We start from the raw sequence: 99,571 nt of genomic DNA on the forward strand, positions 1-99,571 counted from the left end.
TAGCGGCATCATGGACAACCCCATACCAAAACCCATCATAATCAAGGCTGTAATAATAAGGCCAAGCCCTGTCGTTGCCGTAATAGAAGACAAAATAAACAAGGCTCCTGATATGATACCCAGTCCCACAAACGCCAGTGGTCTTGCTCCAATCTTGTCAAACAGTCGACCACCCAGCGGCATGGAAACCCCCGAAGCCAGCGCTTGAGGAAGAAGGATCAGTCCTGTCTCCAATGCCGTATACCCTTTGATCTGCTGCAAATAGAGCGGGATCAGAATCATGGCACCGAACAAAGCTACCTGGGATACCCAGGCAAGAACAATCCCTCTGGAAAAATCGGAAGAGGTAAATACCCGAAGCTCAAGCAACGGATTTTGGTGACGAAGCTCTACGATAATGAACAGGATGAGCGCTACTCCGCCGACAATAACACCTGTAAGTGTCGTCGATGATGTCCAACTTGTGCCTCCTTCACTTACACCGAAAGCTAACATGGAGAAAGCGATGGGAGCAAGAATCATGCCCAGCAGATCCAATGCAGGGCGCTACGTTGGCTTCGGATGAACCGGCCTGTAGACGACCGCCTATAATGTTTTTTTCTTCAAACCACCGTTTTAAACAATTGTTTCAAACATACGTTTTATACTGGTTTAATTTTAATGAAAATACCTTTGCTGTCAAGCTATTTTTAAAGGGATTATTTTAGATATACAATGACAAAAAAAGACCAAGCTTATCGCTTGATCTTTATCGTTGCTCCCATTTTAATTCGCAAGTTTTATCATTTGATGCTCTGACAACACGCCTATGAGCTGTCCTTCCCCGCTGCGGCAATAGATTCGAATCACCAGATGATATGGCTCCGAGCTGTTGCTGATGATTTTCAATTCATTAATTTCACTCGATACAGCCATATTCGGAATCATATGAGGATTGTCTGCTGACTCTACGCCTAATCCTACATGAAACAAGTAGCGGTACAGTTCTCCATGAGTGCCCACTAAACCAACATACACATCTGTTCCTGCTCCGTCCCCTACATAAGCAATCTCCACATCCATATATTTCACAGGAATACACGTCTGAAGCACATTTTCATGCATCTGGATGATATATGCCGCCATCTCGCACCCCTTCTACGGAGTCTGAATTATTTGCAACTCTCCTTGTAGACAGGATATGTTTCTTCTTATGCAATGGCATGGTTAGTCACCCAACTTAAAATTTTGCAACCAATGCCCGGCCCCACTACCTGCTTCATTCATAAAATAACAGGATAGAGTTCGGCCTGTGCAGGCCGTAACAAGGAGGTCGTTATGAGAGTTCTACTCGTTACGTATTGGGAACTTACGCATATGGGCGGTATCTGGACATATATCAGACAGCTCGCTGACCGACTCGCTGTCCTTGGGGTAGAAGTGGACATCATGGGCACCAATGGCGCAAGAAATGAAGTATATGTCCGTAATCTTAACCGTTCCTTCTCGAAAAACCTGGTGTGGCCTATGCTGCAAGCCAAGCTCAATCCAACCGATCTTCCGCAATTTACAGCTGATCCTCTGCTGGCCTATTACGAGTTAAACCGATACGCTTTTGAGATGGCTGCAGCCTATCTAGGTGTGGAACACTATGATGTTATCCATGCACAAGACCCTGTTGCAGCGGTAGCCATGAAGCGGATTTTGAAGCGAAACATACCGCTTGTTACGAGTTACCATGGAGCCCTAGCCCGCGAAGCGTTCTATGATGCGCAAAATTCTAACCCCCAGATGACCCTGGCGAGCTATCTGCAATCTAAACGCGGACGTTATTTCCTCTCGCTCGAACAGCGAAGTGCAGCGCAGTCTGAACTGATTCTGGTCTCCAGTCATTGGATTAAAAGCACACTGACCGAACTCTCGGTGCCTGAGTCGAAATTCAGGCAAATTCCTTATGCTGTGGATTTGCCAAATTATCGCAAAGCTGCAACAGCCAAGTTTCCCCATCGTGCACCTAGAGGTAAGAAAGTCATTGCTTTTACCGGTAGACTGGAATATATCAAAGGCGTGCATGTGCTGATTCAAGCTCTTGCTATTCTGAAGAGAAGACGTTCAGACTGGATCTGCTGGATTGCCGGAGAAGGTAATCTTCTGGATGAGTTACGTGGTCAGGCTACTGAAGCTGGCATATCATCCGATATTGTTTTTTGGGGCAAGCTGGACAACATCCCTTCCTTCCTCACACATGCGGATATTTATGTGCAGCCCAGCCTTCAAGACACACAACCTTTTTCAGTTACCGAAGCACAGCTTGCAGGTGTACCCGTTATCGTAAGTGGTACAGCAGGCATGCCAGAAATGGTTGAACCCGGGCGTACTGGTTGGGTCGTACCTCCTCAGGATGTCGATTCGCTCAGTGAGCTATTGTACGCCTTGCTCGAAGATGATGTAACTCGCAAAAAGGTGGGAGCCGCAGCCAAATCCTGGGCTGAACAACATCGTTCCCTGGAAGAAATGGGACTGCGTACGTTTCATGTATATCAAGAAGCCATCTATAGAGGAGGTCGATCCACATGACACTGCTTGTTCCAAGCGACCTGTATAACTGTTGGTTTTCCGTTCCTGTCTCCACACCTCATATTGAGGTGGATTATGAGACGATGAATGCACTCATGCAAAAGCTTCCGCAAGGATATGCAATTCCCGATCCGGTGTCGATGGTTATTATGAATGAAAAAGACTAAACGTTCACGGTGCAAACGTTAGCCATCCTCGGATATTGTACCGACATTATAAAAAGAAGCCACAGATGTAATCTGCAGCTTCTTTTTCATATTCATTTCATAACTTGAGCTCTATCCTGCTCTCCTAATCGGTAGACAGCTTCGAATACATATACAGATCATTGAATATGTTTTCTACTCCTGCCCCTTCCCCAGTTCCTGATCTTTCATAACCTCTCAGCATACCTTCTCGCGTAAATTCAAGTTTTTCCAGCAATTTGATAGAATTCACGTTGCGAGGGTCAACCTTTGCTTCAATCCGGTTCAATTTCAATGAAGTGAAGCCGTGATCTAAAAGAGCAGATACCGCTTCCGCTGCATATCCTTTGCCCCAATAAGCTTTGGCTAAATCATAGCCAATCTCCGCTCTTGCGTGTTCATAATCAAGGTAGTTATAACCACAAGAGCCCATGATTGTCCCTGACTCTTTTTCAATGATCGAAAATCGAATAGCCTGGTTATCCTCAGCGAGATTAGCGAGCACCTGAATCATCTCTATCGCTTGCTTCTCATCCGAGAAAGGAGAAATATTCATATATGTGGCCACCTCTGGGTCAGACCATACTTGAAATAATTCAGCCGAGTCGGATTCCTTCATTTGTCGTAGATGCAATCTGTTCGTGTGTAATTCGGTAATCAATACGTTAACCTCCATTAATATGATTTATAATAGTCTGGTTATCCAATATTGATATCTGCGCATAGTTCAGTCCCTTCTATGTACAAGTCGTCACCCATTATACAGGAAATTCCTTCCTCCTGCATACTCAATGCTTTTTTCCCCTACTAATCTCATCACGTTCTATCTTGCTTATCTCTGAAAAAAGAAAGAGCGTGCACCCTACAGCATGTAAATCTGCTCCTTAGGTATCCGCTCCTGCTGTTCACCACCTATTATTTCCAATACCCGCCAACGTGCAGCAAGTTGAGCAGGATCGGCCGATGTTTTTCCTGGACACGTTCCATCTCCGCGACCAGTTCTTTGAAATGGCGCTTCGTTCCCATCGACTCGTGCAGCCGGTAACACATTAGCGGTTCATTGAAGTAAAATAGCTCATATAGCGGGAACAGTCTTAGCCACATCTCATAATCATGCGTATACCGAAATTCCGTGTCGAACACCCCGAAGCGCTCGAATGCCTCCATCTCTACCATCACGGTACAACCATTAATCGGACAGCCTTCCATCAATACCTGTAGCATCTCCAGACGACTCCCTACCTCTGGCTGCACCGTATCCAGCCATTCGCCATGTTCATTGATATAATGATATGCACCATGACAGAACGAAGCCTTGACATCAAGCATGAACTTCAACTGTTTTTCTACCCGGTTCAGCAGCATTACATCATCCGAGCTGAGCCAGACAAAATAGTCCCCTGTCGCATGTTTGATGCCTTCGTTAAGCGCAGTTGCTGTACCGCCGTTCTCTTTGCGAATGTAATGGATCTGATCCATAAAGGGCTGCAGCCGCTCCACATGCCGGGTTGAACCATCATCTACCACGATCACCTCAATATGAGGATACGTCTGGTGAAGGGCACTGTGAACGGCCTGCTCAATGTATGGACAATTATAAAAAGGAATCACGATTGATACCTTCGGCTCCATCCGGGCATCCCCTTCCTCCTCAAATCTCTGCAAACTATGCGTCTCCTCCAGTATATGAAGGTGAGCAACATCGGTATCGGGCTTTCGCATCAGGATGAACGTACATTTTCCACTTCCTCGCAAAAAGGCTGCGCCAAAGAGGCCGTTAATCCGCCCGCAGACGCGGCTTCATAACGGCCTCTTCGCTACCCGCCAAGTGCAGCAATACGCTGCAACAACGGTTCGCGATACCTGGCCCAGACCATAGCCGCTTCTCTTCCGATTACGTCAGCATGACGTACCGAGCCCATCCCTCCGTGCCAGCGATACGCTGTCAGCGGCTCATTAAGATATGGGAAGCGGTAGCCATTGAGCAGGATTCGCAGCCAAAGATCGAGATCGTGCGTATAAGGCAGCAGTTCGTCAAAAAGCCCCACACCGCTAAACAGCTCTTTGCGAACCATCACTGTACATCCGTTGACGGGATTACCACCATTAAAACGACGCAGACAATCCAGTTCAGACATCGGCTCAGGACCGCCATGCAGTCTCGTCACCGCCGAATGTTCATTGATATAATGAAAATTCGTATGGGATATGAGCACATTTTCCCGTTGCATGAACTCAAGCTGGTAACGAATTTTATCAGGATAAAAAAAATCATCCGAGCTTAGCCAGACCACATACTCACCCGAAGCATGACGAATGCCATGGTTCAATGCAGAGGCTGTGCCTCCATTACTTTTGCCAAGGACATGGATATGTGGCAGATATGGCTGAAGCAATTCCGCATGTCTTGAGGAGCCATCGTTAACCACAATAATCTCTACTTCAGGATATGTCTGATTCAACGCACTCTGAATCGCCATCGGTACGTAAGGGCAATTGTAGAACGGAATTACAACGGATACGCGGGGATTCATCCTCTCGTCCTCCCTTGCTGAGCACGAACATCACTCAAAATATCTCGAAGCGACGTCTCAAATGGTATTTGCGGTTGCCAGCCCAGTCTGCGCAGCTCCGATAATTCCTCTTGCTTGCCTGCTCCGTCCGGGCCGGATGAAGCACCATCCCAGCGGATCGGCACCTCTGCCTGGGTCATGGATAGCAACAGATCGGCGATCTCGCCAAGACTCCGCTCCACCCCGGATACCACTGGATACACTGTACCACGAGTACCATGCAGCAACAGTACTGCGTACGCTCGAACGGCATCGCGGACATCCAGAAAATCCCGGGTGTTATCCCGCCCAGACAGGCGGAACGCTTCGGTTGTGGTCGCCTGCTCACAGGCAGCTACATGGCGAGCGAGCAGAGAGCAGATACCTGTAGACGGACCGGCTCCGATCAGATTCCCCGGTTCGGCCAACATGATCTGTTGACCGAACAAGGACATCCAAGACAGGGATACCATCTCTTCCAGCGCTTTGCTTAAGCTGTACGGATGCGGCGGCTGAGGAATACGTCCAGGCTCCGGCGTATACTTGAGCCTAGACCCTACGATCAACGTCCTTGCCTCCGGACAACTGCGGAGTGCATCGAGCAGGTACAGCACTGCCATGACGTTAGTTTCGAGTACAAGCAGTGGATCGGCCCAGGAATCCGGCACCGAATTTTTGCCAGCAAGATGCAATACGTAGTCAGGCTCAATCCCTATAATCAGTTCACGCACTTGATCTTTATTATTGAGATCACAGGTATATACGCCCACGTTTTCACCAAAAGAATATACATCCGGTCGCCGGACAACGGCTGCAACGTCCGCCCCGGCGCCTTGAAAATAAGTGACAGCATGCCGTCCGGTAAAACCGGAAGCACCTGTAATCAGTACTTTTTTGCCTGTCAGTTCTGCTCCATCCATAATGCCAGCTCCTTCAGCATAGTTGAATAGTCCGGCAGGTCTGTCTTCACATCCACACGAGTCGATACCAGCGTACGATCCTGGACCATGCGACCATCCGGTACAATCTTCACATCCTGCTTGTTCCAGACCTGTTGAAAAAGCACAAGCAGATCATGTTTGCTAACTGGCTCAGGATGGGCGAGATGGATCAGTCCGCTGACTGGCGAATCCAGATAATGATCGACCCATTTTGCAAGCTCCAGTGTCGTCACGCCATTCCAGAAAACCCGGGTGTACCCGCCAACCTCGCCTGTGCTGGACATGAACCACTGCATCAGCCCGATGCCGCCCTGCCTTATTTCAGGTCCAATAATGGATGTCCGTATCGTCAGATGTCCCTCATCTTTCACTTCACCAAGTGCTTTTGTGATCGCATACGAGGATGTACCATCCGTCACATCATCTTCCCGATATGCCCCACGATCCCCGCTGAATACGCAGTCTGTACTGATGTGAATCAGACGAGCACCGATAGAATCGGCTACCCGCCGCAAACGATGCGGCAGAAAACCGTTGATATGATAGGCAGCAATTTTATCTTCATCAGCGAAACTGTTCAGCACACCAACCCCATTAATGATGACGTCGGGGTGCACGGCTTCTACAAGTCTGTCTACCATGAAGCTATCATTCACATCCAGGATCAACCCATTCGGATCTGTCACGTCCCGGGTGGTGTAGAAGACGCTGTGCACACCTTGACGGCGGAAATAGTCGACCATCATATGGCCGGCCATTCCGTTCCCCCCAAGAATTAGCAGCTTCATGACAGAAACCCTCCGCGTCTGAGAATTGCCCGAATCTCGTCTTTCGTCATAAGTTGATGTTCGGAACTAAAACTGCTGTACGGAACGGGTGGGCAGTTGGTGTAATGTTCACGCAACCCCGGGATGCCGAGTGTAGGCAAGATGACGAGATATTGTTCGTCGTAGACAACGGTAGTCATACTTTCGAATTCACTCATTAAAATTTCATGAATTTTCTCGCCTGGACGGATGCCACGCTCGACAATCGCTACGTTTTCTACACCGGAATCCTCAATCAATACCTCAGCAAGATCCACAATTTTGCACGTGGGCATCGTCATAACAAAGATCTCGCCGCCCACACTTTCTACTGACGCTTTGAACAACAGTGTAATGGCATCTTTGAGTGTGAGGAAGAACCGAGTCATACCCATATCTGTAATGGACACTTGGCCTTTTTGGCGAATCTGATTCTTGAACAGATGCACAACACTGCCATTGGTACCGAGTACATTACCGCCCCGTACTGTGACAAACTTGGTATCACTGTGCAGCAGATTGGCATAAACAATCAACTTCTCGCCAATGGCCTTGGTCATTCCATAGAAGTTCGAGGGATTGGCCGCTTTGTCGGTCGAAATATAAATTACTTTTTTAACTTTATTTTCAATCGCCGCTTCAATGACATTCTGTGTTCCGATCACATTTGTTTTGAGTGCTTCATACGGCTGATCTTCACATACCGGAACATGCTTGAGTGCAGCCAGATGAAAAATATAATCCACATGCTGGCAAGCTGCTGTCAGAGCATCCTTATCACGAATATCTCCAATACGGAAATGAAGGCGCGGATCTTCAAAATCACGGCTCATCGCTACCTGGCTGGACTCGTTGCGAGAGTACACAATAATTTCTTTTGGCTGCTGGGGAAGCAGTTGAGCGACAAGCTCATACCCCCATGATCCCGTACCACCAGTCACGAGTATACGCTTATTTTCAAACATGCATTTTCCCTCCAAGCAGAAATTTAACCACTTTACTGGACACATCTGTTGCCTTGTAACCTTGTGGACAGTCCCAATCATTCGGCAGTTTTGTCATCACATTCACACAGTCTGCAATCCGTGCTGCATCCAGGCCAGAGACCACATTACTGCCGCAGTCCACCGTCTCCGGTCGTTCTGTTGTACGGCGCATCGTCACAGTGGGCACCCCCATAATGCAGCACTCTTCCTGGACCGTTCCACTATCTGTCAGCGCACACCGTGCATGCCGTTCCAACATGACAAAGTCGAAAAATCCAAACGGCTCGTGAAATTCCACGAGTGGATGCATCTCGAGCTGCAGATGCTCTGCAATCCGGATCGCTGTGCGAGGATGAATGCTGCATATGACACGAAGTCCATGCTCTTCCGCGACTTGATTCAACCCCTTCATGATCTCCAGTAAATGAGGTGGGTGATCCACATTTTCAGCCCGATGAGCAGTAACCAGAAAGTATTGTCCTGGCTTTAACTTAAGCTTTTTTAAAATTTTGCTGGCATTCACCTGACCACTGTAGTGCTGCATCACCTCGTAAATCGGATTGCCTGTAAGCACAATTCGGCGGCTAGGCACTCCTTCAGAGACCAGATGTTTCTTGCTCTGTTCGGTGTATGGCATATTGATCGTCGAGATGGCGTCAATCACGCGGCGGTTCTTCTCTTCCGGTACATCCAGATCGAAGCAGCGATTGCCAGCCTCCATATGGATTACTGGAATCCCCATGCGTTCAGCAAGTACCGCACATAAGGCGCTATTGGTGTCTCCCAACAGAAGCAGTTTGTCTGGCTTCTCCTGCTGGATCAAATCTTCCATCTGCGTAAACATGGAGGACAGCTGCCGCCCCAGAGAGGCGGCTTCATCCTGGAGAACGTAATCGGGAGCACGCAGACCCATTTCCTTGAAAAAAAGACCGCTGAGACTTTCTGTGAAGTTCTGTCCCGTGTGTACCAGAATATGTTTGGACGCGTACTGGTCCAGCTTGGAAATGATCAGGCTGAGCCGAATAATCTCAGGTCTCGTGCCCAGCACCGTCATGATCTTCATCCTCATCCCTGCTTTCTATTTGATTGGAAACCTGTCTTTTATCGTGTAATGGAGGTCTTCTCTTTTATCGTGTACGGGTACCTTTGCGTACTGCCCGGATACGTCTCTTGCTTCCTGAAGAACGTGTGCGAGTAGACCTTCTTGTAAGAGTGGTGTGTCGACTTTTCATTTTACGTGTCTTGCGGGTCTTGCGAATCTTGTGTGTCTTATCCCTCTTCTTGCCGGTTCGTACAACCCGTTTCAGTTCTCTGAGCTTGCGTGGAGAAGTTAGAACACCTCTTTTGCGGCGCCGTTTACTCAACCCGGTTGCCGGTTGAATCGGTTTAGCTGCTTCTGCTTCTCTGGGTTCTCCGCCCCCTTCACCATGCTGCGATACGGATAATGGAGGCAGCGGGGAGCGTGGAAGAAGCTGCACAATGCTCTCTGGAAACAGCAGAGTCCGTATAAGAGCAGGCTCGGAAACCAGCACCGTACGCAGTCCACCTTCTCCCCATGTCAATACAGGACCATTGGGTGGCTGGATATACGTAAACCATCCGGGATAGCGGAGCAACCACTGTGTGACCATCGTATGCAATTTCACCCGGTAGGTTTCGATTCCATACAGCTTTTCCGCTTCTGTCCGGTTGCGCCATCCCGTATCGGAAGCCATCTCGGGATCATTCAGGAGTGTCACCGCTAGGGCAACGAGGGCATCACTATCTCCTGGCGGGGCCAAGAATGCACCGCTCCCTACAGATTCCATTAGTTCACTAAGGCCACCTTGGTCGAAAGCAATGACTGGCTTGGCAAAATACAGTCCCTCCAGCGCAGTCATACCAAATCCTTCCTTGACCATACTTGGGATGACCACGATATCCATCGCACTGTAGGCCAATGATACGTTTTCCTCAAACGTGGTAAAGACGAATCGCCTTGCATACCCGGATCGTTTCACGCGGGATACACATTCGTCGTAATACTTTTTATCCGACGGCGCACCAATGATCCAGAATCGGCAGCGTGAATGGGTCTCGCATAGTTTCAGTGCCATATCTACAAAGGGTCTTAAACCTTTAGCGTCATATATAAAGGAAGAAATATAACCGATACAGGTATGCGATGACTTGAAATGTAGCTCTTTGCGTTTTCGTTCACGCAGATGAGTCCACCGATCCGGAGCAGGTAGTGCCGGCTCCCACGTTGGGGGAATGATCGTCACCCTGTCACCCATCCCTGCTTGCTTGAACGGTGCTGCTGCCGTCTCGGAGATTCCAATAATCCAGTCTGCATAACGACCAATCATCTGGATCGCTTCGGCAGTGTGTTCATTCGTCTGAATAATCTCGGTAATTTTCCAGATGACGGGAATCCCCAGAGATTTGGCTGCTACTGCAGGCATCACGTTTACACAGGTATTGGTTAAAATCATGTCTGGCTCATGACTTCGAATCAGCCAGAGCGCATCCTGAAAGGCCGGTGTTTGTCGCAGATGTTCCGCATCTTGTGCTATCCCCGCATACGGTGCGTAGACACCGTGAAGCATCGGCAGATGACATACGTGAACCTGAATGCCGAACCTTCGTGCGAGTCCGGTAAGTTTGCCTTCTTGCGGCGCAACGAGCACACATTCATAGATCGTACCTATCTCTCTCATAAAATGAAGTAGCAGCTTCTCCGCTCCCGTGATACTACGGGTATTGCACACATGGGAAAATAACATTAACTTTGGTTTCATTGCCATGGTCGCACACGGACCCTGTAAGCTGCAGAGAAGCCAATACAGGGTACTGTGCACACCTCCTCCTGGCCGAGATTAAGGGAATATAATACTTAACAGTTCATTGATTCTTCTGCCATACGTATGATCTTTGAGTGTCCGTTCTAGTCCCCGTAATGCGATCTCACGCCGCTCCTTCTCATGGATAAGGTAATATTCCACCTTATCCAGCATCTCCTGCGGAGAAGAATACGTCTCAATTTCTACACCTGGTTTGTAAAAGCGTGCCAGATCATCACGTGCATCGGTTAATTGCAGTGTGGTACTGGCGGCAATTTCAAACGTTCTCGGGTTGGGTGAGGCAGGTGGAATTTTGATCTGATTATTGTTCACTGAATCATCCTCATGGGAGCGATGCAGATTGATCACGATTTTGGTGCCGTTGTATACCTCATTGGTCTCTTGTGGATCCATCCATCGGCCCAGTTCAATCTTCTCCCCATAGGCTGTATAATCAGGCAGGCGATCCCACCAGATCCCGTTAAAGACGGTATTATGTGACATCAGTTGCGGCATGATCGGGTTGAAGAAATATACACGATTCCAGTATGCGGAGCCGATAAAGCTGACATCCCGTTTGAGCGGGGAAGGGGTTGTGATCGGGAAGTAGTGATTGGTAAAGGCGGCAAAAGGCATATAATGCACGGACGAACATCCATGCTGGCGATACAGTTCTACACAGTTTATTTCTAACGTGAATACATGATCATAGTGCTTCACGATCTCCAGCGTCATGTCGGTATAGTACGGATCGTCCGTAAGCCAGATCGCCGTCTGAATTCCGGCTTGACGGATGGCTTCAATATGCTCGAGAGGGATATCCATGCCGTCCAGTACCAACACCAAATCAGGACGTGTGTCCAGTGCAATCTGGGACACCGGTTGACGCGGGTCAGATAATGTCACCTGAGCAACCATTCCCTGTAATGTAGCCATGATCGCTTCGTCCAGCGGAGAGTATGGGAAGCCTTTCCCCGAAGATACATAGAGTACGTGAAGCTGCCGGAACGGCAGCGGTTCCTGTGCACAATTCACAATATAGTTGGCACGGCCGCGCAGATACCCTTCTTCTTTGCCTGCATCAAATCCAGCCTGCTGTCCGTTTCTGCGAGCCTGATCTGCTAGGCTGAGTACAGGTTCCTGATGAACCTTTCTCGTTTTACGGTGTTTGAGAGACATACCGCCACTCCTTTTTATTTGGGATAACATGCTTCCTGATGCTGCCCTTCCGCAGAAGGGTAACTACAGATGTCCTAACAACTCGGTCATGCGGCGGTTAAACGTGTGACGATTCATCGTAGTAAGCAGGCCTCGCCAAGCCATGACCTGGCGCTCCTCTTCATGATGCAAATAATAGTGAATTTTGTGTTGCAGTTCTGCAGCTGTAGTGAAGGTCTCGATGTCATATCCAGGCTGATAATAGCGAGGCAGATCTCCACGAGTATCTGTAATCTGCATCGTGCCGCAAGCGCCGATCTCATAGGTACGCGGATTGATTGAACGCCCTTGCAGCTGATGGGTGTTACGATTATCCTCACCGTTCTCGCAAGTCCGGTGAATGTTAATGACGATTTTGGCACCGTTGTAATAATTGACTGTTGCACCCGGATCAATCCAGCCTTCGTGGATGAACCTCCCCAGAACATCCAGCCGTGCCAGCCTGTTCCACTGACTTCCGGCAATGAAGACCTTTTTGTCAGCGAGGTACGGAGCTAGCTGATTAAACAAGTCGATCCGGTTCCAGAATCCTGTGCCGATAAAACAAATATCGTACTGATACGCTGGCTCTGTAGGGCGTGGCTGGAACATGCCCGGATTGACCGCGAGTGGCATGTAGATGACATGCTGTGCGCCTTGGTTTTTGTAAAAAGGTACGGCTGCTTCTTCATGGGTAAACACGATGTCGTAATGCTGGCAGATGATTGCCGTATCCTCGGTGAAATAGGGGTCATCGACAAACCATATTGCTGTCCGAATTCCCAGTTCACGTATCCCCCTCACCTGCTCCAGATGATTCTCAGGGAACACATGCAGACCGTTCATAACGAGCACGACATCAGGCCGATGCTGATCGGCTTCCTGCAGCATTGCGACTGGCGATCCAACAACGCATTCCCGAACAGTCTGCTGCAGAGCTAAAATGACACCTTCATCGATGGCATCGAATCCCTGCGGAATATACAGCACCTTCATATCCCGCCGGGTTGGTTCAAACGTCTGCACCCGCTCCATGATGGCTTGACAGCCGCCAAACCTGCGGCCTTCTGCGTATCCGCTGCGGTAGGCCGCCTCCGCTTCCGTCAGCGGGCGGTGTCTTCGTTTTGCCACATTCTTCACCCTGTCTTCCTTCAAGGAGATCCATTCCAGACTCTCCACGAGATTGGTCTTCCCTCTAAAGGATATGCCCCGGGGTCAGATGCATCATGGACGGGTGTCCTGCCAGGCTCAAAATTGGCGTCTGCCCTTCATATCCGCCTGCACGGGCATGTCCGCTGCTGCGGTTATGCAAATAACCCGAAGGGATCAGTCCCTCCGGGCGATAAAGCAATAACATGTTTTAGATTTCGTTGTACAGATATCATAACGCGCCTGTTTCATCTGCAATGCATCCGCTGCAATGAAGGATGATATTCCTTTTATCCCTTAATGATCAGTTTCACTGGCATCCTGAAGCTCAGGAGCGGGCACATTCAAATTGTCTTTCATTGGAGCGGCAATGTCTTTTGCGATGTCATCTCCTATTGCGCTTTGTATGCCAATTGGTGTCCGTCCTCGAAACCCTTGGCGAAACCCGCGTTGAACCCTTCGTTGTACGCCTCGTTGTATCCCTGACTGTACGCGCCGTCGGGGTTTGGATCGGTAGGCGTAACCGGGACGACATGTGGAGTCGATTGCACATTCCGATGCTTCCGCACCGTACGTTTCTTTTTTTTCAGCCACGCACTGCGTCCTTTGCTGGTACGTCTGTGAACGATACGCTTCGTTTTCAATGCGCGCAGTTTACGGATTTTGCGCAGGCGGGCACCACGGGCCACTAAAGCCCGCTTTGATTTCAGCCTAGTTTTCTTTTTTAACATATCAGCATTCCTCCTGTAGGTTCCCAGCGGCACGAATAGTACATCCAGGGTCTTTGAGCCATGGCAGACCTGGCTCTCCATGACGGATTCGGGACAGCCTGATCCCCGTGACCATCCGAGTCATCTCTTCCTGATAACGACTAAGCAGGCGGATGTTCTCCGCAAGGTTGCGGGCAGATACTTCTGAATGAGACGATACACTGGCTACACTGTCCAGAATGCGAGCGAGCGCTTGCTGGCTGTGTGCAATAGATTCAATGAGTGCCAGTTTAACCTCCTGCTCACGCTGTAGCAGACTCATTTTCCTAGATCCCCAAGATCCATGCCGCCAAACATGCCTCCGTCCATCCCGCCACCATCTTCGCTGTCACTCTGGACCATCACGGCCTTAAGATTGTTGCATAATCCCGTTTCCATCCGGGTTAATCCTTCCAGCAGTTCCACCAACTGCTCATGCATTTTAAGTGGCTCGCTTACCTGGTCGCCATGGGTCAAAAAGCTATCCCCGTTCAGATGATTCAGCGTCCAGTTTCTTACCTTCTCTGCCTCAATCGCCTTGGCTTCCAAAATCAGCGCAATGTTCCACTGCATCTTGGCTGCCGCATCCAGCATCAGAATGAGACTTTGTTCTCGGCTCATGTTTCATCACCCGCCTTCCGGGCTTATTCTTCATCTTGTACTGCTATCTCTCGCATAACCTGGGTCAGTGTCTCGGCTACAGCTTCTTCCAGGTCAGCAAGCCCTCCCAGGTAGGAGATAATGCTTTTGTTAATCTGTCCTGAGCTATCCAGCAGACCTTCAATCCCATCTAGCTCCGGCTCCATATCGGGCAAGTGTTGGATGATCTCCGACATACGTACAGCGACCTGACGTTTGGCATCCAACACCCGTGCAATCTGCTGGTGAGAATGCGCAATATGCGTAATAATTTCATCGATTTTGCTCTGCATGTTGCTCCTCCTTTCGGTCAAGGCCTGCTTCACCTATAGAAAAACCCGGCCTATCAGCATTTGCCTGCTACAGCATATGCCGGGCCGGGAGTGTCAGTTACTCCAGCTTGCGCCTATATCGTGAAATTAGTTCACTCCTGTATATCATTAATTATGTAGCACCTTAATTACAAGTAAAAAAGCCACCTCCCTATTATACGGAGAGTGGCTTTGTACGTTCATCGATGCACATTGTTAACCTATTCTTTTATCGGCGGCTGGCCCATTTAATTTTACGTGCCACTTCCACTCGCTGTAATTGCAAAATGCCAACACGTTCTTCAAACTTTTTTCGTTCATCCACAGAATGAGCGGCGTGAATCTGATGACATAGACCTGTCAATTTACTGTTGATGTAATCGAATCTCATCCATAATTCTTCTTCAGGAGTATGTTGCTGCTCCGTTGCCGCTTGAAATATTTTGAGTTGCTGGATAAGGGACTGGCGCCATTCGTGATCTTGAATTTGGATGGCAAAATGCAAAAGATCCAGATAATCATCGATTTGCAACGATACGTCGCAATCAGGTTTAGTCTTCATCGTCGTCTCTCCTTATTTCAATGCTTGGCTGGAATCAGTTACCTCCTATTTTACAGAACAAGCCCCCTGAAAGCGAGTGCCGAATGATAGAAATTTGGAAAAAAATTTGTTTTTTTTCGCCGAAAAGGGCTTTACTTTTCCAGTAAGATCATTTTCATCCCTTTTTAGGACATATGTCAGGTCTGTTGCGTATCTTAAAATGATGATCTATTGTCGTGCCTGCTGTCTCGTCATCAGTAACATTAGAAAGGAGATGACAACAATCGAGATTGTCCAAGCCCAAGCCATGGGCTGATTCCCCGAATCTACCGCAACATAAATAGCTGTTGGCACGGTCTGTGTTTTGCCCGGAATGTTGCCTGCAATCATCAAAGTTGCACCGAATTCTCCAAGTGCACGGGCGAAGCCCAGGATGAATGCCGTAATCAATGCCCGGCCCGCAAGCGGTAGCGTAATGTAACGGAACACCTGCCACTCATTAGCTCCGATCGAGCGTCCCGCATCCTCCAGATCACGGTCCACTCCGTTAAAACCGGATTTCATAGTCTGATACACCAATGGAAAAGCGACCACTACAGAAGCAATGACCGCTGCCCACCATGAAAAAATGACAGGGGATGAGAAGATCGTCTCTATCCAACGTCCGACCAGACTTCTGCGACCCAGAATAACAAGAAGTAGGAATCCTACCACCGTTGGAGGCAGTACAAGTGGAAGCATGAGAATGGTCTCTAGCACAACTTTCCCGCGAAATGCTGTACGTGACATTTTCCAGGCGACGGCTACTCCCATGATAACGGCTACTACACTGGATAACAGCGCTACTTGAAGGGACAAACGCACAGGGGGCCAGAATACGGACCAGTCTATCGCAGGTATGTTCATTCGGGTACGGAGAAGCCGTATTTTGCAAAGATGTCCAGCACTTCTGATGTCTGCAGGTAAGCATAGAACTGTTCGGCTTCTGTGCGATGTTTCGTACCATCGATGATGCCCAGCGGATAATTCGCCGGTGTGTAGCTGTTTTTATCCACTTCAAACGCAATTTTTACCTGCTTGGAAGTCATTGCATCTGTTTTATACACCAACCCAGCATCCGCATTACCAGTTCCTACATATTGCAGAACCTGCCGGACGTCTTTACCTTGCACAAACTTCTCCCCAAGCTGATCCCATAGCTTTGCATGGGTCAGAGCTTCCTTCGCATACGTTCCCGCAGGAACGCTCTCTGGAATGCCTATGGCTACAGTTTTGATACCTTCACGCGTCAGATCGTTCTCACTGGTCACGATGTTTGTCCCATCTGCCGGTACAATAACCACTAGTGAATTTTGCAGGAGGTTCTTCTGGTCTGTGGATGCGATGAGATTCTCATCAACTAATGCTTTCATATTTTTGGCTGAAGCGGATACGAAAATGTCCACAGGTGCTCCCTGCTCGATCTGCTGCTGCAAGGCACCAGATGCCCCGAAGTTAAAGTTCAGGCTGATATTGGGATTAGCTTGTTCAAAGTTCGCCTGGATTTCTTGCATGGCATCGGTCAGACTCGCAGCAGCGGATATGGTCAGCTCGACTTTTTCCTGCGGCTCTTGTCCTGACGATGCTGTATGGTCACCTGGCGCTGTTGGTACAGAGGACCCTGAAGGAGTAGCAGAAGACGCCGCATCCTGTCTATTCACATCTTCCTTGGCTCCGCAACCTGCCAGCACAAGCGCCAGTCCCAGGAACACGCTCCCAAGTAGATATCCAATTCTTTTGTGCATCCGTTCTCCCCCAAAATTATGTTTAGTTATAACTAGATATAATTGATTATAACTAATTATACACAGAACACATAAATTAGGAAGGTGACTATAATCACTTTCAATATCTAAGCTAGTATGTCAGCTTTATATTTGTACGTTCTCAGGTTTATGCACGTCTTCATTTAATGGTATAGTACAAGAAATCCCCTTCTTATATGTGGGTGGTCAATACTCGTTATATAGAATTACTTCTGCAAAGGTTTGTTTAGTATGATAACGATAGGATGACTCGTACAGGCTGTTACGCCTTTTATAATTATAGAGGAGGTTCTTCACCAATGACGGAGGAGCAATCCTACACGACCGAAGACATAGCTAGACTGCTGAAGATATCCAAATTAACCGTCTATGACCTGATCAAAAAGGGAGACCTTGTCGCCTACCGAGTAGGCAAACAAATGCGTATCGATGCTGCCGATCTGGAGGCCTACAAGCGTCGCTCGAAGCAGCTCCAGTCCCCTTCACACGTGCAGCATTTTCCATCGTCAGGAGCAACGCCAGAGCAACCTTCGACTGAACTTGTCCAGAAACTGAACCAAGCTGGAGGATCATTCACGGGGACCAGTCACAGAGAGCTTCAGACAATGACATCTCAGAATATGGGAGTATCTTCATCCCAAGCGGCGGTACGTCATCTGGTCATTACAGGGCAGGATGTGAGTCTGGATATTCTGATGCGTCATATGGAGAAGAAATCACGGGATATTCGTCCACTACGCTCCTTCATGGGCAGTCTGGATGGACTAATCTCCATGTATCGGGGGGAATCCGATCTGGTAAGTACTCACCTGCTGGATGGAGACACTGGGGAGTATAATCTGCCGTATATTCGTAAGATTTTAACAGGCTGGTCCTATGTTGTGGTTAACCTGTTGTCCCGCCCTGCTGGTCTATATGTTCCGCGTGGTAATCCACGTCAGTTGAATGATTGGACCGATCTAAGCCAACCTGAACTGCGCCTGGTGAATCGAGAAAAAGGTTCTGGCGCTCGAGTGCTGCTGGACGAGCAGCTTCGGCTGCACAGCATCTCTGCTGCGGGAGTACTCGGATATGATACGGAAGAAACAAGTCATATGGGCGTAGCTGCCAAAGTCAGCTCCGGCGAAGCCGATGTAGGTGTGGGCATTGAGAAGGCTGCCCGCCTTGTTGGGCAAGTCGATTTCATTCCGCTGGTACAAGAGCGCTATGACTTGGTCATGCTGAGAAAACAGGGGAATGAGGCCTGGATTGATTCTGTTCTACACATCCTTCAGTCTGCGGAGTTCAGGCAGGAATTACGAGCGTTCGAGGGTTACGATGTCTCACGGACGGGTGAGGTTTTATACGAGGCATAGTCTTGAATTGCTTCCCCCTCACCCATATTATCACCCACTATTCAGCATCTACAGGCCACGGCAACGGGTTATCCAATTGCCCCCAATCCGCCAGCATCTCTTCATCGCTGAGCAGACATTGATCCAGTTCATCTTCAATGGTGGATCGTTCCATATGGATGCCGATCATGACCAGTTCGGTTTGGCGATCGCCCCACTGTTCATCCCAATTCGCAAGCACATCAGGCTCTGTCCGCAAAATGTCTTCCTTGTCTGCTTCGGGTAGCGCGGCAACCCAATGCCCGGCAGGACCGAATTGAATGGATGGACCCGCCTGACTGAGGCTGGCGGCAACATCTCCCTCAGCGGCCAGCCATACCAGACCTTTGGCACGTACAATCTCTTCGGGCCAGTAACTCATCCATTCAGCCAGACGGGAAGGATGAAACGGTCTCCTACGGCGATACACAAATGATCCGATACCATATTCTTCGGTCTCTGGCGTATGAGTCTCTTTTTGAAGCTCCTGAATCCACCCTGCCGACATACTCACTTGATCAAAATCAAACCGTCCAGTATTCAGAATCTCTGCTGGATTCACCTGTCCATTCACGGTACGAATGATTTTCGCACTCGGTTGTAACTTGCGAATAATGCCCTCCAGCTTGTGAAGCTCCGATTCCTCAACCAGATCACATTTATTCAGCAATAGCACATCACAAGTTTCAATCTGATCCATGAGCAGATCTACGACATCACGGGTATCTTCATCTCCGGTAGCCTGGTTCCGATCTAGCAAACTTTGTCCCGAGGCATAATCATGCCAGAACCGATTGGCGTCAACGACGGTGACGAGACAATCCAGCTTCGCCAGATGTGTCAGATCAATGCCTGTCTCTTCATCGGCATATGTAAATGTCTGTGCAACCGGAACAGGTTCGCTAATTCCTGTCGACTCGATCAGAATGTAATCGTACTTGCCTTCGTTCACTAGCTTAGCAACCTCTTGAATAAGATCATCACGAAGGGTGCAGCAGATACAGCCGTTGGACATCTCTACCAGTTTCTCTTCTGTACGGGATAGCGTTCCCTCGCCTTTGACCATAGCTGCATCGATATTAACCTCACTCATGTCGTTCACGATAACAGCTACTTTCAGCCCTTGGCGATTGTGCAGCACATGATTCAGAACTGTTGTTTTGCCTGATCCAAGATAACCACTGAGAACGGTAACCGGAATTTGCTTTTGTTTCATATATCTCTACTCCTTTTCAAAAAATCTCCTTTTAGATGAAGCTGATTTGCACGACCATTCCCATTGCAAGCCCTCCCCAAGAAAAACCAAGCTTATTCATCTCATTGCTGCTCGGTAGCCACTTTACGCCGTTCATAGGCAAATAAAATCATCAGCGCTCCTAGAATGGCACAGATCATGTACATAAATGAATAGGAGGATAGATCTGCGACGGGCCCCATAACTACGCCGCCCAGTGATATCCCCAGATCGGCTGTTGCAATAAATAAACCCATCAGTACATTTCGGTTCATGAGAGGTAACACAAAAGACAAATAGGTCGTAAGCGTTGGATATAAGATCGCTTGAGCCATTCCCATCAGCACAGCACCTATATAGAAGAAAACTATGCCTCCGCTAACCGAAAAGCTGACGCACTGTGCTGCAACAGCCAGCAACAACATGGTTGCCATCATAAACGGTGAATGCCACTTCCCGTCCGAAGGAATCCGTTTGCGAAGCACTATTCGTGCCAGCACCACTGTACCCGCCTGCAGCATCAGATATACTCCCGCATTACCGCTTGGAACCTGACTGGCATATAGGGGAATAAACGTAGTGACTGCGCCAAATACAACCGATGCACTCAGCATGAGCATACTGCAACGGAATAATAATGGATTTTTCACAAGCTGTCCGAAGGAGTCCCACATGTTAAAACTTTGCCCTATAGGTTCAGTAGCAGGCTGCGGTTTCTCCTTATTTTTCTCCATCTTGGCAGTATATCCGAACACACCCGTACAGACAGCAATGCCGATCAGCACCACGGTAAAATAGTGCATCCCTCCGGCCTGCCAAATGGCTAATGCAAGCACCGGGCCAATAATGCCTGGAATATAACTGAACAACGAATAATAAGAAATACCCTGCGAGCGGTCTTTCTCTGGCAGTGCATCAATGATGCCAATCTGCAGTGCCATGGAAAAAAAGGCCGTCGATATGCCTTGTAAAATGCGAGCTATCAGATAACCGCCTAGTCCTGTAAACGTGTATAGCACCAATGCCAATCCATTGATGACCAGAATAAGCCGCAGAATTTTAATCGGTCCATACGTTTGAATCATTTTACCTGCCCAAGGTCTGAAAAACATCGTTGTAAACATATACGCCCCCATAATTAACCCAATGGTCGTACTGCTTGCACCGAGGTATGCCCCTTGCAACGGAATGATTACGTTCAGTATGGCATTGGCACTAAAATAGAGAAGCACTAAAATGTATAAACGTAGAAAAGGCCAAGACATTGCTCCCCTCACAATGGGTGTTCCCCCTCTCTCTCCAACATCTCTGATCTTGGCGACTCCGAACGCTCCTCTCTGTTTCACCTATGCAACGCACCACGTCTTTACTATAAGGAGATGAGATGATTCAACAATTGTTGGGCATAACTCGACTGCACATTCCTTAACTGATCAACCGAAACCGTCTCTTCAATCTGCCCCTCTCTGAAAAAAACAAGCCTGTCGCAGATGTAGGCTGCCGCCTGAATATCATGCGTAATGAAGATATAACTCATCTTGTACAGGTTCTTGAGCGATCTCAGCAATTGCAAAACCTGAATCTGAACGGACACATCCAGTGAACTGACAGCTTCGTCCAATACAAGGTACTGCGGTTCTATAGAGATCGCTCTCGCGATACAGACTCGCTGTGCTTCCCCGCCGGACAGCTCATGCGGGTACTTGTGTCGGTACGAAGAGTCCAGTCCGACTTGGGCAAGCAGCGTATCCACTATTGCTGGAGGATGCTGTCTCTGCCCCGCCTTTTTCAGTGCTTTCATCGGCTCCATGATGGCATCCTGCACTGTCAGAAATGGATTGATCGAAGAGGTATAGTTTTGAAAAACGGCGCTGATCCGGCCCATGCGAGCACGACGATCCTTCACATCTTTTCCCTGTAGCCGGATGGTACCGCGATCCGGGCTCTCCAGCCCAAGCATCAATCGAGCTAGTGTCGATTTGCCGCTGCCACTCTCCCCGATAATGCCGAGGCATTCGCCATGCCGGCATTCCAAAGTCACCTTTTTCAACACCTGCTGCCGTTGCTTGGAGAACAGTCCACCCTGTACATATGATTTCTCGACCTCATTTACCGTCAGCACCTAAGACCCCTCCTCCATTAATGCTTTGAAATGATTGCTCAGTTCCAGCCGGGTCGAGACCAGATAACGGGTATATGCATGTGCCGGTTCTTGCAATACAGACTTCATCCTTCCCTGCTCCACAATCTGTCCATCTTTCATGACGAGCACATCGTCCGCAATCTTCTGAACAACGCCCAGATCATGCGAGACAAAAATCATGGAGCAGCCGATACGTTCACGCAGCTGAATCAATTGCTCCAGCACTTCATATTGGGAGATGGTATCCAGCGCCGTGGTCGGCTCATCCGCGATGATTACATCCGGTTCCAGTACAAGTGCTAGCGCAATCATAATTCGTTGCAGCATACCGCCAGACAGTTGGTGCGGATATCGGTTAAGAATCTCTGCCGGATTGCGGAGCCTGACACTTTCCATCCCATGGCACATTCTCCGCTCCAACTCACGAATGTTCCAGTTATAATGCGTCTGCAACGTCTCCCGGATATGCACACCGACTACACAAGAGGGATCGAACGCACTCATACCATGCTGTAAAATCATACACAAATGCTTGCCCCTTCTGCGCCGCATCTCCTGCTCCGAGAGCTGATTCAGGTCTTCACCTTGAAACCGGATCATTCCCGTTTGACGAAGATGCGATGAGTTGAGCCGCATCAAAGCTCTGCACGTGACCGATTTGCCGCTACCGCTCTCCCCGACAATCGCCATGCAACTCCCTTTCCTCACCTTAAATGAACTATCCTGAATGAGCACTTGATCTGTACGGGTATCCCATACCTTAAGCTGTTCAACCTCGACTATATTCATAAGCTGCCTTCCTCACCTCTCTTTCAAGAGACATACCCGGTTTACCTGAAAAGGTCATAAGTTTCGGATCGAGAGCTACTTGAAGAGCGTCCGACAACACATTAAAAGCCGATACAACAACAATGATCGCAAGTCCCGGAGCCAGCATCAATTCAGGTCTGGAGAACATGACTTCCCTCGCTTCATTCAGCATCATGCCCCACTCGGCATGAGGAGCCTGAATGCCAAGTCCCAGAAAGGACAGTCCAGACACCTGAAGCATCATCGAACACATCGCACCACTGGAAATAACGGCAATATCCGCAAAGGTCACCGGTATGATGTGCCGCATCATTATGGTCAGATTCGGTATACCGGAAGCTTGGGCGAATTTCACATACTCCATATCCGTAAATTGCATCACGGATGACCGAATGACACGCGCAAACCAGGCCCATTTCATGCAGACAAAGGCGATCAGAATATTTTCCAGTCCCGCCCCCAAAATGCCAACTACCGCCAGTGTCATCACATATCCGGGAAAAGACAACATAATATCACAGATTCGCATCAACCACGCATCCACTTTACCTTTGAAATACCCTGCGACAAATCCTGCTGCCGCACCAATCAGTACCGAGAAACCGAGTGCCGCCAGCACCCATAACACACTCGGTCGGATACCGTAGATCAGTCTGGATAACACACATCGGCCGAGGTGATCATTACCCAGGAGATAAGGCCAGGATGGTGAGGCATAGCGAAGCTTCATGTTGACTGCTCCAGGGTCATGGGGTGCAAAAAGAGGAGCACATACGCCTAAAATTATCGTTACAACAATGATGGTAAAAGAGGTCACAGCAAGCTTGTCACGGCTTAGATTTTTGAATATACGCATCAAGATTCCTTTCTTAAACGAGGATTCAGCGCAGCATTGATCATGTCCGAAAGCATATTAAACAGTACAAACGTCACCGCCAAAATAAGCACATACGCCTGAATGATTGGGAAATCCCGGCTCAGGATAGACTTTACACTTAGCCGTCCAAGTCCTGGCCACGCAAATACATTTTCAATAACGACGGTACTGCCCAGCACAATAGGAATGGCCATGCAGAAGATAGATACAGCCACTTGCAGAGAGTTACGCAACATGTGCAGTATGACTTTCCGCTCACTCAGGCCGCTTGCGCGGGCATAAAGCACATAGTCCTCATTCATGTTGCTCAGCATCGCGCTGCGAACTGTCCTGAAATAAATGCCCGTATAACTAACTGTGATCACCACCACAGGTAGAATATAGCTGCGATAAGAATCCATTCCACTTGTTGGAAGCAGGTCAAGTTTCACAGAAAAATACCAGATCAGCATTGCTGCAAGCCAGTAAGATGGCATCGCTGTTAGGAAAAAGGAGACACCTCTGACCGATTGATCCAGCAGCTTACCTTCTTTCAAGGCACAGAGTACACCCAGCAATATGGATAACAATATAATGAAGACGGACGATACCAGCGTGAGTTTTAATGTATTCAGCAACGCCGGCCCGATCAAAGACCACACCGGTTCACCCGACACATAAGAATAGCCGAAGTCAAACTGTACGACAGCCGTGATCCAATCCAGATAACGAATAAGGAAGGGCTGGTTGAATCCCAATGCTTCATTCGTTTGAGCGACTAGTTCATCGGTGATCTGCGGCACATCTTGTGCCTGAAGGACCACAAAAGCCGGATCGAGTGGAGAGAGGTTGATTAACAGAAACGTAATCAACGAAGTAATAACCAGCAAAGGAATCGTGAGCAGCAGTCGTCTTGCAACATAACTTCCCATGGCCCTCTCCCCTCTACTCAAATTTCATTTTTTCAAATGGCAATTCAAACTGTGTCTGTTTAAAGGTAATCCCTTGCAGACCTTTCGGAGCAACAATAGTGACACGCCCGTTCGTAAGCGGGATGAACACCGCTTCATCATGTACAATTTTCAGAATATCAGCATATAGCGCTATTCTTGTTTCTTCGTCCGTCGAACTCATCACCTGATCGATTTTTCGATACAAATCTTCTGCTCCGGCAATGCCGCTCGTCGTATGTTTGTATGCAGAATCCGATGTAAACGCGGCGATGGTGCTCTGCGGGTCATATGCCAGGCCCCAGGTCTGGTTGAACAACAGATCATATTCCCCGGTCGCTCTCCGGTTCGCAATGGAAGAGGATTCTTCCCCTTTCAGATCCAGATCTATCCCGATCTCCTTCATCGCGTATTGGATGAACTCCGCCTGCGTCTTCTGAGAAGATGAGTTGCTGTCGTAATAGAGCTTCATCGCTAACGGTTTGCCACTCTTCGTACGGACTGTTTTCCCCTCTGTCCATATCCAACCGGCCTGATCCAACAGACGTTTAGCTGCTTCGGGATCATACGCTCGAACCTTCAAATCTACATTGGCGTAGTTCACATTAGATGAAAATAACGTGTCTGCCACAGTCTGTGTACCATTAAAAATATCTTTGCTAATCGTCTCCCGGTCAATGCTCATCCATAACGCTTCCCGCACCGCTTTTTCGCGAACCGGGCTGCTCTGGTTGCTGCTGTTCGCCACAATCATCGCTGTGTTCATCGCCTCACTTCGCACCACCTGATATTCGCCAGATGCAGCGAGCTGATCCATCGCTTCTACATCTATGCTGTCCGCTCCGCGATCATCGGTGAATACAAAGTTAATCTCGCCCTTTTGTAGTGCCAGAAATGTCGTTTCCCCAGCCGGAAGTACTTTGGCTGTGATTCTCTGGATCGCAGGTTCACCGCCCCAATATTCCGGATTGGCTTCAAATGTAGCGTTCTCCTCAACCTTATGCCCCGTCAGCTTATAGGGTCCAGTCCCGTGGTAACCGTTAACTCCATCGCTGGTTCCGCCATTGATGAAGTCCTTCGGTGAGATAAAAACATACGGTCTGGTCATGGACAACTCCACCAGAGCAGGATAATAGGCATCTGACAGAACCAATTCCACCGTGTACTCATCCTTTACTCTGACATCCTTCAGCTTGGTGGAAAGTTTGATCCAGGCATGTTTCTCCGCATTGGCCTGAACCGCTTCTAGATTCTGCTTGACTGCCTCGGCGTTAAAAGGCTCGCCGTCATGGAACTTCACCCCTTTTCGCAGATGAAAGGTATAGGTTCTGCCATCCTTCGAGATGTCCCATGATTCTGCCAGCAATGGCTTGATTCCCTCAGCTGTGTTCTCAACGAGGGATTCGTACACCATACCTTGTGCAGGCATGGACCCGGTGTACAGATGTGGATTCATATCATTGATATCTTTAGCAGATGCATAGACAATTTCATTGGTGACCCCGCTGACTTGTGATGCCGCTTGGGTATTTTTCTTCATGTCATTCTGAGCACAGCCCGAGACGATCGCCATGACAGCGACCAGTGTTACGACCCGTGATAAAGTATGGTTTTTTCTCACTACGGTCCCCCCTGATAAGTAAGTTAGATTCAAGCTGTTCCATGCATTACATCACGCCACTTCCACTGCAGCCCCATCTCTTAAGACGTGAGACTAGATCCTACTACACGGTGAGTCCATTGCAGATCATATCAATATCCTGTTGAAACGACTGGATCACAAACGCTTTGGACAGGCGCTGCTCTGTGTATAAACGTGTGACTTCCTGAAGTTTCGCTTCATATATGGCAATGAAATGATCAATGGTTGGACAATCGACATTCACATATCTGGCGATGCCTTGAATGATTTTGATACGGTAATAATCTTCTTTCGGCATTCTGGGAACGTCGAGTTCTCCCTCACGGTTCATAAATATCCGGCGGAATGGTACGGCTGAGAAGTCAAAATAGGTTCCAGCAGCATCCGGCTGCGAGAACGGATCAATCAATAACGAGGCGTACCGTATGTACAATAGAAACTCTTGATGGATGGGCTGGAATTGACAAAATTGATCGATATCCTGACGTGACAAACTCTCTAATCGAACCGGATAATTGTCATCCGTCATGAACTGCAGCAGATTCACTCCCTGAATATGGAGTCGGTCTGTAATCTGTTCGATCTCCTGCCACTGTGACCGCATACTACGAATCAGTGCTGGTGTAATGGGCCCTTCAGGATATAACTTGTAAACATATGTTTGAACCCCCTGTTCACCGAAGATCGCCTCTAACGAAAAATCATTCATAAACAATGGTGGATGTACATACAGCGAAATATTTCTCGTTTCGGCTTCCAGCGGAGAAGACATGATTGCCAGTGAAATATGCAACCGCTCGAACAACTCACACAAACGTTGCACATAGCCTGAAGAGGGAACCGTTGAGCCAATATAGACCTTCTTTTTAACCCCTGTTGTGATGACCTCATTGGACGGCTCTTCGTGCATCCAGCGAGTATCCCCCAGATAAGTGGAGAAGCTGATGATTTCAGGAGTTGCATCCCGCGCAAGCATATACTGCCTCACCAGAAGGCTGGAACCAAAGGTTGGAGAAACCAAAATGACGCATTTCAGTTGTTTGATGAACCGAACATGGATTTGCTGTAATACATCGATATACGCATCGGTAGTGACAGCTAAAATAATCGTATCCCACTCCCCTTCAATCGTGCTGTAACCTTTAAACACTTGATCCACCTTACATTCCCCTGCCAAAGGATGATGCTTCTCATTTTGAATGGTTACCTGCATCTGCTGCTGGCTCTCTTCGAGTGATGCATAGAATGATGCTGACCGCACCGATTCTCTGCCCGCCAAACCAATGTGACAGTCCAAATACATTTTAAGGACGACCGCAAGCTGTATGGACGCAGGCCCTGTACCGCATAACAGAACTCGTTCAATGTCGCTCATATAGACCTCCTTTGTGACTTGATGAATAACTCATCGACCAGATTTTACTTCGCTTCACTTTAATTCAATTACAGAACCTTCTGGTATAATGCAATATCAAACACATCATCCGGGCGCACGATATTGTCTGCCAACCTCCATTTGCGTCGATCTGTCTCTTTCATGGGATAGTTAAACAGTGATTTCAACTGATCGCCATACCGCATGGCTACAACCACTTGTTCATTGGTCAGTGCATGTAATTGATCGAGCAAGTCATACTTGTTAGCCACCGTGGAGCTGAAAATAATATGTGTCGCCTCTCTGGTATACGCCAGATCCTCCAGCAGCAAATGCTCTAAACGAATGTTCAGACCTGCTCCAAGCTTCTCCACAACGTTTCGCCCAAGCCTAATGGCCTCTGCATCGATATCAATGCCAACCACCTCGGCTCCGGTTCGTTTGGCGATCAGTAGAGGGGTCATCGGAAATGAACCGGAACCCACCAGCAGCACTTTGGATTGAGATGTCACCTGAAAGCGACCAAACTCCTTATCGATGCACTCTTCGATATTTTTAAAATAATCTGCAATCTGCACTTCTCCATCCTGCAGCTTCAATGCCCGGTATTTCTCCATAATCGCAACACACTGAGCAGATTGGTGTCTCAACTGGTGAATCAGTGGTTCAAGTTCCTCCAGCTCTACCTGTTTCAACATATCCCAAGCGATCTTGTGATCAGGTGCAGTCACAAACCGCGAATATTCATTGATAACCGTTTCCAGTTCCTCGCTGTGCTTAAGCGTCTGATCATATCTGACTGCAAGCTTGCCAAATTGTTCGGCAAAGGCATGTAGTCTGGTCTCCAAATGGATCAACGTAATCATTGTCTTTCCTCCTACACCTGTAATGGTCAAGCTATCATACATCCCATCTCAAGTCCTCTCAGACCTCTACGATGCTTCTGCTCTGTTCCAACGAGGTATCAATGAAAGCCGTGCCACAAGCAACAATTTCGACAGTACCCTCAATCGTAATGTCATTCACACCTTCTTCATTCCACTGAGCGGTCACCATAATGGTACCTCCAGGCTGCTTGATCCACTGGGTGACTTCGCTCTGTCCACGCCAGGCCAGATAAGCGCCTACCGAAGCCGTACCCGATCCACATCCTCTCTCCCAGATCAGACTGTCCAGCTTAGGGACGTAAATGAGTGGGGTCATCTCTTTCGTAGTGGGATCATACAACAAAATGCCGATCATTTTATTTCCCATGGTGATTCCTAACAGCCGTGCGAGATGCTGTGCTCTTTGTTTCATCACGTCATCCAAGTCCTGCACTTCAATGACGATGTGAATGAACTCGGCATATCGTACAATGACCATCTCTAGCTCCATCGCTTCAAACGTAATCATACGTCGCTCAATCTGCTCAGGAACAGGCATGCTCACCCGACAATCGTACCGATGCTCCTGCCTCTTCACATGGCAGACAATCAGGTCTGCTGAGCCCGAAACATCCAGTTTAATACTCATGGATGCCTGCTCCTCCAACCCTGTTTCCGATGCCATATGAGCTGCCAGTGCCATACAGGCATTACCGCAAAATTCTCCTCCAGCCATCTCCAGACGGGCAGCAGCTTCCTGCCTTCGTGACTGCTCAATAAATCCGACTTGTTCAGCATAAACATGACCATAGGACATCAGACTGGAAGCAATATCACCGTAATGTTCAGCTGCATGATTCGTCCTCACCAGAATGGTCATGTTCTGCGTTGGATTACATTTGATAAAATCAATTTCTTGTTTCATCGCGGTGGCTGCTCCTGTTCTTTGAATTCGAAATGAAGTGCTCCGTTTGCTTATGCTTTAATTAATAGTAATAATTACGATTAATGGACGAGAAAAATATAGCACACTCATTGGGGGGCGTCAACATTTTTTTCCATATACCTGTTCAAAAAGCACTATTCATCAATACACAAAATAGAGCTGACAACCAGCGTCAGCTCTGAAGCAAATAAATAGATAATATAAAAGCATATACCAATGCAAATATTAATATAAACAGAAATAGAAATACCGTTACAAATGCATATACGATTACATTTCAGTATATTACATCTATTTTCCTAAACTGGATATTACGCATAAACTTCTTTTCGACATCAGTGCCACTTTAAGCTTGTAGACGTTTCAAAGCCTGCTCAGCCAGTCCTGCCAGCAGATGTGCACCTATTGGTAGCGCCTGCTCATCTACATCAAAGCCCGGATGGTGCCACTCATGCGGCCCCGATGTTCCGAGAAAGAGGAACAGACCCGGCACTTCTTTTTGATAAAAGGAAAAATCCTCTCCTGCCGGCGAAGGCAGCGGTCTGACATGGTTCAATCCGAGCTCACGAACGACTTGTTCTGCATCCAATGTCAGCGATTCATCATTGACCACAGCAGGTGGCCCCTGAATCCAGCGCACTGTCGCAGTTGTGCCATAGGCTGCAGCCACACCAGCTACGACCTGGTTGAAACGTTCCCGAATCCGGGAGCGCACCTTCTCATCAAACGTACGTACTGTGCCGTCAAGTATCGCTTCCTCCGGAATAACGTTCCAAGCTGTACCGCTGTTTATTTTCGTAACGCTGAGTACAGCACTCTCCTGAGCACCTACATTCCGGCTCACAATCGACTGCAGTGCGGTGACGATATGGGCAGCAACCACAATCGGATCGATGCCTGCCTCAGGCACAGCCGCATGGGTTCCCACACCTTGCACATGAACGACAAAACCATCCGCTGATGCCATCAATGCACCTTCGCGAATACCCACTGTGCCTACTCGCAGATCCGGTTTATTGTGTAAACCAAATATAGCCTGAACATCGGCGAGTGCGCCGCTCTGAATGACTTGCCGTGCACCTGTTGCCTTCTCCTCTGAAGGTTGAAAAATCAATCTCACCCTCCCGGGCAAACTGGATTCACGCTGTTTCAATAACCGTGCGGCTCCAATCAAAATAGCTGTGTGCGCATCATGCCCACATGCATGCATTCGACCTGCGATCCGTGAAGCAAACTCCAGCTTGGTTTCCTCCTGAATTGGCAGGGCGTCTATGTCCGCTCGCAGCGCAACGACAGGGCCGTTTCCCTGCCCAATCTCAGCAACAAGTCCTGTCCGCAGTTTATACTCATCGGCAAGATAAATGCCTTCCTCTTCCAGCCAACTGCGAATAGCTGCTGTCGTTTCCTTTTCCTCACCAGAAAGTTCCGGGTTGCGATGTAGATGCCGCCGAATTGCGATCAGATATGCTGCAAGCTCCTTCTCTTGCTCCGTATTCCATCCCCATGGCAGCACATGTTGCTGATCCAACGTTCTCTCATCCTGCCCTTGCTCTCTCTGCTCGACTTTATGTTGCTCATCCTCCCACTGCTTTAACTGCCCTCTCGGCTGCTCCAGATTACTTTTCATCCCTGTATCCCCCTTTCCAGCTGAATCTATCCAATTGTTGCTTCTGTTTTCGAGGACTTTCATTCCAATCTATAGTTGCCTCAACAGTTCCCCAAAAGGCTCTGCAAATGGCGAATATTCTTCTTTTAAGGTCACAACACTGATCTGTAGCGATACACCTGCCACCTCATGGACTTGAATGGGGAACAACTCCTGACGATCTACCTCCTTCTTTACCGTTAACCCTGGGAGAAAAGCGATCCCCGCACTTTGCATAACCAGTTTCTTTGCTGTTTCCGAATTATCGACATGATATGTAATATCCGGCGGATGCTCCAGTGAGTCGAAAGCCCGGTGAATTCGAAGCCAGTCCAGTGAGCCACATTCGAAAAAGACCAGCTGTTCATTCCGAATCGCCTCCATCCTGATATGTCCCCTCTTAATGAAGGGATGCCCTTTGTATACATACAGCTGTATCGAATCTTCGTAAAAAGCAACGGTACGAATCGCAGGGTGCATCACCTTGCGTACAAACGCCAGATCGATCTCCTGACTGAGCAGTTTGGCAATCAGTTGATCCGTTGTTGCCGTTGTCAGTTTGATATTCACTTCAGGGTATGCTTCCTTGATTCGGGGCAAAAAATCGGGAATGACATAATTAGATACGGATACGGTACTGCCTAGGCGAAGTGTCTCTGGTGTCGTCTTGCGTTGCTGAATGTTCTGTCTGCCCTTCTGAATGACTTGCAACACCTGTTGCGCATACGGCAAAAATTTGCGGCCTTCATCCGTCAGCACAATTTGCTTGCCCAGTCGGTCAAACAGCTTGCATCCCAGCTCCCTTTCCAGTGATTGAATACGTGCCGTAACCGAGGGCTGGGACAAGAAGAGTACTTCAGCCGCCTTATTGAAGCTTCCGTAATGATTGATATGTACAAACGCTTCAATGTTTTCTATATTCATGGGCGCCTCCGTAAATACTTAATTTCCCCTATAAAAATACTTGGTTTTAGGTTATCGTAATCTCATTTTTTTCCAGTGTCAATCGTAATTCTTCCAAGGATCGATCTAAACGGGCTGTAATGTCTGCCGCGAGTGTAAATGTTCCGTCCTCATTGCGTTCAATCGCCTGATCCACTGCGTATACGCCGCCAAGAATATGGCGTCCGCCGAGTGCGGCAAGCACAGGCTTCAATGCATAATCAATAGCTAGCAAATGTGCAATCGAACCGCCAATGACAAGGGGGAGGGTCACCTTATCTCGTAATCCTTCTTGTGGAATCAAGTCGAGAAAAAGCTTGAGCACACCGGAATAGGCTGCCTTATATACAGGAGTAGCCACAATAACGGCATCCGCTGCTTCGACAATGGCAAGTGCATCCAGAATGGCCGGGCTGTCGAACTTTGCCTGCACCAGATCTTCAGCCGGCAAATCGGTCACCGAAATCACTTCAACGGAAATACCAGCTTTGCTTAACGTTTGGCTGCTATAATCCGTAAGCCCCGTCAAACGTGATCTCTTGGACGGGGTTCCAGCAATAATGACAACATGTTGCATGTTATTTTCCTCCTTCGAATGCGGTCAAGCCGCTCCTTTAACTTTTGGATCAAGTCGATCGCGAATATCGTCCCCAATCAGATTTACAGCCAGGACAAACAACGTAATGGCCAGCCCGGGGAATGTGCAAATCCACCAAGCTACTGTTAGGTAACCTCTCCCTTGAGACAGTAGAGCACCCCAATCCGGAATTTCTTTCAACACCCCGAGTCCGAGAAAACTGAGTCCCGACCCTGTCAGGATGGAGGTACCTACACCCAGCGTTGCCATCACGAGCAGCGGAGACAAGGAGTGTGGCAGGACATGTTTCCAGAAAATGCGAGCATTGGAACCGCCCAGTGAACGTGTTGCTGTAATGAAGGGTTGATTTTTGACAGACATCACCTGGCCACGCATCACCCTTGCATAGCCTGGTATCGAGGCTACTGCAACAGCCAGTGCAATATTCAGCAGTCCTGGCCCAAGCGCCGCGGCAACAGATAAGGCGAGTAACACACCTGGTACAGCCATAAGAATATCCACAGCCCGCATCGTTACCGTGTCAACCCTTCCTCCTGCATATCCCGCTAGGATGCCTAGAGCACTTCCGACGAGACCACCAACAAGCACGGAAGCAAAACCGATCAGCAAGGAATCCCGGCTGCCATGCACAATCACACTAAAGATGTCTCGGCCGAAATAATCTGTACCAAACAGGTGCGCAGCAGAAGGAGACTGAAGGATGGCTTCCGTCATCATCTGTGTTGGATCATAAGGAGCGATCCAGCCGGGCACGATGGCACAGGCCACAATAAAAAGGACAATGAGCAGGGCGGTATACAAAAACAATCGCGATACTGCAGATGAAACACGATGCCGCCAAGGAAGGCGATTCCATCTCCACAGACGAGCTTTCCCTACATTTCCTACAACTCCTGCCCATGTCTTTTTGTCACCAACCAAAGGTTTCATACTCATAAAAATGAATGCCTCCTCCCCCTGCCTCTTCCCATTCTTCATGCTCCTGATGCGATGTTCCTGACCTGTATCATGTACGGGCAGCCCGCCGAACCCGAGGATCAATGTATGAATATGAGATGTCTATCAGCAAATTCAACACGACATAGATGAGGGATGTAAAAAACACTACCCCCTGCACCACTGGCAAATCCTTCGCCATCAGCGCATCGGCAATAATGCGTCCGATTCCTTGTCTGGAGAATACGGTCTCTACAACAACGGTACCTGCCAGCAAATCCCCGATCAACATACCGATGACCGTTACCGCAGGGATCAATGCATTACGCAGTGCATGACCGTACATGATGGCACGTTTAGACAATCCTTTGGCTCGCAAAGCAACGATAAATGGTTCGTTGATCACTTCAAGCATGCTGTTGCGAACCATGCGCACAATGAATCCTGCACCGACAAGTCCAAGTGTGGCTGCCGGAAGCACCAATGAACTGAAGCCGTCCGAACCCATCGCCGGAAACCAGCCGAGCTGAACAGAAAATAACAGAATGAGTAAAATGCCGGTCCAGAAGGTGGGCATCGATATGCCGAACAATCCAACGACTCGAGACACCAAATCAATTACACCATTCCGGTGAATGGCCGACAGAACGCCAAGTGTAATTCCGATCGTGATGGCGATCAGCGAGCTGAGTGCCGTTAATGCCAGTGTTGCCGGGAAGTGCTCCAGAATTTTAGGTAATACCGGATCGGAATTGACCATGGATTGACCAAAATCCCCGCGCAGCATATTGCCAAAGTAGTTCGCAAACTGGATATAAAAGGGTTGATCCAGCCCAAGCTGTGTCCGGAGATTGGCAATCATCTCCGGGGTAGCCGAGGACGGGTCCAGCATAAGCAGCACCGGATCACCCGGCAGAAGATACATGATGCAGTACACCAGCATCGAAGCTCCAAATATAACGAAAAGCGACGTTGCAAGCCGTGAAAAGATCAGTTGAATCATACCGGGATGGCTCCTTTCTGAATCCGGAATAGGCTGTGCGCCGTGTTGGAGTGATGTCTGGATACAGCACTTGAATTATGGCTGGATACGTACATCGTTAAAAAGTGGATAACCTAGTGAATCAAACTTGAACCCTTCAACGTTTTTGGATGCTGCCACCGTGTACGGAAATACGTATATTGGCAAAATAACTGCTTGTTCAATGAGATATTTCTGAATCTGACTGTAGATCTCTACCCTTTTCGCCGAATCCGACTCTACCGCTCCCTGCTCTAACAGTTGATCGATCTCTGAATCAGACAAACCGGATAATGTGGGGCGTTCCCCTTCCGCACTTGTATGATAGAAAGCATATAAGGCGTTTGGATCGGAGTTGACCTGGCTGTTGCCATACAGATCATAATCCCAGTTCTGATAGATCACAGTAGCAATGTCTTTGGTAATCACTACTTCTACCGCAATGCCCAGCGGTTTCAGCTGTTGCTGGATGACCGCAGCAATGTCATTCCGTTTCTCCCGGTTAGGAGAGCCATCCACATAACGCAGGGTCAGCTTCTTCCCGTCTTTGACACGAATCCCGTCAGTCCCCTTAACCCAGCCCTGCTCATCCAGCAGCTGGTTCGCGCGGTTGATATCCGGGGTGATGCTTCCTTCAAGCGCCTTGTCATAGCCGAGAATGCCTGGAGACAATGCAGACCATGCGCGCTCGTAGTTACCCAGATACAAGGTTTTCACAATGGACTCGACGTCTACAGCGGATTGTACCGCTTGCCTTACTTTTACATCATCCCAAGGTGCCTTGCGCAAATTGAAAAAGAGGGTATACGGCAGTCCAACGGTGTTAGCCTGCAACAATTGCTGGTTTGGATCATTTTTCAGCGCAGCGATATTTTGCGGCGGTACGGTCTCTGCGGCAAACACCTGCTTGCTTTGCACACTTCCGATGCGTGTTGCTTCTTCCGGTACAATTTTAAACGTGATCGTATCGATATAAGGAGCCCCTTTGTTCTCAACCGTATCCGGGCCCCAGTTGTAATCCTTGTTTTTGGCTACAACGATATCTGCATTTTCATCCCATTTCACAAAGGTATACGGGCCCGTGCCTACTGGATTTTTGCCCAGTTGATCCCCATATTTCTTCGCAGCCGTTGGAGACACGATTCCCAGTAATGCCTGACTCAGGTTACCGAGAAATGCCTGCGAAGGCGCATCCAGATTGACTTTGATCGTATATTCATCAATGACTTCGGAGGAGCTATAAGGTCTAATCAGGGCTAGGGAATTGGCAGCTTTGGTGGCCGGATCAATGACCCGATCCAGATTATACTTCACCGCTTCTGCATTAAACGGAGTTCCATCATGGAATTTCACGTCCTCACGCAGCTTGAAGGTATAACTTTTGCCGTCCTTCGATACACTCCATTCCTTGGCTAGCCAAGGTTTGATAGAGCCATCGGGCAGCTGAACCACCAGATTGTCGTAGATCGTGCGAATCGCTCGTACGGCTACGGCAAGCCCACTGCGATGTGGGTCGAGCGTATCCGGTGAAGTGGCTAGCGCAAAGGTGAGGTTACCACCTTCTGCTTTACCAGCCTGACCCCCGCCGGCGGAAGCCTGTGCCGCACCGCTGGTTTTGCCTCCTGACGCTGCTCCGCATCCGGACAAAACCATCACCAATGCTACGGCCAACGCCACAACTTTTGTCCATGAAATAGACTTGTTCATATCGCTTCCCCCTCTGTGTATACAGGTGTCATTAATGTGCTACGGTAAGCAAACCTCTATATAATTTATATTCCCTATGAGAAAAGTAGGTTTTAAGACAAAAAGAACTCATTAACTTTATCAACTTTATTAGCCCTGTGATCCAGATGTATTTGCACTTCATTTTACACAGGTTAGATTTATCGCATCTTAATAACATGAATTAAAACAATTAAATGATGATCGATTTAGATGATATGCTGCATTCGATTAGATGACGTTCGACTGTTCCTGTGTTCTCGCTGCTGTATAACGGTTTACAGGCACCTGAACACCCAGATTGCCACGCAGTGTATCATGCTCATATTCCGTACGATAGATGCCGCGTTCCTGTAGAATAGGCACCACCAACTCGACAAAGTCGGACAATCCGCTAGGCAACTCCGAGGCAATGATGAATCCGTCTGCTGCTTCTGCCTCAAACCATTCCTGAACCTTGTCTGCAACCTGCTCCGGTGTCCCCAGGAATTGACTCCGTGGTGTTGCAGCCCGTAGAGCAACTTCGCGCAGCGTTAACCCCTGTTCTTTGGCATCTTTTTTAATCTTGTCTGTTCCACTGCGGAAGCTGTTGCTGCCTATGCCATCCAGTTCAGGGAACGGTTCATCCAGCGGATATTGGGAGAAATCATGATGCTCGAAGAAACGTCCCAAATAGTCCAACGCTTTATCAATGGTTACAAGGCTCGCGATCTCCTGATACTTCTGTTCCGCTTCCTCTGCCGTCTGTCCCACAATCGGGTTAATGCCTGGCAAAATGACAATATCTTGCGCTGAACGTCCATAGGAGGCGGCCCGTGTTTTCACGTCCTTATAAAATGCTTGTGCATCTTCAATGTTATCGTGTCCAGTGAATACCGCATCAGCTTCCTGTGCCGCCAGCGTTTTGCCATCGTCTGAAGAACCTGCCTGGAAAATAACCGGCTGTCCCTGCCGTGAACGAGCGATGTTCAATGGCCCTTGTACAGAGAAGAACTCCCCCTCATGGTTCAGGGTGTGCATTTTGGAAGGATCGAAGAACACGCCGCTCTTCTTGTCTCTTACGAATGCATCGTCTTCCCAGGAATCCCACAATCCCTTGGTCACTTGTAAATATTCCTTTGCAATTCGATAACGTTCCGGATGTGTTGGATGGTGACTCTTGCTATAATTTTTCGCGGTACCTTCCAAGGGGGATGTCACCACATTCCAGCCTGCACGGCCATCACTGATCAGATCAAGAGAACCAAACTGTCTGGCGACTGTAAATGGATCACTGTAGGATGTGGAAAGTGTACCTACAAGTCCAATGCGTGAAGTTACCGCAGCAAGAGCGGAAAGAATGCTGATCGGCTCAAAGCGATTCAGAAAGTGAGGAATGGATTTTTCGGTAATATATAGACCGTCCGCAATAAATACAAGATCAAACTTACCCTCTTCAGCCTTGAGCGCCTGACGTTTGTAAAATCCAAAATTTACGCTGGCATCGGCCAGAACCTCCGGGTGTCTCCAAGTTGTGTTGCTTCCCCCAACGCCATGAATGATGGCTCCAAACTTCAAACTACGTTTTGCTGTCATATGCAATCCGCCTTCCCTGAATTAAGGTTATTTGATGGAACCAAAATGTAGCGTATTTAAATCAATGATAGAGTATAAACAACCATAAAATTGATTATTCCTATGCGTTTGGTTTGCTTTAATTTCACACAGCTTATCACTGCCTCGTGAACCGGTCAACCGTGCTTCTAATAGATTTTTTCTATAAGCATATTGCATTCCTGGGACTTAAACTTTTTCCATTCAGACAACAATCACTTCATCCTGCCGCACCAGAAGTTCCACCAGCTTTTCTAAATCAGGCTCCAGCAGAGCTTCATATTTTCCGTTCGCGCCCACTTCAATGACAGGTACGTGCCGGATGCCGTATTTGACTTCAAGTACATCTCGTAGCACATCGTTTCCCTGCACTTCAATGTTCTCGAATGGCTGGTTATGCTCGGTTAGAAACGCTTTGACTTCCCCGCAGAAATGACAACCCGTTTTACTCCATAACACCACTTTTTTGGATGATGACATCGACATACCTCCAGATTTTCATAAGTGTGATCCAGAAGATTAGACAACCTGGACAACCAGATCACCTATGCCTAAATTCCCATCTGTTAAATAGGAATTATGGCTATAAATTTACTCCTGCACACTCGCAGCGTCAATACATCTGCTAATAGAACAATCCTATAACAGAATAGAAAAATTATATTTTGATTTTGAAATATAATTTTTGATTTAAAAAAAAGGAGTGAGATTAGACTCACTCCAATGCTTTTAACTTCTCCTCAATCCTCTTTGCTTCTTCTAAATTTGATGCAGGAGAACTTATAACTAAACCTTCATTCTTATATTTTTCATTCGTTAATTTCATGTATAGTTCAGGTTCTGTAATCATAATTGCAAATTGATTAGCCTGGTTATCCAAATATATATCTCCTAACACTGTTCTCTTAGCACCTTCCTAAGAAATTAGTGATGAGCTATGCATGAAGGTGACGTGTTCGAAGACCATATCATTAATCGATAAAGCCCCCTCATAAGCATTATTCTTATTCAAACTCCCTTTCAAACTCACCTCTAATTCCCTATACAGCTCGGAGTTTTCGCTAAACATATACGATGGTAATTTAATATCTATTTTTTCACGATGACTACACCCTGAAAGAAATAATAAAATAAATAAAGTAATACAAAGTATTCTTTTCATTTTTCGCCTCCAATTTTTCTCACCAAGGGTAGCTACAATCCCCCAGTCCAACTCCTTTTCTTCCACAAATGAAGATAGATATGCCTAGATGAACATTGAAAATATGTATATGCCTCTCGGCAGATCGCTGGGGCGAGCACCGCCGTGAACAGAGAAAAAAGGCATCCATACAACACAGGTATCTCCTGAATCACTTTCATGTCGTCGAGTGATTGCGCAGCCCATGTATGAAAAACTTCATGCGAATGAACAGATTAGCGCTGTGTTAAGCGCTAAAACGGCTTCCCTGCTGTGTTGCTCATCCGCATGTTTATCGTACTGATCGGTGCTCATTACAAGTCCTTATTCAACAGCTGAGGTGGAGCGATTATTGGCCATCCTTCCGGTACCGACTGAAGCTGTTCTGTCGTTATAGGATGCACATGTCTGGAACGTACTCCCCAGCATTCGGCTACGTAACTGGACACAAACTTTCTGCGTTTGCCCTCGCTGATCTGATACCATACTTCAGGGGTGCCTGTAGCCGCAACTATGCTTGCACCTATAGCTGACTGGTCAGGATCAGAAGTGATTACAGCCAAAGGAAGATCGGATTCAAGCGATCCATTATAGATGTCTCCAGTGGACATAAGCGCTTCTCCCACAGGTATGCCCAGCAGATCCGGTTTGGCTATCCGTACTGGAGAGATACCGCGTGGAACGGGAATGTTCAGCTTTCGACGCTGACCACCCCTTAGTATATAGACATCATCTTGAAGATCAATGAGGAATGCACCTTCGGGATAGAAATCACTGCTTCGTCTGAACGGTGATGCTGCAGGATTGTTTTCGGTAGAAGAGGCAGAGGACACCGCTACATGCTGGCGTAGATCTCCCTTGGCCACCGACGAGGTTAAATTCGATTGAGATCGAGATTGATGGTTTGAGTGCTGAATCTTTGCCAGCCTAGAGGTTTCGGCGATGAGCGCATGAGGATCTCCCCACTTCTGACTGTAAAATTGTTCATTGTCTTTGTTTACCGAGTGAAAGTCCTGCTCCCCGAGCGCTTTCATGCTGACACTTCCAAAATGGTGGATAAACGCGTCACCTGCTACAGCAAGCCTGTATCCCTGCATACGTACACGGATAATCCAGTCGTCATCCTCAAAGTTGCCAACAGCGTAACCTTCATCCAGATAACCTACGCGCTCAAACAAATCTCTGGAAAACAGCCAGCAAAATCCGACGAGTCGGTCTGTCAATCGATGTTTCTCTGGATCTGGACGATTCTGGATAGCAGCGAAAGACCACATCTCTTTCACTTCACGATAAGGCACCTCAATCTGCTGATCTCCGCCAATATAATTGGTTACTGGACCTACCACGCCGATCTGTGGATCACTGTGAAGACACTCCATCATATTATCCAGCCAGCCTGGGGTAACCAGAGTATCGTTGTTCAATACGACGATATGCCGCCCTTTCGCCATCATCAGACCATGATTCACGCCTCCGGCGAATCCTCGGTTCTTCTCCAGTGCAGCCACTCTGACCATACCGCCTTGGCGAAGCAGTGCTTCTGCCGTGCCATCCTGAGACGCATTGTCTACCACGATGATTTCATAAGGAGCCGGGGTATGTTTCTCAATGCTTGACACACATTGCAGCACATAATCACGCTGATTGAAGGTGGGAATGATAATGCTGACCCCTTCAAAAATAACCCCGAATGAATTTTGTCCCTGACGAACACCGTCTTCGTACCCTCGATCATACCCCTGCCTGTATAGCTTTGTGCTACGGAGGAGACGTTTGCTTTTTTTTCCTTTCCGTGAGCCTTTACGCAAGCCACCACCGGCGGCATGAACGAACACCTCAGCAGATGTTCCTACGCGATGAGGATGGCCGCCTGATGAGGATACCTTTTTTCTAGGCTGACGGCTTTGTTTTACACGTTCCAGACTGCCTTTACTTGCGTTCTGAAGCTGTGTTTCCGATTTCTTCAACATGCTTCCTCCATTCCACCTCGTTCCCAAGGCAAGGTTTCGCTGATTCTGCCCCGGACGATTCACTAGAGTTGAAGCTCTCCTGTCACTAATTTATCTGCCAAGTGTCCGAAGTCAATAGCAACTTTGCCCAGTTCGCCAGCAATACATCTGCATAGTACTACCGCTGGAATGCCTGCCGCGACTAATGCGATATCAAAGGGTTGACCCGCTGTCTGCTGCATCACTCTTGGAATATCTGCCATACCCGATACAACGGGAACGATGCCTGTGACCTGTATCCCATGCTGCTGAAGCAAGGCTCCAAGCTCTGTCGCCTGGCTACCCATAAGCAGCACGCGCCGTCCTTGCAAGATCGGTAGCAGCAGATGGGACTGATGCAGACTGTAGTTGATCGTAGAACTGGTCAATTTCAGGCTGGACCAGTCGATCCCGAAATGGCGTAGCACGGGGAATAACAGTCCCTGAAACGTGGGTGCACGTGAGGTGGGCACGCCCACCCAGTCCGCAGCTTGGATGGCTTCCGCCAGCATCGCGCGGATCTCCGGCGTGGAACTTGGCACCCCTGCATACGGCAGGAACGGTGCCAGCTCCTGCACTTCTGCGGCTGGCAGCACCGTATCCGCTGCCAGTGCAAGCAGTTCGCCATCTCCGAGGCGAACGACAGACAGGGGGCGCTGTGCATCCAGCGCCGCCATGATGTGACCAGCCATCTCATGAGGGCTGGTCAGCCGGGTAAGGCTAGGCGCGTACTGGCGGAATCCCGCCGCGATCAAATCTGCCGCCGCGACAGCGGGCAGAATGTGATCCGGCGGGATGTGCTGCGCCACCAGCGCCTCGCCCCCGGCGAATACGCCGTCGCGGTACCCTGCGGCGTAATCGCCGGGCCCTGCCGCCTGCACAGCATGCTCCGCAGCCGGCAGCGGCATGCCTTTTGCGCTGCCCGCACTCGCGGCAGCGCCTTCCCGCCCCGCGGGCACGACAACACCCTGTGGGTGTGTCGTCTGGCGCGGGGCGGGGCCAGCACCGCTGGCAGGCATCGCCTGTGGCGAGCTGGCTTGCGGTGCTGGCCTAGGCGCACGGCGCATCGCCGTGCGCTGCTTGGCGCGGGCCGCAGCGCGCCGGCCCTGCGCAGAGGCGTGCCTGCGCCGGGCCGAGCCTGGGCGCAGGCGGCCCTGTGCTGCGCCAGCCAGCGCTGCCCGGCTGGCTCTGCCGGTTTTGCCCGCTCTTGCCTTGCTGCTAGACCTATTGGCCCCGCCGCCTTTGCCCGGTCTTGCCTCGCTTCCAGACCTGTTGATCCCACCAACTTTGCCCGTTCCTATCTCACCTGCGGACCTGCTGGCACCACCTGTTGTCCTCATTCCTATCTCTCCTGCTGACCTGCTGGCCCTGCCCGCATGGATTACATTTACTGTTCTCCCTGCTTTTCTCGGCTTGATCTCACTTCCCACCCGGCCTGCCTTGTTCACTCTTCCAGCCGCAACAGTCCTGCCTACATTCAACACAACTCCAGCCCGTCCTGCCTTACTTACTCTGAGCAGGCCGCCCGTATTGTCTCCCATTCTCCTGCCCCCGACTCTTGCTGTTCCTCTCACACCATTCCCCCCTTATGCATGGAAAAGGATGGCCGCTGTCGCTTGCACAAAATGCCGGAGCTTTATTTCATTAGGCTCCGGCACAGATTCTGCTTCCAATCGGGCACTGCACAGCGGCTGTATCGTGATATTTCAGCTATGGCAGCTGACCCTTCATTCGTACGGCTGCCTCCTCGAGTGATTCAAATGTTCCAGCATCACTCCAGTATTTTTGCAAAATATCATATTCCAGTCCGCCACTCGCTGCATAATGGTTATTCACATCCGTAATCTCTAACTCTCCACGTGCAGACGGTGTGATGTTGTGAATCAAATTAAACACATGGTCATCATACATGTATATGCCGGTTACGCAGTAAGAGGTCTTAGGATGGCTTGGCTTTTCCTCAATATAGGCGATACGTTCCGGATGCTTCTCATCAAAGACAGGTACTCCGTAACGGCGGGCATCATCCACACCTTTAAGCAGCACACGTGCTGTACCCGCAGGTTGCTGCATATATCGGTCTACGTACGGCTTCAAATCATCACTGAACAGATTATCTCCGAGCAAAACTACGAATTTTTCACCGGGAAGAATAAACGATGATGCCAGATCAAGCGCTTCAGCAATGCCGCCTGCCTTTTCCTGAATACGATACGTCAGTCTTACCCCATGATCTGCCCCGCCTCCGAGATACTCCGTATACAACGCTGCGGAATGTTTGTTAATAACAATCAGAATATCCTCGATCCCTGCCTGGCGAAGCCTGTCGATGCCATACATAATCATCGGATGTTTACCGACGGGAAGCAGATGTTTGTTTATAAGCCGGGTCAGAGGGTACAGTCTGGTCCCTGTTCCACCAGCAAGAATTACACCTTTCATTCCTTGTTCCCTCCTTCATCGGATATGTCCATATATTCAAGCGGATCGACATGCCACTTATTTATAAAAATAGAACGGTTACGTTCCAATAACTGTTTCCATTCCAACGGATCTGTCTTTTGAAAACTAGCACTGCCCTGATGATGCACAAGCACATCATTACATATCAGCAAACGAAAGCCCTGAAGCCTCGCACGGTAACAGTAGTCGTCATCCTCATAATGTCCTGGAGAATAGGCTTCATCGAACCATCCCACGGATTCCAGCACACTTCGTCTCATTAGCATACATAGCCCGACAATTCGGCGTACTTCCTTCCATCTTGACGCATCTGTAACATTATTAGCAGCGGCCAATTGTTGAAAATGTTCGATATCTCGAAATGAGATATCCACCTGCTGAATGCCACTGGCATAGTTTGTAACCGGACCGATTATTCCTACCTTCTCATCTGTGTAGAGTGCTGCCTTCATATTCTCCAGCCAGTGTGACGTAACGGTAACATCGTTGTTCAGCAGCAGCAGTTCATCCCCGCACGCAGCCCGGAGACCTGCATTACAAGCAGCAGGGAACCCTCGATTCTCCGGTAAACGAACAAACCGTAATCGTTCCATAGCACAATATTCGGCTGTCCCATCTGTCGAACCGTTATCCACCACAATAATCTCGAATGGTGTAGATTCTGCTGTATATGTTCGGATGGCCTCCACACAAGGCTTCAACAAGGAAAGCCCGTTATACGTAGGTATAACTATGCTGGTCAAGGTCATCTGGCGTTCCTCCTGTAAGCTACCTCTGTACGGGATGGACGTCGGCGCCCTACATGTTTATTCATTTCCAGACAAGCGGCTAGCGCTTCCAGATGGTCACCAAGAATGAGTCTGGCGACATCATTTCCGTGACCCGTGTTACCAGGACGAATCCGGTTGGAACGAATGACATCCACTTGGTATGGAGCAGATACCTGCAATCCTTTTTGAATTGCGAGCATCTGTGCTTTAGGCGGGACAGCCAACGACGATGGCTTCACGGTCTCAATCATGCGCCTGGATAGGGCATGGGGAACAGCGGTCATCGAATTCGAAGCCAGATCTTTCCGGCCTAACGTACGATTCAAATAAGCTTTGATTCGGCTGACTTCATCCTGCTTGGCAAACGGCGGAAGCAGGGAGGTCAGGTCGTTTAATGCAACATCATCACCCCGGTCAATGGCAAACAGGAACGGTGCCAGCTGTTCAGCGGGCACAATCATGTCTCCATCCACGAACAGCACGATCTCTGCATCTGTCATCTTGGCTCCAAGTGCACGCCCCACATCATGTCCGGCCCGGTCCGGTTCATACACCAACGTGATGCCGGAATGTTGTAGCACCCGTTCTAAACTGTTATCTGTCGTGCCGTTTAATACGACCACAATATCACAGAGCGGTAAACGTTTTAGCTGTCCCAATACATGCCCAAGCGTGCTCTCCTCATTGCAAGCAGAGACGACAGCGGCCGCAGTACGATGGAGGAGCAAGGGGACAATCTCTGGCGATTGGCCTGAGGAGCGTGTATAACCCTGCATAAATGCTTTGCCTGCTAGTAACATAGTCTCGAAATTTTCCAATCCCGGCAGGTTAGCCGCATGTGCGCACCACGCATCAGAGGCATGTTTATCCGGTAGATCCGTATCAGCTCTGAACTGGCTTCCAGCCAGCCGTCCTGCCCTCCAATATGGATGTAAATCCGGCATGACTTTCTGGGTTTTCCGTTGCATCTGCCCCAGACGCTTCTGGCGCGGTGCACTTTTTTCTCCAGCCCTTCGTCTGCCTCTCAATCTGTTCGCTGTTGTTCGTTTTGGACCTGTTGGTCTACGGATACCAGCGCCTGATCGTCTTTTCATGGCTGTCACCTCCAACATGTTGTCCCCTACCACTGTCCGCTAGGAACGTCCAAGGTCGTTTACCCTTCGCTGTTTACCTTTCTTATCTGATCAGACTCCGAACTCGTTGCAGATCAGGGTAACCACCGCGGGGACCTCGTGTGTCCGTAATCCAGCGGATCGCCTCTAGATGATCTTGCAGCACCACTTGACTCAGCGGATCAGCACTGCTTCGTTTCTTCAAGCGAACTGGATTCCATTTACCGACAGGCACATGATGAACAGCCTTCACCCGAAGTCCGCCAAGTACCGCTTTTGCATGAGCAAGTGGCGGAATCTCCAGCGAAGATATATCGATGACCTCAAGAGCTTTTCGGCTGAGAGCATGAGGAATAGCTGTCATGGAAGCTCCGCCGAGATCAGATCTGGATAACAGAATGTTCAAGATATGTTTCGCTTCGACGACCGGATGAACAGGGTTCCGTGTCACTGGGCCGTTATAATCGTTCAATGCCACATCGACACCGTTTAGCACAGCTTGCACGTAAGGTGCGAGATGCTCGGCCGGAATCGGAATGTCTGCATCCGTAAACAGCAGAATCTGCCCTCGGGCTGCAGCTGCTCCCACTTTTCGTCCTGTATCATGCCCCAAGGCTTCGGGATACAGAAGTACACGTGCCCCTGCTCGTTCAGCTTCGCCCGCCGTGTCATCGGTTGATCCGTTCACTATGACCAGCACTTCCGCATCTCGGCATATACGGGCGGCTTCACGGACGACGGTGGCTATCGTGCGTTCCTCGTTCATGGCTGGGATGATAACCGATAGTATTGGGGGCCGGATCACTTCTCTTTCTTGTGGAACCGATTCTCCGACCAGGTTGTAAGGTGTAATCAGATCCATCGAACGAGATAAATGATGAGAAGGTATAACAAAAGAATAGGTCTTTATTCCCTTTTTTCGTCGAGAAGGAATCTGTCGTTTCCCTGATACGCCTCGGATGCGTTTCTTACTTGTTTTTGTTGCAAAACGGGCTTTATTCCGTTGTTTTCGCAACAACTTCACCTCCCGCAATCCATCCTTTAATAAGTCAAGGGAGTACACGTTATTTTATGTATTCGTGGAGCAGTGGAAACGGCGTATGTCCTTACCACCAGCAGGTTCTGTGTTACGACATAAGTAAATAAGCATTTAATGCGACAATATTCGTCATAAAAATTCAAAATAGCGTATATTGACTGCCTTTAGACACATTTTTCAAAAATATTTAAAATTGCATCTTTTCCAAACTTTTACATTGTGATACGATACGATTCAAGCCGAACGATTTACATTTTTAGTAATACAAAGAACATACGTACTCATATTACCTATTATTTAATCTTCGGTGAGTTAAACTATTGGATCTTCTCACCTGTCATTACCAACTGGACCTGACTTTAAAAGGAGTGATGCCGTTCCTGAAATTCCTTGATCCATCTTGTTAATGGGAGGACAAGCCCTGCTTCTGAACCACACTTCCACTACTACCCCACACTCCGCCTTGCCCGATGCAGACGGAAACCAAGCCGAGATCGGCATGATATTCTTTTTTCAACTAAATAATCTAAGAATAGGAGAGTTAACAATGAAATTCGCCAAAATTATGCCAACGATTCTTGGAGGAGCTCTTCTGCTCGCTTCCGTATCCTCTGCTGCTGCTGCACCATCTGACTCATCCATTCCGTTTGAGACCCCTTATGGCTCCGAAGAGAGTATATTGTTGAACAATAACCCAGACGAAACGATCTATCATTACCTCGGCCAACAGGAACAGTTCCTGGACGCCGATGTCAGAGGCCAACTCAAAATTATTAAACGTAACACAGATACGTCCGGCATAAGACACTTCCGTTTGAAACAGTACATCAAAGGCATTCCGGTCTACGGTGCTGAACAGACCCTACATCTGGACAAGACTGGAGCTGTGACTTCCGCTCTTGGCGAGCTTCCTCCCGTTGAAGAACAAGCTATTCCGAATGACGGTGTCCCTACCATCGGCGCAGAAGATGCCATTCGAATTGCCTCGGACGAAGCGACATCCCGCATCGGTGAGTTGGGTGCACCGGAGCTTGAGCCCAAAGCCGAACTAAATATTTATCATCATGAAGAAGATGGCCAGACCTATTTGGTTTACATCACTGAAGTTAATGTGCTCGAACCCGCTCCGCTGCGAACCAAGTATTTTATCAATGCCATCGACGGAAGTATCGTGTCCCAGTTTGATATCATTAACTTTGCCACAGGAACAGGGACGGGGGTGTTTGGCGACACCAAAACGCTGACCACCACTCAATCCGGCAACACCTACCAGCTGAATGACACCACTCGCGGTAAAGGTATCCAAACCTATACAGCAAGTAATCGCTCCTCTCTTCCAGGCACGCTGCTTACCGATTCTGATAACGTCTGGACGGATCGTGCAGCTGTAGATGCACATGCTTATGCTGCTGCCACTTATGATTTTTATAAAAGCAAGTTTAATCGCAACAGTCTCGACGGGAACGGACTTTTGATTCGATCTACAGTACATTACGGCTCCAACTATAACAACGCCTTCTGGAACGGAGCGCAGATTGTATTTGGTGACGGGGATGGCTCACAGTTTGGTATCTTCTCTGGCGATCTCGATGTTGTCGGTCATGAATTGACCCATGGAGTCATTGAGTATACTGCGAATCTGGAATATCGCAATGAATCGGGAGCCCTCAACGAAGCTTTTGCCGACATTATGGGCAATACCATTGAGAGCAAAAACTGGCTGCTTGGTGATGGCATCTATACGCCTAACATTGCAGGGGATGCACTACGCTCCTTGTCTAATCCTACCCTGTATAACCAACCTGACAAATACAGTGATCGTTACACAGGCACTCAGGATAACGGCGGTGTGCACATCAACAGTGGCATTATCAACAAAGCTTTTTACCTTGCAGCTCAAGGGGGTACACATAACGGTGTAACGGTTAGCGGCATCGGCCGGGATAAAGCAGTACGTATTTTCTACAGCACACTGGTGAATTACCTGACGCCAACGTCTAAATTTGCAGCAGCCAAAACAGCTACGATTCAAGCAGCCAAAGATCTGTACGGTGCCAATTCTGCCGAGGCTACTGCCATCACCAAGGCTTATCAAGCTGTAGGACTATAATCGTTAACTTCATGTATCATTGGCTAGTCCATCGTACACATCAAACATGAACTCATTTCTTTTTATATATCTTTTTTATAAAAAAAAGCATCGTTCCGACACCCCTCATGTCCGAACGGTCAGGCTTACCAAGCAGAAGCGGTGCCCAGGACATACTCTGGACACCGCTTCTGTTATATTGTCAGGTTGTCGGGTTATCGTACAAGGATCTTACGCAGATGGTCCTGCTGCAATCCAGGATAATAAACCATACGTATGCTTGCAATCATCTGTTCGCGTGACTTCCAGCACCGCTTCATCTTCGCTCTGGGACAGCAAGGATACCTGGAATCCACGGTCGTTGCTCATCGCTACAATCACGTAGTGCTCTGAGTTAAACGACTCTTCAAAAACAATCGTCACCTCGGTACATGTCTCCTGCTCTGGAAAAATAAAAGCTTCCATACCAAACTGCTGTACAGTCGGTTGTTTACTTACACTACGCACAGGCTGGAATGCCAGATGTTTGGCTTGAATAGCACCTGATTGCAACTGCTCGCTGCCTACGGAGCCTTCACACAAATGCTCTTGCGTCACGGATTGAGGCTCAAGTGTAAAATGGTTCGACGTCTCATCGTTAGAGAATTGAGACGCATCATGGTTAGTCAGCTCAGGGATCTCCGCATCAGACGTTAATGCATTTACTTCATCCAGCAGATCTTCCGATTCCGTCAATGCTGTAGCTGACTCGCCCTCAGGTAGTACTTCCTCTGCTTCAACGTCATTCGGCAGCCCGAGAAGCTTTTGAAGATCCAGGTTTCCAGCTTCGAAGTCATTAAGCATATTTTCCGAAGAGTTCTCTGCATCATCTCCCCAAGCAAACAGACCTTCATTTTGCAGACCTACAGAATGCATAAATTGCTGCACTTCCTGCATCGCTTCTTGCCTTTTGAACTCAGCAAGTTGTTCCAGTGTCTCTGCACTAACCTGACGAATGGCATTCCAGATCTCTTCACTTAAATGAGCCGTGCCCACAATACCTTCATTCAAGTGACTGGAGGTAATACTTTGTTCGCTCAGCTTGCTGCCGTCAATCGCACGATCAGCCAGATGTACCGACGATATCGTTCCTTCCGTCAGCTTACTTCCATCCACACTGCCATCCGCCAGCTTAGACGCCGTCACTGCACCATCTTGCAGATGAGCGGTGCTTACCGTTTCATCATTTAGATGGCTTGCCGTGATGCTGCCATCTCCGATGTGATCCGCATGGATAGCACCCTCTGCAATGTGAATAGACTGCACACTCTCTTCGGACAGATGAATGCTGGTTACCGCACGTTCCGTCAGCTTGCTGCCATTCACACTACCATCCGCCAGCTTAGATGCTGTGACTGCACCTTCTTGCAGGTGAGCGGTGCTTACCGTTTCATCACTCAGATGGCTCCCCGTGATGCTGCCATCTCCAATGTGATCCGCATGGATGGCACCTTCTGCAATATGAACAGACTGCACACTCTCTTCGGACAAGTGCATGCTGGAGACCGCACGCTCCGTCAGCTTGCTACCGTCAATCGCACGATCAGCCAGGTGTACCGACGATATCGTTCCTTCCGTCAGCTTACTACCATCCACACTGCCATCCGCCAGCTTAGACGCCGTCACTGCACCTTCTTGCAGATGAACGGTGCTTACCGTTTCATCACTCAGATGGCTTGCTGTGATACTACCATCTCCAATGTGATCCGCATGAATGGCACCTTCTGCAATGTGAATAGACTGCACACTCTCTTCGGACAGATGAATGCTGGTTACCGCACGTTCCGTCAGCTTGCTGCCATTCACACTACCATCCGCCAGCTTAGATGCTGTGACTGCACCTTCTTGCAGGTGAGCGGTGCTTACCGTTTCATCACTCAGATGGCTCCCCGTGATGCTGCCATCTCCAATGTGATCCGCATGGATGGCACCTTCTGCAATATGAACAGACTGCACACTCTCTTCGGACAAGTGCATGCTGGAGACCGCACGCTCCGTCAGCTTGCTACCGTCAATCGCACGATCAGCCAGGTGTACCGACGATATCGTTCCTTCCGTCAGCTTACTACCATCCACACTGCCATCCGCCAGCTTAGACGCCGTCACTGCACCTTCTTGCAGATGAACGGTGCTTACCGTTTCATCACTCAGATGGCTTGCTGTGATACTACCATCTCCAATGTGATCCGCATGAATGGCACCTTCTGCAATATGAACAGACTGTACACTCTCTTCGGACAGATGAATGCTGGTTACCGCACGTTCCATCAACTTGCTACCATTCACACTGTCATCCGCCAGCTTAGATGCTGTGACTGCACCTTCTTGCAGATGAACGGTGCTTACCGTTTCATCACTCAGATGGCTTGCTGTGATACTACCATCTCCAATGTGATCCGCATGGATAGCACCCTCTGCAATGTGAATAGACTGCACACTCTCTTCCGACAGATGAATGCTGGTTACCGCACGTTCCGTCAGCTTGCTTCCATCCACACTGCCATCCGCCAGCTTAGACGCCGTGACTGCACCATCTTGTAAAATGACGGATCGAACAGACTCTTCTTCCAGATGTTCCGTTCCAATGCTCCGCTCCTGAATATGGTGGGAAAATACAGCGCCATCCTGGATATGACGGGATTGAACTGCACCTTGCTGGAGATGTGCGGCGCCCAGTGACTCTAATTGCAGATGCAGTCCGCTGATCAGTCCCGGCTGCAAGTGTGCTTCCGTCACACAGAGAGGCGCCAGATGTTCCGTTTGCACTGATCCAGCCATCAGGTGACGGGAATGAATCGCCTGTTCGGTTATGTGCTCATTGCGAATCACATCTTCTCTCAGATGATTACTATTCACAGCCTGAGCTGCCAGATGGTCTGCCTTTACACTCCCTTCAGCCAGATGCATGGAGTCCACAGCAGCTCGCTGTAGATGCTCGCTGCCTACTGTTCCGTACTGCAACTTCTCTCCAGATACCGAATCGGCGGCCAGATGTTCTGTCGTAACAGCTCCTTGGCGCAGCTTGCTGCCAGGGATGCTGCCATTGGCAAACAATTCTGGCGTGCGAATCTCATCAGACAGATGTTCCAATGCGATGGTATGCTGCTTCAGATGGTATCCACGAATCGTCTCAGCAGGGATATGTTTGGCAACGATGCTTTCGGCCATAATTTTGGCGGAAGTGATGCTACCATCAGCCAGTTTGGCTGAGGTAACTGACAGATCAGCCAGCTTATCTGTGGAGACACTTTCCGGCGACAGTTTGGGTGATGTCACAGCGTGATCTGTAAGGTGTGGCGGAAAAATGGCACCACCGGCGAGTAAGGGCGAAGTAATACTGCCTGGAGCTATTTTGTCCGTGGTAATCGCTGCACGTGATATAGAGTCGGTCTGGACACTTCCCGGTTGCAAATGAGGGGCGCCTACGGCATGCTCCGTCAGATGTTCGGTTTTCACCGCGTACGGCCGAAGTGCTTCAGAACCAACACTGCCGGGTGCTAAATGAGATGTCGTAACAGCTCCAGGTGCTAAATGAGATGAATTAACCGTGCCTGAAGAAAGTGCTTTGCTTGTCACCGCACCTGGCGCGATTTTTTCAGTTGTTACACTCTCCCCTGCAAGCTTGGTCGTTGAGACGGCCTCATCCTGCAATTGGAATGATCCCACCGAAGATTCTGCCAGATGCGATTCTTGCACAACACCGGATGCCAGTGCATCTGAAGAGACACTCGCCTCAGATAGATGCGAAGCTTCAATACTGCCGCTTGCGAGATGTATAGAATGAATGGCACCATTATCGATATGAACCGGTGTGATCCCCCGATTAGCAATATGTTCTCCGCGAATTGAACCCTTGACCAGATGTTTTCCCTGAACAGCTTCATCTGCAAGTTTGGAAGCAACTACACTCTGGTCTGCCAACTTGGAAGCCGTCACTGACTGCTCCAGCAATTTGGCTGTTCCTATGGATTGATCTGCCAGCTTACTGCTGATAACGGCTCCATCCACCAGATGCTCACTACCGATTTCGGCATTACCGATCTGTTCACGACCAACAGCAGCAGCTCGAATCTGCGCAGATCCAATGGACCCATCCACCAAATGTCTTCCATTCAAAGTGTGCTCCGCAATATGCCGTGTATGAATCGAACCATCTTCGATCTGTTCACTGCCGATGCTGCTCGCTAGCAACTGATGACGTCCGACGGACCCTTCGGCCAGATGAGACTGTTTGACCGAACCAGCTTGAATATGGCTTGAATCGATGGATTGCTCTTCAATCTTGCTGCTTGTCACTGCTCCATCCCGAATTTTAGCGCTGGTAACTGCATCGTCTGCCAGTTTTGAGGTATGGACTGCACCTCCTGATAAATGACGCGTCTCGATCCCGCTAATTGCTATTTTTTCTCCAGTAACGGCCTGATTCTGAATTAATTCTTCTGTCACGAGCAGACGACTCAGATGTCTTGTGCCAATGGAACCATCCGCAATTTTAGCTGCATCTATCACCTGATTTGCCAGCTTCTGTGAAGTAATGCTGCCATCCCGAATTTTGTCTCCGGCGATGGAGGCATTCCTGATTTTGTGACCTGATACTGCCCCATCAATCAGATGCTCTTCTGCAATGGAGGCCTCAGCCAGTTTTGCCGATACAATAGCTCCATCCGCAATATGAATACTCGTTACCGCATAATCCTGAAGAGCTTCACTTCCTACAGCACCTGATTTCAGCTTGGATGCGTCCACCGAGAAGGGAGCTATCTTACTTTCCGTAACTGCGAACTCACTGAGATCATCCGTATAAATGTATTGTCCCTCATGGCCCGGCATCTGGTTTTGATTCAGGCGTTCAAGCCGCTGATTGCCCGTTAACTTGCTTTCATGATGTTGTTCTGTCAGTGGAAGTTGGACAACACTTCTAATCTGAAGCTCTTTTTCCACCTTGTTATCTTCCACGATTTTTTCTTCTACAGGCGATGAGGTCACTTGCTGCTCCAATCCAACGTCTTGTACTTCCATCACTTCTTCGGGTTGACTAACCAGAAAATTGGATGGAGTCTGTTCTGTTATCCCGGTTGGATCAGCCTCAATTGCTTTAGGAGTAGTTGGAGTGGAATTCAGAACCTCCTCCTGCTTCACTGTTTTTTCTGGCTTGGCATATTCCATTCGCCGCTCCATCAGATCCAGTTCCCTAAATTTCGGACTAATATGAGGCAATTTAGGCGCAACAATCTTTTTTCTGCCTTTTTTACTCATGAGGCCAGCTCCTTCCCCTAACGTTCATCTCCGGCATCATATGCTTTGAACTGGGCATCTGCCACTTTCTTGGCCCTACTTTTACACATCATTGATCCGATTCATTCTAAATTCACGCAACTGTTACACCTCTTCTGGTCTAATTAGGCTGTACAAAGCTTAGAAACAAGGCAGCTGTCCACGCCCCATTTCCGCTCATTTCATAGGATATAGTGTCTGAGTATCAACGAATGGATAGGGATACGTCTGCACACCGGTCTGCGTTATCGCGATGTTAGAGCCATGCATTGATGGGCCGGCGTGCTGGAATATAGATTCATGGTCGCGCGATAACAACAAAGGAGGAACGGTCATGTTCCCAGAAACGATCGGTATTATGTTCGATTCACGCATGTACCGGGGGATACCGGCCGGAAGGACTGGTCAGGAATCACTCGCCAATTATGAGCAGGCCGCAGCCTGTTACGGATTAACGCCTTGCTTTTTAAGGCTGGAGGATATCGACTTGGATCATAAGACATGCCTGGCTTATGTGAAAAAAGAAGGTAGATACGTCCGTGAACGTATGCCACTTCCTTCTGTGATCCATAACCGCTCCCTCCAGCTTCGCGGTGCAGAGCAGCGGCAGATTACTCGCTTGCTGCTACAAGGCATCCAGATATATAACGTGCGTAATCGCTATCGCAAAGATTATGTACATGAAATGCTGCGGCATGATCCTTTTTTAAAAGATCACCTCCCTCAAGCCGTTAAAGCAACGCCTGAAACGCTTATTTACATGATGGAACATTATAAGGATCTCATCATTAAACCGTGCAACGGCAGCGTCGGTCATGGGATCATGCGGCTGTTCCAGCAAAACAGACATTGGAAACTGACCTGTGAAACTAGGGCGTCACGCAAAGGTTGGGCAACTTTCCGCTTGAACCGGGGACAATTACCCACGGCTATACTTCGGCGAATATTCCATCATGCGTATCTGATTGAAGAGCGTATTCCGCTGATTCGATATGAAGGCAGGCCTATTGATCTGAGAGTGTCCGTGCAGCGTGGAGAAGACGGGTTATGGAGTGTAACGGGCATGTTTGCCAAAGCAGCACCAGCCCATACATTTGTGACGAACATCGCACAGGGCGGTAAGGTCATGACCGTTGCAGAAGCTTTGGGTCTGACTGCACCAAGTATGGAGCTCTTTCAGCTCGAATCCCGCATTGGGATGGTTGCACTTCGCATTGCCCGAACGCTGGCAGCCAGCCTGCCTCATCTTGCCGATCTCGGGCTTGATCTGGGTATAACGCGCAGCGGTCAGGTGTTTTTTATCGAGTGCAACGGACGGGATCAACGGTATGGCTTCCTCAAGGCTGGCATGAAGGATCATTGGCTGTTAACGTATAACAAACCGATTGCTTACGGACGTCTGCTCTTGGATCAAAATTCCCTCATTCCAAGGCAGCCACAGACCTATGATCGTGGATTATATTGATTTCATTCGGGATTTGTGTCAATATTATGCAGAATGGCCGCTTTGGCGACCTTGAAGTTTGTATTAACCCTAAGGGGGATATTCATGGCAAAAACGCTGTTGCGATTAATGACCGAGCTTTCCTCGCGCAAATGGATCTCCCGGACCGTGGGAGCTTTCTCCAAAAGCCGGGGTAGCAAAGCATTTATCCCATATTTTGTTCGGACCTACAACATCCCTGTACAGGAAGCCGAGAAAGATTGGAAGGAATATCGTTCGCTGAATGATTTCTTCACCCGCAAACTAAAACCGGGGATGCGCCCGCTTGACCTTTCAGAACACGCCCTGATTAGTCCCGTCGACGCCAAAATTACGGCTGCCGGTCCGGTATCAGCAGGAACACTCCTGAATGTGAAGGGGCAAAATTATACACTTGCTGAATTATTAAACCATTCTCCTCATCTCGAGAAGTATAAGCACGGTTACGGATTTGTGCTCTATCTTAGCCCTCGCGACTATCACCGCATTCATGCACCTGTGACTGGACGCAAAATCGAGAGTGAGCACGTCAAAGGCAAAGTTTATCCTGTTAATGACTTTGGGCTAACTCATATGAAGTCGGTGCTCAGCCGTAATGAACGGCTTATTACCTATATTGAGCATGATTATGGTGAGGTGGCTCTCGTCAAAGTTGGTGCAATGAATGTTAGTAGTATTCAATATGCAGATACCGATACGAGTTCCTGGGCACAAGGAGATGACCTCGCCTACTTCGAGTTCGGCTCTACCGTTGTACTTCTTATGCAAACAGACACCTTCGAACCGGCACCAGACCTACAGCCAGGAGATTCGGTTAAAATGGGGACTCTGCTTGGTCGTCTGAAACCCAAACATTAACCATTGTTGGTATACGCAGACAAAGAGGATGGCGCTGCACCTTAATCAGGTGTAACGCCATCCTCTTTATTCATGCCTTATTAAGGATATGACTGCAAAACTAACGTTCGTTCATGAAATACTGCGCTAACTATAACTTCATGTATACGGACATCGCGAATGTTTACTTCGCCTTATTGGCATGTCAATAGCTCGTTAAAACCATACATCCTGAGGTTCTTCCACCGGTCTCAGTCGGCGCATACGATTCCGATAAATACTGTATCCCTTCATGGAATTTCTGCGGCTACGGACCCGACGTTTTCTTCTGATCATCACATGTTCCCCCTTCTAAGGTCATCTGGAATGCTAGTTACTTACCCGGGCAATCCAGCAATGAAACGATGTGATATGGGTTTGAATGTGTTTTTAACGAATCTCTGATGGACTTTTACCCGTGTACTGCTTGAACTGACGACTGAAGAAAAAGATGTCCCGATATCCTAATGCATCTGCAACCTCTGTCACATTCATTCCGGTATATACCAAGAGATGTTCTGCCCGCTCGATGCGCATACGAATAATATGAGACTGTACAGATGATCCAATCAGTTCTTTGAACTTGATAGAAAAGTAACGTGGTGACAGACCGGCCCGTGCTGCCAGATCTTCTACACGATGGGTAATTCCGGGATGTTGACGAACATAATTCGCAACCTCCTGAATGACATCGGATAACTGGTTGCTCACCTTTTTCTCAACGGGCTCTTCCGTATCCGCGCGTAATAAATGAATCATCAACTGCTTCAGAATCAGCTTACTCTCCTCATCACGTCCGTACACATCCGATAAAAATAGCCGAACGTACCGTGCTAGCAAATGCTCGAATTCCACCGTTTCTTGGAGTTCACGATAAGACTGAGGCACGTCAACGACGGGCCCGTCCACATCAAAGTGAATATACGTCAGCACAAGTGGTTTCTGCCTATTATGCGTTGCACTTGTATGATCCCCGGGACGGAACAGGAAACAGCTTCCTTTACCTACCTCGTAAGGCTGATCATTCAAAATAACGGTCCCTTCACCACTCCACACATAAAATAAATCATAATTTTGCATTGGTTTTTCCCGTTTCTGCCATCTCCAGCCTGGTTCACAGACGATCTTGGCGACAGCAGGCAAAATTATAAATGATGACGGCGATGCATGCAGCATATCGCCATTCCCCCTTGACAATTAATCTCTATACACGCTTATCCCATTATACAGTGGAATCTACCGAAACGAAAATGCACACTTTTCCCACGCAGTTCGCATTCGCTGTATGCCTTCTCGGATCACTGCTTGTTCCAGATGAGCAAACCCGAAACAAATGGCAGCATGTCCAGGCATCAATCGATACTGCTCTACATCCCGGAACAACACCCCCTGATCATGAGCATGTTGGGTGAATCGTTCATAACTTGCCTGATCTCCGTTCCAGACGGCATAGATTGTGAGACCCGAATCTCCAGGTTGCATCGTGAACGCTTGCGGCAGACAACGTCTCATCTCTTCCATAAAAAAATCATGCCGTTCCCCATACAATCGGGTTAGTCTCCGCAAATGTCGCATATATCCCCCTCTTGTCATGAACCTGGCTAATGCACGCTGTTCCAACAGCGCTGGTGAGACTGGTTCATACAATGCCTTGGCCGCAAGCAGAGGCTCCACAAGACTTCGAGGCAATACTGCATAACCTAATCGGAACGAAGCCGGCATCGTTTGAGAGAAAGAACCGATATATATTACACGTTGCTCACGGTCAAGTACCTTGAGCGGTTCGATCGGTCGTCCTCCCCAGCGAAACTCACTATCGTAATCATCTTCAACAATAACGGCATTTTGTTTGGACGCCCAGGACAGCAACGCCCGTCTTCGTTCCAACCCGAGCACAGCTCCTGTCGGAAACTGGCGCGTCGGTGTAACAAATAACGTTTTGGCCTTCCACTCCTGCGGAATAATGCCCTCCTCATCCACTTCAGCTGGAATCACCTGACCGCCACAGGATCTGACTGCATGCACGATGCCTTGATAACCTGGACTCTCCAGCACAACCGGACTGCCCTCAGTAATCAGCAACTGGCACAACAAGGTAATGCCCTGGATTGATCCACTGAATAGCACGATTTGAGAAGCCTCCGCCTGAATGCCGCGTGTCCAGCGGAGATGTGCAGCAATAGCTTCCCGCAGCTCTGGATCACCTGCTGCACCCTCTGGCTCCCGCCAGCCGCTGCGATGAACCGCAGCCAGCGCGCTTTTCCACTCGGCTGCAGGAAAGTGTTCTGTGAGCAAACGCTGCATCCGAAAATTAATGACGGATTCATGGGCCGGTTGAACCTCTTCACGGGAGCGGGAGCGCTCCTGTTCTGCCCCTAGAGAAAGCAGCCGCTCACCCCATGAAGATAAAGATAATACCGCTTCGGTTTGAACGTGATGCTGTGAGGACAGGGATTCCGTAACATAAGTTCCTTTTCCCGTATAAGCATGGACATACCCATCAGCCATCAGCATATCGTATACCTGGGCTACCGAACCCCGAGACATGTCGTACTGTGTTGCTAATACACGTGTAGACGGCAGTCGTGCTCCTGCTTCCAGTGTGCCCGCATGAATTGCATCCCGCAGTGCATGATATAACGCCAGATATTTATAACGATGTTGAAGCTCATACGAGTCAAGCGGTAGCCATAATTCCAAGTAACTCTCCTCCTTTTCCTGTCTTATGCAATCACATGTGCCCATTGTTCAACCGTTCATCACAATTGGCCTATAAAAATGAATGTAAATTGGATCTATTTTACTGTCAATATACGTTCTATAGTTATTTCCATGATAAACGACTTCGCTATACAATGCGCTAACATTTCTAATCTTAAATAATGGGGGAAAACACATGAGACGCAAAGAATTTTCAATAGAAGAGGAACAGGAAATCATCACATTTCTAGATCAAAGTTCCTTCGGGTATCTGGGAACGGTCAGTCCAGACGGGGAACCGAGAGTAACTCCGCTGAATTTTATATATATGGATGGATGTTTTTACTTTCATGGCAGTCTTGCTGGGGAAAAGATGAAACAGATCAAAAAGCATTCGTCCGTCAGCTTTACCGTGGCAGAGGAGTTTTCGCTGATTCCTTCCTTTTTCAGTGATCCCGAACTGGCTTGTCCGGCAACCTCCTTCTTCAAAAGCGTAATGGCTTCTGGTCAGGCAGAGCCTGTAGAGGAGCTGGATCTAAAGGGTAAAGTGTTACAGCGTTTCATGGAGAAACTTCAGCCACAAGGTGGTTATGTACCCATTGATGCAGCAGATAACCGTTACAGGGGCCAGCTCAAAGCCGTTGCTGTCGTGCGGATTGTACCAGAGCGAATCAGTGCCAAGTTTAAATTCGGACAAAATTTACAACCCGAACGATTTGATCATATCCGTAGTGAATTGCACAAACGAAACGAAGGCCGAGATCATGAGACCGTTGATATGATGCGAAAATATTGCCCGTTCCATCAGCAGTAAGCTGTGAAAACGGAGTTAGAGAATTTGTTCCAATCCCATATTCTCACTTTCACAACAACGCGGTGAAGTAATATAACTGTCATATTGCGTTATTTACGTGACGCGGCTATGTCAAGGTGATATAATGTTAGGCAGTTGAATCACATTGACTTGGAAGGATGAAAAGTATGAATACACTGGCTGAACAGTTGAACGAAAGTATTCAGAGCGGCAGCAGTCACGTTTACTCCATGCTGTCACAACTCGGCAAAGAAATTTATTTTCCTAAAGAAGGTATTTTAAGTCAATCTGCGGAAGCAGCAAGCCTAGCCAAGACCTATAATGCAACGATTGGTATCGCCCTAGAGGGTGGTGTACCGATGCATCTTCCTGTAATTCAAGAGAAGTTATCTGCATTCCAGCCAAAAGATCTGTATCCTTATGCTCCGCCTGCTGGTAAACCCGAATTGCGGACTGTATGGAGAGACAAAATGTTGAAGGAAACCCCTTCACTTGAAGGTAAATCATTCGGGAACCCGATTGTAACGAATGCATTAACACATGGACTAAGTATCGTAGCTGATCTGTTCACTGATGAAGGCGACGCTGTTATATATCCGGATAAAAACTGGGAAAATTACGAGCTGACTTTCGGAATTCGCCGTCATGGCCAGTTGATTCATTATCCATTGTTCGATGAGCAGATGAACTTTAATAGTGACGGACTGCTTGAAGCTTTGCTTGCACAGAAGGACAAGGGTAAAGCTATTGTACTGCTCAACTTCCCGAACAATCCGACCGGTTACACGCCAGGTGCTGCTGAAGCAGATGCCATCGTAGATGCCATTCGTCAAGCCGCGGAAGCTGGTGTAAATGTAGTTGCCGTTACGGATGATGCCTATTTTGGTCTGTTCTTTGAAGATTCCATTCATGAGTCTCTGTTCGGTAAGCTGGCCAACATTCATCCGCGTGTATTAACGGTGAAGATTGATGGAGCAACGAAAGAAGAGTTTGTGTGGGGCTTCCGAGTTGGTTTCATTACATTCGCCCATGAGGATGCTGACGTACTTCGTGCATTGGAACAAAAAGCGCTCGGCATCATTCGTGCAACCATCTCTAGCGGACCACATCCTTCACAGACGTTTGTTCTGGATGCGCTGAAGGCACCTGAGTTTGAAGCTCAGAAGCAAGAGAAGTTCGAGATTATGAAAGGCCGCGCTAACAAAGTTAAAGCAATTCTTGACAGCGGTAAATATGGAGAAGTATGGGATTACTATCCGTTCAACTCCGGTTACTTTATGTGTCTGAAGTTGAAACACGTAGGTGCCGAAGAACTCCGTAGCCATCTGCTGCATCAATATGGCGTAGGTACGATCGCACTGGGTGAGTCTGATCTTCGGATCGCCTTCTCCTGCATTGAAGAAAACAATCTGGAAGAATTGTTTGATACGGTCTACCAGGGCGTGCAGGATCTGCAAAACAACTAAATGATTACCGTCTATACTAGACGTTTTGATGAACAGAACCCTTTGGAGCCTACTGCGAAAGCAGTCTCAGCTCCAAAGGATTTTTCCACTCTGTCTTGCCTACATTACAACTTTTTTTTAAGGAAAAGTGTCATGTACATCTTATGGTTTTCGCCGTGACATCTATATCTTTTCCCGGACAGAAGCCCAAAACACGGATGAACGGGCTGAGGCCCAATCAGCCTAACCCCAAAGCACATAATATACGATGTACGCAAGGGCGTGCCAAACCATCACTCGAAAGGGGTATGACCCATGTCCCAAGTTGAAGATACAAGAGGCGGATACGGATACGGATACGGCGGCGTTGGAGGATTCACAAACATTGGTGCCATTCTGGTACTGTTCATCTTGCTCGTAATCATCACAAAATCGTTCCTCTACTAATAAGCCGTCTATGGTTACACCCCTGACATCATGAGTTCACATAACGTAAACCCAAAAAGAAGGGTATTTCCGGGCTATACCTGGAAATACCCTTCTTTTGATATACAATGAAGCACAATGAAGGACAGATCATATATGATGCATGACATTCTGCTCTACTCATCCTCTTCTTCTTTCAACCATTTGCTGCCCTGAGAGCGGCGCATCAACACAACTACCAGCACACCGAGTATGAGTGCACTACCTGTTACACCAAGTCCTTCTATTCCTGCAGCAAGCATCGGCAGCCACATGAGGAATAGAGCTATGATATGAAGCTGGAAAATGAAACCGAGCACCTGTGAGCGCCGGCCTTCTCCTGAGATCGGGTAGATCATAATCCAGAAGGATTCACCGTGGCTACGGCGCAGCACCCCAAGCTGTACACCTGTAAGTAGCAGGAAGAACAGAAATACCCCAACCCCGAAGTAACTACCTGCCGTCCACCAGGACAACAGCATACCCAGAACGATCAGACGTAGTACAATAGTGAATACTTCTGTTCGAATAAACGTTTTGGTCATGAGGTATCGATAGGCTTGCCCTGCGTTCCACGGAAGGCCATTTCCCCATTTGCTGAGCCAGCGTCGAGTGCTTACTTTCTGTCCAGACGAAGGCACCTCTACGAACCAGCCGAGTGTCCTCATCACTCTACCCGCCTGTGTCTGCTCCACCTGAATGAGACGTTCCCAGGCGATCCGATGTTTAACCGGTACACGCAGTGCAACGATATAGACGGCAGCTAGCAGCAACAGGAACCACAGACTACGTAATGGAGGCTGCCATAGCCAAGCCGCAACAGCCAGAATCGCCAGTGCCCAGCGAAGTACCCGATACCCTTTGTAGGCTCCTGCCTGAACCATCCTTAGCTCTTGCCAAGCCCCATAACTGGATAGCACTTTCCATACTGCGAGAAACAGAATCGACCAGCCTAACGGCTTGGCCTCTGCATCTGCCCTTACATATAGCGGCCACAACGTAAGAAAAACGAGCAGCAGCCCCAGCATTTTATAAATAACGCCTCGAACAAAGCTGTTCTTCAAATAGTCCTGCATCCGGTACTCCTGCGGCCGCAGGAAGACAATATCTGCCGGAAGCAGATATGTACGGTAACTACTTAGCAGAACAAGGGGTGCCAGCAGCATCAGAGCAATCCAGCGAATCGGAAATCCCACAGGAATGTTCTGTACAAACGATGTATACCAAGCAGAGAAAGCAATGATCAGAAACAAAAAGACCATCGCTACACCACTCTGGATGACATAGCCCAGATAAGGAAGAATTCCATTCCAGAAACCTGTCCGACGTTGCTTCCATAACAGCTTGAGATCCATACTAATCCCTGCCTTGTACGAGGGAATAGAACATATGCTCCAGCGGTGTGTCAGACTCCCCGAACTGCGTGCGTAATTCATTCAGTGTACCTTGTGCAATTACATGTCCACGATGCAACACAACAAAACGATCACAATAATTTTCAATCGTCGACAAAATATGTGAACTCAGCAATATGGAAGACCCGGCTGCTTTCATCTCCAACATAAAATCAAGCAGGGAACGAATCCCCAGAGGGTCTAGCCCCAGAAAAGGCTCATCAATAATGTAGAGAGGCGGGCCCGCTACAAACGCACACATAATCATGACCTTTTGCCGCATCCCTTTGGACAGGTGCGTGGACAGACTTGTGCTTTTCTCATTCATGCGGAACAATTTCAGCAGCTTCTCTGTCCGTTGTTTGAAATCTGCCTCGGACACATTATACGCTCTGGCTGTAAACTCTAAGTGTTCCATGACCGTCATTTCATCATATAACTCGGGAGATTCCGGGACAAAGGCCATCGCGGATTGATAAATCTGTGCGTCCTCATCCCGCTTTTTCCCCATCACCCGAACCTCTCCCTGCTGGGGAGTCATCAGGCCAAGAATGTGTTTCATGGTTGTGCTTTTGCCAGCGCCGTTCAGTCCGATTAGTCCGACCATTTCTCCGCGTCCAACCTCCAGATTAATGCCATGAAGCACCGGCCGTTTGGCACTATATCCTCCACTAAGCCCGCTGATTTGCAGCACAGGCGATTGAACGTTCTCCATCTATCGCTGCACCCCTTTCATCCAAATTATTCCTCAGAGCGCGGTGCTCTGTCTTTACTCCATTTGGGTGCTCCCTTGTTTTTACGATTCTGGTCGCGGTCCGAGCGACTTGCATGACCAGATGGCTTACTACCTGCCGATCTCTGCGCTGAAAGGGTCGCCCTTGCACCTGACGTTTTGCCGTTTGAAGCCGGCTTGCGATCACTGGACTTCCCCGGTTTGCGAGAAAACGAATGTCCTTCCGGGCGAGTATCTGGCCGTGGATCGGCCTCGAGAACTTTGCCACCAAACAGAACACGTTCCTGCAACTCAATGCCAAGTTCCCGTGCGAATTTACGCATAATGAAAATTTGCGTTTCATCAACGATAGATAATACGATCCCTGAACGCCCCATTCGGCCTGTCCGACCTGCACGGTGGACGTAATGCTCTGAGTCAAAGGCAGGATCGTAATTGATAACCATTGGCAATCCCTCGATGTCCAGTCCTCTTGCTGCTACTTCGGAAGCAATCAGCAATTGGATTTTGCCATTACGGAAGGCAGCCAGTACGTTACTGCGAGTCACTTTGTCAGCATCTCCATACAATGCTGCTGCTGGTAGCCCGAGATGATTCATTTTTGCCTCAACCTCACCGATGTCTTCTGTTGCATTCACAAAGACAATGGCCCGATCCGGCTTGTATTGTCTGACCAGACGACGAAGCATATCAATCTTGTTGCGGCTCTCTTCTACAAAGTAATAATGTTCAAGTCCGGCAGCCGTCGCGCGGTCTGGTTCGATCCCGATATGCACAGGTTCTTTCATCTCGCGCTTCGCAAGTAGCGCTGTATGTTCATCAATTGTAGCGGACAGGAAGATTAACTGACGGTCACGTAGCGCGCTTTTCAACACAAACTCCACGTCGCTTACGCCGCCGAGCTGAAACACCTGATCTGCTTCATCAATAACAATGGTGGATACATTGTGCATCTTCAGCTTTTTGAGTGTAATCAGTTCCTTCAACCGTCCTGGTGTACCCACAACGAGTTCGGGGTGCTCTCGGAGCTTCTCAATCTGACGTTTGACAGCCGCACCACCGATCAGTCCCTGCACACCAATGCCGCGATCCGCACCATAACGCTGTGCCTCACGTACAATTTGCATCGCAAGTTCCTGCGTAGGCGCTATGATCAGCTTCTGGGTTCCTTTTATGTCATTCTTAATGGATTGCAACAGAGGCAACAGATAAGCCAGCGTTTTCCCAGTTCCCGTCTGGGATTTGGACACCACATCTTTACCTTCCAAAATAACCGGAATGGTCTGTGCCTGTACCGGAGAAGGCTGGTTAATGCCGTGTTGAGCCAGTAACGTCTCCAGATCCTGTGCAATACCTATTGATGCAAAAGTTTGATTCGTCATGTATTCCATCCTTTAAATTGATTTCGTAAAAAACATCCTGTCACCACATTACTTTTCATTATATGCCAAAAAAGCCTGCGTACCAAATCTTAATTCAAAATGTTCAATTCAGCAAAAAAAAAAGAAAAGCCCCTCCAACGGCGCTCTTCTTAATCCGATATATGATGCACTTGTTACATCCTACTTCTGATTCATTATACTGTGTGTCAGTCGATCAGCAAGCCGTGGGAATAACTGGTACAACCACATACCAGCTGATGCAATCCGCGGTAGATTCACTTCTTCTTTGCGTCTCTTCATAGCTCGGATCATGTGGCCTGCTACTTTTTGTGGTGTCAGCATCATCCAGCGCACATTGTTTACATAATGTCCCGAGGGGTCTGCACGGTCAAAAAACGGAGTATCAATAGGGCCTGGATTAATCGTAGTAACGGTAATGCCCGTCTTGCGCAGTTCTTGACGCAACGCGTTGCTGAATCCGATTACCGCATGCTTCGTGGCCGTGTAAGAAGCTGATTTGGCCGTCCCAATCTTACCAGCCATCGAAGCAACGTTTATAATCTGGCCTTTGCCCCGTTCCAGCATCTGTGGAAGAACTGCTTTGGTGCACCGGACTATTCCCATATAATTCACGTCCATCATCTCGTCAAATTCCTGCACGGACATGTCTGTCATCGCGGCAAATTTTCCGTAACCGGCATTATTGAGTAGGATATCGATTCGTCCGTATTTATGTAACATCGCGTCTACAGCCGTCTGAACCTGCTCACTGTCTGTAACATCCAGTGTAAGCAGCTCATGCTGTCCCTGTAGTGAAGCACCAATCTGTTCCAGCTTGTCCGACGAACGAGCAGCTAGAATGGGGATAGCACCTTCTTCAATCAGCATTTGCGCACAAAGCGCACCAATTCCGCTCGATGCTCCTGTTATAAAAACAACCTGATCTTTCAGCATGGTTGATGTCCTCCCGTAATAAACACACTGGCCTTGAATGGCCTATGCTTTTATTTTACGAGATCATCACCTGAATATCCATCTCGCCAATTCCATCCATCAACAAAGGAATGCTCAACGCTTTCGTTGCGTTAAGGGTGGTTATATGCTCAGATTGCATCACTTGCGGTGGAGTAATATCCACGACGACGCCCTGATTAGACAAAATTGTACTTGCATTACCGCTGATCATATTACCCAGTTCCGAAATTGCACTTTTACTCATTTCGTCCAACTCTGTAATCACAAAACCACCCATCATGGCCGAAACAATTTTCAAAGCAACCGATTCTTGTATACCAAAAACAATATTTCCGCTCAACTGTCCAGTCATCCCAATCACGATCCAGACATGGTCAGCAATGTACTCAACATTCTTCACGCCAAGACTCCCGGTGGAAGGCGAAACCTGGATGAGCTGTTCAAATACGTTACGTGCCGATTCCAGGAATGGATTGATCACTTCCGCTTTCACTGTCTATGTCCTCCTCACACTGGGTTATTGGTCACATACCAAAAGTCCCATATTCAATGATTTAATTATACTTTATCACGTACGAGAATTCATTAAAAAACTAGAAAATAATGTGTACTATAATTTATCGTCATTCGAATAGCAATTGTTTATAGCTGATCTGATCTGCATTTCACTTCTTTGGAAAAATATTTTTGATCTAAACGAGAGATCAGAAGATAGGGACTTTTATACTATCTTTTTTGTACACGTTCAACTTTTTTGAAACAATAAACCATCTCATATTTATCAGTCCGTCGACCTACTCAAAATATGATCTATCTGCCTTCATTGCTCTAGTGTCCGTAATCACCTATAATTTATAGATAAGAGAAACTGTACACGTCACGGAATTCTACGCATGACACATGACATACAGAGGATATTTGCTGCAAGGAGGCCGTATATGAACATCAGCCAATTGGAAACGCTAATTACCATTTCCAAAACAATGAGTTTTCGTAAAGCGGGTGAACTTCTTAACCTGACCCAGCCGGCTGTTTCGGCCCAGATCAAAAGCCTAGAAGACGAATTCAACACCGTTCTTGTGGATCGGAATCAACCTGTAACTCTCACAGATCGCGGACAGGTTTTTCTGGAACATGCTGAGCGGATGCTCGACATCGTGGATGAATTAAAACAAAAGCTGTCTGACTTGGATGAAACACCGCAAGGACGCATTGTACTTGGTACCACCACATCCATAGCAATCCAGATTCTACCGAGGGTTCTTTCGTACTTTCAGGATCAATTTCCACTCATCAAAACGAGTATCCAATCGCTTCCTTCTTCCCAAATTTATACCCAGGTCGAGAACGGTATCGTGGACATTGGAATCGGATACCTCACGGAGCGGAACCCTAATCTCAGTACATCGGTTTTGTATTACGACACCTTCGAACTGGTTGTATCTCCTTCCCATCCACTGGCGAAGAAAAAACATGCGGCAGTTGACGTACTGCGGAGCACACCACTCATTCTACTGTCACCAGATACGGTCGGACGCAGGTTTACAGAAGCTGTATTCAAAAAGTATAACATTGAGCCCAATGTCGTCATGGAATTGTCGAGCAGTGAAGAAGTGAAACGAATGGTGGAGATCGACCTTGGTGCTGCGATTATCTCCAAACAATCCGTAGCACAGGAATTACGGCAGGGTACATTGCGCATGATTCCTTTAAGTGAACTGGAGGTCAGTCATCCTGTAGGTGTCATCTACAAATCCAGTCGTTACCTCAACTCAGCGATGCATCAATTTTTGAGTGATCTCAAGGGTATGCCAGAAACACAATTTATTAGCTCGGAATAAAAATAGATGAGAAGAAAGGGTAGGGATTCCAATGAAATTTGATCTACATACACATCATTTCCGTTGTGGTCATGCGGACGGTAATATTCGGGATTACATCGAAGCAGGCATTGAGGCGGGGCTTCAGGCCATCGGAATCTCCGATCACACCCCTTACTTTGGCAGTGAACTGGAGCAGGCGTATCCGCGAATTGCGATGGGTAAATCTGAATTGCAACATTATGTCGCTGAAGTGCTCGCGTTAAAAGAGGAATATGCCGGAAAAATCGATGTCCTGCTCGGTATTGAATCTGACTTCTTTCCGAAGCATGCTGAACTGTATCGTTCGACGCTGGGACAGTATCCGTTTGACTATATTATTGGTTCTGTTCATCATACAGAGGACGTTAGTATTTTTAATAAAACCCGCTGGAAGGGACTAAGCTCTGCTCGTAAAATTAAAGTGAAAGAAGGCTACTATGCGTTAATCGCGCAATCAGCTCGCAGCGGCATGTTCCAGATTCTTGGACATATTGATGCCATGAAAGGTAACTATCCACCATTCTCCGAAATTGTTGCTGACCATGCGATTGACGAAACGCTCCAGGTGATCGCTGATGCGAACGTTGCCATCGAAATCAACACTTCAGGCAAAACCAAACTCAGCGGTGGCTGGTACCCATCCGATGCCATCTTGGAACGTGCGAATCATTACGGTGTAAAAGTTACCTTCGGTTCAGATGCTCATATCCCTGAGCGAGTAGCAGATGAGTTAGACAATGTGCGCACACGTTTGCGAGAGATCGGTTTTTCGGAATGGGTGTATTTCAAACAAAAAGAGATGCAGATTGTGCCGTTATAGAAGCTATGATAGAAAGATCACCCGTGTAGATACGTAGATACATGGTGATCTTTTTCTTTTGCCGTTTCAACAAACATTTTAACCTATCTGCTCAAAAAAAATGGACCCGCGATGTGCGGGTCCCAACAGCATAATCTATTATCAAAAAGGGGGTCATGAGATAAGTTTACCCCTTGTCTGTTAGAGTTCAATTGCAACAATATTTCAATTGTGTAACAAAAAGCATGAGGAATGTTTCAACCCTGTGTTTCTCTATTTTACAAAGAAATTCCAGGCTTGTTCGACGCTTGGGTATATACGCTCTTTCTGAAGATGTCATGTTGAAACTGCTCGCGGTACATCCCATACACCTTAACATCCATCGAGCATTCAGATGCTACATCTTGCCCTTCGTTCAACCCGTATGATGGAAGTTTGCGTTCATACGTCATGCCCATTTTAAGCAGTACTCGCTCCGAGGAACCGTTAGCCTCATAACACCTTGCTTCCACTCTCCATAGATGAAGATCATCAAATCCGAATGTGAGCATGCGGTGAACGGCTTCCGTCGCTACACCTTTACCCCAACATGACTTGTTCAGGATGTAACCGATCTGTGCTGTCCCTTTTTGGTCATTCCACTGCTGGAAGGAGGTTATACCGATCACTTGTTCTCCGTCTTTCCAACAGATGCCGTAATGCAGCGAATCTAACTTGGTACTACTGCTTCGAATCTGATGCAGCAGTTTCCTTGCTCGAATAGGAGCAGGCTGAGTCCCTCGATTAACGTAGCGAATGACTTGTGGATCGGATAACAGATCAGATAAAGTGATGTAATCACTCTGGCGTAATGACCTTAGTACAAGACGTTCCGTCCATAAGGCAGGCAGGCCTTGGATCAGCATGTTTCGGTTAAGCATGACAATCACTCCTTTGCCTAAACGGTTTTTAGTCCGGTAAGACAAGCATGCTCTATAGATGATTCGGCATCATATCACTCATCCGATGACATAAGCTGTAGTATGTCCCCCCATGAATCAGCTTTATACTGTGAAGACATTCTATTCCTGCAAACCACGATAGATCCCCAAACGGATCTCACGTACATAAGCATCAAGTGCTGGGACTTTTGCTCTCTGAGCAATCTGCACTTCATGTTCAATATCGTAAGGAACTCGGACGAACTGGAGGTTGAATGGCTTCTGGATATCGTCGTTCCGCTCGCCTTCGAGAATGCAATATGAAGCCTGAGGAAGATCAAGCGGATTACCCACACTTCCTGTATTAAATAACATTTTCCCATCCAGGTATTGTAGAAATGCATTATGCACATCCCCATAACCTACAATATCAGCGACCCCTGTCCCCTCTTTCGCTGGAGGATCGAACATTGCCAGTCGCCTGTCCATATCATCCCAAGGCTGCACGCGGTGATATACGCTCTGTGGTGAAGCGTGAACTAGCCTTATCAGTCGGCCACTTATTTTAAATTCATAACTGAAGGGAAGACTCGCCAAATAAGCTACTCGCTCTGCGCCCAGTTGTTCTGCTTGCCATGTAAAATCCACGACATCCTGGTTTACAGCAACAAGTTCGTCCCAGTTGCCGCGAATGACGACCTCACATACCGATCTGATCTGGTCAACGACTTCCGCTGGTTGCGGCCCCTTACCTACAAGGTCTCCGAGACAAAAGATTCGGTCCACACCGCGACGTTGAATGTCTTTCCATACAGCTTCCCAGGCAGTCATGTTACCATGAATGTCGGATACAATTGCTATTCGTTCCATCTGGTTCCCCCCATTCATGTCCCACATCGTATTTATCAATGCAATTTAATCTTCTTATATCTTATTTCGATCTCAAGTGGAGCACCGTAAGCTCCGGTCTGCACAGAAAGCGAATGGGTAGCTGTGTCATGCCGAACCCCCGATTTACATATACTGGCATCTGGTACGGAGAAGTGTAGTGTAATCCATGTATATATTTGCGCGATCCCCGAGGTGTTGTCATCGCTCCAAGCCAGGGAAAACGAACTTGCCCCCCGTGACTGTGACCCGAGAGCTGTAATCCGAAACCGTGTGGAGCTGCATAATCCGCATAATCCGGTTCATGCACCAGCAGCACCTTCCATATGCTCTCATGTAATCCGTCAACTGCTTTTTCCGGCTCCGGATGGCCTGTCAGAGCATCATCTAATCCCACTACGGCGATTCGTTCTCCTTCTTCTTCTATAACAACATGTTGATTGCATAGTAACGTAAAGCCCGCTTCACGAAACATATTCTGTACATCTTTTTGTTGGCGTCCACGATAGTCATGATTGCCCAAAACAGCAAATTTCCCGTATTTCGCTTCCATGGATGCCAGAACAGGCACACATTCACGCATCGGCTCTGCCATTCTCTCTACAATATCTCCAGTAAAGCAGATGAGATCAGGATGCTGCTCCTCAACCCGTACCGACAACTTCCTTAATTCTTTTACCCCGGTATGAAAACCTAGATGCACATCGCTGAAATGAACAATCCGCAATCCGTCAAACGTTTTTGGAAATAAAGGAAGATCAAGATCTACGTGATTGATTTGCAATCGTCTTGGCTCCCACAGAGCGTACCCCAACGTCAATACACTAGCCCCTATTGTCATTAATATTTTTCGTAATTGAACCATTCGACGAGAAGGGTCATGATCCTTTTCTTCACCAGGAAAAAGAGGTTTTTTCGAATTGTATGTTTTGCTCGGGGGTTGGAACGTTGAGCTACTGTTGTTCGAACGTGGTGTCTTCCCCATCTCTTTCCTCCTCGAATCGTATTACTAAAAAATGAAAAGCTGTGCTCCGTCTATATTCAAGCTTGTAATAATGTAGTATACCATATTCTGTATCGGATGCCTGGTTCCTTCGGCTGACGACAAAAGAAGCCGTGACCCTGTCAGATACTACACAGGGATCCACGACTTCTTCGATCGGCAGAGTCATCTCTGCTTATGCGTTACAATTTTGGTTATACACCCAGCCAACGTTTGAACATGTGCTTGGTGGTTTGTTTATTCATTTCGGCGATTGAAGTAGTGAGCGGAATGCCTTTTGGACATGAACGGACACAGTTCTGCGAGTTACCGCATCCTTCAATACCGCCATCTTCCATCAGTGCTTCCAAACGTTCTTCAGCGTTCATCTCACCTGTTGGGTGAGCATTGAACAGACGAACCTGGGATAGAGCAGCCGGCCCAATAAAGTCCGTTTTCTCGTTTACGTTAGGACAAGCCTCGAGGCATACACCACATGTCATACACTTGGACAGCTCATAAGCCCATTGACGTTTCTTCTCAGGCATCCTTGGTCCTGGACCAAGGTCATAGGTGCCATCAATTGGAATCCACGCTTTAACGCGTTTTAGAGCGTTAAACATCCGTGTACGGTCAATGACCAGGTCACGTACAACCGGGAATGTTTTCATCGGTTCGATACGTACCGGTTGTTCAAGCTTGTCGATCAAGGCAGCACACGCTTGACGCGGCTTGCCATTAATAATCATGGAGCAAGCACCACATACCTCTTCAAGACAGTTGGATTCCCAGCATACTGGGGCGATGGACTTGCCATCCTTGTTCACCGGGTTCCGCTGAATCTCCATCAGGGCGCTGATCACGTTCATATTCGGACGGTACGGAAGTTCAAACTCTTCAGTATAAGAAGATGACTCCGGGCTGTCTTGACGGGTAATAATAAACTTGACGGTTTTGCTCGCTGTTGCTTGTTCCGCCATATCGTTGTCCCCTCCTCTGGTGACGATGATTGTATTGCTAGTGTGCAAAGCGGCTTTTTTGGTGCTCGGGTAGACGCTCCGGTCGTGGAATGCCCTTTGGATCGCCATTACCCCCGAATTTTTTTGATCCACCCTTACCAGGGTGAAAATTCGGTGATAAACGCGAACGCTTCGCTTCTTCCGGGCATTTCCACTTCCTCCGCTACGCCGTGCACCTCGTGTTGCTTTGCTGGAAACTGCAATCCATTCCTCTGGATTGCTATATTTTTTTGTAAAAGCCTGCTCATGCTAGGCTTCCTGAATTAAAAAGTGACAAAGCAGTGTTGGTGATCGGATGGATGTTCCGATTGCGGGACGCCCTTCGAATCGCCATTACTATCTTCAGCTTAGTCTTTCGAGTAGTCCCGGATACGCGGTGGAATCAGGGATACGTCCACTGGCTCGTACGAGATCTGCGGGCCTTCCTTCGTCCAGCTTGCGATGGTCGTTTTCAGGAACTCCTCATCGTTACGCTCAGTGAATTCCGGCTTGTAGTGTGCACCGCGACTTTCGTTACGGAGCAACGCACCTAGAGTCATCGCTTCTGCAAGCTCAAGCATATTCCACAATTGGCGGGTAAATGCCGCACCAGGGTTGTTCCAACCCGAGTTGTCGTACATATTGATTTTGCCATAACGCTCTTTCAGTTCCTTGATTTTGCCGATGGTTGCTTCGAGCTTGTCGTTGTAACGAACCACGGTCATGTTAGCTGTCATCCATTCGCCCAACTCTTTGTGAATTACGTAAGCATTCTCGGTACCTTGCATTTTCAGGATGCCTTCGTATTTCTCGGTTTGGCGTTTTGTATAACCATCGAATACGGAAGAAGAGATATCTGCCGATGATTTCTTCAATCCTTTGATATATTCAGCAGCTTTCGGTCCAGCTACCATCCCACCATAGATCGCGGATACGAGAGAGTTTGCACCCAAACGGTTCGCACCATGATATTGATATTCACATTCGCCAGCTGCAAACAAGCCAGGGATGTTCGTCATTTGGTTATAATCTACCCACATGCCGCCCATGGAATAGTGAACTGCCGGGAAGATTTTCATCGGAATTTTTCGTGGGTCGTCACCCATGAACTTCTCATAGATTTCGATAATTCCGCCCAGTTTAACATCCAGTTCCTTCGGATCTTTGTGAGAGAGGTCGAGATAGACCATGTTCTCGCCATTCACACCTAGTCCCATGTCTACACAGACACTGAAGATTTCACGTGTCGCGATATCACGCGGTACAAGGTTACCGTAGGATGGATATTTCTCCTCAAGGAAGTACCAAGGTTTACCGTCTTTGTACGTCCAGATCCGACCACCTTCACCACGAGCAGATTCAGACATCAGACGCAGCTTGTCGTCTCCCGGAATCGCTGTAGGGTGAATCTGGATGAACTCTCCATTCGCATAATTCACACCTTGCTGGTATACCGCGCTTGCCGCTGTACCCGTGTTGATAACGGAGTTTGTTGTTTTACCAAAAATGATACCCGGACCACCACTTGCCAAAATAACGGCTTCCGCAGGGAAGGTCTGAACTTTCATTGTTTTGAGATCCTGTGCCACAATACCACGGCATACGCCTTCATCATCGATAACAGCTTGCAGGAACTCCCAGTTCTCATACTTGGTCACGAGGCCTGCTGCTTCCCAGCGGCGTACCTGCTCATCCAGTGCATAGAGCAACTGTTGGCCCGTTGTCGCGCCGGCAAACGCAGTACGGTGATGCTTCGTACCCCCGAAACGACGGAAATCCAGCAAACCTTCCGGTGTACGGTTAAACATTACGCCCATCCGGTCCATCAGGTGGATAATGCCAGGTGCTGCTTCACACATCGCTTTAACTGGAGGCTGGTTAGCGAGGAAGTCTCCTCCGTATACCGTATCGTCAAAGTGTACCCATGGAGAATCGCCTTCCCCTTTGGTATTTACCGCACCGTTGATACCGCCTTGGGCACATACGGAGTGTGATCTTTTTACAGGAACCAGTGAAAATAAATGAACATGGACTCCGGCTTCAGCCGATTTGATCGCCGCCATCAACCCCGCGAGACCGCCGCCCACAATAATTACATTCGATGATGCCATTGCTAGTTCACTCCCTCTAAGTAAGCATTAATCTTAAGATTTAATCAGTAAGCATGAATTACAAATAACTAAACCAACAAGCATGAATACATCAGTTTAAATTAATATTAAAAAGCGTTCATTCGCCGATTTTAGACCAAAATCGATTTAACCGTGTCGATCATTGAAGTCGCTGTCTGGAAATCAACGTTCCGGAAAGCAAACAATGAAGCGATAAACATAATGGAAACCAGTGCGAACAGGCTCATGCACACATAAGACGATACGCGCTGCGCACGAGGTCCAACCGTAATTCCCCAGCTAACGAGGAACGACCAGAGACCGTTTGCAAAGTGATATGACGCTGCAACCACACTGATCATATAGATCGCAAAGGTTATTGGATTCGTCACAGCATTATGAATGACGCCACCAATCTCCTCATGTGTTACATTACCCAAAGCAATTTGTACACGCGTCTCCCATACATGCCAGATCACGAAAACAAACGTGATGATCCCGCTAATTCTTTGCAGGGTATAGCGCCAGTTGCGCTCATTGCCGTAACGTCCCACGTTAGGCTTAGCCTGGTAAGCAATATACAGACCGTATACACCATGATAGAACAGCGGCAACCAGATGAGGAGCGCCTCAATAACAATAACAAGAGGCAGACCGTTCAGAAATGCAACGGCACCATAAAAAGCTTCTTTGCCGCCTTCAACTGCCGTGAAGTTCGTCACCAAGTGCTCTACAAAGAACAGACTGAGCGGAATGACGCCGAGCAAGGAGTGCAGCTTTCTGGAGTAAAACCCTTTCATAAAATGTCGATCCCCTTTCGCTAAATACAACGTTTTCATAAAACTATTCGTATATCATGACAAAATTCCTTCTTGCATGAGAAGGTTCGACAAATTGTTCCGATTTCATCAGGTGTGAACAACTTGTGTCACAATTCATGTTACTCCTTTTTTTCTTATAAGGGAATTGCAATATAATTATTAAATGTTATAACTTATAGGTATAAGCATTAAATTCAACCTGTTTACACGTTATAAAATCAAAACAACAGCTTTATCTGGCTTACAATAGATCAAACCATTAATCAAGGGCAAGAATCACATCCATAAGAAAAGAGGTCTGTGTTCATGTTCGAAGATCTAAATGCATTTGCGGCAGTGGTGGAACAATCTAGCCTGAATCGTGCTTCCAAGTTGCTGAACCTGTCTCAGCCTGCGCTCTCACGTAAAATCTCCAAACTTGAGGATGAGCTTGGGGTTTCGCTGTTCCATCGCCGAGGCAAACGGCTGGAATTAACCAGTGTAGGTCAGCTTGCTTATACCTTCGCCGTTGAGCAAAAACAGCAACAGCAGAAATTTCTCACCATGTTGTCTCAGTACAAAGACGAGGAACAGAGCATTATTACCCTCGGAGCCAGCCTAACGACACTTCAGACGACCCTGCCCCCGTTGGTTAATACCTTTATGGAGAAACATCCGAATACCGAGCTAAAGTTGTTAACAGGCAAGACACATGAGATCGTTTCTTTTGTACGTGACAAGAAGGCCGATGTTGGCATCGTTGCTTCGTCCATTAGCGAAACGGGGCTGAACTGTATCCCCCTGTTTGATGACCATCTGGAGCTCGTCGTGCCACTTACACATCCGCTTGCAGGCAAAGAGGCCGATATGGAGCATTTGCAGGACATGCCAATGATTACGTTCTCCAAAGGAACTTGGTACCGCAAACTGACAGACGACCTTTTCCAACGTTGTACCGTGATGCCTGATATTCGTATGGAAATCGATTCATTTGAAGCGATTATCCGGCTGCTGCCTACCTGCAAAGCCGCTGCCCTGCTTCCCAAATCCTATCTTCGTCCGCAGCTGCTGGCAGATAATGATCTTGTTGCTGTGCATCTCCCTCAGTTGAAGCAGACCCGAAGAACAACTTGCATGATTTATGGGGAAAAGGAAGACCTCAGCGAAACGTCCAGACAATGGATCAGGGAGACGACTGCATTTTTTACAGCAAAGGCGCCATTGCCTTCACGGAGGGCGACAGCGCCTTGATCGATTCTTTAACGGTCATCACTGCTAACAGCGAATTGGCTCAGTTTTCCTGACTTATGACCTCTTCCTCAAAACGTTCAATGTCATCATTATTTCCAATAATAATCATAATGTCGCCTGCTTGCAGCGAATCCATCGCGGTCGGGGCAATAATGACCCCGGCTTCTTTTTGCAGTGCTACAATACTACAGTTGAAGCGTACACGGGCATTGAGCGTAGAGAGGGTTTTATTGTGCAGACAGGCAGGCACCTTCATCTCTACGATACTGTAATCATTGGACAATTCAATGTAATCCAGCAGGTTGGGTGTAACCAATTGGTGAGCCACTCGAATGCCCATATCACGTTCAGGGTAAACGACACGGTCAATGCCCAGTTTATCAAGTGCCCGTCCGTGAAGAACAGAGATCGCCTTGGCCACAACCGTTTTGACACCCAGCTCTTTGAGCAAAATGGCGGTGAGAATGCTCGTCTGGATATCGGCGCCAATAGCGACGATTCCACAGTCAAAATTGCGGATACCCAGTGAACGAAGCACTTCCTCATCGGTAGCATCCGCCACGACAGCATGAGTGACCAGGTCTCTCATGTCTTCCACAAGCTCTTCATTTTTATCAATACCAAGTACCTCATAACCTTGTTCCATTAGTTCTTGCGCCAGACTCGATCCGAACCGTCCAAGGCCAATTACCGCAAACTGCTGTTTTCTCATTCTATCCTCACGAACCCCTCTATCCAATAATCATTTTACCTTCGGGATACCTGTATAAGTCTTTACCCTTTTTCTGCCCCAGTGCATACGCCAGCGTAATCGGTCCAAGTCGTCCAGCAAACATCGTAAAACAAATCATCAACTTACCAAATGTGGTCAACTTAAGTGTAAGACCAAGGGAGAGTCCTACCGTTCCAAAAGCAGATGTCGTTTCAAATAATATCATTAAAAAACCACTATCCTCTGTCGTACTCAATATCATCGTTACTGTAATAATGAATAGCAGTGCTAGCAGCGTAATCGTAAGCGCCTTGAAAATACGTTCCTGCAAAAGTCTATAGCGGAAAAAGACGATGTCTTCTCGTCCACGCATCATGGCAATCACTGCTCCCGCCATAATCAGAAACGTTGTTGTTTTGATCCCGCCTCCGGTTGAGCCAGGGGATGCACCGATAAACATCAATATAATCATGAAAAATTGCGTGGCCTGCCTCAGTCCGGCAATATCCACTGAATTGGCACCGGCTGTACGTGGTGTTACGGACTGGAAGAATGAGCCGAGCATTTTACCGCCCCAGTTCAGACCGCCTAACGTGCGCGGATTGCTGAACTCAAACACAAAAATAACGAGCGCACCAATCACAATTAATAAAGCGGTTATCAGCAATACAACTTTGGAGTGTAATGATAGCTTTTTTGTTTTATGATAGTCCACCAGATCCGACAGCACCACAAAGCCAATCCCCCCGGTAACAATCAGAAACATAGCAGTGAAATTAACAAGTGGATCATTGACGTAATCGGTCAGACTGCTGAAATCACCGAACATATCGAAACCTGCATTGTTAAACAAAGAGATTGCATGCCAGTACCCATAATATATGGCCTGACCAATCGGCATATCAAACGACCAGCGCAGTGCAAACAATGTACCGCAGATCCCCTCCAGAATCAGAGAGTAAATCACAACTTTGCGGATTAACCGCACGATCCCCTCCATGGTGGTCTGGTTCATCGCTTCCTGTAATATTAAACGCTCTTTGAGCGAAATTTTCCGTTTGAATGCAATCGCAACGAGTGTAGACATCGTCATGAATCCCAGTCCGCCAATTTGAATTAGAATCGCAATAATCACCTGACCCAGCACAGAAAAATAAGTTCCTGTGTCCACGACAACCAGCCCTGTTACACTGACTGCCGATGTTGCCGTGAAGAGTGCATCGATAAAGGCCAGGCTATCACCACTTCGGCTGGAGAACGGAAGCATTAGCAGCAGTGTGCCGATCATAATAATGCCAGCGAATCCTAGCACCAGAATACGGGGTGGCGATAATCGCATCCGTTGAATATTGACTTTCACTCAGTACCATCCACCTCTACTAAAAAGAAAATAACTCCACCGGGTGGAGCTCATGTCTAAATCAAACAAATGCATCATATATTGGAAGTTAATCAATTCCTGTTGACATTCATAGCTATGCTTGTTCTATTCGTTCCCTTGTTAAGCCCTGGACATGCGAATTTTTGCATATTTGCTTCAAAATTATAAGCGCTACAGCGATTATAAACAAAACGAATTTTGTGTAAATAACATCGAATTCGTTCAAAACGGGAAAAACGCTCAGTCTCAGCTAGCAAGATCCGATTCTTTCGAACATTTTCATTCATTTTCAATGTTTTGCACCTTTTTTCGTGTTGTAATTGGCATTAAGTGCATCCCCTGTGCTATCTTTACTTTAATATGTAATTGAATAAAGGAGGAACACCATTCTATGAATCCCTTAGGGCAGCCTTTGCAACTAAAGGCTAACTTCAAGCGTTTAGGCTTGCTTGCGGTGATCGGCCTGATTTTATTTTGTGTCTTTCAGATCTTTCCTGCAACTTCTTCACAAACGACCGAAATTTCTTCGACAATCCCCATCAGCAAGGAGCAAGCAATCGAATCTGCACGTTCATTCGCGGTTTCTATAGATGACTACATGCTTCCGAGCGATGACATCAAGCCTCTTGTAACGTATCAGACTCATTCTGACGTCTATGGCTATATGGCGAAGACAAAACAGCTTGATGCATATAATAAAAAATGGGAAACAACCTATCCTTACGATGTCTATCGTGTGCGTTTGCCAGATGAGGACAGAGGTGGCTACTTTAATGTTGACGTACACATGAAAACAGGGAAGGTCGTCGCTTTCAAACGTGTACAACCTTCCTCCCTCTATACAGCTGTTGAAGCAGAGCAAGAACAGGGATTGAAAAGCACTTCGGAGTCTCTTGCAGAGGGTAACATGGCATTGGATAAAAAAGAAGAACTGGCTGCAGGGGTTCTCCAACACTTCGGCTATGACGTCAATGCGCTTCAACTGGAGACAAGCGATGACGAACCAGGTCTGAAGTATACCGATGCGAGTAAAACGATTGGCAACGCCAATCTTGAATTGAAATTCACTTTTGAAGATGGAGCTGTTCGTTCTTTCGATCCCGGGTTCTCTGTCCCTCAATCTCATACGAGTTATGTCAAGGATCAGACCAAGCTAGCCAATTGGATGACTTACGGTGGTTACGCATTCCTGACATTTATTCTTGGGGTGCTTGCGATTATCTACAGCATTCTGACTCGTGCTCATACGTCGTTCAAACGCGGTGTCCTGTTATCGCTAGTGTACTTTGCAGCTTCCATGATCGGCACACTGAATATGTTACCTGTCTTTCAGGCACAAGGACTTTCCAATTTCATTCTGGTGTTCCTTTTGCTCATTCAAACAGGCGTTACACTTGTGATGAGTGCCTCCATCTATCTGTCACTTGTCGCAGGGGATGGTATGTGGCGCAAAATCGGATTTAATCCGTGGCCTCGGGCCAAAGAGCCCGGTTATGGTAAATATGTACTGCACAGCATGTATTCTGGCTACCTGTGGGCATTCATTTTGCTGGGTGTACAGTCCGTTCTGTTCTTCATTCTGGAGCGCAGCATCGGCACATGGTCTACTACTTCGCCGGAGCAATCGACATATAACATGACGTATGCCTGGATCTTCCCGATCATGGCCTGGATGGCCGGAATTGGTGAAGAAGCGGTCTATCGGTTGTTCGGTATTCGTATGATGCAAAAGGTTGTACGGAACACCTTTATCGCCTGCTTGATCCCAACGATTATATGGGCACTTGGACATACGTTGTACCCAATCTATCCAGTCATTTCCCGCCCAATCGAGTTAACGGTAATCGGACTGCTGTTCAGTCTGATCATGTTGCGTCATGGCTTCATTGCCGTCGTTTTCGCACATGTCATCTTCGACAGCCTGCTGATGGGACTTAGCTTGATTTTCATGGGAGACGCACTGAACATCGGCGCCGGCATCTTCTGGATTGTATTGCCAGCCATTGTTGGATATGTGATCTACCGTTTTAATCCAAAAGAAAAAGAGAAGCCGTATGTTACGACTCCTCATCACGAAGTGCTGCAATAATCTGTTTTGCCAATTTATCACCAATGGATAGAGGCCGGAAGTCTTCGACGCTGGCCTCTTTAATTTTGCGTAAAGAGCCAAAATGCTTCAGTAAAAGTTTGCGTCGCTTCTCTCCGATGCCTGGAATGGAATCCAGCCGGGAAGTAACCATGGATTTACCTCGCTGCTCACGGTGAAATGAGATTGCAAACCGGTGAACCTCTTCTTGAATCCGTTGAAGTAAATAGAACTCCTGACTATCCCGCGGCAAGTTAATAACCTCTGGTGGATTACCGATCATCAACTGTGACGTTTTATGCTTGGCATCCTTCACCAATCCGCAAACGGGAATAAAGAGCCCCAGCTCGTTTTCAAGCACATCCACAGCAGCTGAAATCTGACCTTTACCACCATCGACTACAATCAGGTCTGGCTGGGTGAGATTTTCTTTGAGCACACGCTCATAACGACGGCGAATCACTTCTCGCATCGTTTCATAATCGTCCGGCCCTTCAACAGAACGAACCTTATATTTGCGGTATTCTTTCTTGTCCGGTTTACCATCTGTAAAAACAATCATGGCCGATACCGGATTCGTTCCCTGAATGTTCGAGTTATCGAAAGCCTCAATTCGCCGCAACTGTTCCAGGCCAATCCAGCGTCCGAGTCCCTCGGAAGCTTTGGATGTCCGCTCTTCATTACGCTCAATAAGACGGAACTTCTCATCTAAAGCGACTCTTGCATTGTCGAGTGCCATCGTAATCATCTGACGTTTCAATCCACGTTGCGGAATGTGCACCTTAATCTCCAACCACTCCTGTAGGGATGCAGCCATCTGCAACGGATCTTCCATCTCGGATGGCAGTTTAGCGTCTGACGCATCTGGCGCTTCGGTTGAATGATTATAGGCGGTACGAGTCTCGGCAACAAGTGGCACGGAGGCAGCCGTTTGATCCATTCCAGCTTGCAATTCCTCCTGCGTAGATTCAGCCGTCACCACAGCATGAACATGGTCTGAAGGGTTAGCTTCATCAGCATTTTTTGTATTGTTCGTATCTTCGTCAGTGATTAGCTCTTTGGGCATCTCTGGTAGCAAAATTTCCTGCGGCAAAGCCGGATTGTCACTGTAGTATTGAGTTACATAGGACATAAAATCACTGTAAGGCTCCCCGTAAAACGGAAAAGTGGACACGTGACGTTCAATCATTTTTCCCTGACGCATATATAGAATCTGGACACACATCCAGCCTTTATCAATCGCAAACCCAAAGACGTCGCGGTCTCTGGCATCCGCCATCGTAATTTTCTGTTTTTCCATGATGGCATCAATGGCAATTACTTGATCACGTAGCTCTTTGGCACGTTCAAAATACAAGTCTTCAGCCGCTTCCTGCATCTTGCGTTGCAAATCTTTCTTAATCTCCTCATGCCCGCCACTTAGAAATGATCCAATCTCCTGAGAAATCTCATCATATTGCTCTTTTTTCACTTCTTTCACACAAGGAGCGAGGCATTGCCCCATATGGTAATACAGGCACACTTCCTTTGGCATTACACCACATTTGCGGAGTGGATACATACGATCCAGTAGTTTTTTGGTCTGGTGTGCTGCATACGAGTTCGGATAAGGTCCGAAGTATTTGGCTTTATCTTTCAGCACACGCCGGGTCACTTCGAGCCGTGGATGCTTTTCATTCGTTATTTTAAGATAAGGAAAAGTCTTATCATCTTTGAGCAAAACGTTATAACGAGGCATGTGTTTTTTAATCAGGTTACACTCCAGAATGAGTGCTTCCATGTTGCTGCCCGTGACGATATATTCAAAATCACGAATTTCGGAAACAAGTCGCTGTGTCTTTCCGTTATGACTGCCAATAAAATAAGATCGCACGCGGTTTTTCAACACTTTGGCTTTACCAACGTAAATAATCGTGCCCTCACTGTTTTTCATCAAGTAACAGCCCGGCATGTCCGGAAGCAGTGCGAGTTTGTGACGAATCTGCTCCAGTGCCTTCTCCTGCTCTTCTAACTTCTCCAAAAATGGGTCCATAATTCGGTGGTTCCTCCCTTCCGAGAAAATTGAAACCTTCACCTTACATGTTCCACTCCGATGACCTTTCCGTCCTCTTCGTTAATCATGTAAATTTCCAGTTTCATTTTATATTCGTTCATATATAATAAATTAGTTTCAGATTATGACTATATTACTTCTATATTGTCCTGCAAAGCGCTTTTCGACGCAAAACGCCCCCGGCATGTAAACCGGAGGCGATGTGTCAGCCTACATCTTATTGATGTTTTTCGATGATACCTTTGAGTGCTTCTTTCGAGTTCAGACCAACCACTTTATCTACCGGTTGACCATCTTTGAAGAAGATCAATGTTGGAATGCTCATTACACCAAAACGGGAAGCAGATTCTGGATTCTCATCCACGTTCACTTTAGCAATTTTTACGGAATCGCCAACTTCTGCGGACAATTCTTCCAAAATTGGCGCAAGCATTTTACAAGGACCACACCAAGGCGCCCAAAAATCAACCAAAACCGTTCCTTCTCCTTCGACTTCAGTGTTAAAGGATTGATCGGATACGTTAACAATAGCCATGAAATTGTCCTCCTTATATAGTACGTACGAATTTATTTTAACCTGTAACGTCGCGAACGACACTTCCAGTATAACACATGTTCGTTAAACTTGTGAAATGAACAGACTAATGTTCATCTTCCCAACATGAAATCTTCACAATTACAGCTTAAGCCAGCCTTCTGCAATTTCTTTACAAACGCTTTCTTTTCCAAGTATACTAAAATTACTCCAGATTGTAGCCCTGCTTGCAGGCCAAGCTGTCAATCTTCAAAGGAGGCAATACGATGGACGCTAATATTCGGATGACCGACCCGCGCGAACATGTGAACGAGGAGCCTCGTAACGATCTCTTCGATCTGGTTATGGGCGTTGTCGGTATGGGCGGTCTGATGACTGTCATCTTCTTTGGTATGGTTATTTTCAAATTCCTGACCGAATAGGATGTTCAGAGTTCTTACTCAGGCTCCGCACACCAGAAAAGCCCGGCTTTCGCATTAGTACGAAAGCCAGGCTTTTTTGATTCAAAGATAATTCAATACGTTGCATGGATGCGATTCGACTCATCGAGAGTCCTTTATTTGAGCAATTAGAAGCATCGACATGGAGAGAAAACAGTAATCTTCGAAGTCTTAACGTTTGCCCCGCTGATTCTCTCCACGAACTTGAATCACATCGACAAATGGGCGAATTCGGTCCATCAGACGCTGGCCTTTGTTTGTTTCCTCGCCATCCCGATTCGTGAAGCTCAAGTGTTTCTCCAACCCTTCAAGGTTGTAGTTGGACGTATAGAACGTTGGCTTGCGATTCATCCTATAGTTGAGAATGGAACCCATCACATGATCCCGTACCCACGGGTTAAGATTCTCCGCACCAATATCATCAAAAATGAGTAGATCGCAGCTTTTCAAAATGTCTGTCATTTCTTTCAGCTTCTGACCCTCACTGATCATGGACTTCAAATCTTCTACAAAGTCAGGCATATATATGATGACACCTGTATGACCTGCAACCGCGAGTTCGTGTAGCAGATAACACATGAGAAACGTTTTGCCGGTTCCAAATGAGCCTTCCAGATATAGCCCTTGCGTTGAAAGTCCGTTGGCCTTAGTCTCGCTGATATAACGAAGCACTTGATTAACTGCTGGCGCACGCATGCGATCCTTGCCCATAATCTCCACATCATTATATCCGGTACTAAGTGCACGCTCATCCACATAGAAACTGCGTATTCGCTGTTTGATCATATGCTCGTTCTGCCTAGCAATCTGTTTGGAACAAGGTGCTTTAATATCTATAATTTCGGGTTTACCGTTGAAGTTCTCTACTTCCAGTTTGCAAAAATGACCCTGAAAATCGTTGGGACAGTTGTCCAGTCCCGGACAATTCGCGCAGTTTTTCGAATCTTTGGCATACTGAAACAGCTTGCTCAGATCAGGCATGAGCTGTGCATCTTTCAGTTCGGGATGACCTGCACGGAACTCACGCACATATGGGTCTTCCAGCAAATCCGCCATAATTCGCTTCGACTGCTCACGAAAGGAAGGGTTCAGCTGCTGAAGCAGTCCTCCCAAGGATTCCATGGCTTCAAGCCCCCTTTTGAAGTAATCGATATCATTGAATATGGGACATCCTTATCCGCCTAATGTTCAATCATCGTACTGTTCATTCTATAGAAAAGCAGACAATAACTCAACTGATAGATTTGGAAAAACACTGTGTCTAGTAGATTACTATCCTATCAAAAAGACGAGTCGCCTCTCACAAGGGACTCGCCTGTATGACGTATACGACAACTTAACTATAATGTGCCTTTTTGCTTGCTTGCTTGCATCTCCTGAGCAAAACGCATCATCGCTTCGAATTCTTCCTCCGAGACGTCGTCTCCATCTTGGGTTATGTCTTGTACAATCGGAATTTCAGGTTTAGCTTTGGTTCCTTTGCCGTATGTACGGGTACGGGTTCCAGCTGATCCTGCAGCCTGTTTGCCTTTCACTTTCGCCTGATCACGAATATATTGCACAGCTTTCTCATACGTATTCACTTGCTTTAACAGCATATTAGAGGCAATCGCCTCTACAAAGTTACGGTTAATCCGTTGCTCTCCACCGGATACAAGCAATGCCATTAGATAATGAATCAATACGTTGATGACTTCACCAGGCAGTTTGTAGCTCAAATCAATTTTCTCGAACATATCAACCAGATTATCTGGCACAGCTCCTGGAAAAAAGGTCTGCAACAATCGTGTATACGGCTCATTACGTAGCATCATATTGTATTGATGAATATCACACTTGGTAGCAAATTGCGGCGGCACCTCGACATAATATTCCATCTGTACAACGTGCTCCACTGGCGGCTCAGCAGATTCTTCCAATGACTGTGGCTCCTCCATATGCTTCCGCAGAGCAACCACCTTGGCGGCTTGTACCGTCTGCTGTTCCTGACGTTTCTTCGTCTGTCTGAATTGCATACTCGCCTTGTGTTGCAGATCATCCAGCAGCAGCTGCCCTTGCGGGCTAAAGACACCATCTTCATCAAGCAAGCGACATACATCCTGCACACTGAGATTATACTTATTCACCACATAATTGACGATTCCGAGCTGCTCGTGATCAAAGCGAAGCTGTTCCACATAACGACGGTTCACAGACTCACGCGGGAATCTTAAAATGATATCGGCGTAATTCAGTGTGTTCTCTTCGGCCGCATCATTTGTTCCTGTTCGCTGCGCCGAGGTGGACACTTCGGATAATGCCTGCTCCAGCTCATAGTCGATGACATGGGTATTAAGTTCAAATATATCGTAAAACGGAACTGAAATATTCTCTTTATTAGCTGTGACATAAGGCGCGTCCCCGTTCTCAACTGCCGAAAAGCCAGCTCTCAGGGACAGCACGGCAAACTTGCCAATTTTGTCTCGGAGCAGCAATGTCAAATGCTGTGTGCGGAAAAACTCTGCTGGCGAGAGCGGCGGCTGCAGCTCATATTCATAGATATAATCATCATTTTCCGGAATATAAACCCGAGATGTCTGAAGGAGGCCCACTGCCTCCAGCTTGGACGCCTGTTCGACTAAATATTTACGGCCTTTCTCACTGGGTTCCAGCCCCAATGTCATGAATAGCCTCCGTTGCTGTTCAAGCGTGGAGTAACCGACCTGTTCCCCGGGAAGATGCTGAAATAACAGCCGATACAAGCCAATCGCAAAAGCACCTACCATAGGCTGGTAAGCTCCTGTAAGCATGCGATCGTCCAGGGCGCTTAGTCCAAACTCCCTGTATACGCAGTAGCGATGATGTTCAGTATAATGATGTAAATTCTTCATGCGCATAGCCTGATCTCCTTCTTCCCCAAAGGTTGTTTTTCTATTCTATCATAAATGTCTGATCCTCAAATGCTCAAAAACAGGTAAAAAACGTCCCCGTTCTCGCTCCGTTTCGTCCTAGGTCGACATCGTTCACGTTTTCGCAGAGTTGGGCGAATTTTCTAGCGAATCATTCCACAGTGTTGCTAGAGTACTATATAAGTTGCAGTCCAAGATTACAAGCGCAAATCGCTTAAATCTGTCCTGATCTATGCATATGAAACAAGTGGACAAACATTTCCACCTAACGTTGTTCACAGCAAAAAAGCCTTCCCTCTGCATGCGTAAGCGCTTGCATCAAGACAAGACTTTTTAGAGTCAAGGCAACATATGCCTTCACTTTCAGCCATTAGAACATACGATACCCACCTAGACGCAACTTCTGAATCGTCCAGCCACTGATCACTGCACCCGCCAGACCTGCTACCCCTGTCATGTAATCCACCAGCTGAAATGACCCTAGATGTGACACCAGCGTAGACGAATGATCCCACAAGGAGTATACCACCACAGGCAAAATAACGATCACGAACAAATAGGAAGGAAACCAAGTGGTCTTCATCAGCATATTCAAAATGAAACCGATACCAAACATCATAACAAAGAATAAAACCATTAATACGAGGACAGGTATAAACTGCATCGGCTAACGATCACCTCTTCTTTCACACTTTCGGTTATCTCTTCTGGATAGTAGTAAGTTTACCGCAAAAAATGTGGCGAAGCAACGAACTTTCTAGAGAAATCTCACCGTTTTCATGAGAAGATCATTTGCCCTTCTGCTTCGTGATGGGATACAATATAACGATAAAGCATTAAACCATCCCTACCGGGATTTGGAAATACAACCTGCAGGAGGAATAATATCCATGAACGAAGCTGCATCAACCCTAGAGGGCTGGTATGCCCTGCATGATTTCCGCTCGATGAACTGGACTGCTTGGAAAGCGGCGGATGATGAAGAGCGTGCTGTTGCTCTAGACGAGCTTCAGGAGTTTTGGAACGAATGGAAAAACGTTGAGGAAACTTCCCAAGGCAGTACCGTTGTCTATACCGTAGTAGGCCAGAAAGCAGACTTAGTCATGATGCATCTGCGCGAGACGCTGGAAGATCTAAAAGCAGTAGAGAACGCTTTCAACAAAACAACGTTTGCTAAATATACAACGAAAGCATATTCGTATGTGAGTGTCGTTGAACTGAGTAATTATCTCGGTAAAGAGGGCGAAGATCCGATGCAAAATCCGGAAATTGTTGCCCGCCTTAAACCCGTGCTGCCACAGCGGCAATACATCTGTTTCTACCCGATGAACAAAAAGCGTGAGTTGACGGACAACTGGTACATGCTGTCTATGGACGAGCGCCGCTCTATGATGCGCAGTCATGGCATGATTGGTCGCAGCTATGCAGGTAAAGTGAAACAGATCATTACCGGCTCCGTCGGATTAGACGATTGGGAATGGGGGGTAACTCTGTTTGCAGATGATGCACTTCAATTCAAAAAGCTGGTGTATGAGATGCGTTTTGATGAAGTGAGTGCACGCTATGGCGAATTCGGCTCGTTCTACGTAGGCAGCCTGCTGAATGAAAGTTCACTGGAAGAGATGTTGAAACTGTAATTTTGTATACATGCAAGAATCGTCCAGCCTTCCATTGAAGTAGGCTGGACGATTTTTTTTTCGTTACAGCAAAAAATCACCGCCGTACGTATTGCTCCGCGGTGATTTTTTGCTGATTAAGAATTATATCACTTTAAGCTTGATTTAGATTTATTTTAGTTAATCTAATTGTTTACACCAAAACGGAGAGGACAGAAATAAAATGGAAAAGCGAAGCGGTCGCCTTTATCACCGAATTTTTCCCTTTAACAAAAGGGAATCAAAAAATTTGGGGATAACAGCGATTGAAAGATTATTCTGTCATTGAAGTGTATAAGTGTAAACTATTCTTTTCAACTAACTGAAATCTCAATCCTGCTCCCCTTCATCAACCGCTTTCAGAGATTCGAGAAACTCGGCAGTTGCGCGATCACGGTCGCGCCCCTTCTCTTTTAGACGCTCAATTGCGGGCAGAATGAGAATATCTACTTCTTTCTGTACGATGTAGGCCAGGTCATATTGATTCTGTTCCTCCAAATAACCCCCTACTTGCATCAAACCATTATATCGATCCAGTTCCTCACGTGTTAATAACCCGCGAACCTGAACACTGCAATGTCTCATCCGAAAAACCGTCCTTTCCTCAGGACTAGCGGAATACCTCCGATAATGAACAAGTAGCGCAGATCCACCAGTTTTTTCAGCTGAGCTGCCTTCCAGCCCTTGTACTTCTTATCGCCAACGACGGCAATGGCCTCCCCTTTACCCAGAGAAGCTACGGTACCTTTGCTGGTAAACTCGAAAGGTTGAGGTTGCTTGTTACGAATGGCAGCCACAATATTCTTGGCACAATTCACACCCTGCTGCATCGCAATCTGTGCTGTCGGTGGATAAGGTTTGCCATCCTTGTTAAATACAAGAGAATTGTCCCCAATAACATACACATGTTCATGCCCGGGAGCACGCAAATATTCATCCACCTTCACACGGCCGCGCATCACTTCAAGACCAGCCTGTTCAAGTAAAGAGTTCCCGCGAATACCACCAGTCCATACCACTGTGGCTGCTTCAATCTTTTCGCCTTCACCAATTATAACGCCATCAGGAAGACATTGCTTGATCGGAACACCGATTTTAAATGTCACGCCTTTTTTCTTCAACACACTCATTGCATGCTCCACAAGCTCCGGATCAAACCCTGGTAGCGCAGAAGGCGCAGCTTCGACGTTATAAATATGTACATGTTTTGGATCAACATCAAATTCCTTGCACAACTGCGGAATTCGATCAGCCAGTTCAGCGACAAACTCAACTCCACTGAAGCCAGCTCCGCCTACTACAAAACGAATACGATTTCGTTTATTATCATTTTTGTACATTGCGAATTGATATTCAATGTGTTCCCGAATCAGCCTCACGGAGTTGATGCTGCGAATGGTCATCGCATAATCAAGCATCCCTGGTATACCGAAGGTCTCCGGCTCCCCACCCAGTCCAATAATCAAGTAATCATAGGACAGCGTCCCATCCTCCAGTATGACTTTACGGTCCTGAAGACGTATTTCTTTCACTGACGATTTCACGAGATCAATCTTGAACTCATCAATCAGTTTGGAAATAGACACTCTTGCGTGCTCTATTTTATCCGTGCCTGCTGCCGGCATATGTAGATGGGTTGTAATATAGTGGTAATCATGCCGATTCACTAATGTGACATCAGCTTCGTTGTAATTTAGCTCTTTCTGCAGCCGCTGGGCTGTCAGAATCCCGCCATATCCCGCTCCGAGAATGACAATTTTGGGAATGCTGCTCATATCTGTACTCCTTCCGGTTTCGCTCGCTTCCCCTCTGGATCAGATGGAATGCAAATTGCTCTTACTTACAAGTATTGTGGAGGTCTTATCCATTATGACGAAAATTGTAAACTTCATGTATGGTTTAGAGCTTTTATCCGCATATTATCGCTTTTAGTTGTGAATTTAACCACAAGTTTCCACAAAGCGCAGAGGTTGTCTGAACCTAACGTCATCTTTTTAAATGGACCAAAATTACACATAGTACAGGTCAAGGATATCTGTATTTCTCGCAAAGATCAAGAGTTTTTGTTATTTTTCATAACCTTTCATTTCCAATTTCATCCTTTTCTCACCAGAACTTCATCATTTATTCTTGATTTCGTGATCCAGCTAACTTTGCAACCCAGATTACACCGTTTATAATAGGAAAGACAGTTTGAGCACTATGCAGATTATTTGACGTAATTTGCAAAATAAATTCTGGTCTCTACCTATTAAAATAAGAAAGGTGTTGTTGATTGTTGACTGCACAGAATTCCGGTCATGAAATGACCGATTTGCTTATTATTGGCGGCGGTCCTGCGGGCCTGTTCGCTGCATTTTACGGAGGTATGCGTCAAGCGTCTGTTACACTTGTTGAAAGTATGCCACAGCTTGGTGGACAGCTTGCTGCTCTTTACCCCGAAAAATACATTTACGATGTGGCTGGTTTCCCTAAAGTCACTGCTCAGGAACTGGTCAATAACCTGATGGAGCAGATGAACCATTTCAATCCTAACATCCGCTTGGAAGAGAAAGTGGTGTCTGTGGAGAAAAAAGAAGAACAGCATTTCATCGTAAAGACCGATGAGAATGAATATCATGCCAAAGCCGTTATCATTACGGCTGGGGTTGGCGCTTTTGAACCTCGCCGCCTTGAACTTGAAGGTGCAGCAAAGTTCGAGAAAACCAATCTGCATTACTTCATCAATGATTTAAACGCTTTTGCTGGTAGAAAAGTTTTGATCAGTGGTGGCGGAGATTCTGCTGTAGACTGGGCTCTTATGTTGGAGCCAATTGCTGAGCAAGTGACACTGATTCACCGCAGGGACAAGTTCCGTGCGCATGAGCACAGTGTAGAAAACCTGATGAATTCCAAAGTTAACGTGGTAACCCCAACCGAAATTGCGGAACTTCATGGAGATGACACCATCACGAAAGTCACTCTTGCTCATGTAAAAACCAAAGAAACGCAAGAAATTGAAGTGGATGATGTTATTGTTAACTTTGGTTTCGTATCATCTCTCGGGCCGATTGCGGAGTGGGGAATCGAGATTGAGAATAACTCTATCGTTGTGGACTCGCGTATGGAAACGTCTATTCCTGGCATTTTTGCTGCTGGCGATATAACGACATATCCTGGCAAATTGAAACTGATCGCTGTTGGATTCGGTGAAGCTCCAACTGCGGTGAACAATGCGAAAGTATACTTCGATCCAGATGCCAAGTTATCACCTGGACATAGCAGTAACATGAAGCGCTAATTGGACAACGATACGATAAAATGATACAAAAAAGGGTATCTTACTCCTGAACAAACTCATGATCAGGAGGGATACCCTTGTCTTATATATGCCCGCTGTGTAACGGTCTGGTTGTACCGGAGCAGGCTTGTCCCCACTGCCTTCAGGGACTTTCAGAATGCGGCAAATTGGACGACTACACCGGACCATACAGCCCTTATGAACTTCAAGCCTGCTCTGACATGACAGACGAAACCAAGAGCATCTGTAATCACTTGATGTATTGTCACCATTGTCAGACAAGCTTGCTGCTGCCTGTATCTTTATGGGACTTGTCCGGAAACGAGTAACATTGCCTGCAATGAGGATCTCTAGTGAAGAATGGCAGATACGTTGGTATCCAGTTTGCGCTTATGAATTTCTGCCAAAAGCAGCGCGATGAAATCTCGTTCGAGATCCAGTTCGATCGCTTTATGGTAGGAATCCAACAACATCTCATCGGATAACATAGCCATTTCCCGCCACAACCTTTCCTTTATTTTCCTCAAAACTATCATATCAGAGATCCTTAAAGAGAACAAGCGTTCCTGTTATCCACAACAATATGTGGAAATCCTGTGTATAGTTTGTTGATAATTGGAAAAAACTTAGATTATATAACAGTGGATAATGTGGATATTATTTATACACAGGACCTTATGATTATCCTACTAGAACAATGAATAAATATTTTTTTAGGAACCCATTTTCATATTTTCCAAGAATACTCCAATAAAATTACCCAAAGCTCAGATATTTCAAACACTCGCCTGTAATTCTTCTTGTTAATACTATCGGTTTTTTCTGTTATTTCTTTAGTTTTCCAGTCATCTTCATTGTGGTCTTGTATTCACTTCCAAAATCCAAATCCTGCCCGAGTGATCCAATCCATAATCGAATCCTAGCTGGCCGATCCCCGGGAACTGGCTTTCCATAATGTGTGTGCAATTCAAAGTTAACGAGCGCATCTCATGTCGCTTATATCGGTTAGCAATGTGTGGTAGCGATAAAGCCAGTGCTTTCTTACCAGACAGCATCGTGCCCCCCTTGCTCAGATTCGTTACACATAAACCTGGACGCGCAAGCCTTCCGACCAACGAGCGGAATACCCAGCCATGCTCAGTTTTAACCACCTTTACTCTGTAATCCACAGGTCTGCCATCGATGGTCGCAAGATGAATCCCTTGCTGAATCAAATATTTTCTTCTGGCCTTCACCCTTACCAGGGAACGATACATTTGTGTAAAGCTTGTGAATGAACGATTCACCTGCATATGTGTATACCTGTAGATATTGCCGCTTCTGGATACTCTGATCACGCCATATCCTCCGCCGCCTACAATGGGTTTAATAAATACCATTCCATGACGCTGTAGCATGTATAACAGATTTCTTGAATTAAATGCCTTTGTTTGTGGAATATGAACAGCAGCCACCGGATATTTCATTAACGCAGCAGTCTTTCTCCATTTACTTGCTAACTGTCTCGACATGGGTTGATCTCCTCTCTCTACATCATCGTCCTTCCTTATACATACTCAACCCATGGATGGTATTCTTGGATGATTGTCCAAGGCAGGGGCCTCTTTTCTATGGAACATGCCCCGCTTCATTAGAAGCAATTCAGGACAATAGTGGTCGCTTTTCAAACGCTTCAATCTGTCGTATGCTACTAAAGAATGATTTGTATTGGCAAAAAATGAAGATCTAAGGAGCGTTCAGAAGACATGGAAGCATTTTTTAAATCACTTTACGGTGTAGCCTATGTCGCAATATCCATTGTACTCGTCGCGGTGACGGCACTGCTCTTCGTGACTGGTATTCGTCTGTTTATCCAAAAACGTAATCGCGGCTTCGCCCTGAGTTGTATTATATTTGCATGTTTCATCGTCTTTATCATCGTCGTTTTGTTGACAACGCCCTTCTCTGCCACGCCTCCGGGCTCACCAGAAGCCATGGCTGCCCTGCTGCGCTACGGGTAAATGAACCTCTGTAGAAGGAGATGCTTATGACACGTAATAAAACACTTGGAATTGTTGATATTGGCTCGAACTCCATCCGTCTAGTAATCTATGAAGTGAATAACGATGGAGCGTACCGCATTATTCATGAAGACAAGTATGCTGCTCGGCTTAGTGGAGTTGTGGAACAGGATGGCTCTATTCAGAAGTCGTCCTTAACGACAGCGATAACTATCTTGCGGCAATTCAAAACCATCTGTGAGGCATATGAGACCGAGCTGATTCGAGCTGCAGCGACAGCAGCAATTCGTAATGCGACCAATGCGGCACAGATTATAGCATGGCTGGAGAGTGCAACTGGACTTACGATCGAATGTGTTTCTGGTGATCGGGAAGCATACTATGGATTTTTGGGCGTCATTCAGTCCATTGAACTAACGGATGGATTTGTGGTTGATATCGGGGGTGGTAGCACGGAGATCACCGTATTCCGCAATCGCGAAAGATTACATAGCGTTTCCTTGCCGATCGGTGCCGTAAACTCACATGCCCGTTATGGAGGCGAGGATCAATGGTCAGAAGCCAATCAAGATGCACTATGCAGGGACGTCACTGAAGCACTACACGGACTGGATTGGATCGGAGAACACCCGGGCCTACCTTTGATTGGACTAGGCGGAACGATGCGTACACTTGCAAAAGTAGAGCAAAAGCGCACACAATACTCTCTTCCTGTGACACATCATTATGAAATGGGAGAAGAGGCAATGGAAAATATCGCTCGTTCGCTGCCCTCCCTTACTTCAGCCCAACGCAAAAAGGTCCCTGGTCTTGCCAAGGATCGAGCCGATATTATTGTACCGGGCGTGCTGATTCTGCGAACGATCTTCCGCATCATCCAAGGCGATCGTTATGTTGTCAGCGGAGCCGGACTTCGTGACGGAGTACTAAGGGATTACCTAGCATCAGGTCAACCTTCGGCACCAGATGCACTGAAGGACAGCATCCGTAATTTTCTTCATTACGGTCCGCCCATTCCAGCAAAACGTCTGAATCGGATTCATCAGGATGCAGTGATCCTATACACCGCCGTGCAGGAGGCAGAACCTGACCCATCTGACGAGCGAATCCTGTACGCCTCCTCTATGCTGCATGTGGCTGGCAAACAGATTAACTATTTCCGGTACACACAGCACTCAGCATACTGGATTATGAATGCAAGTATCTATGGTCTCTCCCATAGAGAAACTATTCTTAGTGCGATTGCGGCCGACTATCATCCGAAAAAGAGAACACCTCAATTGTTGCAAAAGCATGCGGACATTCTGAAAGATTCCGACGAGCAGCATGCTCATCGCATTGGCTCCCTGCTACGTGCAGCCGAAGCGATCAACCGTGCGGAGAGCATTACCGCCATTCACGCAGTCAAAGAAAAAGACTCGCTGCAGGTTACATTGACCTGTACAGACGAGCCTTTATTGGAACTGAACGGCTTAGAAGATGCCATCAAAGATCTGCAGGAAGCCTGGGGAGTTACGCTAAAACACTCCATTCAGCAGGCTTCCAAGGGATAATACCCATCGCCTCCGTCTGACTTCTCAGCGGGGGTTTTTCATTTTCTACAAATATATAATTACCGTTTGGCATAAGCTGTCTGGCCTTCACATTATCATTCAGCGACAGATTCAAAATATCCACCAGCATCTTTTTTAATGAAGGGTCGAATACGGGACACATTAGCTCAATACGTCGGTTCAGGTTCCGCGACATCCAGTCTGCGCTAGAAATGAAGACGTCCGGGTTGCCTCCGTTTTCGAAATAGAACAACCGTGAATGCTCAAGGAAGCGATCTACGATGCTAATTACGCGAATATTCTCACTGAGCCCTTCGACGCCAGGACGTAGGCAACACACCCCACGGACAATCAGATCAATCTGCACCCCTGCTTGAGAGGCAACATATAGTTGATCAATCATATCCTGATGAGATAGGGAGTTGATCTTGGCAATGATACGGGAACGTTTACCTTTTAAGGCATGCTCTGTCTCCCGCTGAATCAGTGCAAAGAGCTCGTCCTTCATCCCGTCTGGCGCCACCCGAAATGCTTGCAATGCCTTCGGACCGGAATAACCAGTAATCTCGTTAAACAGTTCAGAAGCATCTTCCCCGATGATCGGGTTAGAGGTGAACAGACCCACATCCGTATACACTTTAGCCGTGCTTTCGTTGTAATTGCCCGTACCGACGTGAACGTAACGTCGCAGTCCTTGCTGCTCCCGGCGTACAACGAGGATGATCTTGGCATGTGTTTTCAGCCCAACGAGACCATAGACAACATGACAACCTGCTTTCTCCAATTTACGTGCCCAAGCAATATTCCGTTCTTCATCAAATCGGGCTTTTAGCTCTACAACGACGGTAACCTGCTTTCCACTCTCTGCTGCGAGAGCGAGCGCCGGAATAAGTCGAGAATCACCATTCACTCGGTAGAGCGTCATCTTAATGGCTAATACTTGTGGATCTTCCGAAGCTTCCAGAATAAAATCCGTTACCGGTTCAAAGGATTCGTAGGGGTGATGGACCAAAACATCCCGTCTGCGCAGCAACTCAAAATGACTCTCCCTTGGCAGAAACTCAGGCGGATACACTGGTTGTACAGGACTGTACTTTAGATGAGAGAAGCCTTCAAGGCTATCTACAAATCCGCCCAGGAAGCTGAGATCAAGTGGTCCGTCGATTTCAAAGATCGGGTCCTGAATCTCAAATTCGTCTTGCAGCTCCTTCAGTGCGTCACTACGGAAATCCTTGCACACTTCCAGTCTGACAGGAGCCCCGCGGCGTCTGCGGCGCAATTCTTTTTCAATGGCTTCCAGCAAGTCTTCCGCTTCCTCTTCATTAATGGAGAGATCCGCGTTTCGAGTCACCCTGAACTCCTGTACAGCCAGCGATACATATCCGCTAAACAGGGTATGCACATGATGTTTAATTAAATCTTCAATTAGAATGAATGTTTTTTTCTTGCTGTTGGCCCGCAGGGGCACTTTCACGATCCGAGGAAGATTGGATGGTACCTGCACGATGGCCATAAATGGCTCATCTTTCTGTTCGTCTTCTTTTTGCAGCATAATCGAAAGATACACCGACTTGTTGTGAACCAGCGGGAACGGCCGGCTCTGGTCGATGGCCATGGGTGTCAGTATCGGAAAAATAATGTCATGATAGTATTGGTCCATAGCCTTTTGCTGTGTCACATTAAGATCCACATACTCCTGGATGTGCACACCCTTCTTCGCGAGAAGGCGAATGAGCTCACGGTACGTTTTATATTGCTCCGCGACCATAGCCCCGGTTCGTTTAATCAATCTGCGGTACAGCCCCGAAGGGGTATATCCTGTAAAATCTTTTTGCGTGAATCCAGCCTTAATCTTTTCCTTCGTCTCTGCAAGTCGCACACTGACAAACTCATCCAGATTGCTGGCAACGATACCAAGGAACCTCATTCGCTCCAGCATCGGTGTAGTGGGATCTTGAGCCTCCTGAAGCACACGCCGATTAAATTCAATCCAACTTAAATCACGATTAACATAATTGCCCGTTCTAATATCCTTCTGCATGTGTGGCCTCCGAATGTGATGCATGTCAATTCTAATTCGAACTCTACTATGATTGTACTATTCGTAATCGACTCCAAGCGTCATCGGAATGTTAACGTATTGTTAAATTTATGTAAATGATAACTCATGAGCGCAACTTTTTCCATCCCTTTACAAAGAACATTAGACAAGGTAAAGTGAACTACAGTGTGATTTGATCGGCTGTCGTTTTTATTCCAAATTTAAGCTATTTTAAAGGAGTATCTCATGAAATCGAACAAACCTAGAACATTGCAAAAAAACATTGAATTTTTCACTGCGGCACTGTCGCAATGTGTAGTCATTGCATGGCAAGAAGATCCTGCCGGTGTATACTGTGAAGTCGGCCGCGGCATTGTCGAGCAGATCAGTGATGACAGTGTGCGGATTCGCAACGAAAACGGAACGAAGAGCCATTATGCAAGGGAAACAACCATGTTTCAAACTGAAAAATAATTTTGCGCAAATACGAAAAAAAAGACTAGCATTTCGAAATAGTATGTTGTATACTCTTCCCACAAGGAAAGGAGGTGCGTCAACATATCTAATCACATGTTGAACGTGTCCCTTACCCGATCCACAACTTCCAAATAATTTGGATGATGATGGAGGCGCGGGATACGGATCAATGTTTAAAAAAGCGCCACGGGTAGAAAAGCCGTCTTCGGACGGCTTTTTGTTTTGTCTCTTATAATTGATCGAAACATACCTATTGAACATAACGATTTTAGAGGTTAAGAAAACAACCAAAATATTGGAAATCGACCCTTTAGCCGTATGATCTCATAAGACTATAATGAGGATGCATCTCAACTTATATCGAGGAGGCATGTCGTAATGTCCAAAAATGTAAGGGGTTTCAAAAGAATGAGCATTCTGCTGGCTTGGGTCATGGTATTCACTTTCACTTCCATCTTACTGCCCTCAAGCCAGCACGCCAGCGCTGCACCCAGTTTTGCCAAAGGAGCCGACATCAGTTGGGTTCCCGGTATGGAAGCTCAAGGCTACAAGTGGAAAGATAAAAACGGAGTACAACGAGACATCATTGATATTCTGAAAAAAGATTACCAGATTAACTCCGTTCGAATCCGGGTTTTCGTTAATCCATCGAATGATTATGGTAACGGTTACATGAATAAAGACCGCGCTGCTTCTCTCGCACAACGCGCCAAAAACGCAGGCATGAGTGTAATGCTGACGCTTCATTACAGCGATTCCTGGGCAGATCCAGGCAAACAAACCAAACCCGCAGCTTGGAAAAACTATACGTTCCAGCAATTAATGGATGCTGTCTGGAATCACACTCGTGAAGTCATGACCGCTATGCAAAGCAAGGGTGTAACCCCAGATTGGGTACAGATTGGTAACGAAACGAGTAACGGCATGTTATGGGACGATGGCAAAGCTTCAACGAACATGAAGAACTATGCATGGCTCGTGAACACAGGACATAATGCTGTAAAATCCATCAGCAGCGGCACGAAAACGATTGTACATCTGGCTGGTGGCGATGATAATGCCCTGTTTGTTTGGAACATCGGTGGACTGATCAACAACGGAGCTAATTTTGATATGATCGCCATGTCTCTCTATCCTTCCGCTTCCGGCTGGAATACTGCGGTAACCAACACGGTGAACAATGCGAAGGATCTGATCAATCGTTATGGTAAAGAAATTATGATCTCTGAAATTGGCATGGACAATAATCAGGCGGCAGCAGGTAAAGCCTTTGTTGCAGCGATGAAAAATCAAATTCGTAATTTGCCGAGTGGAAAAGGGAAAGGTGTATTTTACTGGGAGCCGCAAGCTACCCCTGGTTATAACGGTGGATACGGCAAAGGCGCTTGGCAGTCGAATATGATGCCGACGGCTACCATGGAAGGGTTCATTGACTAAGCACAGGGATTAGAAGCCAATGTGGGGGGAGGAGCTGCGAGTGAACGTTCCGGGGGCGGGGCGTTCTTTCGATCGCTGGTTGTCCTCGGATCGTTTTGGATTTCCCCTTCATAGGGAAACATCCGATGACAAACGCGAACGCTTCGCTTCTACAGAATCGCTCCCGCCCCCTCCACTACGCGCTGCTCCAAGGGACAGGCTTCTAAAACGGGCTTCGGCATTTCACGGAAGCAGGGGAAAACCCTCGAGGGAGGGAGCTGCGGTGGGCGTTCCGGCGGTGAGTCGTTCTTTCGATCGCTGGTTGTCC

General features: G+C 47.5%; 93 protein-coding genes (1 of these 93 only partly in view). 22 read left to right on the forward strand and 71 right to left on the reverse strand.

All coding sequences use genetic code 11. From position 1 onward, the window contains the following. Both PQG66_RS18705 and PQG66_RS18710 read right to left on the reverse strand, forming a co-directional pair. On the reverse strand, positions 1-522 hold the 5' portion of the coding sequence (locus PQG66_RS18705) for an MFS transporter (protein ID WP_334220794.1). The gene continues 330 nt to the left of window position 1, outside the view; only the first 522 of its 852 coding nucleotides appear in the window; the start codon lies at positions 520-522; its stop codon lies beyond the left edge, outside the window. 243 nt (positions 523-765) lie between these two features. Continuing rightward, on the reverse strand, positions 766-1,125 hold the full coding sequence (locus PQG66_RS18710; protein ID WP_272039313.1) for a hypothetical protein: 360 nt from the start codon (positions 1,123-1,125) through the stop codon (positions 766-768). A 192-nt stretch (positions 1,126-1,317) separates the two neighbouring features. Here PQG66_RS18710 and PQG66_RS18715 point away from each other — a divergent pair, with 192 nt between their 5' ends. Further along, entirely contained in the window at positions 1,318-2,556 is a 1,239-nt protein-coding gene (locus PQG66_RS18715; protein WP_272039315.1) for a glycosyltransferase family 4 protein, read from the forward strand. Next, complete coding sequence (locus tag PQG66_RS18720) at positions 2,553-2,723, forward strand: hypothetical protein (protein ID WP_272039316.1); 171 nt, start codon at positions 2,553-2,555, stop codon at positions 2,721-2,723. The genes PQG66_RS18715 and PQG66_RS18720 overlap by 4 nt, the downstream gene beginning before the upstream one ends. 124 nt (positions 2,724-2,847) lie before the next feature. Here the strand turns inward: PQG66_RS18720 and PQG66_RS18725 are convergent, their stop codons facing one another. From PQG66_RS18725 to modA, 18 genes are all read right to left on the reverse strand, one after another. Next, positions 2,848-3,402 carry a GNAT family N-acetyltransferase gene (locus PQG66_RS18725; protein WP_272039317.1) on the reverse strand — a complete coding sequence of 185 codons (555 nt, stop codon included), beginning with the start codon at positions 3,400-3,402 and terminating at the stop codon, positions 2,848-2,850. A gap of 254 nt (positions 3,403-3,656) precedes the next feature. Then, the gene (locus tag PQG66_RS18730; RefSeq protein ID WP_272039319.1) at positions 3,657-4,406 is read right to left on the reverse strand and encodes a glycosyltransferase; all 750 of its coding nucleotides are present in this window, start codon (positions 4,404-4,406) and stop codon (positions 3,657-3,659) included. Positions 4,407-4,558: 152 nt separating this feature from the next. Beyond that, on the reverse strand, positions 4,559-5,275 hold the full coding sequence (locus PQG66_RS18735; RefSeq protein ID WP_272039320.1) for a glycosyltransferase: 717 nt from the start codon (positions 5,273-5,275) through the stop codon (positions 4,559-4,561). Further along, positions 5,272-6,213, reverse strand: coding sequence for an NAD-dependent epimerase/dehydratase family protein (locus PQG66_RS18740; protein ID WP_272039322.1), 942 nt, complete (start codon positions 6,211-6,213; stop codon positions 5,272-5,274). The genes PQG66_RS18735 and PQG66_RS18740 overlap by 4 nt, the downstream gene beginning before the upstream one ends. Beyond that, positions 6,195-7,022 carry a dTDP-4-dehydrorhamnose reductase family protein gene (locus tag PQG66_RS18745; RefSeq protein WP_272039323.1) on the reverse strand — a complete coding sequence of 276 codons (828 nt, stop codon included), beginning with the start codon at positions 7,020-7,022 and terminating at the stop codon, positions 6,195-6,197. The genes PQG66_RS18740 and PQG66_RS18745 overlap by 19 nt, the downstream gene beginning before the upstream one ends. Beyond that, positions 7,019-8,005: a polysaccharide biosynthesis protein gene (locus PQG66_RS18750; protein WP_272039324.1), complete on the reverse strand. Its 987-nt coding sequence runs from the start codon at positions 8,003-8,005 to the stop codon at positions 7,019-7,021. Before PQG66_RS18750 ends, PQG66_RS18745 begins: the two co-directional genes overlap by 4 nt. Then, complete coding sequence (wecB, locus tag PQG66_RS18755; protein WP_272039325.1) at positions 7,998-9,089, reverse strand: non-hydrolyzing UDP-N-acetylglucosamine 2-epimerase; 1,092 nt, start codon at positions 9,087-9,089, stop codon at positions 7,998-8,000. The genes PQG66_RS18750 and wecB overlap by 8 nt, the downstream gene beginning before the upstream one ends. A gap of 64 nt (positions 9,090-9,153) precedes the next feature. Then, entirely contained in the window at positions 9,154-10,806 is a 1,653-nt protein-coding gene (locus PQG66_RS18760; RefSeq protein WP_272039326.1) for a glycosyltransferase family 4 protein, read from the reverse strand. A gap of 78 nt (positions 10,807-10,884) precedes the next feature. Then, complete coding sequence (locus PQG66_RS18765; RefSeq protein WP_272039327.1) at positions 10,885-12,027, reverse strand: CgeB family protein; 1,143 nt, start codon at positions 12,025-12,027, stop codon at positions 10,885-10,887. 63 nt (positions 12,028-12,090) lie between these two features. Beyond that, entirely contained in the window at positions 12,091-13,185 is a 1,095-nt protein-coding gene (locus PQG66_RS18770; RefSeq protein WP_272039508.1) for a CgeB family protein, read from the reverse strand. A 55-nt stretch (positions 13,186-13,240) separates the two neighbouring features. Continuing rightward, positions 13,241-13,402: a hypothetical protein gene (locus tag PQG66_RS18775; protein ID WP_272039328.1), complete on the reverse strand. Its 162-nt coding sequence runs from the start codon at positions 13,400-13,402 to the stop codon at positions 13,241-13,243. Between the two features lie 89 nt (positions 13,403-13,491). Then, on the reverse strand, positions 13,492-13,788 hold the full coding sequence (locus PQG66_RS18780; RefSeq protein ID WP_272039329.1) for a hypothetical protein: 297 nt from the start codon (positions 13,786-13,788) through the stop codon (positions 13,492-13,494). Positions 13,789-13,926: 138 nt separating this feature from the next. Further along, positions 13,927-14,226 carry a hypothetical protein gene (locus tag PQG66_RS18785; protein ID WP_272039330.1) on the reverse strand — a complete coding sequence of 100 codons (300 nt, stop codon included), beginning with the start codon at positions 14,224-14,226 and terminating at the stop codon, positions 13,927-13,929. Continuing rightward, positions 14,223-14,564: a restriction endonuclease subunit S gene (locus PQG66_RS18790; RefSeq protein ID WP_272039331.1), complete on the reverse strand. Its 342-nt coding sequence runs from the start codon at positions 14,562-14,564 to the stop codon at positions 14,223-14,225. Before PQG66_RS18790 ends, PQG66_RS18785 begins: the two co-directional genes overlap by 4 nt. Before the next feature lie 23 nt (positions 14,565-14,587). Beyond that, complete coding sequence (locus PQG66_RS18795; protein WP_272039333.1) at positions 14,588-14,875, reverse strand: nucleoside-diphosphate sugar epimerase; 288 nt, start codon at positions 14,873-14,875, stop codon at positions 14,588-14,590. A 247-nt stretch (positions 14,876-15,122) separates the two neighbouring features. Further along, positions 15,123-15,455, reverse strand: a complete 333-nt coding sequence (locus PQG66_RS18800; protein WP_272039334.1) for a hypothetical protein — start codon at positions 15,453-15,455, stop codon at positions 15,123-15,125. Between the two features lie 207 nt (positions 15,456-15,662). Continuing rightward, a complete protein-coding gene (gene modB, locus PQG66_RS18805) occupies positions 15,663-16,340 on the reverse strand; it encodes a molybdate ABC transporter permease subunit (RefSeq protein ID WP_272039335.1) in 678 nt (225 codons plus the stop codon). Next, the gene (modA, locus tag PQG66_RS18810) at positions 16,337-17,218 is read right to left on the reverse strand and encodes a molybdate ABC transporter substrate-binding protein (RefSeq protein WP_272039336.1); all 882 of its coding nucleotides are present in this window, start codon (positions 17,216-17,218) and stop codon (positions 16,337-16,339) included. The genes modB and modA overlap by 4 nt, the downstream gene beginning before the upstream one ends. 320 nt (positions 17,219-17,538) lie before the next feature. On the opposite strand from modA, the gene PQG66_RS18815 reads away from it, so the two are divergent. Then, on the forward strand, positions 17,539-18,594 hold the full coding sequence (locus PQG66_RS18815; protein ID WP_272039337.1) for a helix-turn-helix transcriptional regulator: 1,056 nt from the start codon (positions 17,539-17,541) through the stop codon (positions 18,592-18,594). A gap of 37 nt (positions 18,595-18,631) precedes the next feature. Here the strand turns inward: PQG66_RS18815 and PQG66_RS18820 are convergent, their stop codons facing one another. The 25 genes from PQG66_RS18820 to PQG66_RS18940 all read right to left on the reverse strand — a co-directional run bounded on the left by PQG66_RS18820 (position 18,632) and on the right by PQG66_RS18940 (position 46,422). Then, positions 18,632-19,828 carry a GTP-binding protein gene (locus tag PQG66_RS18820; RefSeq protein WP_272039338.1) on the reverse strand — a complete coding sequence of 399 codons (1,197 nt, stop codon included), beginning with the start codon at positions 19,826-19,828 and terminating at the stop codon, positions 18,632-18,634. Between the two features lie 101 nt (positions 19,829-19,929). Continuing rightward, complete coding sequence (gene cntE, locus PQG66_RS18825) at positions 19,930-21,123, reverse strand: staphylopine family metallophore export MFS transporter CntE (protein ID WP_272039339.1); 1,194 nt, start codon at positions 21,121-21,123, stop codon at positions 19,930-19,932. 92 nt (positions 21,124-21,215) lie between these two features. Beyond that, positions 21,216-21,968: an ABC transporter ATP-binding protein gene (locus tag PQG66_RS18830; protein ID WP_272039340.1), complete on the reverse strand. Its 753-nt coding sequence runs from the start codon at positions 21,966-21,968 to the stop codon at positions 21,216-21,218. Further along, positions 21,969-22,778, reverse strand: a complete 810-nt coding sequence (cntD, locus tag PQG66_RS18835) for a staphylopine uptake ABC transporter ATP-binding protein CntD (RefSeq protein WP_272039342.1) — start codon at positions 22,776-22,778, stop codon at positions 21,969-21,971. Continuing rightward, a complete protein-coding gene (gene cntC / locus PQG66_RS18840) occupies positions 22,759-23,655 on the reverse strand; it encodes a staphylopine uptake ABC transporter permease subunit CntC (RefSeq protein WP_272039343.1) in 897 nt (298 codons plus the stop codon). Before cntC ends, cntD begins: the two co-directional genes overlap by 20 nt. Beyond that, positions 23,655-24,587, reverse strand: a complete 933-nt coding sequence (gene opp1B / locus PQG66_RS18845; RefSeq protein WP_272039345.1) for a nickel/cobalt ABC transporter permease — start codon at positions 24,585-24,587, stop codon at positions 23,655-23,657. Before opp1B ends, cntC begins: the two co-directional genes overlap by 1 nt. A 13-nt stretch (positions 24,588-24,600) precedes the next feature. Continuing rightward, on the reverse strand, positions 24,601-26,226 hold the full coding sequence (gene cntA / locus PQG66_RS18850) for a nickel ABC transporter substrate-binding protein (RefSeq protein WP_442955129.1): 1,626 nt from the start codon (positions 26,224-26,226) through the stop codon (positions 24,601-24,603). A gap of 103 nt (positions 26,227-26,329) precedes the next feature. After that, entirely contained in the window at positions 26,330-27,622 is a 1,293-nt protein-coding gene (locus PQG66_RS18855) for an opine metallophore biosynthesis dehydrogenase (RefSeq protein ID WP_272039346.1), read from the reverse strand. A 68-nt stretch (positions 27,623-27,690) separates the two neighbouring features. Then, on the reverse strand, positions 27,691-28,488 hold the full coding sequence (locus PQG66_RS18860) for a methyltransferase domain-containing protein (protein ID WP_272039347.1): 798 nt from the start codon (positions 28,486-28,488) through the stop codon (positions 27,691-27,693). 58 nt (positions 28,489-28,546) lie between these two features. Further along, a complete protein-coding gene (locus PQG66_RS18865) occupies positions 28,547-29,413 on the reverse strand; it encodes a diaminopimelate epimerase (RefSeq protein ID WP_272039348.1) in 867 nt (288 codons plus the stop codon). Positions 29,414-29,780: 367 nt separating this feature from the next. Next, entirely contained in the window at positions 29,781-31,061 is a 1,281-nt protein-coding gene (locus PQG66_RS18870) for an amidohydrolase (RefSeq protein ID WP_272039349.1), read from the reverse strand. A 69-nt stretch (positions 31,062-31,130) separates the two neighbouring features. Beyond that, positions 31,131-32,003, reverse strand: coding sequence for a LysR family transcriptional regulator (locus PQG66_RS18875; RefSeq protein ID WP_272039350.1), 873 nt, complete (start codon positions 32,001-32,003; stop codon positions 31,131-31,133). A gap of 46 nt (positions 32,004-32,049) precedes the next feature. Beyond that, positions 32,050-32,598: an NADPH-dependent FMN reductase gene (gene ssuE, locus PQG66_RS18880; protein ID WP_272039351.1), complete on the reverse strand. Its 549-nt coding sequence runs from the start codon at positions 32,596-32,598 to the stop codon at positions 32,050-32,052. Positions 32,599-32,622: 24 nt separating this feature from the next. Then, on the reverse strand, positions 32,623-33,555 hold the full coding sequence (locus tag PQG66_RS18885; RefSeq protein ID WP_272039352.1) for an ABC transporter permease: 933 nt from the start codon (positions 33,553-33,555) through the stop codon (positions 32,623-32,625). A 70-nt stretch (positions 33,556-33,625) separates the two neighbouring features. After that, on the reverse strand, positions 33,626-34,558 hold the full coding sequence (locus tag PQG66_RS18890; protein WP_272039353.1) for an ABC transporter permease: 933 nt from the start codon (positions 34,556-34,558) through the stop codon (positions 33,626-33,628). 75 nt (positions 34,559-34,633) lie between these two features. After that, positions 34,634-36,283: an ABC transporter substrate-binding protein gene (locus PQG66_RS18895; RefSeq protein ID WP_272039354.1), complete on the reverse strand. Its 1,650-nt coding sequence runs from the start codon at positions 36,281-36,283 to the stop codon at positions 34,634-34,636. A gap of 249 nt (positions 36,284-36,532) precedes the next feature. Continuing rightward, positions 36,533-37,876: an LLM class flavin-dependent oxidoreductase gene (locus PQG66_RS18900; protein WP_272039355.1), complete on the reverse strand. Its 1,344-nt coding sequence runs from the start codon at positions 37,874-37,876 to the stop codon at positions 36,533-36,535. A 222-nt stretch (positions 37,877-38,098) separates the two neighbouring features. Beyond that, positions 38,099-38,374, reverse strand: coding sequence for a glutaredoxin family protein (locus tag PQG66_RS18905; protein WP_272039356.1), 276 nt, complete (start codon positions 38,372-38,374; stop codon positions 38,099-38,101). A gap of 235 nt (positions 38,375-38,609) precedes the next feature. Continuing rightward, complete coding sequence (locus PQG66_RS18910) at positions 38,610-38,774, reverse strand: hypothetical protein (protein ID WP_272039357.1); 165 nt, start codon at positions 38,772-38,774, stop codon at positions 38,610-38,612. A 614-nt stretch (positions 38,775-39,388) separates the two neighbouring features. Next, positions 39,389-41,044: a glycosyltransferase family 2 protein gene (locus tag PQG66_RS18915; protein WP_272039358.1), complete on the reverse strand. Its 1,656-nt coding sequence runs from the start codon at positions 41,042-41,044 to the stop codon at positions 39,389-39,391. A 62-nt stretch (positions 41,045-41,106) separates the two neighbouring features. Continuing rightward, positions 41,107-42,636, reverse strand: coding sequence for a GT-D fold domain-containing protein (locus tag PQG66_RS18920; protein ID WP_272039359.1), 1,530 nt, complete (start codon positions 42,634-42,636; stop codon positions 41,107-41,109). A gap of 136 nt (positions 42,637-42,772) precedes the next feature. Next, on the reverse strand, positions 42,773-43,504 hold the full coding sequence (locus PQG66_RS18925) for a sugar phosphate nucleotidyltransferase (protein WP_272039360.1): 732 nt from the start codon (positions 43,502-43,504) through the stop codon (positions 42,773-42,775). After that, positions 43,501-44,274, reverse strand: coding sequence for a glycosyltransferase family 2 protein (locus PQG66_RS18930; protein WP_272039361.1), 774 nt, complete (start codon positions 44,272-44,274; stop codon positions 43,501-43,503). The genes PQG66_RS18925 and PQG66_RS18930 overlap by 4 nt, the downstream gene beginning before the upstream one ends. Beyond that, positions 44,271-45,389, reverse strand: a complete 1,119-nt coding sequence (locus PQG66_RS18935) for a glycosyltransferase family A protein (RefSeq protein WP_272039362.1) — start codon at positions 45,387-45,389, stop codon at positions 44,271-44,273. The genes PQG66_RS18930 and PQG66_RS18935 overlap by 4 nt, the downstream gene beginning before the upstream one ends. Before the next feature lie 82 nt (positions 45,390-45,471). Next, complete coding sequence (locus PQG66_RS18940) at positions 45,472-46,422, reverse strand: glycosyltransferase family 2 protein (protein WP_272039363.1); 951 nt, start codon at positions 46,420-46,422, stop codon at positions 45,472-45,474. A gap of 571 nt (positions 46,423-46,993) precedes the next feature. Here PQG66_RS18940 and PQG66_RS18945 point away from each other — a divergent pair. Continuing rightward, positions 46,994-48,556 (forward strand): M4 family metallopeptidase, encoded by a 1,563-nt coding sequence (locus PQG66_RS18945; protein ID WP_272039364.1) that lies wholly within the window; start codon positions 46,994-46,996, stop codon positions 48,554-48,556. A 210-nt stretch (positions 48,557-48,766) separates the two neighbouring features. Here PQG66_RS18945 and PQG66_RS18950 read toward each other — a convergent pair whose 3' ends face one another. Next, positions 48,767-53,830, reverse strand: a complete 5,064-nt coding sequence (locus tag PQG66_RS18950) for a WIAG-tail domain (protein ID WP_272039365.1) — start codon at positions 53,828-53,830, stop codon at positions 48,767-48,769. Positions 53,831-54,182: 352 nt separating this feature from the next. Between PQG66_RS18950 and PQG66_RS18955 the strand changes: the two genes are divergently transcribed. Further along, entirely contained in the window at positions 54,183-55,313 is a 1,131-nt protein-coding gene (locus PQG66_RS18955; protein ID WP_272039366.1) for a YheC/YheD family endospore coat-associated protein, read from the forward strand. 84 nt (positions 55,314-55,397) lie between these two features. After that, entirely contained in the window at positions 55,398-56,189 is a 792-nt protein-coding gene (gene asd / locus PQG66_RS18960) for an archaetidylserine decarboxylase (RefSeq protein ID WP_272039367.1), read from the forward strand. Positions 56,190-56,597: 408 nt separating this feature from the next. Here the strand turns inward: asd and PQG66_RS18965 are convergent, their stop codons facing one another. Both PQG66_RS18965 and pdxR read right to left on the reverse strand, forming a co-directional pair. Then, complete coding sequence (locus PQG66_RS18965) at positions 56,598-57,383, reverse strand: helix-turn-helix domain-containing protein (protein WP_272039370.1); 786 nt, start codon at positions 57,381-57,383, stop codon at positions 56,598-56,600. Positions 57,384-57,443: 60 nt separating this feature from the next. Further along, positions 57,444-58,907: a MocR-like pyridoxine biosynthesis transcription factor PdxR gene (gene pdxR, locus PQG66_RS18970; RefSeq protein WP_272039371.1), complete on the reverse strand. Its 1,464-nt coding sequence runs from the start codon at positions 58,905-58,907 to the stop codon at positions 57,444-57,446. Between the two features lie 196 nt (positions 58,908-59,103). Here pdxR and PQG66_RS18975 point away from each other — a divergent pair, with 196 nt between their 5' ends. From PQG66_RS18975 to PQG66_RS18985, 3 genes are all read left to right on the forward strand, one after another. After that, positions 59,104-59,721, forward strand: coding sequence for a pyridoxamine 5'-phosphate oxidase family protein (locus PQG66_RS18975; protein ID WP_272039372.1), 618 nt, complete (start codon positions 59,104-59,106; stop codon positions 59,719-59,721). 167 nt (positions 59,722-59,888) lie between these two features. Continuing rightward, positions 59,889-61,187: an aminotransferase class I/II-fold pyridoxal phosphate-dependent enzyme gene (locus PQG66_RS18980; protein ID WP_272039373.1), complete on the forward strand. Its 1,299-nt coding sequence runs from the start codon at positions 59,889-59,891 to the stop codon at positions 61,185-61,187. 294 nt (positions 61,188-61,481) lie between these two features. Beyond that, positions 61,482-61,613, forward strand: a complete 132-nt coding sequence (locus PQG66_RS18985) for a YjcZ family sporulation protein (protein ID WP_272039374.1) — start codon at positions 61,482-61,484, stop codon at positions 61,611-61,613. 155 nt (positions 61,614-61,768) lie between these two features. On the opposite strand, the gene PQG66_RS18990 is transcribed toward PQG66_RS18985, so the two are convergent. From PQG66_RS18990 to PQG66_RS19010, 5 genes are all read right to left on the reverse strand, one after another. Continuing rightward, entirely contained in the window at positions 61,769-62,986 is a 1,218-nt protein-coding gene (locus PQG66_RS18990; RefSeq protein WP_272039376.1) for an ABC transporter permease, read from the reverse strand. A gap of 1 nt (position 62,987) precedes the next feature. Beyond that, entirely contained in the window at positions 62,988-63,740 is a 753-nt protein-coding gene (locus PQG66_RS18995) for an ABC transporter ATP-binding protein (protein WP_272039377.1), read from the reverse strand. Positions 63,741-63,766: 26 nt separating this feature from the next. Beyond that, a complete protein-coding gene (locus PQG66_RS19000) occupies positions 63,767-65,140 on the reverse strand; it encodes a DEAD/DEAH box helicase (protein ID WP_272039378.1) in 1,374 nt (457 codons plus the stop codon). Positions 65,141-65,320: 180 nt separating this feature from the next. Next, positions 65,321-66,094: an SDR family NAD(P)-dependent oxidoreductase gene (locus PQG66_RS19005; protein ID WP_272039379.1), complete on the reverse strand. Its 774-nt coding sequence runs from the start codon at positions 66,092-66,094 to the stop codon at positions 65,321-65,323. Between the two features lie 55 nt (positions 66,095-66,149). After that, on the reverse strand, positions 66,150-66,608 hold the full coding sequence (locus tag PQG66_RS19010; RefSeq protein WP_272039380.1) for a chemotaxis protein CheX: 459 nt from the start codon (positions 66,606-66,608) through the stop codon (positions 66,150-66,152). 445 nt (positions 66,609-67,053) lie between these two features. Here PQG66_RS19010 and PQG66_RS19015 point away from each other — a divergent pair, with 445 nt between their 5' ends. Continuing rightward, a complete protein-coding gene (locus tag PQG66_RS19015; RefSeq protein ID WP_272039381.1) occupies positions 67,054-67,956 on the forward strand; it encodes a LysR family transcriptional regulator in 903 nt (300 codons plus the stop codon). Between the two features lie 31 nt (positions 67,957-67,987). Continuing rightward, positions 67,988-68,797 (forward strand): histidinol-phosphatase, encoded by an 810-nt coding sequence (locus PQG66_RS19020; RefSeq protein WP_272039382.1) that lies wholly within the window; start codon positions 67,988-67,990, stop codon positions 68,795-68,797. 257 nt (positions 68,798-69,054) lie between these two features. On the opposite strand, the gene PQG66_RS19025 is transcribed toward PQG66_RS19020, so the two are convergent. The 6 genes from PQG66_RS19025 to PQG66_RS19050 all read right to left on the reverse strand — a co-directional run bounded on the left by PQG66_RS19025 (position 69,055) and on the right by PQG66_RS19050 (position 75,475). Beyond that, positions 69,055-69,696: a GNAT family N-acetyltransferase gene (locus tag PQG66_RS19025; protein WP_272039383.1), complete on the reverse strand. Its 642-nt coding sequence runs from the start codon at positions 69,694-69,696 to the stop codon at positions 69,055-69,057. Positions 69,697-69,837: 141 nt separating this feature from the next. Then, the gene (locus PQG66_RS19030; RefSeq protein ID WP_272039384.1) at positions 69,838-70,566 is read right to left on the reverse strand and encodes a metallophosphoesterase family protein; all 729 of its coding nucleotides are present in this window, start codon (positions 70,564-70,566) and stop codon (positions 69,838-69,840) included. A gap of 61 nt (positions 70,567-70,627) precedes the next feature. Then, positions 70,628-71,569 carry a metallophosphoesterase gene (locus tag PQG66_RS19035; protein ID WP_272039385.1) on the reverse strand — a complete coding sequence of 314 codons (942 nt, stop codon included), beginning with the start codon at positions 71,567-71,569 and terminating at the stop codon, positions 70,628-70,630. Positions 71,570-71,781: 212 nt separating this feature from the next. Next, the gene (gene sdhB / locus PQG66_RS19040) at positions 71,782-72,546 is read right to left on the reverse strand and encodes a succinate dehydrogenase iron-sulfur subunit (RefSeq protein WP_272039386.1); all 765 of its coding nucleotides are present in this window, start codon (positions 72,544-72,546) and stop codon (positions 71,782-71,784) included. A 386-nt stretch (positions 72,547-72,932) separates the two neighbouring features. After that, positions 72,933-74,675 carry a succinate dehydrogenase flavoprotein subunit gene (gene sdhA, locus PQG66_RS19045; RefSeq protein ID WP_272039387.1) on the reverse strand — a complete coding sequence of 581 codons (1,743 nt, stop codon included), beginning with the start codon at positions 74,673-74,675 and terminating at the stop codon, positions 72,933-72,935. A 131-nt stretch (positions 74,676-74,806) separates the two neighbouring features. Beyond that, positions 74,807-75,475 (reverse strand): succinate dehydrogenase cytochrome b558 subunit, encoded by a 669-nt coding sequence (locus tag PQG66_RS19050; protein WP_272039510.1) that lies wholly within the window; start codon positions 75,473-75,475, stop codon positions 74,807-74,809. Between the two features lie 327 nt (positions 75,476-75,802). Here PQG66_RS19050 and PQG66_RS19055 point away from each other — a divergent pair, with 327 nt between their 5' ends. Continuing rightward, complete coding sequence (locus PQG66_RS19055) at positions 75,803-76,726, forward strand: LysR family transcriptional regulator (RefSeq protein WP_272039388.1); 924 nt, start codon at positions 75,803-75,805, stop codon at positions 76,724-76,726. 40 nt (positions 76,727-76,766) lie between these two features. Here PQG66_RS19055 and PQG66_RS19060 read toward each other — a convergent pair whose 3' ends face one another. Beyond that, on the reverse strand, positions 76,767-77,438 hold the full coding sequence (locus PQG66_RS19060) for a potassium channel family protein (RefSeq protein WP_272039389.1): 672 nt from the start codon (positions 77,436-77,438) through the stop codon (positions 76,767-76,769). A 19-nt stretch (positions 77,439-77,457) separates the two neighbouring features. Beyond that, positions 77,458-78,777, reverse strand: a complete 1,320-nt coding sequence (locus tag PQG66_RS19065; RefSeq protein ID WP_442955132.1) for a TrkH family potassium uptake protein — start codon at positions 78,775-78,777, stop codon at positions 77,458-77,460. Positions 78,778-79,210: 433 nt separating this feature from the next. On the opposite strand from PQG66_RS19065, the gene PQG66_RS19070 reads away from it, so the two are divergent. Continuing rightward, positions 79,211-80,908 carry a CPBP family intramembrane glutamic endopeptidase gene (locus tag PQG66_RS19070; protein WP_272039392.1) on the forward strand — a complete coding sequence of 566 codons (1,698 nt, stop codon included), beginning with the start codon at positions 79,211-79,213 and terminating at the stop codon, positions 80,906-80,908. Here PQG66_RS19070 and uvrC read toward each other — a convergent pair. Beyond that, a complete protein-coding gene (gene uvrC, locus PQG66_RS19075; RefSeq protein ID WP_272039393.1) occupies positions 80,877-82,937 on the reverse strand; it encodes an excinuclease ABC subunit UvrC in 2,061 nt (686 codons plus the stop codon). The genes PQG66_RS19070 and uvrC overlap by 32 nt on opposite strands. Before the next feature lie 238 nt (positions 82,938-83,175). Next, a complete protein-coding gene (gene trxA, locus PQG66_RS19080; RefSeq protein ID WP_272039394.1) occupies positions 83,176-83,493 on the reverse strand; it encodes a thioredoxin in 318 nt (105 codons plus the stop codon). Positions 83,494-83,759: 266 nt separating this feature from the next. Between trxA and PQG66_RS19085 the strand changes: the two genes are divergently transcribed. Beyond that, positions 83,760-83,915 carry a YqzM family protein gene (locus tag PQG66_RS19085; RefSeq protein WP_272039395.1) on the forward strand — a complete coding sequence of 52 codons (156 nt, stop codon included), beginning with the start codon at positions 83,760-83,762 and terminating at the stop codon, positions 83,913-83,915. A gap of 189 nt (positions 83,916-84,104) precedes the next feature. Here the strand turns inward: PQG66_RS19085 and dnaI are convergent, their stop codons facing one another. From dnaI to PQG66_RS19100, 3 genes are all read right to left on the reverse strand, one after another. Next, positions 84,105-85,055, reverse strand: a complete 951-nt coding sequence (dnaI, locus tag PQG66_RS19090; RefSeq protein WP_272039396.1) for a primosomal protein DnaI — start codon at positions 85,053-85,055, stop codon at positions 84,105-84,107. A 218-nt stretch (positions 85,056-85,273) separates the two neighbouring features. Continuing rightward, positions 85,274-86,809, reverse strand: a complete 1,536-nt coding sequence (locus PQG66_RS19095) for a DnaD domain protein (protein ID WP_272039398.1) — start codon at positions 86,807-86,809, stop codon at positions 85,274-85,276. 382 nt (positions 86,810-87,191) lie between these two features. Then, positions 87,192-87,485, reverse strand: a complete 294-nt coding sequence (locus tag PQG66_RS19100; RefSeq protein WP_272039400.1) for a YuiB family protein — start codon at positions 87,483-87,485, stop codon at positions 87,192-87,194. Between the two features lie 226 nt (positions 87,486-87,711). Here PQG66_RS19100 and hemQ point away from each other — a divergent pair, with 226 nt between their 5' ends. After that, positions 87,712-88,458, forward strand: a complete 747-nt coding sequence (hemQ, locus tag PQG66_RS19105) for a hydrogen peroxide-dependent heme synthase (RefSeq protein WP_272039511.1) — start codon at positions 87,712-87,714, stop codon at positions 88,456-88,458. A 348-nt stretch (positions 88,459-88,806) separates the two neighbouring features. Here the strand turns inward: hemQ and PQG66_RS19110 are convergent, their stop codons facing one another. After that, entirely contained in the window at positions 88,807-89,061 is a 255-nt protein-coding gene (locus PQG66_RS19110) for a hypothetical protein (RefSeq protein ID WP_272039401.1), read from the reverse strand. Then, positions 89,058-90,251, reverse strand: a complete 1,194-nt coding sequence (locus tag PQG66_RS19115) for an NAD(P)/FAD-dependent oxidoreductase (RefSeq protein WP_272039402.1) — start codon at positions 90,249-90,251, stop codon at positions 89,058-89,060. The genes PQG66_RS19110 and PQG66_RS19115 overlap by 4 nt, the downstream gene beginning before the upstream one ends. Positions 90,252-90,754: 503 nt before the next feature. Here PQG66_RS19115 and PQG66_RS19120 point away from each other — a divergent pair. Together PQG66_RS19120 and PQG66_RS19125 are read left to right on the forward strand one after the other, a co-directional pair. Beyond that, complete coding sequence (locus PQG66_RS19120; RefSeq protein ID WP_272039403.1) at positions 90,755-91,756, forward strand: NAD(P)/FAD-dependent oxidoreductase; 1,002 nt, start codon at positions 90,755-90,757, stop codon at positions 91,754-91,756. Between the two features lie 77 nt (positions 91,757-91,833). Beyond that, positions 91,834-92,085 carry a hypothetical protein gene (locus tag PQG66_RS19125; protein WP_272039405.1) on the forward strand — a complete coding sequence of 84 codons (252 nt, stop codon included), beginning with the start codon at positions 91,834-91,836 and terminating at the stop codon, positions 92,083-92,085. A 21-nt stretch (positions 92,086-92,106) separates the two neighbouring features. On the opposite strand, the gene PQG66_RS19130 is transcribed toward PQG66_RS19125, so the two are convergent. After that, positions 92,107-92,250 carry a sporulation histidine kinase inhibitor Sda gene (locus tag PQG66_RS19130; protein WP_111269493.1) on the reverse strand — a complete coding sequence of 48 codons (144 nt, stop codon included), beginning with the start codon at positions 92,248-92,250 and terminating at the stop codon, positions 92,107-92,109. Between the two features lie 357 nt (positions 92,251-92,607). Beyond that, positions 92,608-93,267, reverse strand: coding sequence for a YheC/YheD family protein (locus tag PQG66_RS19135; protein WP_272039406.1), 660 nt, complete (start codon positions 93,265-93,267; stop codon positions 92,608-92,610). Positions 93,268-93,501: 234 nt separating this feature from the next. Between PQG66_RS19135 and PQG66_RS19140 the strand changes: the two genes are divergently transcribed. Together PQG66_RS19140 and PQG66_RS19145 are read left to right on the forward strand one after the other, a co-directional pair. Beyond that, the gene (locus PQG66_RS19140; RefSeq protein WP_272039407.1) at positions 93,502-93,756 is read left to right on the forward strand and encodes a hypothetical protein; all 255 of its coding nucleotides are present in this window, start codon (positions 93,502-93,504) and stop codon (positions 93,754-93,756) included. A gap of 26 nt (positions 93,757-93,782) precedes the next feature. Then, entirely contained in the window at positions 93,783-95,309 is a 1,527-nt protein-coding gene (locus tag PQG66_RS19145) for a Ppx/GppA phosphatase family protein (protein ID WP_272039408.1), read from the forward strand. Here the strand turns inward: PQG66_RS19145 and ppk1 are convergent. Next, on the reverse strand, positions 95,269-97,350 hold the full coding sequence (gene ppk1 / locus PQG66_RS19150; RefSeq protein ID WP_272039409.1) for a polyphosphate kinase 1: 2,082 nt from the start codon (positions 97,348-97,350) through the stop codon (positions 95,269-95,271). The two genes, PQG66_RS19145 and ppk1, sit on opposite strands and share 41 nt — an antisense overlap. A gap of 246 nt (positions 97,351-97,596) precedes the next feature. On the opposite strand from ppk1, the gene PQG66_RS19155 reads away from it, so the two are divergent. From PQG66_RS19155 to PQG66_RS19165, 3 genes are all read left to right on the forward strand, one after another. Beyond that, positions 97,597-97,824, forward strand: coding sequence for a hypothetical protein (locus PQG66_RS19155; RefSeq protein ID WP_272039410.1), 228 nt, complete (start codon positions 97,597-97,599; stop codon positions 97,822-97,824). Positions 97,825-98,205: 381 nt separating this feature from the next. Further along, positions 98,206-99,264 carry a glycoside hydrolase family 53 protein gene (locus PQG66_RS19160; protein ID WP_442955130.1) on the forward strand — a complete coding sequence of 353 codons (1,059 nt, stop codon included), beginning with the start codon at positions 98,206-98,208 and terminating at the stop codon, positions 99,262-99,264. A gap of 40 nt (positions 99,265-99,304) precedes the next feature. Beyond that, a partial coding sequence (locus PQG66_RS19165; RefSeq protein WP_272039411.1) for a hypothetical protein occupies positions 99,305-99,571 on the forward strand: 267 nt, incomplete at its 3' end.

This window comes from Paenibacillus sp. JJ-100 (genome assembly GCF_948329825.1).
In the GTDB taxonomy this organism is placed as follows: Bacteria; Bacillota; Bacilli; order Paenibacillales; family Paenibacillaceae; genus Paenibacillus.

Bases quoted from the DNA above. Each gene is read 5' to 3' on its own strand.
- PQG66_RS19065 (WP_442955132.1), bottom strand. From the start codon at position 78,777: ATGCGATTATCGCCACCCCGTATTCTGGTGCTAGGATTCGCTGGCATT.
- PQG66_RS18735 (WP_272039320.1), bottom strand. From the start codon at position 5,275: ATGAATCCCCGCGTATCCGTTGTAATTCCGTTCTACAATTGCCCTTAC.
- trxA (WP_272039394.1), bottom strand. From the start codon at position 83,493: ATGGCTATTGTTAACGTATCCGATCAATCCTTTAACACTGAAGTCGAA.
- PQG66_RS19100 (WP_272039400.1), bottom strand. From the start codon at position 87,485: ATGCAGTTTATACCTGTCCTCGTATTAATGGTTTTATTCTTTGTTATG.
- cntC (WP_272039343.1), bottom strand. From the start codon at position 23,655: ATGCGTATATTCAAAAATCTAAGCCGTGACAAGCTTGCTGTGACCTCT.
- PQG66_RS18720 (WP_272039316.1), top strand. From the start codon at position 2,553: ATGACACTGCTTGTTCCAAGCGACCTGTATAACTGTTGGTTTTCCGTT.
- PQG66_RS19060 (WP_272039389.1), bottom strand. From the start codon at position 77,438: ATGAGAAAACAGCAGTTTGCGGTAATTGGCCTTGGACGGTTCGGATCG.
- PQG66_RS19110 (WP_272039401.1), bottom strand. From the start codon at position 89,061: ATGAGACATTGCAGTGTTCAGGTTCGCGGGTTATTAACACGTGAGGAA.
- PQG66_RS18790 (WP_272039331.1), bottom strand. From the start codon at position 14,564: ATGAGCCGAGAACAAAGTCTCATTCTGATGCTGGATGCGGCAGCCAAG.
- PQG66_RS18820 (WP_272039338.1), bottom strand. From the start codon at position 19,828: ATGAAACAAAAGCAAATTCCGGTTACCGTTCTCAGTGGTTATCTTGGA.
- PQG66_RS19050 (WP_272039510.1), bottom strand. From the start codon at position 75,475: ATGAAAGGGTTTTACTCCAGAAAGCTGCACTCCTTGCTCGGCGTCATT.
- hemQ (WP_272039511.1), top strand. From the start codon at position 87,712: ATGAACGAAGCTGCATCAACCCTAGAGGGCTGGTATGCCCTGCATGAT.
- PQG66_RS19135 (WP_272039406.1), bottom strand. From the start codon at position 93,267: ATGTCGAGACAGTTAGCAAGTAAATGGAGAAAGACTGCTGCGTTAATG.
- PQG66_RS18950 (WP_272039365.1), bottom strand. From the start codon at position 53,830: ATGAGTAAAAAAGGCAGAAAAAAGATTGTTGCGCCTAAATTGCCTCAT.
- PQG66_RS18995 (WP_272039377.1), bottom strand. From the start codon at position 63,740: ATGGAGAACGTTCAATCGCCTGTGCTGCAAATCAGCGGGCTTAGTGGA.
- PQG66_RS19035 (WP_272039385.1), bottom strand. From the start codon at position 71,569: ATGGGGAAGACACCACGTTCGAACAACAGTAGCTCAACGTTCCAACCC.
- PQG66_RS18710 (WP_272039313.1), bottom strand. From the start codon at position 1,125: ATGGCGGCATATATCATCCAGATGCATGAAAATGTGCTTCAGACGTGT.
- uvrC (WP_272039393.1), bottom strand. From the start codon at position 82,937: ATGGACCCATTTTTGGAGAAGTTAGAAGAGCAGGAGAAGGCACTGGAG.
- PQG66_RS18915 (WP_272039358.1), bottom strand. From the start codon at position 41,044: ATGTTGAAGAAATCGGAAACACAGCTTCAGAACGCAAGTAAAGGCAGT.
- PQG66_RS19070 (WP_272039392.1), top strand. From the start codon at position 79,211: ATGAATCCCTTAGGGCAGCCTTTGCAACTAAAGGCTAACTTCAAGCGT.
- PQG66_RS18975 (WP_272039372.1), top strand. From the start codon at position 59,104: ATGAGACGCAAAGAATTTTCAATAGAAGAGGAACAGGAAATCATCACA.
- PQG66_RS18985 (WP_272039374.1), top strand. From the start codon at position 61,482: ATGTCCCAAGTTGAAGATACAAGAGGCGGATACGGATACGGATACGGC.
- PQG66_RS18980 (WP_272039373.1), top strand. From the start codon at position 59,889: ATGAATACACTGGCTGAACAGTTGAACGAAAGTATTCAGAGCGGCAGC.
- PQG66_RS18715 (WP_272039315.1), top strand. From the start codon at position 1,318: ATGAGAGTTCTACTCGTTACGTATTGGGAACTTACGCATATGGGCGGT.
- PQG66_RS19025 (WP_272039383.1), bottom strand. From the start codon at position 69,696: ATGCTTAACCGAAACATGCTGATCCAAGGCCTGCCTGCCTTATGGACG.
- PQG66_RS18965 (WP_272039370.1), bottom strand. From the start codon at position 57,383: ATGCTGCATGCATCGCCGTCATCATTTATAATTTTGCCTGCTGTCGCC.
- PQG66_RS19140 (WP_272039407.1), top strand. From the start codon at position 93,502: ATGGAAGCATTTTTTAAATCACTTTACGGTGTAGCCTATGTCGCAATA.
- wecB (WP_272039325.1), bottom strand. From the start codon at position 9,089: ATGAAGATCATGACGGTGCTGGGCACGAGACCTGAGATTATTCGGCTC.
- PQG66_RS19115 (WP_272039402.1), bottom strand. From the start codon at position 90,251: ATGAGCAGCATTCCCAAAATTGTCATTCTCGGAGCGGGATATGGCGGG.
- PQG66_RS18990 (WP_272039376.1), bottom strand. From the start codon at position 62,986: ATGGATCTCAAGCTGTTATGGAAGCAACGTCGGACAGGTTTCTGGAAT.
- PQG66_RS19160 (WP_442955130.1), top strand. From the start codon at position 98,206: ATGTCCAAAAATGTAAGGGGTTTCAAAAGAATGAGCATTCTGCTGGCT.
- PQG66_RS18750 (WP_272039324.1), bottom strand. From the start codon at position 8,005: ATGTTTGAAAATAAGCGTATACTCGTGACTGGTGGTACGGGATCATGG.
- PQG66_RS18860 (WP_272039347.1), bottom strand. From the start codon at position 28,488: ATGATTACGTTGATCCATTTGGAGACCAGACTACATGCCTTTGCCGAA.
- PQG66_RS18800 (WP_272039334.1), bottom strand. From the start codon at position 15,455: ATGAAGACTAAACCTGATTGCGACGTATCGTTGCAAATCGATGATTAT.
- PQG66_RS18955 (WP_272039366.1), top strand. From the start codon at position 54,183: ATGTTCCCAGAAACGATCGGTATTATGTTCGATTCACGCATGTACCGG.
- PQG66_RS18775 (WP_272039328.1), bottom strand. From the start codon at position 13,402: ATGTTATTGCTTTATCGCCCGGAGGGACTGATCCCTTCGGGTTATTTG.
- PQG66_RS19130 (WP_111269493.1), bottom strand. From the start codon at position 92,250: ATGGCTATGTTATCCGATGAGATGTTGTTGGATTCCTACCATAAAGCG.
- PQG66_RS18925 (WP_272039360.1), bottom strand. From the start codon at position 43,504: ATGAAAGGTGTAATTCTTGCTGGTGGAACAGGGACCAGACTGTACCCT.
- cntD (WP_272039342.1), bottom strand. From the start codon at position 22,778: ATGAATATAGTCGAGGTTGAACAGCTTAAGGTATGGGATACCCGTACA.
- PQG66_RS19015 (WP_272039381.1), top strand. From the start codon at position 67,054: ATGAACATCAGCCAATTGGAAACGCTAATTACCATTTCCAAAACAATG.
- PQG66_RS18795 (WP_272039333.1), bottom strand. From the start codon at position 14,875: ATGCAGAGCAAAATCGATGAAATTATTACGCATATTGCGCATTCTCAC.
- PQG66_RS19020 (WP_272039382.1), top strand. From the start codon at position 67,988: ATGAAATTTGATCTACATACACATCATTTCCGTTGTGGTCATGCGGAC.
- PQG66_RS18945 (WP_272039364.1), top strand. From the start codon at position 46,994: ATGAAATTCGCCAAAATTATGCCAACGATTCTTGGAGGAGCTCTTCTG.
- PQG66_RS18865 (WP_272039348.1), bottom strand. From the start codon at position 29,413: ATGAAACAAGAAATTGATTTTATCAAATGTAATCCAACGCAGAACATG.
- PQG66_RS19030 (WP_272039384.1), bottom strand. From the start codon at position 70,566: ATGGAACGAATAGCAATTGTATCCGACATTCATGGTAACATGACTGCC.
- opp1B (WP_272039345.1), bottom strand. From the start codon at position 24,587: ATGGGAAGTTATGTTGCAAGACGACTGCTGCTCACGATTCCTTTGCTG.
- PQG66_RS18930 (WP_272039361.1), bottom strand. From the start codon at position 44,274: ATGACCTTGACCAGCATAGTTATACCTACGTATAACGGGCTTTCCTTG.
- sdhB (WP_272039386.1), bottom strand. From the start codon at position 72,546: ATGGCGGAACAAGCAACAGCGAGCAAAACCGTCAAGTTTATTATTACC.
- PQG66_RS18855 (WP_272039346.1), bottom strand. From the start codon at position 27,622: ATGAGCGACATTGAACGAGTTCTGTTATGCGGTACAGGGCCTGCGTCC.
- PQG66_RS18900 (WP_272039355.1), bottom strand. From the start codon at position 37,876: ATGACAGCAAAACGTAGTTTGAAGTTTGGAGCCATCATTCATGGCGTT.
- PQG66_RS18905 (WP_272039356.1), bottom strand. From the start codon at position 38,374: ATGTCATCATCCAAAAAAGTGGTGTTATGGAGTAAAACGGGTTGTCAT.
- PQG66_RS18875 (WP_272039350.1), bottom strand. From the start codon at position 32,003: ATGAATATAGAAAACATTGAAGCGTTTGTACATATCAATCATTACGGA.
- sdhA (WP_272039387.1), bottom strand. From the start codon at position 74,675: ATGGCATCATCGAATGTAATTATTGTGGGCGGCGGTCTCGCGGGGTTG.
- PQG66_RS19145 (WP_272039408.1), top strand. From the start codon at position 93,783: ATGACACGTAATAAAACACTTGGAATTGTTGATATTGGCTCGAACTCC.
- PQG66_RS18890 (WP_272039353.1), bottom strand. From the start codon at position 34,558: ATGATTCAACTGATCTTTTCACGGCTTGCAACGTCGCTTTTCGTTATA.
- PQG66_RS19000 (WP_272039378.1), bottom strand. From the start codon at position 65,140: ATGACGAATCAAACTTTTGCATCAATAGGTATTGCACAGGATCTGGAG.
- PQG66_RS18785 (WP_272039330.1), bottom strand. From the start codon at position 14,226: ATGAGTCTGCTACAGCGTGAGCAGGAGGTTAAACTGGCACTCATTGAA.
- PQG66_RS18870 (WP_272039349.1), bottom strand. From the start codon at position 31,061: ATGAAAAGTAATCTGGAGCAGCCGAGAGGGCAGTTAAAGCAGTGGGAG.
- PQG66_RS19055 (WP_272039388.1), top strand. From the start codon at position 75,803: ATGTTCGAAGATCTAAATGCATTTGCGGCAGTGGTGGAACAATCTAGC.
- PQG66_RS19005 (WP_272039379.1), bottom strand. From the start codon at position 66,094: ATGCTGAAAGATCAGGTTGTTTTTATAACAGGAGCATCGAGCGGAATT.
- modA (WP_272039336.1), bottom strand. From the start codon at position 17,218: ATGCACAAAAGAATTGGATATCTACTTGGGAGCGTGTTCCTGGGACTG.
- ppk1 (WP_272039409.1), bottom strand. From the start codon at position 97,350: ATGCAGAAGGATATTAGAACGGGCAATTATGTTAATCGTGATTTAAGT.
- asd (WP_272039367.1), top strand. From the start codon at position 55,398: ATGGCAAAAACGCTGTTGCGATTAATGACCGAGCTTTCCTCGCGCAAA.
- PQG66_RS18815 (WP_272039337.1), top strand. From the start codon at position 17,539: ATGACGGAGGAGCAATCCTACACGACCGAAGACATAGCTAGACTGCTG.
- PQG66_RS18935 (WP_272039362.1), bottom strand. From the start codon at position 45,389: ATGAAAAGACGATCAGGCGCTGGTATCCGTAGACCAACAGGTCCAAAA.
- PQG66_RS18740 (WP_272039322.1), bottom strand. From the start codon at position 6,213: ATGGATGGAGCAGAACTGACAGGCAAAAAAGTACTGATTACAGGTGCT.
- dnaI (WP_272039396.1), bottom strand. From the start codon at position 85,055: ATGGAATCCTTGGGAGGACTGCTTCAGCAGCTGAACCCTTCCTTTCGT.
- modB (WP_272039335.1), bottom strand. From the start codon at position 16,340: ATGAACATACCTGCGATAGACTGGTCCGTATTCTGGCCCCCTGTGCGT.
- PQG66_RS19155 (WP_272039410.1), top strand. From the start codon at position 97,597: ATGAAATCGAACAAACCTAGAACATTGCAAAAAAACATTGAATTTTTC.
- ssuE (WP_272039351.1), bottom strand. From the start codon at position 32,598: ATGCAACATGTTGTCATTATTGCTGGAACCCCGTCCAAGAGATCACGT.
- PQG66_RS18760 (WP_272039326.1), bottom strand. From the start codon at position 10,806: ATGAAACCAAAGTTAATGTTATTTTCCCATGTGTGCAATACCCGTAGT.
- PQG66_RS19085 (WP_272039395.1), top strand. From the start codon at position 83,760: ATGGACGCTAATATTCGGATGACCGACCCGCGCGAACATGTGAACGAG.
- PQG66_RS18885 (WP_272039352.1), bottom strand. From the start codon at position 33,555: ATGAGTATGAAACCTTTGGTTGGTGACAAAAAGACATGGGCAGGAGTT.
- PQG66_RS19095 (WP_272039398.1), bottom strand. From the start codon at position 86,809: ATGCGCATGAAGAATTTACATCATTATACTGAACATCATCGCTACTGC.
- PQG66_RS18745 (WP_272039323.1), bottom strand. From the start codon at position 7,022: ATGAAGCTGCTAATTCTTGGGGGGAACGGAATGGCCGGCCATATGATG.
- PQG66_RS18765 (WP_272039327.1), bottom strand. From the start codon at position 12,027: ATGTCTCTCAAACACCGTAAAACGAGAAAGGTTCATCAGGAACCTGTA.
- PQG66_RS18895 (WP_272039354.1), bottom strand. From the start codon at position 36,283: ATGAACAAGTCTATTTCATGGACAAAAGTTGTGGCGTTGGCCGTAGCA.